Genomic DNA, 115,343 nt, shown 5'->3' with positions numbered 1-115,343 from the left:
TGGCGAACCGTGCAGCCGTACTTGATGGCGGCTTGCAACAGGTACGCGTCGACGTCCTGCCGGTAATAGTGGCTCTCCGGCCCCCACGGCAGCTCGGGAATCACGCACTGCGTGAACTCCTTCGGGTCGTGTTCCTCGCCGGGCCTGTGGAACACGAAGCCGAAGTTGCGCTTGATGCCGGTGCTCGACGCGACGTAACGCTGCGTCGCATAGAACGACGTGATGTGATCAAGCTCGGGAATGCCGTAGCGATCGGCGATGATGCGATTCATCAGCGACGTCTCGGGGATCGACGATTCGCCGATCGTGAAGCGCGGGTGCGACGATTCCTCGATGATCAGCACGCGAAACCGTTGCTTGGCCAGGATGGCTCCCATCTGGGTGCCCGACATGCCCGAACCGAGGATGATCACATCGAAGTGGTTGCTGTCGCGCCCGTTCACGGGGCTCTGTTGAGTCATGAGGGCACACTCTCCTGTTGAGATGGAACACATGGCCGCGCGCGTCGCGCGTCAGGATTCGTCGAGCGCGGCGCGAACGCGCGACCGTGCCGCACGCGTGAGCGCGAGCAGATCGCCGAGCATGCTGGGCGCGTATCCGCCGCTGCCGATCGTGGGGCCGCTTCGCCCGACTTCGTACGCGCGCTCCGCCAATTTGACGTGGGGCGCGCGAAAGCGCAGCAGAATCTCGAATACCCGGTCGAGGGCCGCCAATCCGGTCTCGACGGGCTCGCCCCGCGCGCGTGCCGCCTGCGCTTCGCCGAGCACGCGGTCGATGAGCGCCGGACGCCCGGCGAACCGCGCGTAGATCGCCCTGAACGCGGGAAGCACGTAAGGCAGGTACGTCTCCTTGAATTCCCGGTAAGCGGCGTGGTCCGACTGCGAACCCCACAGCACGTGCTCCAGCACGAAGAGGGGCATTTCGACCGCACCGGGGCCCAGGTAGTGCTGGCCGCCGACTCGAATCGGTTCGTAGAACGGACGAAGCTCGTCGTAGAACACCTGCAACGAGATGAACCGGTACGCGTAGACGATCGAGTCGACCATTTTCTGCAGGTGGACCGCGAGCGCGTTGCACCCTTGCGCGAACGCGGGCGACCTCAGCGGCACGTCGGTCAGCTCGACGGTCAACGCGATGGCCGCCTCGAGAGCCGCCATCGAGATGCGCACACTCCCGAGCAGGTGCGCCTCGTCGCGCAGCCCGGTGTAGCTGCGCTGCGCGTCGGCCGCCGCGGGGTTCCAGACCGTCACGTGCAGCAGCGTCTCGCGCGGCGGCAGGCCGGTCGCGCGCGCCAGGTCGAGCAGCACCGGCTCGAGCCCGGGCACCACGTCCACGGGCTCGTGTCCGTGCCGCTTGAGCGACCCGAGGAAGAACCCGATGTCCCGCATCGCGGCGGCGGCTTCGACGAAGCCCCAGCCCGAAGGCACGCCGCGCGCCGGCAGGAACGCGCGCAACAGGTCGACGATGCCGGGCACGTCCCGTTGACGGTTCAGGCCCGGCAGCCGCAGGACGAGCGCGCGCGCCTGCAGCGGATCGCAGGCCGCCACCGCGGCGTGCGTGGCCGCGATCGTGCGTACGCGGTCCGGGGCGCGGTCCACTACAGGATCTCCGGCGTCGCGAGCGTCGGCCCGGGCTGGCTGCGAGACAGCCCCGCATCGCCCTCGCGCAGCGAGCGCAGGTAATCATGGTTCGTCGGCAGCGTCGTGCGCAGACGCTCGGCCTCGCGCCGGATCCGCGCGAACATCGCCTCGGCCTTGTCGATCGACTCGGGCCGGTGCCGCAAGAGCGGCAGCGACCGGTCGGGCAGCAGCCCCAGGCCGGCAAAAATGCAGTAGTAGTTTCCGTTCAACCAGAAGTTCTTGAATTCGTAGTCGAAGGTGTCGTAGTACGTGGAATCGTCGAACGACGTGGTGGTCAACGGCAGCCCCGCCTTGTAGCGTTCGACCTTCTCCTTGATCGCGTCCGACAGCCGCAGGTCGTGCCGGTTCGCGCGCCAGAACGGCGTGTCGTCGCGCGACGTGGTGAAATAGTGCGCCTGCACGAAATCGCGGCAGTCGTCGAACATGTAGACGATTTCGGCGTTGAACGCGTCGATCAAGCGCGGATCGAACGACGTGTCGGGGAAGTGCTTCACGAGTTGGTACAGCGCCGCGTAGATGAAGTAGATGCCGGTCGATTCCAGCGGCTCCAGAAAGCACGACGACAGCCCCACAGAAACGCAGTTGTTGACCCACGCGCGCCGGTTGCGCCCGACCCGGAACTTGATCTGGTTGAGCGGCTGCTTGTCCGAAAGCCCCCAGAGGTCGAGGAAATCGGCGGTGGCCTGGTCGCGCGACGTGAACTTGCTCGAGAATACATAGCCGCTGCCGAACCGGCCCAGCATCGGGATCTTCCAGGTCCACCCCGAGTTCATCGCGATCGCCGACGTGTACGGTTCGATCCCGTCGCGCGCGTCGTCGGCGGGCACGGCGCTGGCGACCGCGCTGTCGCACAGCAGGTGATCGGACATGTCGATGAAGGGCTCCTTCAGCGCCTGGTTGATCAGGAGCCCGCGCATGCCCGAGCAGTCGATGAACAGGTCGGCTTCGAGCGTGCGCCCTTCCTTGGTGGACAAGCGGGAGATGTAGCCGCGGTCGTCCAGGTGAACCTGCTCGACCTCGTCGACCACGCGCTTCACCCCGCGTTCGGTGGCCCAGCGCTTCAGGAAGTCGGCCACGAGATGCGCGTCGAAGTGCCACGCGTGGGACATCTGGCGGGTGCCGTCGGCCAGGCACGGCGCGAGCTTGCCGTCAAGCGCCTCCGTCTGCGGGTAGCACGCGTACTCCATCGGTTGCTGGAAGCCCTGTTCGCGCTTGCGCAGCCAGTAGTGGGTCAGCGGCACGCCGTCGCAGTTCGGCACGTTGCCGAACAAATGGTAGAAGTGGTCGCTGCGCGAACCGTCGGGCGACTTCCTCCAGTTCACGAACCGGATGGCAGCCTTGAACGCGCCGTTCACCTGCGGCATCCATTCCCGCTCCGGTATCCCGAGGAAGTCGAAGAACACCTTCTGCAAACTCGGGATGGTCGCCTCGCCCACGCCGATCCGCGGAATCGCCGCGGATTCGACGAGCGTGATGTTCGCCTGCTGCTGGAGCGCGCGGACGAGGTACGACGCGGACATCCAGCCCGCCGTGCCGCCGCCCACGATGACAATATTCCTGATCGGATTGCTCATGACACGCTTCCCATGGGATTTGAAACCTGAATGGATAGTGCCGCCTCGTCGAGTTGAACCGGAAAATCGTTCATCAATACGTCATGACGTGTTTCGTCCATCATGACGAATGGCATCGAAAAGGCGCGTGAACCGCAGCGAAGTCAGGCAACAATGCGAAGCCCCATTTCACGCGGCGGCACACCGCGCAATGGATTCCACGCCGACAAATTGGCTTGCCGACACGTCGATCGCCATTAGCGCATGGATCTGATCAGTTTCCCTAATTGCAGTCAGGATTGTCACACCGTGCACTTGACCTCCGGGACACACCATAGCAGCGTTCACGATGGCCTATCTCGAAAAATTTCATATCAATCCCGGGTTGTTCAGAGAAATTCTAAATCCCGAAGAATTTCGACGAAATATCCCGCATCAACCGATTCAATTTTATCGAACGAATAAATTCACTTTTTCATTCAATGTCCATCATCAAATGTCCTTGTTTTACAAAAAAACGATAAATGGCCGACCGAATTCAAAGGAAAGAAATAAAACCTTCGCCATTACCAAAACAAAGATGACGATCTTTTCTCATTTCGGCAGCCTTGATATCGACCCCAAAAATAATTCAACGCGGCTGCGCAGAAATTCGTCATGATGTGTCCGGGCGAACACGAGCGATGCTCGCCAGACGTCATCGGACAGGAAGCGCCGAGTAAGCAGATCGAACGGTTGCGCGTACCGGGCCACCGCCAGTTCAACTGGTGCACCTCGCCTGGACCGGACGCAAACCGCGACACTGACGAATCGAGGAGGCTGCATGCCCATCCAGGAAGCGTTGCTGAAGATGTCGATGTACGTATCGCTGGTGCTGATCGTGCCGGGGCCGACCAATACGCTGCTGCTATCGTCCGGGTTGAAGGTCGGCCTGCGCGGCACCTGGCCGCTCGTGATCGCCGAAGCGCTCGGCTACGCGATCGCGATTTCCGTGTGGGGATTCTTCCTGGCCGCGTTCGCTGCCGGCCGGCCCTGGCTTTATGACGTGGTCAAGCTCGCGAGTTCCGTTTACATCCTTTTCCTCGCGCTCAAGATGTGGACGCACAGCCGCGTGCTGCAGGACGTATCGAGCACGCCGGTGAGCTTTCGCGACGTGTTCGTCGCGACGATGATGAATCCGAAGGCGCTGCTGTTCTCGAGCACGCTGTTTCCGCTGGAGGCGTTCCGGTCGGCGCACTATTTCGCATGGACGCTCGTCGTATTTCTGCTCGTGCTCGCGCCGATCGGCGTGGGCTGGTCGTCCCTCGGCGGCCTCGTCACTTCGCAACGCGCATGGGCCGCCCGCACGTCGACGCTGCTGCGCGGTGCCTCGCTCGTGCTGTTGATGTTCTCCGGCACGCTCGTGTACTCGGTCGTGAATCGCTGAGCGCGCTGCCGACCGTTGCGACGCGCGGGCACACATCGCGCTACGGCACGGCGGCGAGCGCCCCGAACACGGCTTGCACGAAGCCGCCGGTATGCTGCAACGAACGGCGCCCCAACACCTGTGCCTGCACGCCGCGGACCAATACGCGGCTGAGCGGAGGCACATGATTAAGGCCATCGCAAAAGCCGATCGGAACGACGCCGACACGCATTGCCCGCTCAAGACGAATGGGCGCCGCATAGCCGATGCCGAGCATGGACCCGGCAGGATGCTGCTGTACATGAATGACACGCGCGCGTATCGCTCGCAGCATCGGCCGCAAAGGCACCCGCTCCCTCCATTCACGATCGAGTGCTCCGTACAGCAGACATCCCGGATCGACCGCTCGATAGTTCAGTTCCGGATGCGCGTTCATCACCTGCGAACTTGCAAGCATCGTGGTTACGTCGTCAAATCCGGCCGCTCGCGCATCGGCAAGCGCGGCGTCGAAAACGCCGGCCTGGCGGCCTGTCACGATATCGTCGCCGGGTGAGCTCGGATGTGTGTAGATGCCTTTCAACGGCACGACCGACTGCGCGGCAAGTGTGCGAAACGCTTCCTGCCATTGCGACGGCAGGAAGCCGAACCGCCCGAATCCCGGATCGATTTCGACAAACGCGTCCACGGTAATGCCTGCGCTCACGAACGCGCGGCGGCATCCGGCAGGACCATCTGATACGCTGCCGCGAGTATCTTGTTCGGTAGGTCGGCGAGCACATAATGCGCGTCCGTCGCGCCGTTTTCAGCGCACGGAATCAAGCCAACCGGCCTGAATTTGAACCAACCGGCCTTCTCGAAAGCCGGGTTGGTTCATACGACGTCAATTAGTAGCGCCGGAAAGATTGGATTGTCTCAATACCAGCCGGTATCTCGACGCTCGCAGTCTGCGAACGCATTAAATTCGACAAGCGATGGCGCTCCGTGTCGAAGACGTCGATATCATTGCCGTCCGCCCGATCGCTGCCAGCCTCGATCGTGCTGCTAAGCGACCTCAATTTTTCGTAACGCTTGTGGTTCTTCTGCTTTGCGTAAAAGCTTTTCCCGGTATGGAGTTGAACCTCGAAATCTTTGCCGTCAGCGGTTCGCAGCCCGACGTTAATTCCGCGATATGTACCGTCATCTTCCACGAAAGCATTGCGAACCCGCATCACCTCAAAGCCGTTCTTAGGGAAGTCCTCGAGTAATCGCTTTGCGGACGCAGTAAACGACTCGGGTTTCAGTTTCACCGTATAGCGAAGCGCGTCGCGCACGTGCTGGGCCGCTTCGTCCAAAGTCAGGCCCCGCTCGCGTCTAATCACGTCGATTTTGCGCGCGATGGATGCCTCCTTCTTCAGCAATGACGCACGCCATTTTTCCCCCTCGGCCCATTCGCCGCCGACGCCTTTTATCAATTTCTCGACAGTCGGTGTGCACACCTTCTCCAGTTGCAAGGCCGAGCTCGCCAACGCCACAGCTCTCTGATTCGCCGGCCCCCACGCAACCATTCCACTCAAACGCGGCGCCTTCGGCTTGATATCCTTTGGACGGGCCACCTCTCGAGTCCAGTCATCGATCTCGAGCCATCCTTCCGGCTTTGGCATCGCCTTCGTCTTCTCAAGGGTACCCTCGAGCAACTTCGCTCGGTCCTCGTGCCGGCCTTCCAGCTCAAGCGCATGTGATAACTTGTACTGGTCGTGGTTGGCTTCCTTGAGCTCAAAGCTTTCAGCGGTATGGAATTGAATCTCGACGAGTCGGCGTTCTTCATTACCTTGATCGTTTGGCACGTTCAGTTCGCAGGTGACCGACACTGCGTTGAATGCCTCCGACGGCTTTCTGAAATGGTTGACCACCTTCACGCGCTCCATTCCGCTCTTCGCCAGCTCAGCGATCGCCAGGTCATACGATTTGGCAAACGTAGCCGAATCCAGCACCACGGAATATCGCACGGCGTCGTTCACGCCGGCGCTCGCGTCAGCGAGCGATAGCTTGCGCACACCGATGAAGCGCCTCAACTTCTCCTGCAGCGAACCTACGGATTTGATCCGATGGTCCATATTCTTCAAACTGCCGCCCTCGATCTTGCCCACGACATTGGTCACTAAAGGCGTCGCGACTTTCTCGACATGCGCAGCGGTCGCTCGGATGCGCTTTGCTTCCGCCTCGATCTCCGCCTGTGACGCAGTTTGCGCGATGCGCTCACGCGGAGTGAGCGATCGCGCCAACAGACCGAAGCGCTGCTGCTGCTCGATCGAGGTTTCCATGACGGCTGCAGCCATGGAAGGCATCTTACGCAATTGTTCCAACGCGCTATCGGCATCGAAGCGGTCATCTCGCAACAGGCGCGCTGTCTCTTTTCCGTAGGGAACCGTCCTGACACGTTCGTCGTATTGCTTCTCGACACGTTCGAACAACGCCATGACCGACATGAAGGTCTCCGTCCCGGTGTTCGACTTGAGCGCATCAGTACCCACTTTGACTGCCAGCGTCAGCAGATTGCGCGCCGTCAGTTCGACTTCTCCTTTCACATAGCCAGGTTGCCCTTGCGGGAATTTCGATGCCGGCAGGCGACACACGGGATAGTGATCGAGGATTGCGGCGATTCGATCGACGGGCGCGTGGGCCTTGCCGTAGCTCTCCGCCAACTCCGGAAACCGCTTTTGAAGTTCAGCACCGGTCGAAACGGCTGGCGTTGCCTTCTCGCCGTCCAGCGTCCGCCGCCAATCGGCGATGGCCCCGTGCAATAGTTCAGCGACCTCCTTGGCGACAGGATGATGAGCCGCCTCGACGGCCTGCTGCGCCGCCTCGAACTGCTCGTCGAGCATCGCGCGATTCGGGCTGCTGTCCGAAATCAGATCCTGCAACGTATTGCGAAGATCGCGATCGACACCGTCATAGGTACCGAACATCCAGTCCTCCGCCATTTTGTGACGCAATGCCTCAGGTTGCGCCATAAAGCGGACGGCCGCCATGCTGGCCTTGCCTACGAGCGCATCTCCCTGTTGGGCGTCGATGATGTTTCGCGCACGCCCCGCGTGGTAGTGACGATCCGAATCAAAGGCCGTCTGTGCCGTCTTCGGCGGCTTAAACGAGCGATGTACGCCCTTGCGACTTGCGCGATCCGTTACAACTCTCGCGATGTGTTCGGTGAGTTTGGGATAACCGGCAAATACATATGCGTCATCTCCATCGGTGTCCATGTCCCGCTTGCGCAACTCTCTGATCGGCACCGCGCCTAGTTCGCCAGGCAACAGCAGATCCTTCACACGAAGGCTGCCCGTTGTCGTCATCGACGTGGGCGATTGCGCGCGGTTTCGAGATTCCGTCCAAGTAGACAGCGTCTTCATGTCTTCCGTGGAACATGCTAGATCAAGGTGCTGGTACGCCTCTGGCCAGGATCCTTTCGGCGGAATAATCAGCATCCCTTTGCTATGGAGAATGTCTGCATCCGACTGCTTGGCGTCATCGAAGCCCGCATAACTATATTGGATCGCAAAGCAGTCGTTACTCAGGAACTTCGCCGTGACATCGCCAGACCCTATCGTCTTCACACGGTCTTCCTCAATAGGCAACAAGTTTTCCTTGTCGTACGGCGGCTTCCCCAGCAGGACGGCACCGCCCTTTTTGTCGAACGTCTCGCCCTTTTGCCTGGGTAGGTGGAGGTTGTCGTCGGCAGACGGCACCGCCCGGATCTTGCGCCCTTCGTAGCCGCCGTTGACGAGCAATCGATACTGCTCGAGCTTTGTGACGTTGTCCGGATCCAGAGGACCAGACCGGCGCGCGTCGAGCCCCGGTGCCTTGCCGACAACCGTCGTTGCCTTGACCAGTTCATTCAGCTTTTCCTCGATAAGATCGCTCGCCTCCTTGACCGCTGCTTCGTCGCGAGGGAAATGCTGTAGCGCCTGGGGAGCCATGTAACTGGGCTCTTGCTTGAACGACTCGATTAGCTTGCGCTGTGCTTGGTCGGCGTGGCCATCTCGACAGGCGGTCCACGCATTGATGAGCTCAGCCACGACCGGAATCTGCATGGCGGCCTCGTAGCGCAAGAACCCGCAACCGTCGTTCGGACATAGCTTTATTTCCTTGCCGGAGGCGGGATCCACCGGCTTGAACGGATGTTCCGGTCCGGGCACGTCCGGGAACCAGCCAATCCTCACCGTCCCTTCCACGGCGTGGTCGGCGGGCACGATCTCGAGTAGAGAGCGCTGAATTCGCGACCAATCCTCTCGCTGCGGCCCCAGCTTTGAGACCAGCTTCATAAATGGGCTCGTCGGCGCGCTGTCCGAGTACCGAATCGCCGGAAGCCGGCCGTATCCACGCTTTGAACCCGCCAGGATGGCTTGCGGACGCATACTCGGCACCTTCAAATGGCTGCCACCGAACATATCGAAGCGCCACTGCTCGCCGTTGTGGTTGATCGTGCGCGCCAGCATGAAGGGGCTCAAGGGACCAGGTAGCTTGACTTCTGTCACAGGCTGGCCCGTCAAGCGTGAATAGAAGGAATACTGGGGCCCACCTTCGGACTCGTCGCTTCTCAACGTCTTGCCGGTCATATCAATGAGCGTGTAGTGCGGCGATCCTTCTCCTGGCCGAACCGGACGCAGCGTGCCTGGCTTCGTCTTCATGCTCGCCTGCAGCTTATCGAGGTCGAGCGGAATGGGTTTGCTCTTTGCCGTCAACAAAGCTTCATCTCTGCGCATACGAACATCCAGCGCATTGAGAATGTCGTCGCCGACTTCGATCTGCGCAATGAGATTCCAACTCATCTCCTGCAGATCGGTGGTGACCGTGTCGCGCGTGCGCTCGAGCAGGCTTTCGACCCAACCTTTTAGCTGCGCACGCTGCTGTGCCACCTCGGTACGTGGCGCGTCTACCCAGCGCGTTTTCCACAAGCTTTGCGTGATCGCAAACGACTTCAGGATGTGCACGAAAGTCAGGGCGGGGCGACGCGTATCGAACTGTTCTGCCGGCTCGCCAGTAGCAGACTGATCCTCTCGACTATTTCCGGGTGTGGAATCTGCCTGATCCAACAACAATTGAATCTTGCGATCCGCAATCGGCTTTAGCCGATCCATCAGCTTTAGTGCGGCTTTGCGATGACGCACGAGTTCCGGGCTTCGCTGTACCGGCACGAGGCCCATGCACAGTGTTCCCAGCGACTCCAGGTTTTCGCCGCGCAGGGCGTCCGTGTCGATCAACGCATGGACGCGTCCAAGGGCAGTCGGGACGAGCGGCTTCATCGCCTTCTGCATGTTGGCCGAACCTAGCGCCTTGAAGATAACGCCGATATGTTTGGCGGAAGCTGTTCCGAGCAGCTCGCTCTTGTGCGTGTCGAGATGGGCCGCAAGCATGTGCAGACATGTCTGCGAAAGAGCTTGTAGGTCGTCGGCACTATCGTCCGCCGAATGGAGGCGTGACATCGCATTCGCGAGTTGCGCGAGCGACACCATGTTGAACTCGCTCCATTGCCGCTTGCCCTCGGATAGCGTTTCGGCGATGGCCTGCAGAGCGGTGGTGCATGCCGGCTCACGAGGCCAGCGACTCAACGCGTTGGCGATCGTGGCAAGCGAACGCGCTTCAAATTTCTCCGGATAGGCAAATTCAGCACGGCGCTCGATGAGCGCCTCGGCAAGCGCCCGTCCACCTGCAACACACTGCTCATCGTCAGGCCATTTACTCAGTGCGACGAGCGTGTTCGACAGTCCCTGATCGTTGAACGTCGCGCAAAGACCATCGTCCTCATGGATCCGCTGACCAAGCGCACCGGCGACCTTTAGGGCGGCCGGCTCGGCGGTCCAATGAGACAAGGCGTTAAGCGTGTTGCTGACGTCCTCGCTGTTCATCGCGTTGAGCTTGGACCTGTCTTGATCAAGTTGCCTTGCCAACTCCCGAGCAGCTTCTGCACTACCTGGAAGATCCGGCATCTTGCTGAGCGCGTTCAGCGTCCCACTCATTTGATGAGCAGAAAAGCTTTTGCGTAACTCTGCATCGCCGACGACGCGCGCGGCTAATGCGGCAGCAAGTTCTGTACAGGAGTCGTACTGCGGGAATTTGCACAGCGCGACGAGCATGCCTGAAATTTCCTGTGCACCGGCAGTAGCGATTGCCTCCTCGTCACTGCGCAAGCGTTGGGCGATCTCGCGGGCCCCGTCGGGGAATTCCAGGACATGTGCAAGCCGCGCCATTGCAGATAGCGCATTGAGGGAATCCAACGGGTGCTTCACCAGGTCGCCTTCTGCACGCAAGCGACGAATCAGAGTAAGTGCCGCATCGCGGCACTGGTCGTCTTCCGGCCAATAACTGAGCGCATTCGCTGTCAAACTGACGTGGCCCCCAGTGAGGCGACGGGCTAACGGACCTTGATCGTTTTCACTCGGCACGAGAACGCCCGCCAGTGCGCGAGCCGCCTGCATACATCCGGGGTGCTTCGCCCACGTCCGCAATGCATTGAGCGTTTGAACCGCCTCCTGCTGGTTGAAAGAGCGTACGACGCTCGGATCGGTCGCGATGCGCGGAATGAGCGTGAGCGCGGCTTCCTTGCAATAGGGCAAATCCGGCCATTTCGACAGCGCGCCTAATACGTTGCTGATCTCCTGTTCATTGAAGCCGACCTGAAGGTCGCGTTCAGAAACGATACGCTCAGCAAGCGTGCTCGCGACCGCCTTGCAGACAGCCTGCTCCGGCCATTTCGATAGGGCGGTCAACGCATTCGCAAGGGACTGCTCTTGCAGCTTTTCCCGCAATGCCGGCTCGTTTTTGAGGCGATCAGTAAGCGCTTGCGCGACTTCGATACAGGGGCGCGCCGAAGGCCATTTGCTGACGATATTAAGTACGCTGGCGACTTCCTGTGCGCTCAGCTGACTGCGCAGTGCGGACTCGTTTTGCAGACGCTCGACGAGAAGCCGTAACCCCGTTTGCGATGGGTCTTTGAGTCCGTCTCGCGCCAGCGACGCGAGGGCGTTGCTAACACCCTGCGGCGACAGATCGGCAAGGATCGTACTGCTGTTGTTCAAGCGTGCGGCGACATTTTCGGTTGCCGCCGCGCACAAAGGATCTCCCGGCCACTTGGCAAGCGCGCCGAGCACGTTGCTTACGCCTTGCGCGTCCAGCGTCGTCGCCAACGTCGGCGTGCTCGCGAGACGCTGAGCAAGATTCGCTGCCGCTTGCGCACATTGGGAGACATCAGCACTTTGCGAAAATGCATTGAGTGCCATACTGAGGCCCTGTCCTTCCAGTCTGGCGAGGCAGTCCCCGTCTTCCAGCAGAACATTTGCGACATGGGATAGCGCCGCATTACGCGGTTCGCTCGGGAGCTTCGAAAACGCGTTGAGCAGAAGTGCCGTCACCTTTAGATCCCTAAAGTCCGCGTCTCCCCCACGTCCCATCACCTCGCGAGCGATTTTCTCGATTGCACCCAGAGCTGCGGGAAGACGTTCGAACTTGCTCAGCCGGTTCGACAAGTGGGCCAGGTGATAGACGGACCCACCATTCAACCACTCCGCCTTGACCAAGTAGTGCGCCACATCCTCTACGCGCTGCTCGACCTGCGGGTCTTGCAGAGGCTCGTGCCGGCCGTCCCTCGAGCGCAGCGTGCATTTGTCGAGCGCGTCCACATACCGGCCAAGCAAAAACAGCGACACATCTGTCTTGCCCTCCGGATCCAGAAAGGCGAGCGCCCTCGGATGCCCCTTTTTCCCTGCAAGCACGTTGGCGGTCGCAAGGTCCAGCACGTCCGCGCGTGAATATCTGGCGGTATGTTGCAAATAGAGCTGTTGCCGCTTGCGCTGTTCGAGCAGGACCTTCGCATCGAGGCCACCAACAGGACGGTAGGCGATTGCCTCCCGAGATGGCCCTTTCCTCGCAAAGTCGTAATCAACCGTGCGAACTCCCCGCTGCGACCCGGCGAGGCGCTGAGGCCGCGCTGGCACCGGTTGGGTAGCATGTTCACCAAGCGTGCCTGTTCCGGTCCCTGAGAATACAGAGGGCCTGCGGGGCGTACGGGAAAGGTTTATGAAATTGCCCGACTGCCGAATGGAGCCGGAACCTATGGACGCCGTGTTCTCGGATCGGGTATTTGCTCGCGACTGGAAATTCCCCGGCATCCCTGCTGGCCGAAACACGGCTCGCGGTTGCGAAGCAACTGAAGACGATGGCGACAAATTTTCCGGCGTTGTATCTGCTTCCCTCGAAATGCTGGGGGAGTTCGAAACCTTTGGTCTCATGGCATTGGCCTCCGTAGGCATCGCGGTCTAAAGACGCTACAGTAATGAGGTCGTGCGCATCGTCAGGTACTGGCGCGAAGAAATGTGCCACCAGGCGCAACGAAGCCGCCGCATCTTGTGCCATGCAGCGCGTCTCCCGGAAAGCGAAAACCGGGTCGCGTGGCTCGCGCTGCGGGAGGCGGCTCGCAGCGCGTATGTTGTGGCGTCCAACTCGTCACTGTAATGCTGGCGCACTTCGCCGCTTGCCTATCCAGCGGATCTGTAATCCGCTCGGTTCCTGAGAGACGGTTTCATCAAGACGGCTCGACGCGCCGGAGGGTATTCCAGCAGATCAGGCAGCGACCGAGTTTGAGGAACGCGCCGTGAACGTCCGTACGTCGCTCGAAACGAATACGGAGGCGACGGAAGCGATGCAGCCAAGCATGCGTGCGTTCAACGACCCAGCGCTATTTGCCAGGGCCACTGCCATGTCCGGTACTGCGCATGGTGATCACCGGTTCGATACCCTGCTCGCACTGAGTGGATTTCCGGCCTAGGTCTTTTTGCACATTGCCTCCCTTCATCCAAGTGCGACCTTATTCGTATGCCGACACCAGGATGGGGTTTCCACCCGCCTGCCCGTCGACCCAAAAGTGACCCCGCTAACATCACAGGATTGCGTTTTCACACTTAATGTGATTTTATTATCATATTTGGCGAACCGCCGACCACGCGCGCGGTCGCCCCCCTATACCAAGGAAGAGACAACAGATGGAGACAATCGCCGTCATCGGCAGCAACATGGTCGACCTCGTGACCTATGTCTCGCGCATGCCCGTTCGGGGCGAAACGCTCGAGGCGCCGAACTTCGAACTCGGCTGCGGCGGCAAGGGCGCGAACCAGGCCGTCGCGGCCGCGCGGCTCGGTGCGCGCGTCGTGATGGTCACGAAGGTCGGCGACGACGTGTTCGCCGACAACACGATCCGCAACTTCGAGCGCGAAGGCATCGACACCACGCACGTGCGCAAGGTCGCCGGCGTGTCGAGCGGCGTCGCGCCGATCTTCGTCGAGCCCGATTCGAGCAACAGCATCCTGATCGTCAAGGGCGCGAACCGCCACCTGCGGCCGGCCGACATCGACGCGGCCGCGCCGATGCTCGCCGAATGCGCGCTGATCGTGCTTCAGCTCGAAATCGAGCTCGACACCGTCTATTACGCAATCGAATTCGGCGCGCGGCACGGCATTCCGGTGTTGCTGAACCCCGCGCCCGCCGTCGCCGACCTCGATTTCGAACGCATCCGTTCCGTCGAATTCTTCGTGCCGAACGAAACCGAGCTCGCGATCGTGTCGGGCATGCCGGTCGATTCGCGCGAGCGCGCCACCCGTGCCGCCGAAGCGCTGGTCGCGCGCGGGCTCAAGCACGTGCTCGTCACGCTCGGCAGCAACGGCTCGCTGCTGGTGTCGCGCGACGGCGCGCGGCACGTGCCGGGCGTCCCGGTCGACGCGCGCGACACGACGGGCGCCGGCGATGCGTATATCGGCTGCTTCGCGCGCTGCTATGCCGCGTCGCGCGACGCGCTCGACGCGATGCGCCACGCGTCCGCGTACGCCGCGCATTCGGTCACGGGCCTCGGCACGCAGAAGTCGTACGCCGACGCCGCGACGTTCGAACGCTTCCTCCGCGACGCCGGCCTCTGACCGGCGCCTTCATCGACGAGACATTGGGAAGGAGACACCCATGAGCCGAGCCCGGATCGAACACGCCCCCGACGGCTATTACCTGAACCGCACGCCGCTTTTCGCGTTCACGCTGCTGTGCTGCCTGTTCGCGCTGTGGGGCACCGCCGCGAACCTGAACGACGTGCTGATCGCGCAGTTCAAGAAATCGTTCTTCCTGTCCGATTTCGAATCGGCGTTCGTGCAGTCCGCGTTCTATCTCGGCTACTTCTTCCTCGCGATTCCGGCCGCGACCGTCGTGAAGAAGTTCAGCTACAAGACGACGATCCTCGTCGGCCTGCTGCTCTACACGACCGGCTGCCTGCTGTTCTTTCCTGCCGCGTCGATGGCGAAGTACGGGATGTTCCTCGTCGCGCTGTTCGTGATCGCCGCGGGCCTGTCGTTTCTCGAAACGGCATCGAATTCGTATTCGACGCTGATGGGCCCGCGCGACACCAGCACGCGGCGCCTGAACATCTCGCAGACGTTCTATCCGTTCGGCGCGATGGCCGGCGTCTACATGGGCAGCTTCCTGATCTTCAAGGAAGGCGACGCGTCGCATGCGCAACTCGCGGCGATGTCGGCCGCCGACGCGCACAGGCACCAGCTCGCGATGATCCAGGCCACGCTCGAACCGTACAAGTGGCTGATCGTCGTGCTCGTCGCCGTGTTCATCGTGTTCGCGCTCACGCCGTACCCGGCGTGCAAGGGCCACGGCGCGGGCGCGGTCACGCACCGGATCGACGCGCGCGGCACGCTCGCGCGCCTGTTCGGCAACCGGCGCTTCGTCGCGGGCGTGGTCGCGCAATTCCTGTATGTCGGCGCGCAGGTCGGCGTGTGGAGCTTCACGATCCGGCTCGCGATGCAGATCGGCGGCCTCACCGAGCGCGGCGCATCGCGCTACCTGCTCGCGACGTTCTTCGCGTTCTTCGTCGGCAAGCTGGTCGCGACGCTCGTGATGAAACGCGTCGGCCCGGCCAAGGTGCTGATCGTCTACGGCATCCTGTGCATCGCGCTGCTCGCGTACACGATCGGCGTGCACGACATCACCGCCGTGTATGCGGCCGTGTGCGTGAGCATGTTCCTCGGCCCGTGCTGGCCGACGATCTACGGACTGACGATCGACGGCCTCGGCAAGGACACCGAATACGGCGGCTCGATCCTCGTGATGAGCATCGTCGGCGGCGCGGTCGTGCCGCTGATCCAGGGGCTGATCTCCGATCACACCGGCGGCAACATGCAGCTCGCGTTCGTCGTGCCGCTCGCATGCTTCGTCGTGATCGTCTACTACGGCTTCTACTGCCTGCGCCACCTGCCGGCAGCCACGCCCGACGCGGCGGCCGACGGCCATGCGCCCGCGCGCTACGCCGCGACGCGCAACACGTCGGGAGCGTGACCATGCGGGGCGAGATCGAACTGCGGCGAGACGACTTCCGCGAAGCGCCGCGCACGCTGTACCGCACCGACGGCCTCACCGTCACCGCGTTCGCGTATCCGTCCGGCGTCGAGGCGCTGAAGCTCGACAACCGCCGCGGGCACCTCGTCGTGCTGCCGTATCTCGGCCAGATGATCTGGGCCGCCGAATTCGACGGCCGCGACCTGACGATGAAGCACATGTTCCGGCAGCCGAAGCGCGCGACGTCGATCATCGATACCTACGGCTGCTTCATGTTCCACAGCGGGCTGCTGCGCAACGGCTGCCCGGGGCCGGACGACACGCATGCGCTGCACGGCGAGATGCCGTGCGCGCCGATGGACCGCGCGAGCCTCGTTGTCGGCTCCGATGCGCGCGGCGCGACGGTCGAAGTGACCGGCGAATACGAATACGTGCAGGGCTTCGGCAGCCACTACGTCGCGCGTCCGTCGGTGCGGCTGGCCGAGCACGATGCGCGGATGACGATCGCGATGGACGTGACGAACCTCGGCGGCACGCCGATGGACCTGATGTACATGGCCCACCTGAACTACGCGTACGTGCCGGGCGGGCGCTTCGTGCAAGCGTTGCGTCCAGGCGGGCTGCGGCTGCGCGACAGCGTGCCGGCCCACGTGAAGCCGACCGCCGCGTGGCGCGACTACACGGCCACGCTCGCGCGCGATCCGGCGCGGCTCGCGACGCTCGATGCGCCCGCGCTGTACGACCCCGAAATCGTGTTCTTCATGAACGACGTTGAAACGGACGCCGACGGCGTCGCGCATTTCCGGCTCGTGCATCCGGACGGCGGCGCGTTCCATACCTCATACCGCCCCGAGCAATTTCCGCATGCGACGCGCTGGATCCTGCACAACGCGGACCAGCAGGTCGCTGCGTTCGCGCTGCCGTCGACCTGCGAGCCGGAGGGTTACGAAGCCGAACGCCGCAAGGGCCACGTCGCGGCGCTGGCGGCGGGCGCATCGCGCCGCTTCGAAGTGCTGACGGGCTACCTCGGCCCGGCGGAAGCCCGCGATGCGTGATGCGATGAGAGGCGCGATGAGAGGCGCGACGAGAAGTGCGCTGCATGGCGCGCCGCCCGCCCGCGCCGCATCAGGTCACGAGCGCGATCCCGTGCTCGCGGATCGCCGTTTCGTAGCGACGGCTCAGCTGCCCGTCCGAGATCACGTAGTTGAAATCGGTCAGTTCGGCGAAATAGGCCGCGCGCACTTCGTCGAATTTCGTGTGATCGACCAGCAGAAAGCGGTTCTGCGCGCGCGCCATCACTTTCTTCTTCGCGTCGACTTCGTGGAAGTTGAAGCACGTGACGCCGCAGCGCTCGCTCACGCCGGCCGCCGAAATGAACGCCTTCGACACGCGCACCGAATCGAGGATGCCCGTTTCGGCGACCGATTCGAACACCATGTTCTGGCGGTGATACGCGCCGCCGCACAGGATCACGTTGCAATGCGGCTTCTGCTGCAGCTTCGCGAACACGTTCAGCGAATTGCACACCGCGGTGAATTCGAGGTCGTCCGGAATGAAGTCGACGATGAACGGCGTGGTCGACCCGCAGTCGACGAAGATCGTGTCGCCGGTCGTCACGAATTGCGCGGCGAGCTTGCCGATGCGGCGCTTTTCCTCCGTCTGCCGGTTGTTCTCGGCGCTGATCAGGTATTCGCCGATGTCGCTGCGCTGCGCTGCGAAATGGCGCGTCACGTAGCCGCCGATCAGGCTCAAGCCGTGCGGGTTGTCCGCGAGATCGCGGCGGATCGTCATTTCGGACACGCCGAACAGTTCGGCGACTTCCCTCAGATGAATCGCGTTCTGCCCTTGCAGCACGTTCATCAAGGTCTTGATCCGTTCGCCCTTCTTTGTTTCCATGCCGGTATCCTGCGTGCCCGCCGCGTGAGTCGTTCGTCGTGCCGGGCGCGCGGGCCCGGCCGGAATGTCGTATTTGTAACAAACCGATGTGAAAACATCAACTTTCCGTGTGCCCTTTTCGCACACGATCCGTGGAGTCCTGACACATGCCGCTTTCCAACGCCCAGCTCGCCCAAACCATCGATCACACGCTGCTCGCGCCCGACGCGAGCGACGCGCAGATCCGCGAACTCTGCCGCCAGGCGGCCGAGCATCGTTTTTACTCGGTCTGCGTGAATTCGGCGAACGTGCCGCTCGCCGCGCGCGAGCTGGCTGAAACCGGCGTGCTCGTCTGCGCCGTGGTCGGCTTTCCGCTCGGCGCGGGGTTGTCCGCCGCGAAGGCGTTCGAAGCCACCGCCGCGATCGCGGCGGGCGCCGGCGAGATCGACATGGTGATCAACATCGGCGCGCTGAAAAGCGGCCGCGCCGACGACGTGAAGGTCGACATCGACGCCGTGCATCGCGCGTGCGGCACGGTGCCGCTGAAGGTGATCCTCGAAACGGGGCTGCTGACCGACGACGAGAAGGTGCGCGTGTGCGAGATGTGCCGCGATCTCGGCGTCGCGTTCGTGAAGACGTCGACCGGGTTCGGCCACGGCGGCGCGACGCTCGCCGATGTCGCGCTGATGCGCCGCACCGTCGGGCCGACGCTCGGCGTGAAGGCGTCGGGCGGCGTGCGCGATCGCGCGGCCGCGCTGGCGATGCTCGAAGCCGGCGCGACGCGGCTCGGCACGAGTTCGGGCGTGGCAATCGTGACCGACCAGGGCGGCGGCGGGTCGGGGTACTGACGCGCGAACGGCGGGCCTTTGCGCGCGTACGTCATGCGTCGGGCTCGGCCGTCGGAATCCATTGCACAAGCGGCAGCCCGCGGCGCGCCGATGGCAAAATACGCGCGCCGTTCGTCTAAAGCTTCGCCGCCTCTTCCGGGCATGCGACAACCCCGGCACAATGCCGCCCATGCGCAACGACAACGCCTTCATTTACCCGTCCACCGGCCTCGCCGGGCGACTCGCCAACCGGATCGTCGCGAGCCGTCCCTTGCTGCGCGCACGCCGCGCGCTGCTGTCGCGGCTGCCGTTCCTGCAGCTCGCGAGCGACGTCGAGCATGTCGTGTATTGCACGTGGGTCGTCGACGTCGCGGCCGTCGAGCATCTCGTGCCGCGCGGCATCACACTCGCGAGCCGAGGCGGCCGCACGCTGTTCACGACGCTCACCTACCGGCATCGCCACTTCGGCCCGCGTCTCGCCGGCCCGCTGCGCCGCGTGTTTCCGTCGCCGCTGCAAAGCAACTGGCGGCTCTACGTCGACGCGCTGCCGGACGGCGTGCCGGCCGAGCGCACCGTGCTGTTCGTGAAGAACGTGTTCGACCACCCGCTCTATGCGCTCGGCAGCCGGCTGTTCAGCGACGCGCTGCCGTCGCATCTCGCGCGGCCCTTCACGCACGAGGCACGCGACGCTTTGGGTGACAAATATTGTGGAAATTTCCGCCAAAAGAACTAGCCTTCACTCATCATGGATTGGAATGCTAGTCCGGCGGTTTATCCGCCACATCTGCGTTCTCGCGTGCGCACGATGCAAAGCAGCAGTTTTTAACCTCGGACTCTAACTGCAGTTCGGACTAAAACCGGGGGCAGGTCAACCGCCCCCAGCGCCGCCGAAACGAGCGCCGGATGGACGCCAACGCGCATCGTTGTAATTGGCTTCGGCGCAAAAATAGCCTTCCACCACTGCTACCAGCACGAGTACGTGCCAAGAGCACTCCCGAGGATCGGGTTACCGCGCACAACACGTAAATTGCGCGTGCAGAGGCGCACCCACACCGTACTTAGGCTTACCCCGCCTAAACCCTTGCCCAACTCGGCCTGCTTCAATACGTATGCGATCTGCTCTTCGGTGAACTTGCTCTTCTTCACGGCATGACCTCACGTGGGAGGAATCGGTGGAACCAGCAGCATCGGATCAACCCGCGGATTCGCAATTTGCGGAGGCACGACCATCTGATCATTTTTGTCATAGACGAATGTAGCCTCGTCTGACCGCGATGACGGAAGCGTTATCCGGATGATGGGTACGATGCGCTTCGAGGCTTGCTGGTAATCCACTTGGTCACCTTGGGCGCCTTTGAGTCCATTTGTGTGACCTGCAAGATAGAAAAATGCCATGATTGGCAGCTTCTCAGGGATATCTTGCTCCCATGTAGCTAAACGCAGCTCATTTTGCTCGTGCATGGATTCTTCGCCGATCAACGCCATTGCCTCAATGCTGGTTTTGAAAATCGCAGAGGTCGACGGGGCGCCGTGATGTACGTCGAAGCCACATTGGTGTGCGTGCTTATTGCCACTTGTGCTGCGGTAGTGTGAAAGCCATTCCGAAGCAGTTGAAATGCCTCGCGCCTGACATGGACCGCTGTCAGTCGGAAATGAGTTATCCGCACCGCATCCTTTGTCCACTCGATTTTCAGTGTTGGCGTCGATCGGGAATGAGCATAGAACTTCAGGCTCGACGACATTTGGCTTTATATTATATCTATACGGAACGAAAATTAAGCCATTACCATACCCATAAGCCAGTTTTCTGAACTTCGAATCTTTTCGCAGATAGGAGAAGGAGACGCCTCCACTCGAAACGGAAGCAGGACTCGGGTTCCATGAGTGGTACTGAGACGAATGCATGGTCCCGCGAAGCATTACCCCGGAACAGCGGAACGGCGGGTTTGTCGCACTACCACAATCGGAAGCCAGATTATTGTAATTGTCCGTGAGCTGTTGTGCGACCTTGTTGCCAGCGACTCCGACAAGCGCAACCGCGCCACTTTCGCCAGAGTATGCATGGGCGGGTGAGATCCCAGCGAGGAAAAACACCATTGCCGTCAAGATAAAAAACGATTTTAATTTCATTTTTCCACTTTTATTAAAATGTATAAAATTCACGAAACATGCCGATTTTTCATCATCGACACACTTGCTTTAACATGATTGAGCGGGCGAGCTCCACCATCTGGCCCGGTCGCTAATGGAATGGGCGCTCCTCGACATGGATATGCGGAAATGGCGAATAATCAGAAGCGATGCCGAACAGGCGCCATGGCACCGTTAATTTTCCCGACGAGATGGGCAGCCCGATGGCGGCATTGCTTATGGGAGTGAATAATGCGTTTCCGCGATTCTCGCTTGTGACGGCTTCGGCGCACGGTAACCGCCCGCGGCCTGTCATGAGCCGCTCTGTAGAATTTCCAGGTGGTCGCGGCGGATATCGTCAGTACTCGCAGGCGATTGATCGTTGAAGTCCCAACGCTCGTTCGGCGCCGCCGTCACTGAGCATATTTGCCCAAGGCCGGCGGCTCGTCGGTAACCTCTATCTCGTCGCTCCACGTCTGCTGGTCCTGGCGCGTACTGCCGACAGGACCAGCCCTGGCAATGAGGTGCGTCCTAAGCGCCACCCGCAACGCAGTTCACGGCGTCATTCCGGTTGCTCACCACACGAAACCAGCGCCGACACCGCCCGCCACGGTTCCTCGTGTGTTCGTCGAGCCGGAAGCCTTGATGATCCAGCGCCCGGCGTAGGTGGACAGACCCACCGCAAGAGCAGACTGGCCGGCGTACGTGCCGCCTCCCACTGCGACGACGCTCTTTCCAGGCGCCGGCGCTTGCGGCAGCGACGCAATGGCCACGGCTGACGCGGTGCCCCCATTTGCATCCGCACGATCGTGTTCGATCTGCGATCGCAAGCCGCCCACCGATTCGTTGAGCTGCTGGACGTTGACGGCATCCGTCGGTGCGACACCGGCCGACACGTTGGTCAGCGTGCGCGTCATGCCCGTGGCGCTGTTGCCGAATGAGACGGCGTTGTCCGCGTCAGCCACGGAACCCGCACCAATCGCAACGCTGTTATTGCCCCAAGCCGTCGCGCCCTGGCCGACCACGGTGCTGTTCTCGCCATGAGCCAATGCAGCTTGCCCGATCGCAGTGCTATTGATTGCACGCGCATCCGCCCGGGCGCCCATCGCTGTCGCGCCCGACGCTTGCTGCGCCGAATTCGCGCCGATTGCCGTGGTGTCGCCGGCATCGCTGTTGATAACGGAGCCTGAGCCAGTCCCGACATCGCTAACGTCCCGGCGCAGATTGGCCATCGTCATGACCCGGCTATCATCGCGCGAGTCGCCTGCATCGGTTTCGATCTTGCTGACGCGATCATCCATCGTGCCCATTCGGTTTTCGAAGTCGCTTTGCAGCGAGGACAACTGGCCATAGTTCACCGCGTCGTATCGGCTCTTGCCATCGGCAACGTTGGTCAGCATCACCGGCGCTGCCGACGGACCGCCCAGCGTCACCGAGCCATAGTTCGGATTGCCGTGCGAGTCGAGATCGTAGCGCAGCGCCAGCGAATCCGTGGCGCCATACGCCGCAGCCGCCTGCACCGCCGCCGATACCGTCGCGTACTTGTGACCGTGCACTTCAATCGAATGAATGGCGACGTGGCCGCTTCCATCGACCGTCGTGTCGCCGCCGATCGCGTTCGCAAGACTCGCAGCCGCGCCGTGCAACTGCGCCACGTTCACCGCGTCGGTACCTTGCGTACCCGCCGCAACGTTCACGATCTGGCGCTCGCTTCCTGCATTGCCCACTGAAACGGTATTTGTTCGACTCGCCCGGGAACCCGCCCCCAGTGCCACGGCGCCGTCCGCGCTTTTTTCCACCAAGGCTTTCGCGCCGAGCGCCATTGCGTCGGTCACATTGCGGGCAACGCTCGCCCCCGTGCCCAGCGCAATGCCATTCGTCGCGCCCACCACGGTCTCTGCGCCACTGCCGATCGCAATCGAACTCTTCCCGATCGCGTGCACGTTGTTATTACCGATAGCGATCGCGTTCTCGCCGTTCGCCCTCGCCTGCGAACCGATTGCAAGTGCACTGGCTCCATTCGTGGTCACATGCGAGCCGATCGCCACCGAGTACGGCTGCTCGGCGCCGGTTTGCGCCATATTGCCGATCGCCACGGAGTTGTCCGAGTTCGCGATGGTACGCATGCCAATGGCAATCGTGTCTGCGCCCGACGCAACTGACCCGACACCGATTGCAGCTGAGGTCGTACTCGCCGGATCGCCGTCGGCGATACTCGCCGCGTTCGGCAGGCTGCCGTCAGCGCCCTGGCCGTCAATCCGTACGAAATTCGACAAACGTTGCTCGTCGATGGCAGAGGGATTGGCAGCCAGCAAGCTGCGCCGCGACGCCAGATCGGACGAGAGCTTGTCGGTACGGCTCGACACCTTCCCGATCGCGTCAGTCAGCTGATTCAAGTTGACTGCGTCGGTACCTTTCGTACCCGCCGCCAAGTTCGAAATGCGGCGCTCGCGCCCAACGTCGCCAATCGACACTTGATTAGCTTCCATTGCGACCGAGTTGATACCGATCGCGACCGAATTGAGTCCGGTCACGCGCGAACCAGCACCCAAAGCGATCGAACCGTTCGCTATCGCATTTGCACCGGCGCCTACTGCAACGGCATTCGTTCCCGTCGCAATCGCGTCGACACCTTGCGGCTTGATTTGGATAGACTTCATCGCGAGGCTGACGTCAGCCAGCTCATCCCGTATCGGCTGCGTAGCGGCAGTCAATTGCCCCACATTGACCGCATCGGTATCCGCGCTGCCTGCCGCGACGTTCTTCAACGTCGTGCCATTCTCGCCACGCAGCGTTATCGTGCTGCCGGCGGCGTCGTCGTACGCCACCGCGTTTGAATCCCTACCGCCGCCACTATCCGCGGCTGCCGCAATCGCATCGCCGACGTTACCGTAGGTTTTGTCACCGACGCGATACTTGGGCGCCGTCACGTTACCTGCCGTGTCCACCGTCGAACCGCCCCCCAGCGCCGTCGCGACACTCTGTGACGCACGGTGCAATTGCGAACCGTTTATTGCTTCCATACTCGTCGCGCTGACCGTGCCGGCCGCCACGTTCTTCAGTGTCGTGCCCTTCACGCCAAGCGTGATCGAACGCTTTGCGGAATCGTCGTAAGCGACCGCATTCGGATCCGTACCGCTATCGGCCGCCGCCGCGATTGCATCCTCGACGTTGTCGAATGATTTGCCGCCCACTTGATATGTCGGCGCCGATACGTGGCCGTTGGTATCGATGTTCACGCCAAGCACGTTCGCCACCCTCGAAAGCTGGTTGACGTTGACTGCATCACCGGCGCGGCCGCCGTTCCTGACGTTGGAGACTCTAGAACCCGAAACGCTGATTCCCTCCTGGGACGACAACACAAGCCGATTGCCGACAATGGTCGCTCCTTCGGAATCAACAATTATCCGATTCGCCTTGAATGGATCGTTACCATAAAACAGCCCGGTCGATCTACTTCCCGCCCATACTCCCGACCACAAATATGTGTCGGCCCCATTTCCGGAGGTAAGATAAGAGAAATACCGGCCCGCCATCTGGGAAAAATGAGCCCCACGCACACCCCTATAATTTGAATTATCCCATCTAGCGCAATTTTCAAATAGCACGCCGCTATTGATGCAGTTGCTGGCCACCGGGGTTTCATATCCAATATATGGATTGTGCGCATACGCGGCAGAAGAGAACAGGACGCCACACCCGCCGCCAGCGACCGTCGCGAGAACGACGGAAACCTTATACAGCTCGCGCGCACCCACATGCAACACCGTGCCTGAAACAAATTTACGTCGCATACTAATCAATTCCAATAGTTACAACAAAAACCAACAACCATCAAAACAATTCTCCAGAATTTTAAAATCGGTTGCATTGGCAACAGAATACCGGCATCTGGAGAGCTGCCTCAATACATAGTCGGCGTGCTGTTGTAATTTCGGAAATTTCCCCAGTTCCAGAATTATCTAGCAGCGTTTCGAAACGAACACGCTTATCGTCCCGGTCGTGCGGTTGCATATATCCAGTTGGCGTTGCCCCTCCGCGCCGCGTAACGACGGATTCGATGCATAGCATCCTTGGAGCACCGAATGTCGGTGTTTCGGCGGTTGGTAACCGAGGCATCGTGGAAGATCGATGCTCACGGGCATGCACGCCGATCTCTCTTTCCAAGCGTTGTGCAACGCGCGCCCCGTGGTTTGCCGTCAGCGCCGCAGGGCGAGAGTCGACACGACAACTCCTGAAACACCCGAACGATACGGAGGATTTTATCGAACAGAAAAATGGCGATTAAAAATCGCAACAAGGGTGCCGCCAGCCAATTTCCACCAACAACATCACCATGAATCATTTATTCAAACTTTTCTTATCTTCAATAGCAATCATTTTTCTCAACCAAACCGCGGCTGCGCAAAACATCGCCGCTCAGGCGGAAGCAAAAGTTATCGACTACGTCGGACCTATTGCGATCAGCCAGCTATACGATTGGTATTACAAAACTCCCAAAAGCTGCGGCGGCCAGTATCGGCCAGCTTTCCTGTGTAGCGGAGTCATGTTGCGCGCCACCGTGGAAAGTCCCGCATTCCGGCCATGGAACCCAAGCCCGGCCTCACAAGCGAGTGGCGGCGTCTCTTTCTCGTGGATCAGAGCCGACAGTAATTTTTCAAAGCTTGTTTTCGGTTATAAGAATGGATTCATACTATACCCAGGATATAGCACGCTTCAAGGCAAAGACAGCATCATGGTTCTCTGTGCGTATTCAATGGATGGCGGCACCGACCAGCGCCCTGGGAATGGTTGCGGCGCGTCCGCCAATTACCCTGCCGAGAGCCGTCCCTGCATCGATCAGGGAATCACAGATGCTCAAAAGTGGATAAAACATTTTGATTCGCTAAAGATAAAATACAGCGATCAATGCGGCTGGGATGTCACCAAAGGACACTCTGGCACCGCAGATCATTTTTATCAAAGCATTCTGGCGAGGAAAAAGATGCTTTCGCCATGGTGGGACATCCAAAACGAGTTGCGCGTGGCTACATGGAAGCAAAACAATGGTAAAAAACTTCCGATTCATTCGTTTTTCTACATAGCCGGCGACAACCAGGCCCTAACCAATGCCAAAATCGATCAAAAAACCTTCTATCAGGAATATGGAATTGTAGTTCCGGTGGTTGCGATCACTCTTCCAACGTCGAAAGGCAAGGAAGCCTCTTTTTCCTATCAACGCAGCGATCAATCTCCGGAAGTTTTGTAACTGAATTGGGGGCTTTGACTCCCAAGCTCGGCAGGATGTCCGCCCTGGTCGACACCGTCCGTAACGTGAAGACGTGCCATGTCATCCGATGCGGAATCCATGCTGCGACGTCACTCCAGTGTGGTCCGCACGATACCCGGATCCGCCGATTACGCCGGACCGCTTCAATCCTGAGCGGCGCCCTCTCCATGCACGACGGCAGCAATCAGAGACGCACTCAGCAGCAGAAATTCCTGCACTGTATACCCGAGCTTCCGCGCCGCCGACTCGATATGTCGGTAATCACTGGAATCCACCTCCACGATCACTGCCTTACCGTCCACCCAAGCGCTTCTCATTCCTCCTCCTTGCATCCGACTTCTTGTATCTACTCGGCTTCATCCTCGATGCCACTTACAACGTTGCCCGGTACCGAAACACCCCAAAAAAGAGCCGTAACGATCAGCATTCTAATTACCACTATACTCACCAAAAAACCGCCCAAAAAAATTTACCAGTATAAGACGAATAAAAACCTGAGAAATCCAGATAAGACTATAAGGCAAATCGTCCATTTTACACATCAGCCAATGCTTATTTTCAATCCAGGCACGTAGGCGCATTCTGGTTTTATTCTTTGATGAGCATAAGCGGTCTATCACTTGCTAAACTTTGCCGAAATTAATTTTGGGGATTCTGAAATGGCTTGGCGCGTTGTGCTCGCAGACGACCATCCCATCATGTTGCTCGGTTGCCGTCTTCTGATTGAGCAGAATGGCATGGAGGTCGTGGGAGAGGCGCGCGACTCGAGCGAGTTGATGTCCATCCTGGCTCACGTCGCCTGCGATATCGTCATCACGGATTTCTCGATGCCCAACACCGGACGCGCCGATGGACTTGCAATGCTGTCGACCCTTCGACGGGATCACGGCGCCTTACCCGTCATCGTGCTCACGAATATGGCGAATGCCGGTTTGTTGCGTGCAATGTTGAACGAAGGCGTACTGGGCATCGTGGAAAAGGGCGCGGAAAAAAGCGAACTGTTCGCTGCCGTTCGCACTGCGCTGCGAGGTGCGATCTACATCAGTGCCAGACTGCAGCGCGAATTGACGAAACTCGGACTGACCGAGATGGAAAGCCAGCGGGCGGCGAATTTGACGCCCCGCGAGTTGGAGGTGCTGCGCCTTCTTGCCAGCGGCAAATCGCCGACGGAAGTCGGCCAGATACTGCATCGGACCATCAAGACCGTCAGCTGGGCCAAGACATCGGCAAAGCGCAAGCTCGGCCTCAAAAGCGATGCCGAACTGTACGAGTATGTCGTCAATCTCGGACTCATTGGCTGATGCCGCTTGCCCGGCCGCGATGGCGGTTGGACGTGGCAGACGGCCCCGGTTCAAGCGTCATGCCCGCCGGAACGATTCGGTTCACGCCCCCATCAACTGAAATGTGCGTGCCGCATCGGCGGCAGCATCGCCATCCCATCGCACGGTAAGTCAATTTTGAAGAACAGCTTGTGGGTCAGCTCGCGGTTGAGCGTGGCTGTCGTCGTCGCGGTCCTGAGCACGTGCCCGATCGAGTCCGTAACGGTTGTAAATGTCGGAGAATCGACGCTTCGGTCGGCGGTGCCCTGGCCGAAGGAACCGACGGTACCGATACAAACCCATCGCAGGGTCGAGCACTTGACGCTTACGCCGGAAGACCGTAGCTGGCTGGCCTCGCTTCCCCCGATCAAACTGGGCGTGGACCCGGAATGGGCGCCCATTGCCTACCTTGACGCGAACGATCGCCCGAGCGGCATTGCTGCGGACTATCTGGAACATATCTCGGCATCGCTCGGCATTCGCTTTGCTGTCGTGAAAACGAATTCGTGGGCGGAAACCTTGTCTCGCGCGCAGTCGGGTGAACTGGATGCTGCCGTACCGGTCAATACGCCGGTCGCCCGTGACGGGGTCTTGCTCTATAGCGTCCCGTTCATCACGCTCCCGGACGTGGTCGTGACGCGACCTCACGTGTCGCCGCAAGGCATCGTCGATCTAGCCGGCCGCCGGATAGCGGTCTCGGATCCCAGCGAGCTTCCCGCCACGGTACGGCAACAGATGCGCGACGCGGAAATCGTCATGGCCGCGAGCGCTCATCAAGCGATGAGCGCGGTGGCAGAAGGACGTGCCGATGCCTATGTCGGAAACGCGGCGATCGTCGATTTCAACATCCGGAACTATTTCCCCGGCATTCTCAAGATCGCGTCGCCGGCCGATCTCGACAGCCGGCTGAGTATTGCAGTCAACCGCCGCTACGAACGACTGATTCCCCTGATCAACCGCGCGATTGCAGCTATCCCCAAGAGGGAACAACAACGCATTCGAAGCCGATGGCTGTGGCCTCGATATTCGGCGGGCCTGCCATGGAAAACGTTCGAGCTTGTGTTGCTCGGCACCGCGATCGTATTGGCAACCATTACCACTGCATACGTCCGGCTGCGCCGCGAGGTCCGCCGGCGATTGGCAGTTGAGCGCGAACTGGCCGATCAGCTCAGCTTCCGCGAAGCGCTGATGGAATCCCTTCCATACCCATTGGTCGCGAAAGATAGCGCGAACCGATATATCGCACTCAATCACGCTTATGAAACTGCATTCTCGGTGAAGCGCGACGAGCTGATCGGTAAAACGATGCTCGACGCGTCGCCGCTGGATCCCCAATGGAATCGGAGCATCCACGCGATGAGCGAGCGAGTTCAGGATCAGCAACAACCTCATCACGCCGAGGTCAACCTGATGGATCGCGACCAGAAGCAGCGGTCCTGGCTGTACTGGATGCATCCCTTTCAATTGCCGAGCGGAAAGCCGGGCGGGCTGCTCGTCACGTTGGTGGATGTCACCACGATTCGTGATGCAGAACAGCGTGCACGTGCACTGGATCAACGATTGAGGCGCGTGACCGCCCATCTTCCGGCGGTCGTCTTCGAATTGCGTCGCACCCCGGATGGCGTGCTCCGTTTTCCTTATGTCGGAGGCAATACCCGCGCCATGTGGGATCTGGATGCGCAAACGATGGAAGACGATGCGCTGACGGCGCTTTCACGGGTGCATCCCGATGACCGACCTCTCATCAAATCGGCTGTCAGGCATTCCGCACGGACCATGCAGCGGGTTTCCATCGATTTTCGCTGCCGTTCCCAGGGATGCGAGCGCTGGATTCACACGGAAGCGACGCCCCAAACCGAGCATGACGGGACGATATTCTGGAGTGGCGTCTGGTCGGATGTCACTCACATCAAGGCGCAAGCCAGGGAACTGGCCCGTGCGAAAGAAGCGGCCGAATTGGCCGCGGCATCGAAAGCGAGATTTCTCGCCACCATGAGCCACGAGATACGCACACCGATGAACGGGATCATAGGGATGCTCGAGCTGTTGCGACACGAGTCGTTGAGCATCAGGCAGCAGCGCATGCTTCACATGATCGGGGAATCCGCGATGACGTTGATGCAGATTCTCGACGACGTCTTGGACTTCTCGAAGATCGATGCAGGACAGTTGGAAATCGTGACCGAACCGACCGACCTGCGCGCGCTCCTGGACGGCGTCAGTGGGGTAGCCGCCACACTCGCCCACGACAAGGGCCTCGTCGTGCGCAATTTCGTCAGCCACCGACTCGCCGCTGAACTCGAGATAGACGGCCTGCGTCTTCGCCAGATTCTATTCAACCTGATGAGCAACGCAATCAAGTTCACGGAAAGCGGCGAGGTCGGCGTACGCGTCGAGATTATCGACTACCGCAATGCGTGCCAGCGCGTTCGCTTCACGGTACACGACACGGGCATCGGCATCACCCCGGCGCAACTGCAATGTCTGTTCGCGCCTTTCACCCAGGCCGACACGTCGATCTCGCGCCGCTTCGGCGGCACCGGTCTGGGGCTGGCCATCTGCAAACGACTGGTCGAACTGATGCAGGGCTCCATTCGCATCGAAAGCACGCCGCGTGTCGGTACGCACGTCATCGTCGAATTCGACCTGAACGTCCATCTTGTGGCTCGGTCTACGCCGGTCGCAGGCAAGCAGGCCAGTATCGACTTATCCGACATAGCGCTCGCGGCCGCGCTGCGCGAAGTTCTGATGCCGCTCGGCGTCGTCGTGACCGGCGATACGTCGCGGGCAGACATACGCTTTGTGGACGAATGCCGGCTCTTCGAAATCCGCGACGACGGGCTCGTTATCGGCCTGACCGACGAACCCATCCCGACGGGCTACGAGATCTCGCCCGACGGCACGTGTCGGCTCAGCCACAATCCGTTGACATGCGCCGCGGTCGAGGCATTGTGCCTTCATGCCACTGCCGCACCTCGCTTCGCAGGGACCGATACCCGTCCTCCATCCGTTGAATATCCGTCGTCGGGTATTCGAATCCTCGTCGTGGACGACCATCCGATCAATCGGCTCGTCATCGAGGCGCAACTCGCCCGACTCGGCTATACCGCCATTGCGGTCTCCAACGGCACGGACGCACTGCACGCGCTGGACGATTCCGGTATCGCGCTGGTGCTCAGCGATTGCGCGATGCCGGACATGGATGGTTACGACCTGGCGAGACGTATCCGCTCCCGCGAGCCCCGATCGCGGCGCATCCCCATTCTTGCGTTGACGGCCAATGCATTGCCCGACGAAGCGATTCGGTGCGCCGAAGCCGGCATGGACGGCCTGCTCGTCAAACCCACCACGCTGGCGGCACTGCGCGAGCAGCTCGCGCGCTGGGTGCCGGCGTCGCCTTGCCAGATACAGACAGACGCCATGCGCTGGCTTTCCCCGCCCGTCTCGCCTGAAGAACGCACGCACTTGCCCAAGCTGATCCGGGGATTTCTGGTCGAGACCGCGAAGGATATGGCCTTCCTTCAGGCCGCAATACAAAGCGGCAACGCAGTGGCGGCGGCCGAGCATATCCACCGCATCGCCGGCGCCAGCAAATTATTCGGCTCGGACGTCCTGGCTGATGCCGGCGAGCGATTATCCGAGCGACTTCGAGAGGATGGCGTGACGGGCCAGGAGGCAGCACTGGCGGCGTTTTTCGCACAAGTCGAGCAGTTGACCACCAGACTCAGCACGTTGATGGCCGCACAGCGTGAATAGTGTGGCCACCCGGCGCGAAAAATCGGATTGTGGCGAGCGCCACCTCTAAAATGAAAGTCAGCCCTTTCATTAGCGGGTCGGGCTATTCCGCTCGGCGGCAGCAGTCGATACAGCAGCCTGCTGCATCGTGTATGCCACCTCTCGGCGAAATCACCCTGCGCGATCGTGTCTCCGGCGCAATTGACGCAAAACGTGCCGTGCGCTTCAAAATGCTCGCGACCTCAGCGGGGGCCAACCAAGGGTTGGTCGTCAACATCAGCGATACCACGCCCGACACCTGGGGTGCCGCGAGACTAGTGCCATGCATATCGCCGTGGGACGCATCGGCCGGTGCTCGCGTACCGGTATGGGAGAGAGTCCCGATGTTCGTCCCCGGTGAGCTCAGCGTCACACGTGAATGCGTATTGCCGCCGAGCACGCGACGACCGGCCTGGTTGCTTTTCGTCACTGAAATCATATCCCGACAACCCGGCGATGCATCGATCTCGCTAACGACATCATTGCTGGCGGCAGCGACAACCGTCACGCCTTGCCCCATGAGATCGTCGATAGCGTCCTGAAATGTCCAACTGCAGGCGTCGACCGATGCGACGCTCAGGTTGACTGCCTTTTCAGGACGTCGATTTTCCAGCGCGCGAGTAACCGGCACCGCCGCCCATCGCGTTCCGTCAACTACATCGTTGTACATGCCCCGTGCCATCACGGTGCCGTAGCGTTGCGTCCCGCCTTACGAGGAAAGTAATACGGCTATCATTACAAAAGCGGGGCATAAGAGCGGGAATTTCCTACGATCTTCAATCACGTCGAGCTCGAAAACGTAATTTAACGATGGCGCGGGCGGCCCTTTCATTGAAAAGAATTATCTTCATAAAATGACCAAACCGCATCAAAAAATCAGCTAGCCTCGCCAAAGCATATCCCGCACGGCGTCTACCAGATCGACATTGGTCTTCACGCCGAACTTCTTCATTGCGTTTGCCTTTTGCGTACTGATCGTTTTCCGACTTCGACTGAGCTTTTCGGCGATTTCGCCGACTGCCATTCCGCGCGACAGAAGCCGTACCACATCAAGCTCGCGCGGTGACAATAAATTGGTTCGCACCTGCCCGTCACCACCTCGACCCGAATCGCACAGCATATCTCCCGCAATGTCCGGATCCACATACCTTTTCCCGCGCATGACTTTATCGACGATTTTCGGCAAGGAAAGTGAATCGTCACTCGATTTCACAACGAATGCCGATACGCCCTTTTTCATCACGCGCTGGACGGACAGTCCATCCCTCAACTCGGCCAACAGGATAATCTTCACGTTCGGATGGTTTCTGCGGATGGTTTCAAGCATTCGCATCCCGTCCGGCTCCGGATCGTCGCCAAATGCATAATCGCAAATCAACACATCACATTCGCAAGTGCTCAACATCGAGGCCATGCCGGACAACGTATGCGCCTCGGCGACGATTTGCATACTTTCCACACTCGAGAAAATGTGACGCAGGCCCTGCACTATCATCGGATAGGAGTCTGCGACGACAATATTTATCTTCCGTGTCGAAATAAAATCATCTGCATTCATGCCGGACGAAAACGAACTCGAATAGCTCTCTCGATCAATAAAACTCATCGATGGAAATTCCAAACATGACTATCAAAAAACTGTCGTGGCGACACCTCCGACACGACAGAAGGTATCAAGTCACTGCGACAGTACGCTATCCCAAGCTGGAGATCGTGACACCGACGGTCGCGCGAAATCCAATGCCTGAACAATAGCGCTCGACATCGCCGCAAGGGACTAGAAAATTCTCATCGTCGGCGCAAAAAAAGCACATTCGTCGTGCATCATTGCGAAGACCATGGCGCGCGAAAGGCGCTTAGATGCGTTGGTAACCTACATGCGCAGCCCGTCTGGTATGTGCACGTGGCTCATGCCTGCCGTTCTCAGCGCAGATGGCATGTCGCGCCCGATCGAATGGCATTGTTCGATCACGCGTCATGGGGTGCCCACTGGCGGAACGGCTTCCGGATCGCGAGGATTTCGGCTGGGTCGTGAACGCGTCGCCCACTGTCAATACGGGATCAGGCGCGGGTGGTTGATGGAGTCGAAGTGCCACTCGCCCAGTTCGGAGAGGGGCTCTCGACGGCGGGAATGATCCCGTGTCACTTCCCGCCAGTGCGCGAATTCAGCGTCGGTCATGTCAAGTCCTTCGGCCAAGCGCTCTACCGGCACTCCATGCTCGGCCTTGGCTTGCACGTTCGTGCGCATCGTTCGCACCGAGGTGTGCCCGCCACGGTTGTGAGACTTCGTCACTGCCGTCGGGGCGGCAGCGTTGCGCACCGGGTCACGATGCGATACCTCATGCCGTGACATGGCATGCGAATACGGCCCCAGCGCCACCTCCACCTCTACGTCATCAGCGGCCGATACGCGCGCTGGTACCGATTGCCGCGTCGACACACCCGAGATGGAGCCCCGGTAAACGGTGCCTGGAGATGGATGTGCTGGCCCGTTCTCGAGCACATGTGTCGCAAGGCAGCACGACGCCACGAACACAAGGCCAGCGGCAAGCGTCCGCCGCAACGAACGGGACGCAGGACGCTGACGCAGCCATGCAGCGTTGCCGGATCCGAAATCCGCCGCGGACGCTTTTGCTTGCTCACGCGAGATTCCGTGGGAGCACAAGTCGAACACGCGTGGCCCGGGGCCGCCCCTTTTCTCACACATGCTACGGCACCGACCGTACGGCGGTGGCACATCCGAAAAAGGGGGCGTAAGCGGGAGCGCGAAACGACCGGTAATGTCCTGCATATCCGTATGTGAGCGACGATTCTGCCGACACGTGACGCGTCGCCCCTCCGTCAATTTGAATGAAGTGCCGAGTATCGCTGTGGGTTCCGACCGCCGTAAATCAGCCAAGGACGAATCAGCGCAATCCGGCGTCGGCCGATTCCCATCCGCCCCCGACTTGCATCCGCAGCAGCGTACTCAGGCGCAAGCACGATGGTGGCAGCCATCGCGAGCAGGACTCTCCCGGCAGCAGCATCTACGGAGTCGTGGCCGGTGCCTGGAGAATCACCATCGATGTCGGCTCCGCCGCAAGCACGCCAGTCGCTATGCTTGCCCAATGGGGTCGCGATTGATCCGGAATGCTTGTGCAGAACGCGCCCCTGTTCACCGCGATGATGCGTTCGTCAAAGCCGGTGAAGCGGCGCTCATGCTTGGGAATCAGGATCGGCTCGAAGCTGCTGTCGCGATCGCGGGGGACGTCGCCCCGGACCGGGCCGCGATCGGTGATGACCGTTTCGCCGCTGGCGCCGTTGCGCTCGTTGGCCTGCCCAGGCGGCTTGGACTGGCCCTGCAGGTAGCCAGATGCAGATTCATCTCGGCGCCCATCGCGCGCTCGATGACTGTCTTGTTGAACGCCAGCATCAGGTCCGGTACCTCGGCAGGCGTCATCGGCCCCTTGACCAACTGGTTCAGCAGTGGCTTGGGCAATTCAGGCAGCGGCCCACGGGCCGCTGCCTTGGACGCCACCGTCTGTTTCTTCTTCATTGGCGGCATATCCATGACTTTTACACCTCATGATATGCCCATCCACGAAATCACGGATAGGTCCTTAGTTAGAGGATTTGGCGCCTCTCATGCGTAGCATGTCGATCGTCTTCAACGTCACCTTGTGGCCTCCCGATGAGTAGAGCCCGTCCGGCACTTCCTCCACAATGACGACCATATGCGGACGAATATACTCTCCCGCTATTGCCGCAATCGCGTCGGTAACACCATCCATCATCTGCTGCGTCTTCTCTTGCGAAAACGCGCCTTTCAGCAGCTTCAAGGTGACAACTGGCATTGCTTTTCTCCCATAGGAATTGCCATCACGGCTTTGGGGCGCCCACATCACGAGGCGGGTACGTCCGGAATGAAGACCTTTCAGAGGAGTGCCGGCGTGGCATGGCGCGATCAAAAAACAATATAAAGTGATGCGCGCACTTTCGAAATCAGACAATTCTGATATTTATGAGAAGCGCACAGGCGTAATCTGGCTTTTTGGTTGGCGCACATCGGCCCCATATCATTTGGCAAACTCGGCCGATACTAATTAGTGGGGAGTCTGGAATGGCATGCCGTGTTGTACTCGCAGACGACCATCCGATCATGCTGCTCGGCTGCCGCGTTCTGATCGAGCAGAACGGCCTCGAGGTCGTGGGGGAGGCTCGCGACTCCAGGGAGTTGATGTCGATCTTGGCACGCGTCGCGTGCGATGTCGTGATTACCGATTTCTCGATGCCTAACGCCGGACGTGTCGACGGATTGCCTATGCTCTCGATCATTCGACGAGAACACGCAGCCTTACCGGTCATCGTGCTCACAAACATGGCAAATGCCGGGCTGTTACGCGCGATGTTGAACGAAGGTGTGCTGGGTATCGTCGAGAAAGGAGCGGAAAGGGCCGAACTGTTCGCCGCCGTCCGTGCCGCCCTGAGAGGGGCAGTCTACATCAGTGCCAAGCTGCAGCTCGAACTATCGAAGCTTGGGCTGACCGAAGCGGAAAGCCGGCGTGCTGCTAATTTGACTCCTCGAGAGCTCGAAGTGTTACGCCTTCTCGGCAGCGGTAAATCACCGGCTGAAGTCAGCCAGGTTCTCCATCGGACAATCAAAACGGTCAGCTGGGCCAAGATATCGGCAAAGCGCAAGCTTGGCCTCAAAAGCGATGCGGAACTCTACGAGTACGTCGCCAATCTCGGGCTCAACGGTTGACACTACCCTCCTCGCTGCGAGCGCCATTGGACGTCACGGTTCTCCCGGCTCAGGATCCATGCCCCAAAGCGATGAGGTACACGGCGCGTTGAAACGCCGTATACGGCGCGCGTTGCAACGTACTCCACATAATCCGTTATTTTGAAGAATACCTTTTGGATAAGTGCCCGGTCGAGCAGTCTCATTGCCATAGTCGTCCTGACTATGAGTCTGATCGATTCGGCAACGGTTGAAAATATCGAAGCATCAGCGCTTCGGTTGACCCTACCTTCGCCGACAAACCCGGTGTCGCCGCCGCAGATTCCTGACGAGGCCCACGGTTTGGCACTCACGGCAGATGAGCGACGCTGGCTGGCTTCGCTGCCTCCGATCAAACTTGGCATTGACCCTGACTGGGCACCGATCGCCTACATTGATGCCAATGGTCGCCCGAGTGGCATCGTCGCCGACTATCTGGCATATATCTCGAAATCCCTTGGCATCCGCTTCGCACTGGTGAAAACGAAGTCGTGGGCAGAAACCTTGTCCCTGGCGCGATCAGGTGAAGTGGATGCCGCCGCGCCTGTCAATACACCGACGGGGCACGGCGACGACTTGCTCTACAGCACCCCGTTTATTACCCTTCCCGACGTCATCGTTACCCGTCCCCACGCGCTGCCGCAAGGCATCGTCGATCTCGCTGGCCGTCGAATCGTTATTTCGGATCCAAGCGAGCTTCCCGCTCAGGTATTGCGCCAACTTCCAGACGCCGATATTGCCGTGGCCGCGAACGCCTATCACGCGATGCAAGAGGTAGCGGAGGGGCGCGCCGACGCGTATCTCGGAAACGCAGCGATCGTCGATTTCAACATCAGAAGCTATTTTCCGGGTGCTCTCAAGATTGCATCACCTGCCAATATCGAGAGTCGGTTGACCATTTCAATAAACCGCCGCTATGAGAGACTGGTACCTATAATCAATCATGCGATCGCCGCGATGCCAAAAATGGAGCAGCAACGGATTCGAAGCCGTTGGCTTTGGCCTCGCTATTCAGTCGGACTGCCATGGAGGACCTTCGAGCTTACGTTACTAGGTGCTGCGGTCATATTGGCGATCATTATCATCGCGTACATCCGGCTTCGTCACGAGGTCCGTCAGCGGCTGGCGGTCGAGCATGAGCTGGCAGACCAGCTTAGCTTTCGTGAAGCGCTAATGGAGTCACTACCGTATCCGCTGGCCGCCAAAGATAGTGCGAACCGATATATCGCGCTCAACCATGCCTATGAAACCGCATTCTCGGTGAAGCGCGAGGACTTGATTGGTCGAACAACGCTGGAAGCTTTACCGGTGGAGCCCTCATGGAGTATGCAAATCCACACGATGAGCGAGCAAGTCCAGGATCAAAATCGAGCCCATCATGCCGAGGTCAACCTGATGGACGGCGACCATAAGCTGCGATCCTGGTTGTACTGGATGCATCCGTTTCAATTACCAAGCGGAAAACCAGGCGGCCTTCTCGTGACGTTGGTCGATGTGACGACCATTCGCGACGCGGAACAACGTGCGCGTGCTCTGGATCAGCGTTTAAGACGCGTGACTTCTCATCTTCCGGTGGTCGTCTTCGAACTTCGTCGTACACCGGATGGTGCGCCAAGGTTTCCCTATGTAGGCGGTAATACGCGTGCCATGTGGGATCTGGATGCGCCGACGATGGAAGCCGATGCGCTTGCGGCGCTCTCGCGGGTTCACCCCGACGACAGGCCTCTCATTAAAACCGCCGTCAAGTACTCGGCGCTTACCATGACGCCGATCTCCATCGATTTTCGATGTGTGTCACATGGCCGCGAGCGATGGATCCACACCGAAGCGACGCCGCAAACGGAGCCAGACGGCACGATGTTCTGGAGCGGAGTCTGGTCGGACGTCACTCACGCGAAGGCGCAGGGGGAAGAGCTCGCCCGTGCGAAAGAAGCGGCTGAAATAGCGGCAGCGTCGAAGTCGCGATTTCTCGCCACCATGAGCCACGAGATCCGCACGCCGATGAACGGGATCATAGGGATGTTGGAACTGTTGCGCCACGAATCGTTGAGCACAAAGCAGCAACGGATGCTTCACATGATCGGGGAATCTGCGATGACGTTGATGCAGATTCTCGACGACGTTCTCGATTTCTCGAAGATAGATGCCGGACACCTGGAGATCGTGACGGAACCGACTGATCTACGGGCGCTCGTGGACGGCGTCAGCGCCATGGCCTCGACGTTGGCTCACGATAAGGGCCTTATCGTCCGCAATGCCGTCAGTAACCAACTCGCCGCCGAATTGAAGGTCGACGGTCTGCGCCTTCGCCAGATTCTCATCAATCTGATAAGCAACGCGATCAAGTTCACGGAAAACGGCGAGGTCGGCATCCGCATCTCCGTCCTCGACCAACGGGAAGCGTGCCAACGTGTGCACTTCACGGTACATGACACGGGCATCGGCATCGCGCCCGCGCAACTGCAATGCCTGTTCGCGCCCTTCACGCAGGCCGACACTTCGATCGTACGTCGCTTCGGCGGCACTGGATTGGGTTTGGCCATTTGCAAACGCTTGGTCGAGCTGATGCATGGATCCATTCACATCGAGAGCACGCCGGGTTTCGGCACTCGAGTCACGGTTGAACTGGACCTGGACGTACAGCTGCAGATCCGTTCCACGCCGCTAGCGGGAAAACATGCACATATCGCGTCGTCCGACCCGGCGCTAGCCGCAGCGTTACGCGAACTCTTGACACCGCTAGGCATCATCCCTGCCGGAGCCGCCGCACAGGCGGACATACACTTTGTCGACGAAAGTCGACTCGAGGCAATCGATAACGACAAGCCAGCTATCGGACTAACGGTCGACCCGATTCCAACGGGCTACGAGATCGCGGCTGACGGCACGTGTCGGCTCAGCCACAATCCGTTGATGTACTCCGCGGTCGAAGCACTTTGTCTACATGTCGTCGGTGCAACTCAATCCGCCGAGACCGATATCCGGCATCTGCAGGTCGAATATCAAACGTCGGGAATTCAAGTTCTTGTCGTCGACGACCATCCGGTCAATCGCCTGGTCATCAAGGCGCAACTTGAACGACTCGGTTACACCGCTGTTGCGGTATCCAACGGCATGGACGCACTCCGAGTACTGGACGATTCCGACTTCGCATTGATACTCACCGATTGCGCGATGCCGGAGATGGACGGCTATGAATTGACGAAACGCATCCGCTCCCGGGAACATCGATCACGGGATACCCCCATTGTTGCCTTGACTGCAAGCGCGTTGCCCGATGAAGCAACCCGATGCGCGGAAGCCGGCATGGACGGCCTGCTCGTCAAACCGACAACCTTGGCCGTGCTGCGTGACAAACTCGCGCATTGGATCGGAATTTCGCCTTGCTCGACCCGGACAGACTCGACGAGCAGTCTGGCCCGGAATTTCTCGCCCGAAGAAGGTGCATACCCGCCGATACTGATTCAAGGGTTCGTGACAGAGACCTTGAAGGATATTGCTTTCCTTCAGGCAGCAGTAGCCGACAAAAACGCGGTAGCCGCCGCCGACCGCATCCATCGGATAGCTGGCGCAAGCAAATTGTTCGGCTCAGGTGCTTTGGGGGATTACGGTGAAAAACTGGCCGCCCAACTTCGGCTAGGTGACCTCTCGGGTCAAGAGGCGGCATTGGCGGTCTTTTGCACCAAAGTCGAACAACTCATCACACGGCTTGACAAGGCACGCACGCGTGGCGAGTGATCCGCCGTGTCGAAACACGCCGGATTTCCAGATCATTTGCCCCGCTGCGACGAGCACGAACAGCAGGACGACCTTCCTGAAAATTTCAGGGGACATCTTGTCCCGCAGCGGACGAACCAGCCACATGCCGGCAATCGCTGGCAGCGTGGCGGCCGCCGAGATCGCGAGATCCGCACCGCTCGCCTGCGCGGCGCCGCTGAACGTAGTGAGCAGCGTGACGACCGAAACCACGAGGATGATCGCGATCTGCTTCGTAAACGCCCGGCCGCTCGCGCCGGACGAAATCAGGTAAGTGGCAAGCAACGGGCCGGGAACCGATGCAATGCTCTCCGTCACTGCCGCACCGAAGCCGAGCGCGAAACCAACAGGTTGGCGCCACGCGGGTGCCAAATTGAACTTCGGTGCCGCGAGCATCAGTGTCGCGACCACAATCAGTACTGCGCCAGAGGCTACCTGTGCGTGACCCGAGTTCAGCGAAAGCAGGATCGCCACGCCGACGATATTACCTAACACCGTCCCCGCGATCGGCGCGGCGATCTTCCGCGCCGTCGCAAGCACCTGGCCACCTTCGAGCGCCTGCGGAATGTTGCCGAGAATGATCGGCATGGACAGCAGCAATACTGCATCCCGAATCGGCATGAACTGGCTGACGATCGGCATCGCGATCAGCGGCACGCCGATGCCGGTGATGCCCTTGGCCATTCCGCCCAGTACAAGCGCAACAACGATCCCGATCAGGTCGAATGTCGGAAGCACCTGCAGGCTGGAAGCCAGCACCCCTTCTGCCATATTGAATTGCATCATTGAATGACGTGTCTCGGCATATCTGTCAGCAGTCGATGTCGATCGCACCTGTAGGGATCAACCACGCCCCAAGTTGTCATGAAATAACCGGTTAATTCCGCCGTCCAAATGAGCGAGCCGCGCACGACTCAAAATCTCGCCTCAGCACGGTCAAATCAGTCTTGACGCTCCAATACCGCATCACGCGCAATCCGATGGCCCGCGCAACGTCATCTTCCAACAAATCATCTCGGCGGGTATATTGCCACGCATTCGACCTATCATCCAACTCGATAGCATACAACAAACGACCATCGCTCCCACGAACCGCGAAATCGAAAACCTTTTTATTATATGATTTGATATCCGATTTATCATCATTCTCAACATCAACGAGCTCTTTCAAAGCAACTTTCTTGAAAATGTCCGCCTCCGGCAATGCAGTGCACAATCGATCATAAAACGCTGACTCTTGCGCAGCGGTAAGTGTCCGATGTCCATGAGGAGCTGCCCCCGCGAGCAAAGGTTTCGGCTCGCTTTTTATCATTGGACCGCGCCTCGCGGTGAGCTTATCCGTGCAGTCTGGATGACTTCCGACGTCAGGCACTGCCGTTCCGGCCGCTCGTCCACGCTCCACAAGCAACTCGCCCCCGAACTGCGCACGCCCCGGCGCGAGCGGCTCAACTCCCTTCGCAAAACTTTGACGCTCGGCCCCCGAACCACTTTCCGAGTGCCGCCTATATTTTCGCGAACGCCTTACCCCGTTCACGCCAAGAGCGACAAAAGCCGTACCGACAATCGCAAGAAAAACCATCAACAGAACCATCATGGTTTTAATTATATTTGGAAAACATGAATTTTCTTTAACGCTCTAAAATCGATCAAGCCTACCGTGACAATCCGCAACACCTCGCCACCCAATCATCTTAATTAGATTATTCCAGTTGCAAAACCGATAATCACCTTGCCGTTCATGCGGACGCGGTTCACCGGGATGACGGCCCCGAAGCGCGGCAGCTGGGCGTATATAAAAAAAGACCCGCGCGCGGCGGGTCCGGAAAAACGGGAGCGGGTTGCCCCGCTCCGCCAGTCAGGCAGTTACCACTGATACGATGCCCCCAGGCCGACAGTGTTACCACCGCTCGACAAGCCCACACCGGCCTTCATCTTCAGGTTCTTGTTGATGCGGGCCTCCCCGCCGAACGCGACCGCCTGATAGCCCTTGTAGCTCGCACTGCCGATACCGAACGACAGCGTCTTGCCAGGGTCAACACCCGGGATCATCGTCAACGCCGTTGCCGCCGCGATACCCGAATAGGCATTGCGCGATACGCCGTTGATCTGACCTTGCAGCCCGCCAACCGCCCGGTCGAGCTGCCCCTTGGTCGCCGCATCCGACGCATTCACGCCATCCGCGATATTGACGATCCGGCGCTTGCCCTGGTCGGAGCCGTCACCGAACGAGACCGTGTTGTCCTCGTTCGCGACGGAGCCTGCACCAATCGCAACGCTGTTGTCGCCGCGGGCCTTCGCACCCTGACCGATCGCCGTGCTGTTCTCGCCGCGAGCCGACGCGTCCTGGCCGATCACGGTGCTATTGGCCGCGTGCGCATCAGCACCTGCGCCAATCGCCGTGCCGCCCGCGGCGCGCACCGTCGCGTTCGCGCCGACTGCCGTGGCGTTGCCGGCATCGTCGTCGATCGTCGAGCCCGAACCCATCGCGACGTTGTTGCTGCCGTTACCGGATTGGGCCGCCGTCACCGCCTGGCCCGCTTCGCCCGAACCGCTGATCAGGTCGTTGCCGACCGTACGGCGCGAGTCACCGCCCGAACCGCCGGTGGTTTCGATCTTGCTGACGCGATCGTCCATCGTGCCGAGGCGATTGTCGAAGTCGCTCTTCAGCGACGACAACTGGCCGTAGTTCACTGCGTCGTACTGGCTCTTGCCGTCGGCAACGTTGGTCAGCATCACCGGCGCCGCCGCAGGGCCGCCCAGCGTCACCGAACCGTAGTTCGGGTTGCCGTGCGAGTCGACGTCGTAGCGCACCGCCAGCGAATCGGTGGCGCCATACGCCGCAGCCGCCTGCACCGCCTGCGAGACGGTCGCGTACTTGTGACCGCCCACTTCGATCGAATTGACCGCAACCTGCCCGTTTTCATCGACGGTCGTGTCGCCTCCGATCGCATTCGCGACGCTCGTGGCCGTGCCGTGCAGTTGCGAGCCGTTCACCACATCGGTGCTCGTCGCGCTTACCGCTCCGGCCGCCACGTTGTGCAGGCCAACCGCTGTACCGGCATCCCCGAGCGTGACCGACGCACGATTCGCCGAACCGTCTTCGTTGCGATCGTAGCGCACCGCTGCGACCGCGTGCCCGGTTTCCGGATCGATCAGACCGCTGCTCGCGATCGTATCCTTCAGGGTCGAGATGTCGCCCGTGTTGGCCGTTACCCGCCCGTCGAGATTGCCGATCGCCGCACCGACACTGTTCACCGTCGTCGTGCCGCCCGCGAGCGAGTAGCTGGGCGCCGAGATCGTGCCGTCGGTGCCTACCTGCGAGCCGCCGCCGAGCGCGGTGGCCATGCTCTGCGACGTACCATGCAGTTGCGAGCCGTTCACCGCGTCCATGCTCGTCGCATTCACCGCGCCGGCCGCAACGTTCTTCAGCGTCGTGCCTTGCTCGCCAGCCAGCGTGACCGTGCTCTTCGCCGCATCGTCGTACGCCACCGCGTTCGGATCCGTACCGCTACCGCCGCCGCTTGCCGCTGCAGCCGCGATCGCGTCGCCGACGTTACCGTAGGTCTTGTCGCCGACGTGATACTTCGGCGCCGTCACGCTGCCATCGGCGCCGATGCCCGCACCGCCGCCCAGCGCAGTCGTTACGCCGCTCAGCTGTGCCACATTCACCGCGTCGGTCCCTTGCGTACCCGCCGCGACGTTCACGATCTGGCGCTCGCTTCCGGCGCTACCCACCGAAACGGTATTGGCACGCGTCGCCTTCGCGCCTGCGCCCAGCGCCACGGCACCGTTCGCCGTGCCCTCGACGCTCGTATTGGCACCCAGCGCCATCGCATTGGCCACGTTCGGTGCAACGCTCGCACTCGTGCCCATCGCAATGCCATTGGTCGCCCCTACTGCAGCTTCTGCTGCATTGCCAATCGCGATCGAGCTTTCACCGATTGCCTTGATGCCGTTATTGCCGACCGCGACCGCGTTCTCGCCGTTTGCCTTCGCGTTCGAGCCGATCGCCAGCGCTCCCGCGCCGTTGGTCGTCACCTTCGAACCGATGGCCACCGAGTACGCCTGGTCCGCGCCCGTTTGCGCCATATTGCCGATCGCAACTGATTCGTCCGACAGCGCCCCGGTATTCAGGCCGAGCGCGATCGCGTTCGCCCCGGCCGCATGAGCCTCCACGCCGATCGCGGCGGCCGTCGTGGTATCCGGATCGCCCCCGCTGATACTCGCCGAGTTCGTCCCCCCCATACCGTCGACCACGACCAGGGAATTCGGCTCGTCCGAATCCGCAAGCGCGTTGACCCGAGACAACAGGTGCGACTGCTCAGCTGCGACATGGGATTTCAGTTTGCCCAGCGCCTCGAACAACTGCGATCCATTGATCGCATCCGTACTCCTGGCGGTGACGTCCCCCGCTTTCACGTGGACGATCTTGCGTTCGGTCCCGTCATCACCGACGGACACCGTCATCGCTTCGTTCGCAACGGAATTGGCACCCAGCGCAACCGATCCGCTCGCCAGCGCACGCGCACCGGTACCCAACGCCAATGTATTCGAACCGCCTGCCAGGGCCTTTGAACCAATCGCGACAGACTGAGCACCGGTGGCGGTCGCGGGTGCGCCGCTGGCCCGGACCTTGATGTACTTCAGATCGATGTTGCCTTCAGCCAGCTCGCGCTTCACATCGGACAACCCGGTGTTCAGCTGACCCAAGTTCACCGCGTCAGTATCATCCACGCCTGCTGCGACGTTCTTCAACGCCACCGGATCTTTTGCACCCGCACCGCCAAGCGTCACCGAGCCACGATCTGCCGTGCCGTCTTCCTTGCGGTCGTACGTCACCGCCGCGATTACCTTGCCCGTGTCCTTGTCCACCAGACCGGACTCGGAAATATCGTCTTGCAGCTTCTCGACGTTCGTCGCATTCGTCGTCACACGGCCGTCCAGGTTCGACACCGCGTCGCCAACGTTTTGCGCGGTCGTCTTGCCGCCGTCCAGCGTATATGCCGGTGCCGTCAGCTTGCCTGCTGCGTCCACCGTCGAACCGCCGCCCAGCGCACTCGCCACGCTTTGCGACGTGCCGTACAGCTGCGAGCCGTTCACCGCTTCCATGCTCGTCGCATTCACCGCGCCCGCTGCAACGTTCTTCAGCGTCGTGCCTTGCTCGCCAGCCAGCGTGACCGCACTCTTGGCTTCATCGTCGTATGCAACCGCGTTCGGGTCCGTACCGCTACCCATTTCGGCTGCGGCAACGATCGCGTCACCCACGTTACCGTAGGTCTTATCGCCGACGTGGTAGTTGGGTGCAGTCACCTTGCCCGCTGCGTCTACCGTCGAACCGCCTCCCAGTGCGCTCGCCACGCTCTGCGACGCGCCGTACAGCTGCGAGCCGTTCAGCGCTTCCGTGCTCGTTGCATTCACCGCACCAGCTGCGACGTTCTTCAACGCTACCGGCGCTACTACGCCTGCACCGCCAAGCGTCACCGAGCCACGATCTGCCGTGCCGTCCTCCTTACGGTCGTACGTCACCGCCGCGATCACCTTGCCCGTGTCCTTGTCCACCAGACCGGATTCGGCAATATCGTTTTGCAGCTTCTCGAGGTTCGTCGCGTTCGTCGTCACGCGGCCGTCCAGGTTCGACACCGCGTCGCCAACGTTTTGCGCGGTCGTCTTGCCACCGTCCAGCGTATACGCCGGTGCCGTCACCTTGCCTGCTGCGTCCACCGTCGAACCGCCCCCCAGTGCGCTTGCCACGCTCTGCGACGCGCCGTACAGCTGCGAGCCGTTCACGGCTTCCATGCTCGTCGCATTCACCGCGCCGGCCGCAACGTTCTTCAGCGTCGTGCCTTGCTCGCCAGCCAGCGTGACCGTGCTCTTCGCCGCATCGTCATATGCAACCGCGTTCGGATCCTTGCTGCTACCAATCTCCACCGCGGCCGTAATCGCGTCACCCACGTTACCGTAGGTCTTGTCGCCGACGTGATACTTCGGTGCCGTCACGCTGCCATCGGCGCCGATGCCCGCGCCACCGCCGAGCGCGGTCGTTACGCCGCTCAGCTGCGCCACGTTCACCGCGTCGGTGCCTTGCGTACCCGCCGCAACATTCACGATCTGGCGCTCGCTTCCAGCGCTACCCACCGAAACGGTATTGGCGCGCGTCGCCTTCGCGCCTGCGCCCAGCGCCACGGCACCGTTCGCCGTGCCTTCCACGCTCGTATTGGCACCCAGCGCCATCGCATTGGTCACGTTCGGCACAACGCTCGCACCCGTGCCCAGCGCAATGCCATTGGTCGCACCCACTGCGGCTTCGGCGGCATTGCCAATCGCGATCGAGCTTTCACCGATTGCCTTGATGCCGTTATTGCCGACCGCGACCGCGTTCTCGCCGTTTGCCTTCGCGTTCGAGCCGATCGCCAGCGCTCCCGCGCCATTGGTCGTCACCCATGAACCAATGGCCACCGAGTACGCTTGATCCGAGCCCGTTTGCGCCATATTGCCGATCGCAACCGATTCGTTCGACAGCGCCCCGGTGTTCAGGCCCAGCGCAATCGCGTTCGCTCCGGCCGCATGAGCGTCCACACCGATCGCGGCGGCTGTCGTACTCTCCGGATCGCCCGTCGCAATGCTCGCGGTGTTGAACCGGCTACCGTCCGAGCCCATACCATCGATCGTGACGAAGCTCGAGCCTTTACCACCACCACCGCCGCCGCTGGCTGCTGCGGCCGCAATCGCGTCACTGACGTTGCCGTAGGTCTTGTTGCCGACGCGGATCGTCGGCGCCGTCACCTTGCCGGCCGCATCCACCGTCGAACCACCGCCCAGTGCACTCGCCACACTTTGCGACGTACCGTACAGCTGCGAACCGTTCATCGCTTCCATGCTCGTCGCATTCACCGCGCCGGCTGCAACGTTCTTCAACGTCGTGCCTTTCTCGCCAGACAGCGTGACAGCGGTTTTGGCTGCGTCGTCGTACAAGACCGCATTCGAATCCGTACCGCCGCCTCCGCTCGCTGCCGCGGCTGCGAGCGCGTCGCCAACGTTACCGTAGGTTTTATCGCCAATGTGATACTTCGGTGCCGTCACGCTGCCGTCGTCACCGATGCCCGCACCACCGCCCAGCGCCGTGGTAATGCCTTTCACCTGACTCACGTTCGCCGCATCGGTGTCGCCGATGCCCATTGCAACGTTCTTCAACGCCACCGGGTCCTTTGCGCCTGCGCCGCCCAGCGTCACCGAACCACGATCCGCCGTGCCGTCTGCCTTACGGTCGTACGTCAGCGCCGCAATCGCCTTGCCCGTGTCCTTGTCCGCCAGACCCGAATTAGCAAAATCGCCTTGCAGTTTCTCGACGTTCGCCGTGTTCGTCGTCACACGGCCGTCAAGGTTCGACACCGCTTCGCCAACGTTTTTCGCCGTGGTCTTGCCGCCGTCCAGCGTGTACGTCGGCGCCGTCACCGTACCGCCTACGTCCACAGTCGAATCACCGCCCAGCGCACTCGCCACACTCTGCGACGCGCCGTACAGCTGCGAGCCGTTCAGCGCATCCGTGCTCGTCTGGGTCACCGCGCCATCTGCAACGTTTTTCAAGGCCACCGGCGCTGCCGCGCCCGCGCCGCCCAGCGTCACCGAGCTGCCCTCCGCCGTGCCGTCGTTACGGTCGTACGTCACTGCCGCGACCACCTTGCCCGTGTCCTTGTCGATCAGACCGGACTCGGCAATATCGCCTTGCAGTTTGTCCACATTCGTCGCAACCGCCGTCACACGGCCGTCAAGGTTCGACACCGCTTCGCCAACGTTTTTCGCCGTGGTCTTGTCGCCGTCCAGCTTATACGTCGGTGCCGTCACCTTACCTGTTTCGTCTACCTTCGACTCACCACCCAGCGCGCTCGCCACACTTTGCGCGGCGCCATACAGCTGCGAACCGTTCACCGCGTCCGTGCTATCCGCATTCACAGCGCCAGCTGCAACGTTCTTCAGCGTCGTGCCTTTCTCGCCAGACAGCGTGACTGCGCTCTTGGCTGCATCGTCGTACAAAACCGCATTCGAATCCGTACCACCGCCACCGCTTGCTGCCGCGGCTGCAAGCGCGTCACCCACGTTAGCGTAGGTCTTGTCACCGATGTGATACGTCGGTGCCTTCACGCTGCCGTCGGCGCCGATACCCGCATCGCCGCCCAATGCCGTGGTGATGCCCTTCATCTGGCCTATGTTCACTGCGTCGGTATTCGAAATCCCGCCTGCAACGTTCTTCAACGCCACCGGCGCTACGGCGCCCGCACCGCCAAGCGTCACCGAACGGCGATCCGTCGTGCCGTCTTCCTTACGGTCGTACGTCAGCGCCGCAATCGCCTTGCCGGTGTCCTTGTCCACCAGGCCGGACTCGGCAATATCGCCTTGCAGCTTCTCGACGTTCATCGCGTTCGTCGTCACGCGGCCGTCCAGGTTCGAGAATGCGTCGCCAACGTTGTGCACAGTCGTCTTGCCGCTGTCCAGCGTATACGCCGGTGCCGTCAGCTTGCCTGCTGCGTCCACCGTCGAACCGCCGCCCAGCACACTCGCCACGCTCTGCGACGTGCCGTACAGCTGCGAACCGTTCATCGCTTCCATGCTCGTCGCATTCACCGCGCCGGCCGCAACGTTCTTCAGCGTCGTGCCTTGCTTGCCAGCCAGCGTGATCGTGCTCTTCGTCGCATCGTCGTATGCAACCGCGTTCGGATTCGTACCGCCACCACCGCCGCTTTCCGCCGCAGCCGTAATTGCGTCACCGACGTTACCGTAGGTTTTGTCGCCGACGTGATACTTCGGTGCCGTCACGCTGCCATCGGCGTCGATGCCCGCACCGCCACCCAGCACCGTCGTTACGCCACTGAGCTGCGTCACGTTCACCGCGTCGGTGCCTTGCGTACCCGCCGCGACGTTCACGATCTGGCGCTCGCTTCCGGCATTACCCACCGAAACGGTATTGGCGCGCGTCGCCTTGGAACCGGTACCCAGTGCGACCGCACTATTCGCACCTTTTTCGACGCTGGCATTTGCGCCCAGCGCCATCGAGTCGGCCACGTTGCGTGCAACACTCGCGGACGCGCCCAGCGCAATGCCATTGGTCGCACCTGCTGCGGAGCTGGCCTTGTTACCGAGCGCAATGGAATTCGTGCCGATTGCCGCCACGCCGTTATTGCCGAGCGCGATCGCGTTGTCACCGTTTGCCCGCGCCTGCGAACCCACGGCAAGCGCGCTTTCCCCGTTGGTCGTCACATTCGACCCGATGGCCACCGAATTGGCTTGGCCGGCACCCGTTTGGGCCATGTTACCGATGGCCACTGCGCCATCCGAGTACGCGTAGCTACGCACGCCGAGGGCGACCGCATTCGCGCCCGAGGCAATGGAACCTACACCGATCGCAGCGGCAGTGTCGCTCGCCGGATCGCCGCCGACGATGTTCGCGGTATTTTCCTGACTACCGTCCGCTCCCGCACCGGCAACTTGCAGGAATTTCGATGGGTCGACCGATGCCAAGTCTGTCTTGGCTGCAAGAACGTTAGCCGTCAGCGAGCCAGGCCGCGACCTGAGTTCCGACGACAGCTTGTCGGTCCGGTCGGTCATCTTTTCGATCGCTTCCGTCAGTTGATTCACGTTGACTGCGTCGGTATCTTCCGTACCGTCGGCCACGTTCGAAATGCGACGTTCGCGACCGACGTCGCCAACCGATACCTGGTTCGCCTCCGTAGCAACCGAATTGAAGCCGATCGCAACCGAGTTGAGTCCATTCGCGCGTGAACCCGTACCCAAGGCCAGCGAGCCATTTCCGGTCGCGTTTGCGCCCGCGCCGATCGCGACGGTATTGGTTCCCATCGCATTTGCGGCTTGCCCCGTTGCCTTGACCTTGATGTAACGCATCGACAGGCTGCCGTCCGAGAGCGAATCGCGAATCGACTTCGTTGCATCCGACAATTGGCCGACGTTCACTGCGTCGGTCTCGGCAACGCCCGCTGCAACGTTCTTCAACGTCGTGCCTTTCTCGCCAGACAGCGTGATCGCCCCTTTGGTCTTGTCGTCGTATGAGACCGCATTCGGATTCGTACTGCCACCGCCGCCGGTTTCCGCCGCGGCCGTGATCGCGTCACCGACGTTGCCGTAGGTCTTGTCACCGACGTGGTATTTCGGTGCCGTCACGCTGCCATCGGCGCCGATGCCCGCATCGCCGCCCAATGCTGTGGTGATGCCCTTCACCTGGCCTACGTTCACTGCGTCGGTATCCGAAATCCCGCCTGCAACGTTCTTCAACGCCACCGGCGCTACTGCGCCCGCACCGCCCAGCGTCAACGAACCGCGATCCGTCGTACCGTCTGCCTTGCGGTCGTACGTCAGCGCCGCGATCGCCTTGCCCGTGTCCTTGTCGATCAAACCGGACTCGGCAATATCGCCTTGCAGTTTCTCGACGTTCGTCGCGTTCGTCGTCACACGGTCGTCCAAATTCGACATCGCGTCGCCAACGTTGTGTGCGGTGGTCTTGCCGCCATCCAGCGTGTACGCCGGTGCCGTCAGCTTGCCTGCTGCATCCACCGTCGAACCACCGCCCAGTGCGCTTGCCACGCTCTGCGACGCGCCGTACAGCTGCGAACCGTTCATCGCTTCCATGCTCGTCGCGTTCACCGCGCCGGCTGCAACGTTCTTCAACGTCGTGCCTTGCTTGCCAGCCAACGTGACCGTGCTCTTCGCCGCATCGTCGTATGCAACCGCGTTCGGATCCGTACCGCCACCGCCGCCGCTTTCCGCCGCAGCCGTGATCGCGTCTCCCACGTTACCGTAGGTCTTGTCACCAACGTGGTACTTCGGCGCCGTCACGCTGCCATTGGCGCCGATGCCTGCACCGCCACCCAGCGCCGTAGTAACGCCTTTCAACTGGCTCACGTTCGCTGCGTCAGTGTCAGCCGTACCGACTGCAACGTTCTTCAACGCCACCGGCGCTGCTGCGCCCGCACCGCCCAGCGTCACCGAACCGCGATCCGCCGTACCGTCTGCCTTGCGGTCGTACGTCACCGCCGCGATTACGTGGTTCTTGTCCTTGTCCCACAGACCGGATTCGACGAGATTGTCTTGCAGTTTCTCGACGTTCGTCGCGTTCGTCGTCACACGGCCGTCCAAATTCGACACCGCGTCGCCAACGTTGTGCGCGGTGGTCTTGCCGCCGTTCAGCGTGTACGTCGGTGCCGCCAGCTTGCCTGCCGCGTCCACCGTCGCACCGCCGCCCAACGCATTCGCGACGCTCTGCGACGCGCCGTACAGCTGCGAACCGTTCACCGCTTCCATGCTCGTTGCGTTCACCGCGCCGGCTGCAACGTTCTTCAACGTCGTGCCTTTCTCGCCGGACAGCGTGATCGTGCCCTTCGTCGCATCGTCGTATGCAACCGCATTCGGATCCGTACCGCCGCCGGTTTCCCCCGCAGCCGTGATCGCGTCACCCACGTTACCGTAGGTCTTGTCGCCGACCTGGTACTTCGGCGCCGTCACGCTGCCATCGGCGCCAATACCTGCACCACCGCCCAGCGCCGTCGCTACGCCCTTCAACTGAGTAACGTTCACGACGTCGGTATCCTGCGTACCTGCCGCAACGTTCACGATCTGACGCTGATATTTGGCGTTCCCTACCGAGACCGTATTGGCTCGATCGGCTGCCGAGCCGGTGCCAAGCGCCACCGCCCACGTAGCATTCGCACCTACACTGGCTTGGTGCCCTAACGCGACCCCATTACCTGGGCTGGACTGAGCATCGGGTCCAATGGCAACAGAAACCCCTTGCGCCTGCGCGCCTGCTCCGACTGCTATTGCACGCATATAGCCGCCTTGCGAGCCATCGACCGCGCGTGCGTCCTGGCCAATTGCAATAGCGCCCGAATACCCCGGCCGACCGGCTGCTGCGTTATCGCCAATAGCAATCACGCCCGTTCCCGCGCCCGCAGTATCCGCCTTCGCACCCACGCCTACCGCGACATTTTTACTGGTTGCGTACGCATCCTTCCCCATCGTGACCCAACCGGCATCGAGCCGGTCACTACTAGCCTTCGCAACCGCGGCATTCATCTGGTCCGACGTCACCGCCGCAGTCACTTTGCCCGTTTTCGCGTCCAGCAGGCCAGTATCAGCAAAGTTGCCTTGAAGTTTCTCGACGTTCGTCGCGTTCGTCGTCACGCGGCCGTCGAGGTTCGACAGTGCGTCGCCAACGTTTTGAACAATGGTCTTGCCGCTGTCCAGCGTGTATGCCGGTGCCGTCACACTGCCATCAGCCCCGATACCCGCCCCGCCGCCCAGCGCCGTGGCAATGCCTTTCAGCTGAGCCACATTCGTTGCGTCGGTGTCGGCCGTACCAGCCGCCATGTTTGTAATTTGACGTTGAATATTTTTGCTGCCGATCGACACTGAGTTCTCGCGAAGTGCTTTGGAGTCTGTACCCAACGCAACGGAGTTATGGGCATCCGCATAGGTGTACGATCCGATTGCCGACGTGGAATCACCCTTCGCCCACGAGTTCGCCCCAAGCGCAACCGCTCCTACGCCCTTAGCTTGCGCACGCGCTCCAAGTGCCGTTGCCGAGGCGACCTGCCACTCGTCCTCTTTGCGTGTAATACCGCCGCCTTCGGCATGCGAGGCCCAACCTACGGCGACGTCCTGACGATTAATCGCCTCGGGAGGAAAATTGAGATCTTCATATATCGAATTTGAGCGAATCGGAATGCCAGCAATCGAATCTTTTAGCTGCTTCACGGTCACTGCGTCGTCATCCGCAACTCCGGCCGCGAGAGATGTGATCTTCGAATTTGAAACATTAACGTCACTCGCCGATGACAATGTCACTTTTTGGCCGTAAATGCTCGTTCCATCAGCATCAAGCACAAACCGGCTTTTCCCTTGCTCCGCCCCACCGCCAAAAAATAAACCTGCCGACTTGTTCCCAGCCCACACACCTCCTCCGTTCAAACCATTTTCACTGGTCATAACAGAAAAAGTGGTTCCGGAAACATTGGTCAACCCGGCATCCCACGCTGCGCAATTTCGAAATTTCTCGTCCGATCCATTGGCGCACTTTTTGTTATCGCCACTTTCCCATCCAAAATACGGACCGCCCTCATTGGAGGCTGCGTAAGCTTGATCCGCAGCCCCGGCCATCACAACTCCGATAGCTGCGGCTGCGAACATCACAGGCGTCTTGCGTAAAATAGCCCTCGACGATGCCCCACCAGCATAAGATTTCGCTACCTCCGAGGCGGCCGTCCATGTACCGCTGGACGCATTCCAAACCACCTTGTACGACTTATTCATAGAACTCTCTCTATTTCAACAAAAAATAGCGCTCATCCATCAGCATGGAGGACCATCGCTATCGAACGAACAGCCGACCGAAATCCCGTCCCACATCAATTCGGGTATTAGCCACGAGACCCGCCGGGCTTCATGCGCGCGCCCATTGCTTTACGCTCATGGACGCAATGACGATCCGACTCCAAAGTCCATCGAATTATCGGCCCTACTCGGCGCCATGTAATATAGGAAGCGACGCAAAAAAGTCGCCCGATGTCCTATTTTTCGACGAAAACATAGGCCATTTCCTATTCGAGCGCTGGGGTACCATCTAAAGACGAGTCGATTTAATTAAAAAATCGAATTTATATTGGAGACGCTTATCGACAGGTGAAAATAACGCGCGCCTTCACGATCCACTTTTGAAATCGTGGATCAGGCATATTTAATTTTTCAGACGGCAAGGTGGCCGTCGCGCGCAGCAATCACCGATGGTGCTCGGACGGCCTCGAATTCGGCGGCGACAACGGCGAGCCGCTGTGCGTATCATTCGCACTGGATTGATGTGATCGTGAGGCGATGAGTTGGGCAGCCACGATGGAAAGCCATAGCGGCGACATCGTGCGAGACGTGATGCTCGCTACAGTGGAAAATCGGATTGGCGACGAACTGCATAAGCCATCCGAAATCGAGTGGCTGAGCGACAACGGCGAGCTACATGGCCGACGACACGCGCCGGTTCGCAGTGGCCATCGGCCTGAAGGCATTGACCGCACTGGTGTCCAGCCCACAAAGTAATGGGATGGCCGAGAGCTCGTGAAGACGACGAAACGCAACTACGTCGCCGTCATGCCGAAGCCGGACGCAGCGACTGCTACACGCAACTTGGCCTTCGCGTTCGAGCATTGCCACGAGAAGCATTCCCATAGCGCGCTGAAATACCGCTCGCCTCGCAAGTCCCGGCGTTCGATGGATTCGGCAACCTTAGTGTGATGGTGTGTCCGGTATTACAGGGCCAGCTCCACCGGCGTGGGACCCTTGAAGGCTGTTCAGCGTGTATCTCGACCGCTGGCGTCACCTTTCAGGAACCCTTTTTGGCTGTAGCATGCAGTACCAGCCAGGACTCCACCGCATCGACAAACGACTGGCGATCTGCTTCCTCGACACATTTAGATTCCGCTATCTTCGCGGACCAACCTTCCAAGTGACTCACCAGCTCGCCCCTATCGAGAATCATCAGGGCGCCCTGGATCCGGTGCAATCGTTCCAGCACCTCGGATACGTGACCCGCCTGCACCATCAACCGGAGTGCTTCTTTGTCGGAAATCCACGATTCGATGAACAACGACAGAAGCCGACTGACACCTGGTGTAGCCCGTGGCGATTGCTGAACGTCGCCAGGCCCGAGCACGTTTTGCAGCACGAGAGAAAGGTCGCTCAAAGTCGAGGGTTTTGTGATGAGCGCGTCGAACGGGGTGTTTGCCACTCCCGCGAGTGTCGCATCGGCAGTACACAAAACGACCGGCCACGATATCCCCGCTGCTCGCAAGTCGGACAACAGCTCCGCTCCGCCCTTGCCCGGCAAATTGGAATCGGTGACGACGAGATCGTAGATCCGGGACTGGCAACGTCGAATGCCATCCTCCGCGCTACCGACGACTTCTACATGTCCGATCCCGAGCATCCGCAATTGATCGCACATCAACTGCGCACTGACTCGGTCGTCCTCAACCACCAGGACGCTGGCATCACTCCACGCACCACCCGTGATCTCGCCGGAACCGTCAGTGCTCTGACGGCCATCATCATCCGCTCCGGAAAGGACCAGTTCGATCGCATCGAGAAGCAACTGACCGCTGTAAGCGCTAATTGTGACGGCATGGCCTGTGGAGATCGGGACAAGCGGCCCATCCAGGCCGATCGTTATGCGACGGTAGGCACCACTCGTTTTGGGCGAACCGTCATGTTCGAGCCAGTCGCGCGCGTCGATGAAAACGGTGGATGCAGGCGCTTCCTCCCGCCCGTCATCCTGACCACTCGTGACGCGGGCCGCCGGATACCACGCGCTGAGCTGGGCCACCAGTTGCCCACGCCAACTGGGAATATCGCAATTCACCACGAAATCGATGCCTTGACCGGCATTGCCGTTGATTCGCGCCGCTGAATCGTGACGAAGCGGCAACACGACGGTGAAGATCGATCCGACGCCAACCTCGCTTTCGACGGTGATATTGCCACCCATTCGTTCGGCGATTTTCTGGCAAAGAGATAGACCGAGCCCGGTACCTGCTCGCGAACTTTTCGGCCCGGCCGAGCCTTGGACGTAAGGCATGAAAATCTTTTCAATCTCGTCCTCGGGAATACCCCTGCCCGAGTCGGCAACGCGAAGCCGAACCTGGCCGTCCTCGGTCGAGCCGAGTGAAACCGTGATCGCCCCGTGAGATGTGAACTTGACGGCGTTGCCAATGAGATTGGTGACTATTTGCGTGAACCGGTACCCGTCGCAAATCCACGTGCCCCGTAGCGCCGGATCGATCAGGCAGAGAAGCCGCACGCCGTTTTTCTGCGCGTCCACCGCAAACGTCCGGCTCGCCTGCTCGACGAGTTGATCAATGTGTTGTGGCTGCTCCTGTAGCAGGAACTCGCCTGCCTCGATTCTGGACAGATCAAGCACGCCGTTGATCAGCGAAAGGAGTGAGCCAAACGAGTCCTGCGCGATCAATAAGCGCGAGCGCTGCTCCTCGGTCAATCCCATCCGCGAAAGCAATTCAAGATTCCCTAATGCCCCGTGCAACGGTGTCCTGATTTCATGGCTCATCGTCGCCAAAAACATGCCCTTCTCGTGACTTTCGGCCTGAGCACGTGCTCGAGACTCTCTCAGCCGCCGTTCGATTTCCTTTCGCTTCGCCAAATCGACCATCCCGATCACGAAAACATCGTCTCCGCGATACTTTGCCTGCGCATAGGCAACCTCGAGATCAGGCTCCATCTCAAACCGGCTTACCACGCCGGAGCGCTCGGCACTTCCCGCATGAAACCTGACCAGCGCGCCGGCACGTGCAAGTACGTTGTCGGGGCTGGCGTCCTTTTCCCCTTGGCTGGCAAAGGCCATCTGGAGGCTCTGCGCTTCCGCGTTCTGCAGCAGGATGGCGCCGCTCCTCCTGGCCACGACGGTCAAGCTCACCGGCGCGACCTGGATGATGGACCGACTGAACGCCTCGCCCTCTAAAAGGCTATGCAGCCGCTCGCTGGACGGCCGAATCACCTCGCGATTCATCCAGAACGCGCCTCCGATGACCAGACCGCACCCACTCAGCGTCGCGAGTACAACAAGCAGCAGTTGCTGGGTGATTGCGCCCAGGAGGTCGCCCCAGGTATATGCATATACCGCGACCCACTGCGGGCCCGGCACACGTTGAATAACGAAGAAGCTGCCCTCCCGCCAGATGCGTTGGGGCCGTCCGTTCGCCGCCCGGTATACCCACGGATTTCTCGAGATGATTTCCGCCCAATGCGCCTCTTGCGGATTCGTTTCGTCGATACCCAATAGTCGCTGCACCGCGCACGAGACCACGAAAAAATGCGGATCGCCTTCGTTGTGCAAAAAATACTGATTGAATCGATTACACGGAATCGACAATGCGATCGTTGCCTTGCGTTGCTCACCCTCGTAGACGGATGTCGCAAAATACGTGGTCGTCATGTCGTTGAGCGGATCCTTGGACCCGGTCACCCACACAACCTTGCCCCGCACTCCATTCCGGGCATCGCGCTGCATCTCCTCTTCGACAGGCTCCATGCGTTTCCCGATGAAGTCTTCCGCGGCCTTGTCAGTGTTCAGCCGGGCAATCTGGTCCGGTGCGAGTGGCGGAAGCGTTGCCAGAAATCGCTTATCGGGCGTATAGATAAACCCCTCCGATAGCGCTGGCGAGTTGTCCTGAGGGGAAAGCGAAAATGTCGACGCATATCTTGCCAGATCGATCAAATTTGTCTGGCGAGCCGCGTCCGCGGGTGAAGTGAGTGTCGACACGACCGAGAATGCGCGGGTCGCCGCAGATCCGGGCACTGTCTGAGCTAACTGGTTCTTTCTGGGCAACAGAACCTTCCGCGCCTGCGAGTCGCCTGACTCCAGGTACTCCTTTGCAATCTGATACGTCACGACCAACTGGCGAATGCGGGCCTCGCGCCTGTCGACCTCCTCCTTCAATGCCTCTCTCTGCGCGGAAAATTGCTGCGCAAATTCCTCGTGCTGGTGTGATATCAGGAGTTCGGTCACGCCCCCGGCGCATACCAGGATCAGGCACGTCAGCGTTATGGTCGAAACAATCAGCAGGCGCTTTGAGAACGTCAACCTGAGCGGGACGTAAGCTGGGGTTGCCGTTACGATTCCGTCGTCGGCCCCATCCGAAGCTTCCTCTGCGTTGCCGCGAGACTGGCTCATGAGCCGAAATGCTCCGTGTAGATGCGGTAGAGGTCCGCTTCGGATCTTGCCCCCAGTTTGTGCATGGCCCTCATCTTCTGGTGGCTGATGGTCTTGATGCTGCGATTCGTATGCATCGCGATTTCCGTCACCGACATCCCGCGCCCAAGCATTCGAAATATTTCGAGCTCGCGCTCGCTGAGCGATTCGATCGAAGTCTGCGCTGCATGTCCGGCCTCGAGCAGGTCGACAGCCACGGCCGGATCAACGAACGTTTGCCCGGCATGCACGCGGCGCACGATTGCAGCCAGGCGCGCGAAATCCTGGCTTGATTTTCTCAGGAAGCCTGCAACGCCCGTATTCATGACGCGAGAGACGAGCAGCGCGATATCCTGATGTGCAGTCAGCACGACGATCGCAACATTCGGGTGGCTACGCCTCAACCGCTTGAACAGTGCCACTCCGTCGGGCTCCTGATCGCCACTGAATGAATAATCGCAGATCAGGACATGGCAAGACTGCTGTTGCAACAACAGTAGCAACTCCGAAATTGTCGATGCCACACCGACCACATTGATATCCATCTCGGCCGCCAGGATCGACGCAACGCCGGCAGATACCACCGGATGGTCGTCGGCCACGACAACGTTGATTCCGCCTCGAGCGTTGCCACTATCAGTGGATACATTCATTAATGTTTTCCCCAAAAACAGCGGTCTATCCTTCCGATGCTTGGTTACAATCCGAAGGATCGGCCTTCGGTTCGTCTGTCATTCTTAAACAAATTTCTAGTCAGATACCGATCAGGTGGAAATACTCGAACATGTCTCCACGAAGGTCCAGCATGCACATGCTGCGATTCATATTTCCCATGATAGAGCACGGAGTGAGAGCGTACCGCCATGTGACGGCATGCGCCAATCCGGCTTTCTCGATGTCTCGCCTCGAGCATGGAATTTTGCAATGCACAATGGCCGTGAGTCGATTTCAGTCATATGATTTGGCCCCAACTTTTCATGGAAGTCGCTCAAAGAACCGGAATTCAGTGCATTCCATTAAGCATGGCGGTATGTCTTTCACCGATGCCCGACTCAGCGATCGAGTTTCTCCGTGTGGCTCAGCATGACGCTCCGGAAGGTGCCACTGTATGCGGACACTAGAGGTCAAACTCCTGACACGGAGCCAAAGCATCCAAAGAGTATACGTGTGTTCTGCATCGCGATAGCGCGACGCGACTGCGTTGGAATACGCGGCGAGGTTGCCGGGGTTGTGGATGCGAACCGTTGAGCACGCGCTTCGATCGCTCGCGGCACGCGTCGGAGTACGCGCCATCTCCGCAAATCCTTGCAACAGTACGCGGCCTTGCCGAGAAACGCCGAGTTGTGGATCAGCCGATAGTTGCCGTACAGCAGCTCGTACCACGGTATTCTGCTCGTTGCCCGCTTGCGCGACATTACTGCATCGAGGTAGGTGTCCGTGAGCGCGCTCTTAAATGTCGTGATCCATGTCGACGCTCCCATGAGCATCAGGTCGTGAAAGGCCCTCACGGCCAAGATAATCGGCTGCAGCGTCACGAACGGCCACGGGCGGCGGCCCGCGACTGGGGCAGTCCCCCGGGGCCGAGCCACCAACGAGCGGTAGAGCGCTCCGCCAAGGCTTGGGAGAAGCTGCTGCAAGCGGCCAGGGTACAGGCGGTGGCGGCCGTCTACGACCTTGGCACCCACAAGATGCGATGTGGGCAGGTGAGCGAGCCCGACTAGTCCACGATACGGTATCTGGAGACGGACCACAAGAGGATTGCAAGATCGGGAAGAAACGCCCAGCGCCAAAAATCAGCACCGCGCGCCGCCAAACCTTACGCCTACAGCAGCAGGGGTGTCACGATGCTTAATTCTAGAAATTCGTCTCAAAAACTGCAGTCGCGGTTGAAGCATAGGAATGGCCAGGACGCTTATCCTTCGGATTCCCACCATACATACCCGCCATCCACAACCCAGTCAATTCTTTGCCTGTCGCGGCCTCTTCGGCCGTCGCAACCTCAAGGGGGACGTCCACACTTGGAGCATTATTAAGACCTTGGAAACGTAGAAAGTAGCTCATAGCCTCTCCCTTTGGATCCGTAATATCAGGCATTATTCCATAACCATTTGGAACTGGATGTCCAGCCCGCAAGGTCATGCGAACACTCCCATGGGAACTTTTCACTTTCCACTTGATAGTCCCCATGGCGGTATTATATTTCCAATCCCAGTCCTCGGGAGGAGTGAGTTTAATTTCATCGCCAGACTTCCAGTCTATCGGCGCGACCTCAAAGACACCCTGTGGCGGTACTTCACCGGCAAGCTGGACGTTTAAATCGATCGGCTTCGGATTTTCCGCATACGCCGACATTCCGCATGCGCCGGCAGAAATTGCCAAAACGAGCTTTTTCATCATGCTGAATAATTAAAAAATCGTTAACAACCCTTTGGACAATGCAACGCTGGTACGCAACGGCTATTGAGCCAATACCTTTTGGAAAGAAATACGTGCCCCTATTTTCAGGGACGCGTCATCGCCGGGCGCGTGCGGCGACGACCTACCACGCATGTGCGAAAACCTGGAACCCTGTATCGAAAACAGCAGTCACCGCGTCAGCGCAGGTACCACTACGTCGAGTGTCGTCAGGAGTCACTCCGCCAATAGCAAATACAAGACCCTTACTCATCGAGAGCCGTCTCAAAGACCGCAGACACAGCGCCTGCATACGTCATGCCTCTTTTCATGGGAATGTCCTTGTCAAAATAGACGCCCAGATTCAACTGCATGTTGCCGCCTGTTGCAGCGACGTCCTTACTTGCGACCTCCATTTTCTCGTCATTTACCGGATCCACCATTTTTCCACCCAGGGGAATCACGTCTCGTCGTACACCGATCTTCGATATTCCGTCTTCGCCCAGGAGATACCAGTTACCCGTCGTCATTGACTCCCCACCCGAAGTCAACGTCAGCTTCATATGAATAGCGCCATAACTACTTTTTACCTGGAAGCTCAGTCCCTCGCCTAGCCAGATACCATTCCATCCGTCATCGGGTTTAATCTTCACCTCACGACTATTTTCCCAGCCGACTGGCGTTACCTTAAAGACATCCTGTGTCGGCACTGTACCGGCGAGCTGGACGTTTAAATCAATCGGCTGCGGTTTTCCCGCATACGCCGACATTGCACATGCACTCGCAGCGATTGCCAAAGCAAGCTTTTTCACCGACTACTCCTTACTCGACTTCAGTCTCGAACACCAGGGGCACCGTGCCCGTGTACTTACCCGGCACCGGGGCGGCCTTGATTTTGTCGCTTGCCTCCCCGGGCATGATCACCAGTTCGATCGGCTTGCCGCTCGCCGCCTGCTCCTTCGTCACAACCTCGACTGGCTCAGTGCCGACGTCCTTGCCGCCGACCTTGGCACCCACCTTGAAGTAGGCGTCCACGTCGTCTTCGTGGACGAGGCGCGGCTCCACGGCGTCCGCAAACTTGACCCACACCTTGCCCACCCTGCTTTTCGCGATTACCTGCAGCGTCAGCGAGTCGAACTTCTTCTTGTCGCCGCCCCACTTGATCGGCTGCTCCTTGGTAATATCCCAACCATCCGCCTTGATCTCGACGCCGTTCGCCACCAGTACCTCTGCGCGCAGCATGATCTCCAATTTCTGCGGCTTCAGCGGCGCTGCGTGCGCGGCACCGGCGATTGCGACCGCACCCAGCAGACCCGCGCGGATGATAGATCGATGCACGCCTGTTCCAAGAGCGATTGATAGGGCTGCGCATCAGAGTGCCGCTGCCCACCACATTGTCGGCACCGAGCCAGCCAGACCCAATCAGACAACTCTTATTTGCGCCGACCCTTACGAAAGGAGCACTCATCGAGGTCATCGGGGCCACTCCTCGTGGAGCGCGCGACGGTCGTCGGCTAACTGACCTACCGCTCGGAGTACACCGCTCCCAAGTTGGTGGGCCAAGGTCACTGCGATCTTGCCCCTTGCGTTGCAGCGGGATACTTCAGCGGAGGCAGGTCATCTTCACATCGCGGACGCGACTTGCCCGGCCTCGACCTGCATTCTCGTTCGCTTTTCACCTTCGCGCAGTTCGAACTCGCAGCGCGAGCCGGCTTCGCACGGCAGCTCCTTCGTTTTCCCCGGACGGATGTAGTACGCCGTCGGTTCACCGCATGCACCGTTCTTCTCCTTGCACACGCGATAGGCCTCGAGCGTCACCATCGAACTTCCGTTGTTCTCGATGATGCTTTTGCCGCCCTCCACCTTGAACTCCGTTTGATAGCGCTCATCGCCCGGATGCACGATCACCATGGCCCCGTATCCGGTCAGGACGTTGATGCCCGCGGATAGCGATTCCTTGTATTGCTCGATTTCATCGTTGCTCAGCACAAAGTCGTCTTTCGACTTCGGCACCACCGGTACAAAGCGCACGCGATAGTAGCGCTCCGCGTCGCGCTTGCCGCGATAGAGCAGACGCACCGATTGGGCGCCCTCGGCCGGCACGATCAGGCGAGAGGGGCTCGCGATCAGCCCTTGGCCGTCTCGTTGGGTTAACAGCGCGGGGTCGAGCGGCACCTCTTCCTGCTTGCCGTCATCCTTGAACACCACCTCGCTCACCTCGACCCGTACGAATGCAGTCGCATCCCCCTTGTTCCGAATCCGCTTGAGGATCGACGACTGCTTTCCGCCCATGTACTCGAACATGGGGCCAATGTTGATCGACGGCGCGCCCGCGTGGGCCGAAAGCGAGCACATGGCCAGTAGGCCAGCAAACATACACTTCGCGAGATTGACTTTCATTCGACACTCCTTTTATCGGCACTGAATGCGATCTCGCCCGATGCTGCTGGGGCCCGTCTTTCGCTCATTGCATGTGTGCCAGTTCAAAAAATATGCAGCGCTTGCGTGGACCGGCTGCATGTCAGAGATTCCATTTTCCGCACTCGAGGTGACGGCGAATATCGGAATAGTCTGAAAGCGGCGGCCGCGGCCCTGCTCGCCGCGTCACTCGGCAATCGCATCGAATACAACGGAGGCCCTGCCTGTATAGGTCGTCCCCGGATGCTGGCCCATCTCCGAGACCCCCGGGCCGTCAATGGCGACATGGGCCGTTGCCACGGCATTGTCCAGATACCGGTCGACATCGAGTGCGGCAGGTGCCTGCGTGGTCAGTGGAATCCGGCTAAACGGCGCTTGACGGTCAGTGGTCGCGCCGGCCACCGTCAACGCAAGATCGACCGGTACGACCGAGCCATGGGCGTTGCGCATGACGCAGCGGCCGGCTGCGTCTTCGCCGTCCTCGCACCGCAGGCTGACCCGCAGCGGCTCGCCCGTGGACAGTCCGTACGCGACATCACGCTCGATCCTGGTCGAGGGCTTGCCTTCGGCTATCCAGTTCAACCAGCCCTGTGCAGGGGCGAGCTTGACGTCGTTACCGGCGCCCGAGTCCGTGATCATGAATTTGTGGCGCACCTTCAGGACGAACGCGACGTCAACGCTCGATCGCGCCACGTGTGCATGCGCGCCGAAATCGAAATCCTTGCCTGGCCCAACCGTGAAGGTGTGCACCCCCTGGTATGTGCCATTGGGCAGCGATACGGGATCCGGCGTGACGAGCTCGTAGGCCACGGCAAGTGAACTTCCATCGAGGACGACTGCCCCGGCGGGAAGCGCCTGGCGAGGGGTCTTGAAACAGCCTCCACCGTCGCGGGGCAAACGCCAGCCGAACCGGTAGGCATTTGCCGTAGCCATAGGCTGGACGGAGAGCGCCGTACATCCTGCCGGCGGCTGTAGCCAGCCGCCGCCATTCCAGAGGGCCGCATGTGCCGTTTCGGCGCTTCCTGCCGGCGTACCGGACAGTTGGTACACATCCGGCCGGAGCGTGTATTGCCCGATCATGCCCACGACCCGGAACGTGACCGCAGTGACCCGGTTCGTGCGTTCGTCCCTGAGTTCGACGCGAATCGGATTGGCCGGCGCCCGAAGATAGACGCCATCCTGCCCATTCGCGCCGCTATCGAGTGCACCGTAGCTCACATCGCCCACCGGCAGGTCGACAGTTGTCACACCTGCACAGCCACCGGGATCGGCCGCACAAAAGCCTGCCGGCCTCGTGATATTGCGAAAGCCGCTTTCTCCTTGGGTCTGCGCACCGGGCAGGTATTCAGCCTCGATCGACATATCGGCGGCACGCGCGACGGTTGCGCCGGCCAGCACCAACACCGAACCGGCCAGCCATCGCATGAGCACGATGAGCGCTCGGGCGGTGGATGCGCGCGCGCCCTGGTTGGCGCTACCCTTCTGATTACCCCTGTTCATCACGGCTTTCCCCTGAATCGGCATTGGTCTGCTCCTGTTCACACTCCAACTCCCCGACAATCAGAGAGTCCCCTTCCATTTGATGGTCCTGCGGCTTCAGGTGAAGCGTGCAGAGCGGCTTGCCCCCTTTCTCGACCTTGACGACCGGATCGGCGTGACTCACCTCGAGCGCGAAAAATCCGTCGGCCTCGGTGACCGACCGGCCCGCGGGGCTGGACAGGTGAGCTGCTCGCACCGGATTGCCTGCATGGTCGACCAGTCGACCGATCACCGTCATCGTCTTCATGACGTGTACCTTCTCGTACCCGACGCCGCCCTTGTTCAGGTGGTAATGCGTCGTGCTCGGCTGCAGCGTCGCGGCCGGCGCCTGCGATCGATCGAAGAAATACTGGAGTCGCCCCGCGCGATAAGCCGACACGGGAACCAGATTGCGCCCCGGGTGCAGTTCAATGCTGCCCCCCGAGGTGTCCTGCGCACGCACCTTGACGCCCTCGAAATCGGAGGCCAAGTCGACAATCACCGCGGACTCGCCGTTGAAGGCATTGCTTTTGCCGGATACGGCAGCGGACTTGCCGTTCGTGCCAACGGTACTGAACAGGTTCATCCCGCCGGCAATGCCCCCTTCCTTGGACGAGCGCTGGAGGAACGCATCGCCGCGCGCCACCGAATGTTCGAACTGCGTGGTGGCACCCATGCTCAAGCCATACCGGTCGACGGTTCCGTTTGCCCCCACCGACTTGAGGAAGCCGGTGTCGAGCTCCTGCCGTACACCCAGCGACGCATAATGATCACGCTTGCCATCCGAGCCGCTTCGCGTTCCGAGGTTCACGTTGTAACTGCGTTTTTCCTTGCCCAGCGCAATACTCAAACCAAGATCGACGCCTCGGTTGCGGGTTCTCGCCAACGTCCCGGTGGGACGATCGAAGCCGGACAAACGCCAGGTGAGATCGTTGCCGAACAAGTTATGTCGATGCGAAACCGACAGGTCCACACCAAGGCCGGTCGTCGCGCCGCTGGCGTATGAAGCGCGCGACATGATGCTCGTTTGCGGCGTGAAGCGATGGCTCCACGTAATCGCCGAGTCATGCACCTTGCCACTGCGCACGCTCGAGCGCGCATTCCGCTGGCGCCGGTCGTTGCGTTGCCAGCGCTGACTGTGGCTCAGCGATACGCTTCCGTCCCGGTACGGCATCAGGATCTGCACATCGCCGCCAACTCCGTGCTTCGAGGAGTGGTACACATTCCAGTAGGTTCGCGCACGATCGGTAAACTGCCAGTCAAGCGACGCGCCGAATACGTTGGCGTCGGCCACATGCTGCGCCGACGCACCAAGCACGACCCGCGGATGGACGAGGTAGTTGATCGCGCCACCCCCGGTGAACGCGTGCGAGCGATCCTCGCCGATCAGGTTACGTTCCTGTCCTGCAAAAAATACGTACTTCCACCGTTGAGTCGGATCGCTCCATGCCGCAGGCTTGTAGATAAGCTCGTTCTGCGTGGACGCAACCTGACCATCCTCGACAAGCCGGATCTCCACTTCATAAATGCCGCTGGGCAGCGGGCGCGTATCGACCACCTGCAGCCCCGGCTGCACCGATTGGCTGTGGATCAATGCGCCATTACGGTAGATTTCCACCATGCCCTGACGATTGGCGGTCACATAGACGGGATAGAGGCTCGGCCGCGCACCTTCGACCTCACGCGCTTCGGACGTGCCAAACATCACCCCAAGCGTCGTCGCCGCGCCTCCGCCTGGCATGCGCGGAGGCCGAATACCCGTTGCCAGGTCCGGCGTAAAGAAGCCCGCGCGCGCGAACTTGCCCTCGAACTCGCGCTGCGCGTACAGGCGGGGCACCGAGTATTCAATCTCGCTGGCTCGCCGCATGCCGCGGTTCTGCGTCGCCTGCAATCCGCTCGTGATCGACCAGTTTCCCACGCTACCGATGGCGTCGAACGAATACCGTCCGCCGATTTCACGGCCCTGGCCACCCGTGAGATTCAGGTAGTTGTACGTAATCAGGCCAGTGCTGCCACTGGCCGGCAGCGGGTGATATTTCTTCTGCTCACCATCCTGTTCCGCGCGGCGCGTCACGATCGATAAAACGGAGTCCTGGAGGTTGTAGTGAAGCGCGAGCACGCCGTCGCAGTTGGTCTCGCAGGCGCCGAGCGCACGCGGCTCACGGAGAAATTTTTCGATCAGCGCGCGATCGCCCTGGTCGATGCCGCCGCGCTGCTCATCCGAGAGCGCCACCAACTGGACCTTTCCATCGCGACTCAACGTGATCGTGCCCTCGCCTGCCGAATGGCCATCGAAATCGATGCGCACGATCAGCGGTGAATCGAACAGTTGCTCGAGAAAATCCGCCGGAAGCTGCTCCGCCTGCTCGAACAGGTCCGCTCCCGAGCCGGCAACCTCCGCACGCGCAAACGCGCCCTGTTGGCACAGCGCGCCAATGGCAAGAAAAATAGCAACGCTGATCTTGCTCATTTTTGGCATAGCTGCTCCAACATTCGTTAAATTCCGTTAAATGGATAACCCGGTGGATACGCGGGACAATCGAAACCGGACTCCCCGTATGGGCGAAACGCGCTCCAGAGCCACGCGAGCAGAACCACCGCAACGGGCGCGCGGCAATTTATCGGTGTGGACGGCCGGGAAGCGCAACGCCGACGGGAAGCGGTCGGTGTCGACTGAGGGAATTATGGGAAATTGAATGACCGAAACGAATCAGAGAAGTCTGATTTAGGAGGCCAAGACACGGCTGAAGCGGCTTGAGAAAGCGGGAGATTATTAAATAATGAAAAGCGGCGCCGGTCTGTTTGGATAGGTCAACGCCATGCTGGCACGCAATGTCCATTGAGCCGGTGCCCGCGAAAAGACGGATTCGCCTCGACTTATAGCGACGAATCCGTCGTCGTGCGCTGGCGGAGAGCACCGCACATGCACGGGCGAAAGCACCACCTTAACTCTCGATGCCGGTCTCGAAGGTCGCAGTCATCGTGCCCTTGTAGGTACCGCTAAGCGGAGTACGGCCAGGAGCCAGCACGCGCAAGCGGACACCGACCCAGTCGTCGCCTGTGGCGGCCGCCTCGGCCGTCAAGACCTCGACTCCGTCTTGGTTGTTCATCCACCCCCAAGCTCGCCACCCAGACCCTCGCGAAAGGGTTACATTCCCGTCAAGCTCGACAAAATCATCACCGCTTTGGTGCACGAGCACCCCACGGTTTTCTGAGACTTCTTTCCCCTGCAGCGAAGACTCGAGCCTAATATGGACGGGCCCATAGGTGCTTTTCACACTCCATTGGACTTCTGTTATCCCTACAGGTGTTCCGTTATTCCAGTCCCAGTTGTGTGGCACGTCGAGCGCTACGTTTGAGCCATCCCAGCCATTGGGCTTTACGTCAAAGACGTTCGGCACCGGGACTTTACCGGCGAGTTGGACGTTGAAATCGATCGGCTTCGGATCTGCCGCATACGCCGACATGGCACATGCACTGGCCGCAATTGCCAATACCAGTTTTTTCACCGCATTCCTCCTTACTCGTCGACCTTAGTCTCAAACATCAGCGACACCGTGCCCGTATAGTCACCCGTCACCAGCTTATCCTTCATCGCTTCGCTCGCCTCTCCCGGCGTGATCTCCACTTCGATCGACTTGCCGTTCTTCGCTTCGTCCTTCGTCACAACCTCGACGGGATCAGTGCCAACGTCCTTGCCGCCGACCTTGACACCCAACTTGAAGAACGCATCCTCTTTCGATTCGTGGCTGAGCTTGGGCTCATCGGAGGTCGAGAACTTGACCTGCACGTTGCCTACCCCGCTTTTCGCAAGCACGCTCTTCTTCTCCGAATTGAACTTCTTTTCGGCCTCGTTCCAATCGAGCTTCAGCGGTTCCGCACTGTTCCAACCCTGCTCCGTGACCTCGAAGCCGCCTACTGGCGGCACCACGGCGGTCAGGTTGATGTCAAATTTCACCGGATCCGGATTCCCTGCGTGCGCGGTACCGGCGATTACCATCGCGCCCAGCAGACACGTACGAATGATAGTTTGATGCATACATACTCCAAGAATGATTAATAGGGGCAACGCAATAGAGGGCGCCGGGCCAACCACATTTTCTGCCCATGCGCAGCGTGACCCAATAAGACAACTCATATCGCGTACACTATCGATTAATATAGGACCACTTATAACTACTAACACAACCGAGACGTCAGACCATGAGCGCCGTATTCTTGCGGCACATTCAGACGAAAAATCAGCAACTAGTTATGGGTGGCACTGGATCCGCCGATTCCGGCGTTCACGCCGTCACCCATATCTAATTCTTGCAATGGCGACCTCTAACAATCGCGAGACGAATCCCGAAAGATCCATTTCGAAGACGCGCTGACCAAATTGAGCAACGCAAGGAGTCAAGATTTTCATAGAAAATCCCTCTCCGTCACAAAATTTGCGCCGAATAATACGAGTCTAGCCCATGCCAAGGCACGGGCCAAACTCACCCCTCAAACCCGGTCTCGAAGACCACTGGAAACATTCCACTGTATGTTCCGGGCCGCGGCGCTTTAGGTATTACCCACAGTGCCAACGAGGCCAGCCCCCCCGTCTTCGCTACCTCTGCATCAACAACCTCGCGCCACAACCCCTGAAAATAGGGGCCGACCATGTTCGCATTGTTGAGCGTCGAGACGTTCCAGCCAACCTGCATAGCGTCGTCACTGGCGTTTTTAATATATACCCCCTCACCCAGATTACCGGCCAGCATGCGGACTGGACCATAGCTGCTGCGCACTTTCCAGCTCAGGGTCACCTTTGACGAATTGCCCTTCGTCCATCCTTCCGAATGCGTAAAGACAACGTTATCCAAATCCCCGCTGTTCACCGTAACCTCAAAGAAATCCTGCGAGGGCACCTCGCCTTTGATCTGAACATTGAGATTGATCGGGTTCGGAGCGGCCGCATACGCCGACACGGCACATGCACTGGCCGCAATTGCCAACATCAACTTTTTCACTGCATTCCTCCTTACTCGTCGACCTTAGTCTCAAACATCAGCGACACCGTGCCCTTATAGTCACCCGCTACCAGCTTATCCTTCATCGCATCGCTCGCCTCCCCCGGCGTGATCTCCACTTCGATCAACTTGCCGTTCTTCGCTTCGTCCTTCGTCACAACCTCGACGGAATCAGTGCCGACATCCTTGCCGCCGACCTTGACATCCAACTTGAAGAACGCGTCCTCTTTCGATTCGTGGCTGAGCTTGGGCTCATCGGAGGTCGAGAACTTGACCTGCACGTTGCCTACCCCGCTTTTCGCAAGCACGCTCTTCTTCTGCGAATCGAACTTCTTTTCGGCCTCGTTCCAATCGAGCTTCAGCGGTTCCGCACTGTTCCAACCCTGCTCCGTGACCTCGAAGCCGCCCACTGGCGGCACCACGGCGGTCAGGTTGATGTCAAATTTCACCGGATCCGGATTCCCTGCGTGCGCGGTACCGGCGATTACCATCGCGCCCAGCAGACACGTACGAATGATAGTTTGATGCATACATACTCCAAGAATGATTAATAGGGGCAATGCAATAGAGGGTGCCGGGCCAACCACATTTTCTGCCCCTGGTCGGCCCGACCCAATCAGACAACTCTTATTTTTTGTGCGCCGCAAGTACGATAGGATTACTAACCGATATAATCGAGACCGCCCCTCACGGAGTTCGCGATGGTCGTCGACTAACGGCTACACACATGGATTTCTGACCTGCCGCCCCGTTTTATTCCCAGCGGAAGCTAGATTCGAGGCCAAAGATTACTGCTTCGCGTCGTGCGCTCGCGCGAACGGCGAAAGCTTCAGATAGTAGCCGCACCAGCGAACAAGCCATATACACGAAATACCATGACCTATCGCAATTGCGACGCTTTTATCAATCGAGATCCGTCTCAAAGACCGCAGACGCAACCCCCGCATATGAAATGCCAGGTTTCGTGGGAATTGTCGCGTCAGAAAAGACGCTCAGCCTTAATGTTATTTCGTCGCCTTTTGCGGCAAAGTCTTTACTTGCGACCTCCATTTTTTCATATTTTACCCAGCTCCACCCCGTCTCGCCGGCGATAGTCACCTGTCGCTTTACACCGATCTCCGAGACTCCATCTTCGCCCATGAGACGCCAGTCGCCGGTAGTCATTGACTTTCCACCCGAATTCCCTGACAACTTCATATGAATAGCACCATAGCTACTTTTTACATGGAATCGAAATTCTTTAGGCACCATACTACCATCCCAATCAACCGGAATGTGATACTTGGCCTCGTCACCATTTGACCAACCTACTGACTTTACTTCAAATACATCCAGAGACGGGACTTTACCGGCGAGATGGACCGTTAAATCGACCGGATTCGGATCTGCTGCATACGCCGACATTACACATGCACTGGCAGCAATTGCCACAACGAGCCTTCTCATCATGCTGAACAATTGAAACTTGTAGTAAGTTATTTTGACCATTCAAGTTAATGCATAGCAGCACGCAATGGCCATTTAACCGGCGCCTGTGGAAAGACGGATTCGCCCCGACTTATAGGGGCGAATCCGCCGTCATGCGCCGGCGGGGAGTACCGCACATGCACGCGCGAAAGCATCACCTTAACCCTCGATGCCGGTCTCGAAGATCGCAGTCATCGCATTAGTGTAGGTACCACTACCCGGCACGCCGTTCGGAGCCTTCAGGCGCAATCGGACACCGACCCACCCACTGCCTTTGGCGGCATCCTCGGCCGTCAAGACATCTCGTCCGCGGTCGTCATTTAGCACATAGATATCTCCCCAGCCGCCTGTCGGCTTTGTCACGGCCGCCCGAAACTCGATGAATTCACCGCTATCGTTCAAAAGGATCCCGAAGTCGGGCGCCGCCGGTTTTTTGCCGTGTAGCGGAGACTTGAGTTTGATACGGACAGGCCCATAGGTGCTCTTGACCGTCCACTGGAATTCCGCAACCTTCTCCGTCTCCCAGCCATCCCAGTCGACTGGCGCGGTCATCGCTATGTTCGACCCATCCCAGTCGCCCTTGGGCTTTACGTCAAAGACATTCGGCGCCGGGACTTTACCGGCGAGTTGGACGTTGAAATCGATCGGGTTCGGTGCGGCCGCATACGCCGACATGGCACATGCACTGGCCGCAATTACCACAACGAGCCTTTTCATCATGCTGAATAATTAACACTTGTAGTAAGTTATTTGGACCATTCAAGTTAATGCGACAGCAGCACGCAAGGCCACTTAACCGGCGCCCGCGGAAAGACGGATGCGCCCCTACTTAGAGGGACGAATCCGTCGTCGTGCACTGGCGGAAAGCACCGCACATGCACGATCGAAAGCACCACCTTAACCCTCGATGCCGGTCTCGAAGGTCGCAGTCATCGTGCCCTTGTAGGTACCGCTAAGCGGAGTACGGCCAGGAGCCAGCACGCGCAAGCGGACACCGACCCAGTCGTCGCCTGTGGCGGCCGCCTCGGCCGTCAAGACCTCGACTCCGTCTTGGTTGTTCATCCACCCCCAAGCTCGCCACCCAGACCCTCGCGAAAGGGTTACATTCCCGTCAAGCTCGACAAAATCATCACCGCTTTGGTGCACGAGCACCCCACGGTTTTCTGAGACTTCTTTCCCCTGCAGCGAAGACTCGAGCCTAATATGGACGGGCCCATAGGTGCTCTTTACATTCCATTGAATTTCCGCGTTCTTCGCCTTAGTCGCGCCATCAGACTTGCCATTCCAGTCCCAGTCGTGTGGCACGTCGAGCGCTACGTTTGAACCATCCCAGCCATTGGGCTTTACGTCAAAGACGTTCGGCACCGGGACTTTACCGGCGAGTTGGACCGTTAAATCGATCGGCTTCGGATCTGCCGCATACGCCGACATGGCACATGCACTGGCCGCAATTGCCAATACCAGCTTTTTCACCGCATCCCCCCTTACCCGTCGACCTTAGTCTCAAACATCAGCGACACCGTGCCCGTATAGTCACCCGTCACCAGCTTATCCTTCATCGCTTCGCTCGCCTCTCCCGGCGTGATTTCCACTTCGATCGACTTGCCGTTCTTCGCTTCGTCCTTCGTCACAACCTCGACGGGATCAGTGCCAACGTCCTTGCCGCCGACCTTGACACCCAACTTGAAGAACGCATCCTCTTTCGATTCGTGGCTGAGCTTGGGCTCATCGGAGGTCGAGAACTTGACCTGCACGTTGCCTACCCCGCTTTTCGCAAGCACGCTCTTCTTCTGCGAATCGAACTTCTTTTCGGCCTCGTTCCAATCGAGCTTCAACGGCTCGGCATTGTCCCAACCCTGCGCCGTGACCTCGAAGCCGCCCACTGGCGGCACCACGGCGGTCAGGTTGATGTCAAATTTCACCGGATCCGGATTCCCTGCGTGCGCGGTACCGGCGATTGCCATCGCGCCCAGCAGACACGTACGAATGATAGTTTGATGCATACATACTCCAAGAATGATTAATCGAGGCAGCACAATAGAAGGTGCGGGGCCAACCACATTTTCTGCCCCTAGTCAGCCCGACCCAATCAGACAACTCTTATTTTTGTGTATCACTGTCATTATAGGATTACTAATCGATATCAGTGAAGCCGCCCCGACGAGCCCCGTGATCGCCGACTAACGGCTACGCATTGCACTTGATGACAGGATGTCGAGCGCGGGTTACCGCCTGGAGTACGGCCCGACGCCTTGTGTCATCGAGACAAAAGATCAGTGCTCTCGCGCAATGCGGCCGGCGTCTTTAGTGCATCGTCGCCGTTCGCGATGGCGGACGCCACGAGAGAGGCACTCAACATCACAAACTCCGAGGTTCCGTACCCCAACCTCTCCGCGGCCCGCTCTACATGATGATAGTCACCGGGATGGACCTCCAAAACGACTACCTTGTTTTCGCATCGATTGTTATTCACCGAAGCTCTCTCCTTTCGTTTCCCGTGGCCAAGATTTTGAACCCTGTCGGCGGAGTCCAATTGAAGCTGATGGTACCGACAGTGGCAAGCCACATCGATCAGAAATGTCTCAAAAGAGTCTCGGGTTCGCCTCGGCGCAGGCTTCGAGTCAGCGGCGTTACAGAATTCCGACCTTGCGTCGAACGGGGCATCGATAGATAGTCTGATCGGCACGGCGCCATTGAGCGGCCTCGGTTCCGGGGCGTACTTCGCGTACGTACGTGCCGGCCCGCATTGGACCCATCCGGCTTTTCCTCGCCCCCACACCGTCAATGCTTAAGTAGTGCTTCGACTCTCCCGCGGCTCAGACCAAACAACGTCGACGTGACGACGGACAGCACTTTGAAGTCTGCCGAATCAGTAAGCGCGTCCGATACCGACTGGATGTCCGTCGTCGCCCGCACGACTGCGGGCCCGTGCTTGTCGCCTTGCAGGGCGTGTCCCGCGGTATCGAGGTGGGCGCGCAGCGTGCGGTCCGCTTGCGTCAACCCGTCGAGCGCGTGCACCACCTCGCGCAATGCCGCGCGCCGCGACACGCGGTCGGTAACTTGCCAGCGCGATGGATCGATGGCTTCCGGCACCGCGTCGACTTGCGCGCGGCTGGGACGGCCTCCAGGGAACCGCCTGCCCCCGCCCTGCACCATCAGATGATCGCGCACGATGGGCCAGCGCGACTCCGCCACCGTGAAATCAATCTGGCCGTCCGCGGCCAGCGCCGCGCGAACGCCCGTGCAGGCCAGCGCACGGTCCAGCTCGCGCGTAAAGGCGGCTGCGTCGAGCGGCGCATCTCCAAAGCTGACCGATACCGGCTGCTTGCCCAAGCCGGCCGGGTGGAAAACGAGCGTTTCCGCACCGCCGCTTCGCCATTGCTCGACATCGAGCGCGCGCATGCGGAACGTGCATACTGCATCGGCAGCCGGATGCACCACCAACTGCGCATCCAGCACACCGCCCGCCAGCGCCGCGCGGTCGCGCCAGAGCGCGCCGAATTTCGCAATAAGCGCGGCAGCACCGTCGCCGCTGCGTTCCGCGCCGCTCAAGACCATGCCGATCGTCCTCTTCAACCCGCGCAACTGCCCGGCGGCCGTCTCGACAAACACCAGCGCGCGCTGCGCGACAGTCACGTCGGCATTCAGTTGTGCGTGGCGTGCGGTGAAGGCGACCGACACGTCCGGGAAGCGCGGCGCCACGGCGGTAATTCCCGATTCCGGTAGGTGGGCAATCGACGCCGAGGTAAGTGCGGCGGCCTGCTTCGTACGAGCACCACGCTGCGTGCGGCTGGCCACGTGCGCATCATCACGCCGGGAAACCAGCCGACCGCGAACGGGTGGGGTAGATCCCATCTTCATCAGCGGGGCCTCAGATTGCGTCGAACAGCGACAACTGCGTCATGCGCGTATAGATCGCGTACGAACCTTTCACGGCTGCGATGTAGTTGTTCAACTGGTCGATCGCCTCGGCAAAGTCCAGTTCCCCCACCAGACTAACGGCTTGCCCGTTGGCGACGAGCTGCGCCGAATGATTCTCGCTCATCAGATCCAGCGTGTTCTGGGCACCGCCCAGATCGGTAATCTTCACGCTCAGGGCATCGATACCGTTGCGCTTGACCGAATCCAATGCCGCACTCAAGACGCCTCGCACCGCCGGTGCGCTCGGATCGACTTCAGGATTCTCCATGGCCGCAATCGCCGCCTCCAGCTTGTTCATCACATCGGCCAGAGGCTCGACCGTGACGTTGGCATTCTGCGTGACGCCGTGGCCGATCACCACTTGCTGCAGTTCACCATTGCCGGCGTACGAGTAGCGACTGCCGACAGGCGCGGTCGCGTCATATGCAATCGGCGCCGTATTCGTTTGCGAGCCGGAGAAAAGAAAATTGCCATCGCCATCCTTGGCGTCGGCGGCCTGCTTCAGATTGTCGAGCCGCATACGCAGCGGCGCGGCGAGCGCATTCAGATCGGCCGCGCTACGACTACCGTCGGCGGCAGACAGCAACGAATCGTGCACGGACATCACCGTGTCGAGCATGCCGTCGAGATGCACTTCATTCTTTTGCAAGCGCACCGAGAGGGTATCGATGTTGTTCTGATAACGCTGAAGCACCGAGGTGTCGCGGTCAATCAGCAGCAACCGCGCGGCCGCAATCGGATCGTCCGATGCGCGCTGCACTCGCTGGCCCGTGGATATCTTGGACGTGAGATCGGCGGCCTTGCTGTTCGACGCGCGTAGCGTCGCGAGCATGGTGTTGCCGAAGTGTTGACTGGCGATACGCATGTGCTCTTTACTGAACGCATCCCGACTGCAATAGCTTTCCTGTGGTCGTACCGAGGCTCATCTGCCCTTCGAAACCCGTAGCGCCATTCAGATTGAGTGAATCCCGGTGCCACCTGGCCTTCAACCACATGCGAATACCTTGCAATCTTTCGACGTTCTCCCTGTGTTAAACGTTAGTCTTCGACACGCCGTGCCGCCGCTTACGCCGGCGTCACGGTCACGCGGCCTTTCCGGTATGGGCGACCATACGCCGTCATACCGATCGCACCGGATTTCGCCGCTGCATCGACAATTGCGATTGCCAAACTGGGCCCTTTGATGCAGCTCGCCCTTGAGAGAACGGCTTCCCGGCGTCCCGTCATGGCTCACACCGCTAGCAGGTGCGAGCCATCCATACCATCCCGCTTAGAAAGCGCGCATCGTCGCGTCGAACAATTCCTTTGCGACGGAAATCACTTTCATGTTGGCCGAGTAAATCTGAAGGGCCTCGGAAAGATTGACGGCTTCCTCGTCCATGCTGACCCCGGACAGCGACTGCCACGCTTCTTCCGCTCGCTGGCGAACATTAACGGCAATTGCCAAGCTCGACTGGTTCTGCTCACTCTGTGCGCCGAGCTTCCCGACGAGCTGCACGTACGCGTCGCCCAACGACGCCTCGCCGAAACCCGGCAGATCGATACGTCGGGAGCGCAGGTCAATCAGCTTGAGAAGATTGTCGCTGTTGCCAGGGGTCTTGGGATCGCCCGAAAAGCCGAGTTCCTCGGGCTTCATCTCGTTAGCCGTCAGGTGACCCGTTACCGGATTGAACGTGAACAGCGCCTTGCCCGGCGAACCTCCCATGCCGAAGCCTGCGGTGAGCTGGTCGTTGAAGCTGCCCGCGAGTTCGGCCGCCAGCGAGCGGAGCGCCTCCATCTGCGGCAGCAGCGTGTCCTTCGCAAAAGACGACAAGCCGCCCAGCTCACCGCCGACCTTGGCGCCGTCCACCGAATACTGCGTGCCGGCCAGTTCCAGCTTAAGTTCGAACGTGCCGCCGGACAGTGTTTCCACCTTCATCTTTGCGACCTGACGGCCCGCAATGAGCGGTGCACCGCCCGCAAGACTCACGTCGACGGTGCCGTCGGGCTGACGAACGGTGCGGATATCGACCAGCGCCGACAACTGGTCGATGGCCTGGTCGCGCCGATCGATGAGCTCGGATGGCGCACCGCCGTTGGCTTCCGCATCGGCGACGAGACGGTTCAACTCGGCGGCAGTTCGGGACAGACCGTTGATCTGCTCCACGGTGGCCGCGCTCTGTTGGCGCAGCGTATCGAGCTGGCCACGCATCATCTGCTGCACACTGTTGAAACTCTTCGCCATGCCACCGGCAGCCAGCAGCACCTGCTGCCGCAGCGCAGCGTTAGCCACGTCGGCACTGGCCGCATCCAGCGCGCCAAAAAACTTGCCCATCGAGATTTTGATGCTGCCGTCCTTGAGCCCCATCACTTCCTCGAGCTGACGAAAGTACGATTCCGCCGCCCGATGCTCGCCGACCGATCCGTGCGACGCCCACTTCTGCTGCGTGTTGGTGTGATCGCCGAACCGGATCACCGAACTCGCATCGACACCGCCACCCACGCGCGAGGTTCGCAGCACACCCTGGCGCGTGTAACCCGCGGTCTGCTGGTTTGCCGTGTTGCGTGCCGATCTATCCATTGCTGCTCGCGCCCCGAGCGCGCCTGACAAACCAATTTGGGTAATGTTCATAGTGAGGTTCAAGTGCAAAAAAGTGTGGCGGTGAACGTGTTGATGCGTCAGTCTTTCGACGGCGTCGCGTCAGGTGGCAGCATCTGCGCGACCAGCGTGTCCGCGATGCCGAAGCCGCGTTGCTTCGCGATAGCATCGGCCACCGCACGGTTCGCGTAGTCAAGCATTGCTTCGCTGGAACGGTCGGCAAAGCCATCGTCTCCCTTGAGCTGGTCGGTCGCCTTCTTCATTTCGCTCAACATCTGTGCGATGAAAAGACCTTCGAATTTCACAGCTGCCTCTTCCACGCGCGCGCGGCAAGCAGGATCCGACGCCTTGACGGCCGTGGTCTCGATCGCAGCGTACCGTGCGTGTGGCAGGTATCCGGGTTCCAGCGTCATAATCGAATCCTTCATCAAATCACCACCAGGTCCCCTGTCAGCGCGCCAGCTTCGGAAAGGGCTTGCAGAATCGCCATCAGGTCATCCGGCGTGGCACCGGTGCGGGTGATCGTGTCGACGATCGCTTGCAGGCTTGCACCCGACGTCCACTGAAACGCATTGCCGCCCGCCTGCGTCACTCCGATCTCACTCACGGGCGCTGCCACGGTGTTGCCGTTGGCGAATGCGTTCGGCTGGCTGACCATCGTGCCTTCGGCGATCGTCACCTTCAGCGAGCCGTGCGAGACGACCGCCGGTTTGACCGTCACTCCCTGACTGATAACGACCGTACCGGTGCGCGAGTTAAAGACAACGCGCGGCACCTCTGCGCCTTTACTCACCTTCAACGCGTTCAGGCGCGCAACGAACGCCACGCGCTGGCTCGCCACCGGGGGGGCGACCACATCCACCGAGGTGGCGTCCACCGTGCTGGCGACTTCGCTGCCGAGTGCGTTGTTGATCACGTCGGCGATACTGGACGCGGTCTGGAAATCCGGACGTTTCAGGTTCAAGCGTACGGTAGGCGTATCGGCGAAATCGGTGGCAATCTCCCGCTCGATCGTCGCACCCTTGGGAATCCGGCCCGTGGTGGGCGTATTGATGGTGACGCTGGTGCCGCTGCGTCCTTGCACATTCAGACCTGGAATCACCAGGTTGCCCTGCGCCAGCGCATAGACGTCGCCGTCCGCCGCGCGCAACGGGGTCATCAGCAGCGTTCCGCCGCGCAGGCTCTTCGCATCACCGAGCGATGAAACAGTCACGTCCACTTTCTGGCCGCGGCGATAGCCCGGCGGGAACGTCGCGCTCACTATCACCGCGGCTGCGTTGCGCGAACGCAGGTTGATATTTTCCGGCAGTCGCGTGCCGAATTGCTTGAGCATATTCGTCAGCGACTGGGTGGTGTATTTGGCTTGCGTGCCGTCACCCGATCCGGCCAAGCCAACCACGATACCGTAGCCGACGAGCGCATTCTCGCGCACGCCCTCCACGTCGACCAGGCTACCGACGGTCTGCGCGCGCGCTTCGATCGTGCTGCTTAGCGCGATGCCGATTACGATAGCCAGGGCGGCGGCACGGGTGGTGAGTCGGGTTGGTTTCATCGTTTCATCCTGTGGTCGGCTGGGCGTCGACTTGGTTCGGTCCGTTCGTCGTCGTCAACTCAGAACGGCATCCAGGGGCTGTTGAAGAATCGGGTCAACAAGCCGGGCTGGTTTGCGTCCGCCAGCGACCCGCGGCCCGCGTAGGTAATGCGCGCATTCGCCACGCGTCGAGACGACACACGATTGTTCGAATCGATGTCGGCGGCACGCACGTAACCCGCCAAACGCACGTTCTCTTCACCCTGGTTGAGCACCAGGCGCTTCTCGCCCCGCACTTGCAGCAGGCCGTTGGGCATCACGCGCAGCACCACGACCGTCACCGAGCCGCGCAGTGTGTTTTGCTGCGAGCTGGAACCCGCGCCGTTGAACCCGCTCTTCGTGCCGAGTTCTGCCTCGACCGGCAGCGTCTTGCCGAACAGTGACGGCTTCTTGGCGCTGAGACTGCTGTCCTTGCCGACCTGCGTGCCGCTCTTCTTGCTTGCCTGGGTCGACTCTTCGAGATCCACCGTCAACACGTCGCCGGCGCGGAAAGCACGCACGTCCGACGTGAGCGACCACGCCTGATCGGGAACCAGCACGCCGCCCGCCGTGCCTCGACGGACATCGAAAACGGTATCGGGCATGCTGTCGTCGAAGTCCGGCAGCGAACGATCGAACGGCCCGGTCGCACAACCGCCCAGCAAGGCCAGCACACCCCCCATGGCAACGAAGCGGGCGACCATCATCAGCGCGCAGCCTGCGACAGGTACTGCATCATGTTGTCGGCAGCCGACAACACCTTGGTGTTCATCTCGTAGGTGCGTTGGGCAGCAATCATCTCGACCATTTCTTCCACGGCCAATACGTTGGAGCCCTCGAGCGCACCTTGCTTGATCGTTCCGATGCCGTTCTGACCGGGCTCACTTTCGGTGGGCGCGCCGCTGGCAACGGTTTCCGCATACAGGTTGCCGCCCAATGCGAGCAGGCCAGCCGGATTCACGAATTGGGCAAGCTGAAGTTGGCCAACTTCGGCCAGCGCCTTGCCTGCGCCCGTCGAAACCGACACCGCCCCGTTCTCGCTGATGGTGATACCCACCGCCTCAGGTGGAATGTCGATACCCGGCACGAGCGGCAGGCCCTGTGCATTGGTCAGACGGCCCTGGTCGTTCAGGCGTAACTGGCCGGCGCGTGTGTAGCCCACTTCGCCGTTCGGCATTTCCACCTGCAAAAAGCCATTGCCGACAATGGCCACGTCCAGCGGCTGGCCGGTCTCCTGGAGCGCGCCAGTGGTGAACACCTTTTGCGTGCCGGCAATCCGCGTGCCGTTGCCGAGTTGCACGCCCGGCCCCGTTGCGTTGTCCGATACCTGAGCGCCGGGCTGGCGCTCGGCACGGTAGAACATGTCTTCGAAAACGGCACGATCGCGTTTGAAGCCGACGGTGTTGACGTTCGCAAGGTTGTTGGCAATCGCCTGCAGCTTCGCGTCCTGGGCCTGGATGCCCGTCTTGCTGATCCACATTGCGTGATTCATCGTCGCTCTTTAGTGTTGGTTGATTCGTTTGACGTCGGTCCATCCGACCGCTTACCCACGGATGAGCCGGTTGCCGGCATCGGCCATTTCATCGGCCACCTTGTATAGCTTCATCTGCATCTCGAAAGAGCGCGTGAGCGACATCGTCTGCATCATTTCCTCGACGGCCGACACGTTGCTGGCTTCCAGATGGCCGCCCTTGACAGTCACGCCGTCGTCGGCCGGATAGTCGGTACCGGTGCGCGAAACGATGAGGCCCTGCGCGTTCTTCACCAGGTCGGTCGGCTCCGGGTTCACCAGCAGCAGGCGACCCGCGTCCTGCACATCCTTCTCGCCCGCCGTCACGACGGAAATCGTGCCGTCCGCGCCGATCGTCAACGCGTCGTGCTCGGGCAGCACGATCGGACCGCCTTCCCCCAATACGGCATTACCGTTCAGGGTAAGTGCGCCGTCGCCGTCGAGCGTGAGCGCGCCAGCTCGCGTGTACGCCACGCCCTGAGCGGTTTCGACCGCCAGATAGCCGGCTCCGTCGATGGCCACGTCGAGCGTGCGACCCGTTTCGCTGATCTTGCCGGGCTCGTGATTCACATGCGTCGACGTGAGCGTTGCGTGGTAACGCGAGTCGTAGCCATAACCCCTGGCTGCCTCGCTTGTCACGCTGGCCAGATCGGCGCGAAAGCCGCTGGTCTGCGCGTTGGCGAGGTTGTTGGCTCGCACGTTGAGCGCACGCAGCGAGTGCTCGGCGCCTGTCATGGCGGTGTAGAGGAAATTGTCCATCGCGTTACAGCGCCTGCATCAACGCGCGCATCATTTCGTTTTCGGTCGACAGCACCTTCGAATTGGCCTGGTAGTTCTGCTGCGCGCCCATCAGGCTCACCAGCTCCGCGGTCATGTCCACGTTCGACTGCTCGACCGCGCGCACGGCGAGCTTGCCGGCCATGCCAGTGCCAGGCTTGCCGACCAGCGGTTCACCGGTAGCGGAACTGGCCTGCCAGCCGGAACCCTCCACCGGCACCAGGCCGTTTTCGTTCTGGAACGTCGCGATGGCCAATTGGCCGGCCGACAGCTTCTTGCCGTTGCTGTACTGCACCTCGATCGAGCCGTCCTCGGCCAGCGACACACCGGTCGCGGTGCCGGCCTTGTAGCCGTCGGCCCGACACCTGTCGGTCGTCTGTTTGCCGCCAAACATCGTCGTGCCGGCGTAGCTGATTGCAATCGACATCGGTGCAGCGTCGGTGGGCGTGCCGAGGTCAAGTTGAACGGTGGAGGCCGGCGTTACCAGCTTGCCGGTGTTGTCGAAGCCCAGCTCCACGGGGTTGCCGACATCCTGACCGTCCATCGCGTAATAGACCTGCATCTTGTTGCCCGCATCCTTCACGAAATACTGGGTGACGGTGTGCTCGCGACCGAGAGAATCCGTCACGGTGGCGGCCGATATGCCGTTGTACGACTTCGGATCGTCCTTGTTGAATGGCGAAACCGTCGGCTTGGTCCAGTCGGCAGACATATTGCCGACGTATTCCAGCGAACTGCTCGCCTGTGCGGGAATCGAGCCCCTGGGAATCGTCAGGCTGCCCAGTGCTCCGTCCGCGCCATACCCCTGCACGACGCGGCTCATGAAATCGGTCACGTTGCCGTTCTTGTCGATGTTGAACACACCGGCGCGCGAATACACCATCGAGCCATCGGTGTCGCGGGAGATGAAGAAGCCCTTGCCTGCGATCGCCGCGTCCATGCTGCGACCCGTCGCGGAAAAATTCCCGGTGACGTCCATCGACTGCGAGGTCGAACCGATCGATACGCCCGACGGCATCGCATTGATGTAACTCGACGCGAAGTTGGCGCGGCCCGATTTAAAGCCCAGCGTGCCACTGTTGGCGATGTTGTTGCTGATCTGGTTGAGCTGCCCGTTGATGGCGTTGATGCCGGCGAGCGCGATGTTGAAACTCATGACTGGAACCTCTTTGAAATGGGGAGACTCTGGGGAGAGGCGGTTTCCGAAGACATACGTTGCTGATTTGAACGACCGAGAAAGCGAGTGATGTCCGTGGCCGCCGCATCACCAATGCCCGCGATCGTCAAGATCACGCGACCGTCCGTTCCGAGACGCACGCTTTGCAGATTGCCATCGAGCTCGACGGGGGGCTTCTCGCCGGAGTCGGCAACCACACGGAGCGTGTAATTGCCCGGCGGCAGACCGTGCTCTGCGGGGTCGATGTTGAAGTCGACGTCGCCCGCCTGTTTTGCGCCGAGCGAGACCTTGTACTCGGTGCCGCCCCCATCGGTCAGGATCACGCCGACCTCCGACGCCGACGATTCGAGCTTGAAGCCCCCTTTGACCCCCGCATCGCCCAACTCGACCTTTTCCGATCGCACGCGCACTTGTGATCCGACTTGCGACCCGAGCGTCACGACGAGCATGCTTTCCTGCGTCCTGGCGTTGGCGGCGCTCAGGTTGGCAAGCGTTTGCATGGCTTCCACCTGGCTCATCTGCGCGAACTGCGTCACGAATTGGTTGGCTTCCATCGGCGCCAGCGGATCCTGATTCTTGACCTGCGCGACCAACAGCCGGGTGAACATGGCAGACACATCGCCTCCGCCATTGCCTGCTGTCGGCGTGGCGACCGAGCCACCTGTGCCAGTGACGTTATTGACATTGTTCTGGATATCCACCGTGTTCAGCCCTCACCCATGCGCAGCAGGTCCTGCTGCATTCCCTTGATGCGCGTGAGCACCTCGACGTTGGTGGAAAAAGCGCGCGAAGCGGCCATCATGTCGGCCATTTCCTCGACGGCGCTGACGTTCGAGTAAAACACCATGCCGTTTTCATCTGCCAGCGGATGGCCCGGCTCATGTCGAGCAGCGAGCGCATCGTCGGTGGCAATCACGTCCAGCACCTGCACGCGCGCACCGCCGTTCTGGAACACCGATGCGAATACCGGTTTGCGCGCGCGGTACGCGGTTTCCTCGGTGCCGGACGTACCTGCATTGGCAAGGTTGCTGGCAATGGTGTTGAGTCGCACGGCTTGTGCGGACAACGCCGAACCCGCGATCTGCGAAATGTCCTTGAAGCTCATCAGATGTTCCCCGTGATGGCGGATTTCAGCCCCTTGATTTTCATGTTGACGAATGTCAGGCTGGCCTGGAAATCCGCCGCGTTTTGCGAAAACGCCGCCTGCTCGACACCGAGTTCGACGGTGTTGCCATCTTGCGAGGGACTGCTGGGCACGCGGTACATCGGTTCATCGCCACCGAATCGCAGCGCGGCATCGAAGGCATCGTTGGCGAGCACATAGCCGAGGCTCGCACGGAAGTCCAGATCGCGCGCCTGGTAGCCCGGCGTCGATTCGTTGGCCAAGTTCGATGCAAGGAGCTTGGTGCGCTCGGCACGCACTTTGAGTGCGGCCGCATGTACGCCAAGTGCTTGTTCGAGATTCAATCCCATAGTGGCGGCTTGCCTCCGGAAAGTGCCGCGCGGTTGTTACCGGGCAGCGGTTGAGTCATAGACCGGGTGGAGGTTACGGGCTGGCGAACGTGGCCGCGAAGAGGTTTTACAGAACTTGAACACGGCGCTCGAGCGTTCGCTACAGCCGCGCGGCGCCCTATAATCGAGCAACATTCAGTTCAAGAAAAAGGATGCGATGGCTCCGACACACTCCCGCAAGCAACCGCACGAGCATGTGGTGCTGGCAGCAGTCATCGCGGCGTTGGCGATGCCGCTTGCAGCCTTTGCGCAGGCACCCGCCCCCGCCGCGGCGCATCCAGGCGATCCGGCCGTTCCGCAGGTCGAGAAGGCGGCTCTGACGTGGCTTGAGCGCTATGTTGCCGATCGCGCGCTAACCAAACCCCATGCTTCAGTCGCGGTGTCGCCCCCGCGTCGGCCCGCCCCGACGTGCAGCGAGCCCTACGAAATCGCCGCGACTGACACCAAGACGCTGGCCCGCATGCGTTTTTCAGTGCGCTGCAAGGGGGACCCGCGCGCCACGACCTATCTGGTGAAGGCTCACATCGACACGCCAGTGCTGGTAGCGGCAACCGCGTTGCCCTCCGGCCACACGCTCAACGAAGCGGATTTCAAGCAGGATGTCCGCGACTTTGCGCTCACCCCCGATGCGCTGACCGATCCCACCCTTGCTGTTGGGCGCATGCTGCGCCGCACGGTAAAAGCCGGCCAGGTGATCCAGGCGCGGCTACTCAACCGCGCGGAAACCATCCGCCGCGGCCAGGCGGTCCAAATCGAGGCTAATTCCGGGCCGATACGCGTATCCGTGCCGGGCACCGCCATGCAGAATGGCGCGGTCGACGAGGTTATCCGCGTGAAAAACGCGAGCACTGGCAAAGTGATCTTCGCGCGGGTGATCAGTGCCGACACCGTCGAGCCGGTCGGCGTGACGAAGTAGAGGTGAAACGGCCGTCGGCACCCGGCCATAACGAACGTCAGCGAACCATCCGCTTGACCAGCCCTACCATTTCCACAAGCTTGGTCGCGTACGCAGGATCGGTCGCGTAACCACCGCGCTTGAGTGCGCCGGCGAATGCGCTAGCGTCGTCGCCTACGTTGCGCACGCCGGCATAGCGGGGCGAATCGAGCAGCAGCTTGGCGTAGTCATGAAAGGCGCCGCCATAGCTGCGGTACGCGCGGAAGTGGGCGACCATCTTCACGGCCGAACCGTTGACATACTCGGTGGTGACGGCAGCAGCCGACTCCCCCGCCCATCCGCCCGTCGATTTGATGCCGAACAGGTTATGCGTGGTCTCGCCGCGTACGTTCTTCAGCGGTTTGCTGCCCCAGCCGGATTCAAGCGCCGCGTGCGCGGCGATCAGTTCCGGGGCTGCGCCAATCATCGCACCCGCACGACGAGCGTGCGGCATGATCTCGGCCAGAAAGGCCTGCTGATCCGAATCGGCGAAGTTCGGCCCCGTCGCAGGCGCGCCGCTTCCCAAGACACCCTGCTGCGGCTTCGCGAGCGCTTCCGCGCGGGCTCGCATCATAGTGGTCCACGCTGCCGCCTGCGACGAAAGCTGCGGCTCGTTCGAGCGGCCGAAACCGTTACGGATCGTGCCACGGATATCGCGATTCAGCGATGCGTACAACGAACCAAAGCCCATCGCCGACTCGCTTGCGGACGCAACGGGAGAGGGAGTGCGGGCAGACGGACCCGGCGCGGCGGGCACGAATGCGACGTCAGGCCGGAACATAGGTGTGGCTTTCTCCATACACCAGGCGCTGCATCACCTCGTACTGCGCGACCAAGAGGCCGCTGTTGCGCCGAGTGAGGGCTTGGCATCGCGCTGCAAGCAGCTTCACTTCCTCACACCGCTCGACGAACGATGCGCGTTGCATTGCGTGCCTGTCGTCGGCCAACAGACGCCGACCAAGTTCCAGCACCGCACCCGGCACCTGACCGAGCCGCTCAATGCGATAGCGGCGCCGCATGTCAATCGCATCGGCCTCAGCCGCGATCACGCCAGCGAGCACGCCAAGCCTCACGGTATCGAGTTGCCGCGCCGCGGCAAACTGATCTTCCAGCAGTTGCACAAGCTTGCGGTAGCCGACGCAGTCGGCGATAACATCCACGAGCAGTTGGTGCGGGGAACCCGTGCCCGTCATTCGCTACCTCCGTGATAACGTTGAATCGTGCCCGCAAGCTTGCAGGCATCGAACCGGATCTTGCCGGCGGCCAGCGCGGCCTGAACGCGAGCCACCCGAACCATGTCGATTTCCGGCGTCTCGTCCAGCACGGCGCGTGCCGCATCCAGCACCAGGCGATCACGGGTCTTTTCGTGCACCACTTCAGTTGACGCCACAGTACGCTTGTGGCGCACGCCCTCGGAACGCTGTACGCCTTCCGCGCCATTGACTGCGGCGTGTGCCGCCAGATTAGTAATTCGCATGATGTCACCCTAAGGCCCCGCGGCCCTCAAAATTGTTACCCGTCCACACTCCTTCAGAACGAGCAAGCGGATCGATCTGTTAAGTCCTTTTTTTGTCGAGCTTGACACCGACCTCCGCACCGACTCGGCCCGCGTCAGGATCGCCGGCCGACGTGGCGTTAATGCCGGGCGTCAGCGGCACGACTTGGTCGACTGGGCCGAACATGGAGCAGATAGCGCGGGCGCGTTCCGGCGTCAGCACCAGAAATTCAATGCGTCGATTGATTGCAGCGCGAGGATTGTTCACCAGCGGTGCCCGGTCGGCCATGCCGATCACTTGCATCACTTGCTCGGCGTTCACGCCGCCTCGCAACAGCCACGACCGGGCGGACATCGCGCGATCCACCGACAGATCCCAGTTCGAACGCGAGCCGGCGTCCGAGTTGCGATACGGCACCGAATCAGTGTGGCCCAGTACGAACAGTGGATTGCCGATCGAGCCCATGAGCGCGCCCAGCTTGATCAGCATCGGTCGAAACGGCTCGGAAGGTACCGCACCACCACTGACGAATACGCCGCGCTCTTCGGTATCGTGCAGCATGACCCGCAGGCCCATTGGCGTGACGATCGCTTGAACGTTGTCGAGCACCCCCGCGTCCTTGCCGAGCTTGCGCACACGTTCGGCAAGCGCGTCCATCGCCTCGCGGCTGTCTGCCATCGGCTGGCTGCGCTTCACGTCGCCAGCCTCCTCGTCCGCCATGTGCGACGCCCACGTGTCCTGCAACGCGTGAGTATTCGGCCCCAACGGCGCACCGGCCGACAAGTCCGAGTCGTCGTCGTACAGTGCACTGTCAACCATTGCGTCCATTTTGCGGCGCGTCTCTTCGTCGCGCGCACTGAGCGCCCACAACAACATGAACACACATAGCAGCGCGAGGCAGAAATCGGCGAACGCGACTTTCCAGCCACCGCCATGATCGTCGTCGTAATCGCGCCGAACCGGGCGTTTGACGATCAAGTCGACGGGGGCCGCCCGGCGTTCACCTCGCTTGGCAGGAGTGGCCGTCGCGCGCGCGACGGGCGCATCTTCGGTTGCGACGCTTTCGTGGGTGCTATCCAAGCTCATTCACGCCCCGCGTCCAATTGGCCGATCCAGCCCTCGAGCTGCGCGAAGCTCGGCTTGCAGGCCGGTTGCATCATGCGACGGCCCGCATCGATCGCCAGCAGCGGTGGCTTGCCGCCAGCAAAGGCCACCAGTATCACTTTCATGCATTCCATTTCCGACATCTCGGCCTTCATCGCCTGCTTAACCAGATTCGACACCGGATCCAAAACGCCATAACAGAAGAAAATGCCGATAAGCGTGCCGATCATGGCGGCCGCGACATTCTCGGCCAGCTCGGCCGCACTGGCGCCGTCTCCAAGTCTGCCCATGGCAATCACCACGCCCAATACCGCAGCCACAATGCCAAAGCCGGGCATGGCTTCCGAAATCTTTTTGAGCGAACGCGATGGCAACTCGATGTTCTCTTGAACAGCGACCAGCTCCTGCTCGAGCACGCTTTCCAGCTCGTGTGAACTGATCTTGCCCATCGCCATCAAGCGAAGGTTGTCGACAATGAAGGTAAGCAGTTCGGGCCCCTGGAGCACCAGCGGGTAGCGCTGGAACAGCCGGCTTTCGTGCGGGTTCTCGACGTGGTTGTCGAGCGCCTTGAGGTCTCTGCCGATGTTCAACAGCTCATACATCAGCAGCAGTTGCTGACGCTGGAATTCCTTGTTGGCCGTGCGCTTGCGCCTGCCCATCACCTTACGCAATTGCTTGCCCATGTCGACGAGCACGTGGCGCGAGTTGCCGAGCACCAGCGCACCAACGGCCGAGCCGACGACGATCAACAATTCGACAGGCTGCCAGAGCTTGCGAAAATCGCCCCCCATGAATACGAAGCCGCCGAAGACGCAGCCAAGCACGATCAAAATTCCAAATATCTGTTGCATGATTCCTTCCCGACCTGGGCGCCGTCCGACCGGAGCGGCGCAATATTCTTCACTGTCAATGCTGAGCGAGGCGCTTGCGCATCTTGACCAGCGCGCTCTTGTTGATCTGACAGACTCGAGCCCGCGTCAGGCCCAGCACCGCCCCGATCTCCGCTTGACTCAGATCGAATTCGTAATAGAGCTGGATGATCTGCTGCTCGCGCGCGTCGAGCACGCCCAGCGCCTGTTCAAGCGAGTGGCGCAGCATGGCGCGGTGTTCGATGCCGTCGCTGCCGCCGCACTCGTACCGTTCCGCGTCCTCTTCCAGCAAGGCGTCAAAACTGACGAACTCTTGTGCGCAGTCGTCCAGTTGCAACTGCTCGTATTCGTCGTCGCCGATTTCCAGCGCGTTGCACACTTCTTCTTTCGTAGGATCGCGGCGCAGTTCCCGGCGCAGTGCTCGCTCAGTGCTGCGCAGACGGTGAGCACCTTGGCGTGCCGAGCGCGGCCGCCAGTCCTGGCGGCGCAGTTCGTCCAGAATCGCGCCCCGCACGCGAAATAGCGCAAAATGCTCGAATTCGTCATCGGGCTCACCGTAGCGACGCAGCGCTTCGAGCAGACCCATCAACCCGAGTTGCTCGAGGTCGCAGGCCTCCATGGCCCCACCCGCCTGCGACGCGAGCTTGCGCACGATGCGCTTCACCAGCGGCGCATACCGCGCCATCCAGCGCGCCTCATCGGCGGGGGACAACGCCTGGTTCTCGCGCTGTACACTTTGGTATTCGGTGTAGATCGTTGCAGTCATCGTATTCGGTCCATCATGGCCTTCGTTACCGTCACGTTACGAGAGCGTGCGATTGGTGCCGCAGCACAATGTTCGTATTCCAAATTGAGCAATGCTGCTGATTCGAGCTATTCCATGCACTGCACACCGACCAGCGTGCGCGTGGCCGGTACGCTTCCGACCCTCTCGCTCAGCGCCGGCAGCCCTTCGCGCAATTCGTTTCGTTAGCCGAAAGCAGCAGATCCGGCATCGGATTGCACGGCCGCGTGTTGCCCTTGTTGCCGTGCATTCCGGATCATGTCGTTGCCCTCTTCACGTACGCGAATTCGCGAGGCGCCAATTCGAATATCGAATCGCCGCCTGCGGAGGCCAAACCGCCACCAGGCCCTCGCGTGGGCGGTTCATCGCGTGGATGGTGCTCGCGGCCGCCCGAGCCGCCCGCCTCGCCATGGCTTTGCCGACCTGCCGAGACCTGCACGGTCACGTCGCCACCATGTCGCGCGCCGAGATCATGGCGCAAGCTTTCTCCGATCGCCTGCAACTGGAGAACGACCTCGGGATGAGTGGCCGACAAATGAACCGCCATGCCGTTGACGTTCTGGCGTAGTTCGATGCGTATCGATCCGTTCGAACCCGGCTCGAGTCGGATCACGGCTTGACGCATGCCCTGAGCCATCTGCACGCTCAGGCGCTCTCCCAACGCGTCGATCAGCTTCTGCTGACGCGCGGTCGGCGCACTCGTAGCCGTTGCCGGCACCATTGCCTCTTCCGGCACCTTTGCCGCTTCCGGTACCCTTGCCGCTTCCGTCAACAGTTCGGCTTGTGTTGCGCGGGTGCCTACCTCGCAGTCGGGTGTGACGGCCGATGGCCCTGTCGGAGCGATTGCGTCACCGAACGCGAGCGGGCCGAAGATCGGCGACACGTGCGTCGTCGCGAAATTCATGCTTTGGTTCAACAGCGCCCCAGGTACCGCACTCGATCGATGGTCGAACAGGCGCGCGGCCAGCATGGGCGCGACCGGTTCCTTCGCACCAACTTGCGGCAAAACCGCTTGCTCGATCGCGCCGCGCCGGTACAAGTCCACTGGTTGCGCTGTCCCATGTGTGTGTGCCGGCAACGAAACGATGGTGGAAAGGCGTTGCATTGCGACGGTATCGACCGGTGCGTCGCTTGTCGTCCGGTCCGGTGCGACAGTGTCGACTGCACGTGCTTCCAGCGCCTGCATAAGGCCCGGTGCGGCCACCGCGCCGTCCCGCAACGATGACATGTCGCCAGCCGGCGGTTCGGTTTCAGGCGCTCGCGCCAGTGCCAACCACGGATCCGGCACCGACACCGGATCCGCCGTGGCGTCCGTGCCGTCGTCCAGTCCGGAGCCTTCCACCAGCAAGGCCGCGAAATCATCGGTTGACACGGATGGCTGCACGCCGAGCACTGCAGCCAGCACGGCGCTACCGTCGGCTGCCGTTGCCGGCGCAAGGTCGGCCGTTGCCGAAAGACCGCTCATCATTGCTGGCTCCCTTGAACTGCATAGACCTGCCAGACTTCGCGGCGATCATTGAGATCGCTCATCGCCTCGATCAGCCGTTCGGATTCAATTTCCAATAACGAAATAGCGACGCGGTGCGCGATCGTCAGAAGTCTCAGTGCTTCCAGCTCGGCAGCGGTCAACGCCGTTCCGGTTGCCATGTTGCTCACGATATCGTGTACTTCGACGCTCAAGCACACCAGCGCGTCGAAATCGCACTTCGCAATCGCTTGTCGTACGCGCATTGCAAGTCGTAGCACATAGTCGCTCTGGTCCATGGTCTATCATCCGAATCGTTGATCGACGCCTTCCCACGCCGCGCGCAGCGTGCGAATCAGCATCGAGACTTCATCGATGAGGACCGGATCCAGAGCGAGTCCGGCTTCATTCAGGCGTACCGTGCAGTACTCGTACAGCCGGGCAAGATTGACGACGACCTCGTTGCCGACGTCGAAATCGAGTGCACTGGTCAGACCATGCAGCATCCCGATGCACTTGTTCAGGCTGTTGCCCTTCTCTTCGTAGCGTCCAGCTTCGATATGGGCGCGCGCGCGCACCATCTCGTCGAGCAGGCCATCCATCAGCACAATCACCAACCGTACCGGCGACGCGCTTGCCGCCTGACTCGCCAGGTTCGTCGTCTGGTAATTTCCGTAACCATGTCCGGTCATCATTTCTTGTTTCCGCTAAGGAGGTCGTCGAGCAACTGCTTCGTGTATTCCATCCGCTTCTGCAGTTCCGCCACGCGCGTGAACTGGGTCAGATATCGGTCATAGACCTGACGGTATTGCACTTCGAGCGAACGCTCCTTTTTCTTTAACGATTGCTGAATAAGCTCGGCGGAATCCTGACGACGCTTGACCTGACCGTCGACGGAGGAGGTCCATGTCTTCAGGTAGGCGTCCATGCGCGCGACGATGCCCTTTTCAGGATCGGCAAACAAGGCGGCGAGACCATTTGGATTCTTGTCCAGCGAGGCTTTCATCTTGTCCGTATCGAGCGACAGCTTGCCGGTACGGTCCGCTGAGATGCCGTAGTCCAACATCCGCCTTTCGCCCACTGTGGCGCGCAACAGCGCGTTCATTCGCTGTTGGAGATTGCGCACACCGGCATCGCCGACGAACGGCCCTGCGTTGGATGGATTGTCAGGGTTGACCTTGGTCAGCTCGGCCAGCACGCCCATTGCTTTGTTATATGCATCGACAAACGCCTGCACGGCGTCGGCCGTGCCGCCGTGGTCAAGCTTGATATCGAGGAACAATGGCGCGTCGCTTTCGACCATCGACTGCGTGAACGTGACGGACACGCCCTGAATGCCGGTGAAAGTATTGCTGCCCTGCTTGATTTCGACGCCGCTCTCCCCGCCAAGCTTGAATATGGCGTCTCGTGCCACCGACAGTTCGTCCGGCGTACCCGACAGGGCAGCAGACAGCACTGTATCGCCGATGCCGCTGGCGTCGAGCGAAATGGCACCGGCCTCGCCGGTCTCGCCCGAGGTCAGCACGAGACGCTGCTCGCCTTCGATCGTGACGATCGATGCAGATACCTTGCCGTTGTTGCCGGCGGCCTGGTTGATCGCGCGAGCCAGTTCGGCCGGCGACACGTTGCCGCTCGCGTCGGCGTTGGCTGCCGATAGGTCTACCTTGAACGATTCTCCGTTCGCGAGTGCGATCCCGAGTGTGCCCGCGTCCTTGGCACCGTATGACGAGAGGCCCTTGAAGGCCACCTGATGCGTCGACGCGAGTTGCTTGACGAAGAACGTGTAACGACCAGGCTGCGCATTGGCCGCCGCGGTGGCTTCGCCCAGCGCCGGGTTCGACAGTGCGGCCTTTTGTTTGACGATGCCGCCCACACCGGACGAGCCCTTCAACGCGCTCTGAAACGAACTCAACGCGCCTTGTAACCGGGTGAGCCCGGCCTGGGCGATCGCGTTGCCCGCTTGCTGGGTTTTCAGGCGCTGAACAGCATTCAGCATGTACTTTTCGGTAAGCGCCTTGGCGCTTGCCACTGGGTCTCCAATACTACCGAACATGGCGTCCTCGCTTGATCAGAATGGGTTGGATATCGAACGTTGCTGCGACAGCCGCCTGCGCAGCCATGCCTGGGAAGCCTGTTGGTCTTCGAGTTTGCGATCGCGTGCGCGCTTCTCGAGTTCGAGCGCGCCAAGCTTCCTGCTGCGAACCCGATCGATCTGCTCGTACCGCAGGCGTGCGCGGCACAAATCCGCGCGCAGGCCCGCGACCAATGCCTCGTGCTTTGCCAATTGATGCTGGTGCAGATGAATCAGATTGGCGAGCGCGGAGCGATAGCGCGCGCCGTTCATTGCGTGCTCGGGATGTACGTGCGTACCGGTGTCGACGCTTTGCATCAGCAAAGTCATTTGCGAAATATGATGGCGATAGCGAGCGCCTTCCGCGTCGCGCGCGGCGACATCGATTTCCAGCCGATCCACTTCCTTCGCGCGCATCGCGACGAGTTGCGTGAGTCCCGCAACGACATGTCGGGCGTTCATGCGGCAATCTCCGCCAGAATATCCAGCGTCGCCTGGCGCGGCGCGACCTCGTCCTGTGCCTGACACAGGAAGGCTTCGATCCGGTCGTGCATCTTCACCGCGTGATCGGTAACGAGATCCGCGCCGGCCACGTAGCCGCCCAGCGGGATCAGATCGCGAACATTGGCGTAGCGCGACATCATTTGCTTCATCTTGCGTACCGCGTCGATCTGCTCGCGCGGCGCCACGAGTGACATGCAGCGGCTGACCGAGCGCAGCACGTCGATCGCCGGGTAATGCCCCTGGGAGGCGAGATCGCGCGACAGCATGATGTGGCCATCGAGAATCGCACGCGCCGTGTCGACCACCGGGTCCTGTTCGTCGTCGCCTTCAGCCAACACGGTGTAGATGGCACTCATGCTGCCAACACCTTCGCCGTTGCCCGCGCGCTCCACCAGGCGTGGCAACATGCCGAACACCGAGGGCGGATAGCCGCGCGTGGCCGGCGGCTCGCCCAGCGCCAGCGCGATTTCCCGCTGCGCCATCGCGTAACGGGTGAGGGAATCGATCATCAGCAGCACATCGTTGCCGGCATCGCGAAAGTGTGTGGCAATGGCGTGGCACAGCTCGGTCGCCATCAAACGCATCAGCGGGGATTCATCCGCCGGCGCGACCACGACGATGGCTTTGGACAAGCCTTCGGGGCCAAGCGAGTGCTCGATAAACTCTCGCACCTCGCGGCCACGCTCGCCGATCATGCCAACCACCACCACATCGGCCGCGGCCTGGCGCGCGATCATGCCGAGTAGCACGCTCTTGCCAACGCCACTGCCCGCAAAAAGGCCAACGCGCTGCCCGCGGCCCAACGTCAGCATGCCGTCGATCGCGCGCACGCCTACGTCCATCACACCCTCCACCGGCTGCTTGCGCAGCGGGTTCACGCGCGGGGGAGCCAGATCGAGTACGGCGTCGCCGATGAGCGGACCACGGTCGTCGATCGGTTCACCGAGACCATCGACGATACGGCCACGCCATGCCGGGCCGATCGACAGCGTGCGCGCACCTTCATCGCCAAACACGCGCGCGCCCGCGGCCAAACCCTCTGCGGGCCTGAAGGGCATCAAATACGACACGCCTTCCCGAAAGCCGACCACGCGTGCATCGAGCCAGTCGTTCGATGCGGTTTCGATCCGTGCGAGCTGACCGGTTTCGAATGCATAGCCGGTCACTTCAAGCAGGAGGCCCGAGACGGCGGACAAGCGTCCTACCGGCCTTGCGACGGGCACATCGCCAAGGTCGAGCTTGCCGAGTACGGAATGGTTCATGCCGGCACTCCGTCCGCCTCCTCGGCATGGGCATGCGCGAGCTGCGAGGTAATCCGTTCGATGCAGGCGACAAGGCGCTGACCACAGCCCGCGTCCATTTCGATGTCATCGGCCCGCACGCGGCATTCGCCAGGCTCGAGACGGTCGTCCGGCACCAGTTGCCAGCCCTGCACTCGATCGGGTGCCGCTTCGGCCAGGCGCGCGTAATCGGCCGGGTTCAGCCGCACGCTGACGGATTCGGGCGGTTTGGTCAGCGTGCCGACGGCTTCATCCACAAACGCGAGAATCCGCTCGGGACGGGTTTCAAGCTCCGCACGCACGACCTGTCGGGCAACGTCGCCAACGAGCTCAGCCACTTCGCTGCGCACCTTGGCTCGATAAGCTTGCTGCACGCACTGGAAGCCACGAACCAGCGCGTCGACCGGTGCTACCAGCGCATCGAACCTGGAACGCACGTCGCGGCGTGCGCCTTCGGCGCCGACTCGTTCGCCGGCGACAAAGCCCTCCTCGTAACCCGCTTGCCGAGCTTCTTCAAGCAATTCCGCGGCCGGAGGGACATGCAGTTGCTCGGAGATCAGATCCACCTCGTCGGGCGCCGTGAATCCGCCAGGCTGCTCGCTTGCCGCGCGAATGCGCGCCAGCGAGGGAAATGCATAGCGTCGGTACGTCCTCATCGAAGTGCTTCCTCCGCCACGAGCCGAAGTTCGATGTCGCCGTCGTCGGCCAGTCTTCGTATGATGTCCATGATTTCGCGGCGCGCCGACTCGACTTTGCTGGGGAGTACGGGCTCCGCCCGGCGCAACATCTCCTCGAAGGCCTGCACCGCGCGCCGCGGCATCGAGCGCAACAATGCGTCGCGCACGGCTGGGTCGGCGCCCTTAAGCGCCACGCCCCACAGCGCCGTGTCGACATGTTCGAGAATGACGGAGATCACCTCATCATCCTGGTTCGCGATCACCGCGAAATCGTAGATGAGCTCTTCCACCGCCGCGACCAACTCCGGATCCCGAGCACGCAGAATTTCCACCATGTGGGTGCGGTCGCCCGGCATACGGTTGATGATGTCGGCGGCCTGCCGCACACCTTCGACGGCCGTGCTTTGTGTGCCAAGGTTGGCGATGCAACAGTCGACCACGTCTTCCAGGTCCCGCAGCAGGTCATGATCGATCTCGGTCAGACGCGCGATATCGAGCAGCACCTGCTCGCGCCGCGCTTCGGGCAGCGCCTGAATCACGCGGCTCGCCTGCTCCGGCGGCAAGAAGACGAGGAACATGGCTTGCATGCGCACGTGCTCGTCGCGCAGGCGATCGGCAAGCCATTGCGGCTGCGCCCACTGCAGGCGCGCCATTTTCGGGCCGATCGCGTCACCGTAAATCTTGTTGAGCACGCTGTTGGCCACCACACCGCCGAGCGCCATCTCCAGCGAGCGTTGCAAGAACGAGCGCGAAGCACCCCGTACGCCGCTCTGCTCGCGAAAATTCGTGAAGAAGTGCTCGATGGTGTTCTGCACAGCCTCTACCTTGACGCCCTGCATGCGTGACATGGCGAGTGTCACGTCCAGCAACTCCTCGCGCGAAAGGCATCGCAGCACGCCCGCCGCAGCTTCCTCACCGATGCTGAGCAGGATGATGGCAGCACGCTCCACCGCGGCAAGATTCCGGGTTGGCAGGCCTGCCGTTACGGCGGTGTCCACGGTCGCAGGTACGTCAGTTGGTGTGTTCATCGTCTCGAATCCAGGGTTTGATGACTTCGGCAACGCGTTCAGGGTCCTGAGCGGCCAGATGCTTCAGGTGTGCGATCAGCACGTCCGCGCCGGAGCCAATCGGCGGGAGATTCGCGTCGGCCAGCAGCAGCGGCTGCGTGTCGGCTTCGGCGGCTGCCGCAAGCGCGGGGGTTTCCGGACCGCCGGATACGGCGTTGGCGCCCTGCGACTGCGGATCGCGCCCGCCGTTGGCCCAAATGCGGAGCACCTTAAGCAGCGGGCGGAAGATGAATACGAACCCGAGTAGCGCACCCAATGCCCACGCTGCCCAAGTACCGATCGTCACGATGTTGTCGGGCTGTTTCCACCACGGCTGCGATACGGTCACCGGCGTGCCGCGGAAGTCCAGCGACGACACCGTCAGTGCATCTGCACGGTCGGCATCGATGCCCAACCCGTTGCGCAGGATCGTGTCCACCTGCGCAAGTTGCGCTGGCGCCCAAGCCTTTCCACCGCCGGGCGCGGCGGCGTTGTTCAGAACCACCGCCACGTTCAGGCGCTTCACGCGCACGGGACTGCGCTTGATCTGTACGACATTGCGGTCGTAAGCGTATTGGCGTGTCTGCGCGTTCTTGGCCGAGTGCGGCGCTTCGGGCATGCTGGCGGCCGACGGCGGTGCCGGCCGGTTCGACAACGAACCCGGTACACCCAACGCTGCCTGACCGATGTCCTTCTCGTCGCGAATCGCTTCCTGTGTAATCTTCGGGGCCTCGCCGTATTGCTCGCGGGTCTCTTCCACGCGATCGTGGTCCAGCTCGACGGCAACACTCGCGCGAAAGTTGCCGTCACCCAACGCAGGCGTGAGCAACTCGCGAATATTGCGCAATACCTGTTCACGCATTTGCGCGCCCCACTCGCTGTCGAGCGTGGAATTTCCCAGTGCCGGATCGATCTGCGCGGACAGGTGATTGCCAGCCTGGTCTATCACCGTCACGCGGGCCGGGTCGAGGTTCGCCACGCTGCCCGCTACCAGCGCGACGATCGCGGCAATCTGCTCCTTGCTCAGCTTGCGATTGGGCTTGAGCGTGAGCACCACCGACGCCGAACTCTTGTCGCCATCGGCCAGAATGAACGACGCCGATTTGGCGATCGACAGATGCACACGAGCCGACGACACCGGCTCGAGCGCCATCACGCTCTGCGTCAGTTCGCCTTCGAGGCCACGCCGAAACCGGACGTCCTGCACGAACTGACTGACGCCCAGCGGATCGCTCTTGTCCACCTGCTCCAGCCCCTCCGGCAATTTGGCTACCACGCCCTTGGCGGCCAGCATCATGCGCGCGGCGCCGAGCTTCTGCTCTGGCACCAGCACCTGGCCACTGTCCGGGTGGATACGGTACGGAATGCCTTCGGCGTCCAGCGCGGCCATCATGTCGGCGGCGACCACGGCTTCCTGGGAGCCAAAAAGCGGCTTGTAGCGCGAGTCCTGACGATGCATCAGCATCATGGTCAGCGCGGACAGGCTAATCGCCAGGATGACGATGGGCGCCAGTCTGGACAGCGCCGCGGGGGACGGCAATCGGAAATGGCCGCGAGGCGCGAAGCGCGCAATCTGAGCCTTGACTTGAGCAAGCACGTTTGCGGTCCTCATCAAACCTGCATCTTGATGATGTCGTCAAAAGCACTCATGACCTTGTTACGCACCTGGACCATTGTGGAGAACGACAGGCTTGCCTGCTGGCTGGCAAGCATGGCGCCTACGAGGTCATCGCTGGCGCCGGTTTCCACGGCGGTGACGAGATCGTCGGCACGATGTTGTTGCGCATCCGTGCCACGCACGGCCTGCTTGAGTAAATCGGCGAAGCCTCCCGCGATGTCGGCGGAGGCGGCTTCGGTTTTCGGGTCATCGTTTTTTTGGATGACGGATTGGCGAATCGAATCGAGCATCGCGCTCGAGAGGTCGACAGTCATGGCGGCTCCAGATTGGCTATGGCACGGATTCTGGGACGTCATCCGTCGTAGAACGAGAATGTTCAACGAAACATTGATTGGCCCGCTAACGGCGGCCTGTCACTGCTGCTCGTGCTCAGTCGGGCAGAGAACGACCATACGGCAAATGAGCCGGTAAAAAATGGAGGAGCATGGTTCGGGGCGGCCCCGCGCCCGAGCGCCCCTGGCGTCGCGCTACATCGCGAACCGGCAGCCACGCGCGGGCGCGGCAGTCATCGCCACCGTCGCAGGTCGGGTTACGCCGACCGTTTCCAGCGATCCAACACCTCGCGCCTTCGACGAGACGCGTGGCAGGATCAGCTCGAACACGGTGCCGCTCCCTGGCGCACTGTGCACGGCAACCGTGCCGCCGTGTCTTTCGATCACGGCCTTGACGAAAGGCAACCCCAATCCGACGCTGGCGCTGCCATCGGCCTTGCGCTCGGCCTGGAAGAACGGCTCGAACAGGCGACGGACCGTGTCGTCGGTCATGCCGACGCCGCTGTCAGCCACCGTCAGTACCAGTGCGCCGTCGCCAGCCGAGCCGATGGTGAGCGACACTACGGCACCAGGCGGCGAATACTTGATCGCGTTGTCCAGCACGTTGACGACCGCACGCATGAGCATGTCTCCATTTCCGCTGACGAGGGTGTCTTCGACCAGGAATGCCGGTTCGCGCAACACGACGCCCTTTTGCTCGGCGGCGAGCCAGTTCTGGTCGATCGCCTCTTCGGCCACCTCGCTCAACGCCACCGGTTCGAATTCGGTCCGATCGAGTCGCTCGGCACGGCTCAACTGCATGAAGTCCTTCGCAATACGTAACGAGTATGAAGCCTGCTGCCGTAGATCGCTCAGGAAGGCGCGATCCGACTCCCCGTCCGGATTGCCGCCAACGGACGCGCCCCGGCGATCGATCAACGACAGGATGGCCGTCAGTGGGCTGCGCAGATCATGGGCGATATGACGCAACATCCACTTGTCGTGCGAGACAAATCCCTTCAGATCGCAAAGGTCGATCAGGCAAACCAGGTGGGACATCTGCGTGTCGCCGTCGGAAGAAGTATCCCCGCTCAGCCCACTCGACAGCCGTTCGCACATCAGCATGTAGGTGCGACCGCCCCATTCGATTTCACGACTGGCGTCTCCGCCCTTGCATACGCTCTCGGCCACGAGCCGCTCGACTTGCATGAATGGCAATCGAGCGTCGGTCAGCTCACCTGCGGAGTCCTCGCGCATTAAAGTGGCAGCCTTCGCGTTCCACACGGCAACGTGGCCGCCCATCGTGAGAAAGACTGGATACGGAAACCGGTTGACCATGTCGACGTAGAGCTTTTGCCAGCCGCGTACCTGCAGCAATGCTGCCTTGATGCCGACCAGTTCGTCGGACCGCCCGGACGGTGCAGCGACCGCGGCAGCACCCTCTCGCGGATGGATCGCGGCGGCGATCGCTCCCCATTCGCGCAATTCGCCTCGCAACATCGAGAGCATGCGAGCATGTCGCTCCCACGCAAAAAAGCCGTAGATCAGCAGGCAAACAACCGGAAGCAGCCCCAGCGGCAACCAGATATGGAATACCAGCATTCCCAGTGGAACGGCGAAGATCAGCGCGCCCCAGCCGAGCGCCGCCAGATGCACCGCCCGACCGGGAACAAACACGCAGATCAGCACGACGCCGAACGCGAGGATCAGATAGATCGACACCCCGACGGCGGCGGGCGCTTCGCGCGCGAGATTGCCTGAGGCCACGGCGTCGGCGATGAGCGCGTCGAGTTGTGAGCGCGTAACCTCGTGCGAGTTGAGCGACGAGATCTGGAACATCCCTCCGGCGCCCCACGCGTGACTACCGACGAATACCACCTTCCCATCGAACGCATCCGCAGGTACGCGTTGCTGCAGCACATCAATATCCGAATACTGCGTGAGGTGCATCGATGCCGGCAGCATTGTCATCACCGCCGGCGTGCGTGCGGCCCCGATCGACTGCGCGTATGGCCTGACGAAATCGACGACCGGCAACGGCGGCTCGATGCCCGCCACACGCAGCGCATCGAGTGCAACGTGTGCATAACGGACGCCCGCGGACAGACGGTAAGGTACGAAACCACTCACCACACCGTAGTGGCCCATCGTAACGATGCGCTGGCTGCGCGCGGCAGCAAGCGAACTGAGTGCCGGCGGCAGCAGGCTTGAACAGCCTCCTGCGTGCCCGGCGAGGCCTGGCTCGACCAACACGGTATGCGAACATGATCGCATGCCGGCGCGCAGACTCGAATAATCGAACCCGGGCCACAGCGGCAAATCGAGCGTGACGCTGCGCGCCTTCCCAAGGGCGCCGAGCAATTGCGCCAAATACGCGTCCATGCCATGCGGGTCCAGTTGCGCGATCACCCCTTCGTCGATGTTGACCACCACCACCTGTCGCGTCGACCGATGCGCAACCACCTGCGCCATCATATCGAACAGCACGCGATCAAGCGCGCCCGACACCACGCCGCTGCCGGGGCTACCGCTCAACGCAGCCAGCGCCAGCATCGCAAGGACCACAATGCCTCGCAAGGGGCCGATCGTCATCAAGCGGGAAATGAGTGCACGCATAGAGCCACCAGCTTGCCGCAGCTCAATCCCGGTCGTTGTCGGCACCATCCGCCAACCGCTCGAGGCGATACCCGTAGCGATACACGCTCGAAATTCTGAGCCCGTTCGGACGCAGGCGAAGGCCGTTTCGCACCCGCGTGATATAGGTCGCCAACGTGCCGACATTCGACGAATCCGCTGCACCCCAAACTTGCTTGAGCAGCACATCGCGACTCACCACGCGTCCGGCGTGCGCGAACAGATACAGCGCAATGGAAAATTCACGCTCAGGCAGCGAGACTTGCTCGCCGTCGGGCAACGTCGCCGTGCGCGTGGCCTCGTCCAGGATGAAGCCGGAAAATCTGATTTGCTGATTGCGCTGGACCCCCGGGTACCATTTGCGCAACTGGGCGATAACGCGCGCAATCAACATTCGCTCGCTGATAGGCTTGACCAGATAGTCATCCGCCCCGCAGCTCAACCCGTGCAGGATGTCGCGCTCGTCGTCATGCTGAGTGAGCAACACGATGGGAATCAGATAGTCGACCCGCTTGCGCATGTCTATCAGCACGTCGATGCCGGTCATGCCGGGCACATCCCAATCGAGTAGAAGCATATCGACCTTCTCTTGGCCGATGCGGTCGATAAAGCGACTGCCGTCGTGCTCGACAATAGCGTCGTAGCCCGCGGCCTCGAGCCAGTGCCGAACGGTTCTCGCATGTGCGACGTTGTCTTCCAGGAGCGCAATGCGCGGCTTTTTTGCATCGGCGGGTGTGACTGTCGACATGATTGCGAGACTGATGAGGATTTTGGGAGGCACCCACTGACTTATCCCGTCAATACGCGATCGACCGGAATTCGTGGAGCCCACGGTTAAGCAGCGGAGTTCCCTCCGCAAGGATAGACAGAATGCACATACGAATTGCGGCGTCCTTGATGCGAAAAAATATCGCGACGCCGCAAACATTTCGGCGGAGCCGAAATCGCTCGGCACTGCGTCAGTAGCCCGCAGATGCACAGGGTGCGAGAAAGGCCCTGAGATTGAAGATCAGGCGTCAGTCAAACCGAACTCGTACGTTTCTCAACACGCGTCATGCGCAACGCTCGTCACTGCCGGCGAATCGCCAGCAACCTAACGGACGGGCAACCCAAGTTCGAACCGGCGTTAAGAGAAATGCCAAGCCTGAAGTTTGCACGGCGAGACCTGAATCTCAAACAGCTCCGTTTGGACCTGCGATACAGATCCCAATGTAGAGCTAAAGTGTGAGCGAAATCCGCCGTGCCCAATATCAGACAACTCTTATTTTCCGGAGTCGCCCCATTACACGGGCTGGATCAATAGCATGTCGCCACGCGCGGAAACGCCAGCACAGCAGTATTCACTGGCGCTATTGCAGCGACTCATAGCGCCACCGCTCGGCACCGCTCAAATGGCAAGCCTTCCTCCGCCAGCGGAGAAGCAATCTCGACGTTCGCACGTCCGCCGCGCCGCATCTCCCGCTTGGCCGACTCGATTCGATTTAACGTCTGTGGATCGCCTGCCGTCTTGAACAGGCGTCGCCTCCTGACAAGTGGGCAGCGACAAACAAATACCCCAAACCTAGTCTAGATTTAAGGATTACATACCATGCTGAGCCTGCACACCAACGCCGCCGCCATGAACATCAAGAAGGCCATCGGCAGCACCAGCGGCAGCCTGAACACCACGATGACCCGCCTGGGCACCGGCTTGCGCATCAACTCCGCCAAGGACGACGCTGCCGGCCTGCAGATCGCCGTGCGCCTGCAAGCGCAAACCCGCGGCATGGGCATGGCCATGCAGAACACGCAAAATGCGTCGTCGCTGCTCCAAACCGCGGACGGCGCGATGAAGGAAGTCACCAACATTCTGTACCGCATGAAGGATCTGGCCACGCAGGCCGCTGACGGATCGTCCTCGGCAAACGAAAAGTCTGCCATGCAGGCCGAGTACGATGCGCTGGGCAAGGAACTGTCGAACATCATGAAGAACACGTCGTACGGCGGCGCCAAGCTGATGCAGAAGGAAGTCAAAAATGCAGACGACACGGTAGCGAGCGAAGGCGGTCGCCTGACCAAGGAAATCACCTTCCAGATCGGCGCCACCAAGGACGAAACGATGACCGTCGATTTCTCCAAGCACGTCACAAACGCGGACACCAAGTTCGAGGGCCTGTCGGCAACTTACAAGGGCCCGGAAGCAGGCAAGCCTGAAGTGGCCGGCGAGGAGCTGACTAAAAGCGCCAACGCGACGATCGATCTGATCAACAACGTACTTGACGACGTGGGCGCGCTGCGCTCGGCCATCGGTGCGGCAGAAAACCGCCTCGAGCACACCCACAACAACCTGGCCAACATGTCGACGAACACGGCTGACGCCGAAGGCCGCATCATGGACGCCGACATGGCATCGGAATCCGCCAAGATGAGCTCGCAGCAAGTGCTGCTGCAAGCCAGCATGTCCATGCTCAAGCAAACCAGCAGCATGAACCAGATGGTCTTGTCGCTGCTCCAGTAAGCATTGCCTCGCGATTCACTGGAGTCCAAAACCGGCCCGCCACGAGCGGGTCGTTTTTTTTGGGGTGTTCAAACTCTGTTCAACATTCTCCGCTCCATGCAGCACGCTGCCGACAATGGCGCCCACTCTTCTTCAAAACGACCCCTTGACCGTGTCAGCATCTCCCTCCCACTCCCGCAGCAGCCGAGCCGCATCTCCGGTGGTGCTTGATCCGTGCACGCTGGGGCGTCCATACCATTTGCTCGAGGATGTGCTGCAAGATATCAAGCGCAGAATCGACCAGTCCCTTCATGAACGGTTCAATCTGCGCCGTGGCACGCGCTTCGTCGTCACCGAGCTCTCTGTAGCCGCGATGCGGTCGCGCAATGCGGCCGTCTGGCGCACCTATGCATGCAACCATGGACAGATTTCAGTGCGCTGCGACCGCACGCTACTGCTGGCGCTGCTGGCCTGTCATTACGGCACTTCGCTGGACGAAGCCGTGCCGAGCGCCCCAGCGCCCGTGCCGGAAACCGGGGCGGAACAGCGTTTCGCGGCACAACAACACACCGCGCTGCTAGCCGCGTTTGCTTCGGCGATGCTCGGCGACCAGGCAGAGCCCTTTTTTCCAAGTGGGGACGTCCTGCCCGGCCCGGGAGTCCGCGTCCTGCGCATGACCATCTCGGACCCCTTACGCAGCGTCGGTGGCGACGTCGAATTCGCATTGGACGACAGGTGGGTCGACCACTTGTTTGCACGCCTCGATGCTCAGCACCTGCGTCCTGCACCCGATAGTGCTCCTGCCAACGTGTGCATCCCCGTCACGATGTCGGTGCACGTGCTGTCCAAGGACATGCGCCTCGACGAACTGCTTCGCATGAGGCCAGGCGACGTCCTGCCCGTTCGCTTGCCCGATACCGTCGACGTGCTCGTCGACAACGTCCGCCTCTACCGCGCGGCCTTGGCCGAACACCAAGGCGCGCTGTGGATTACTTCTTTCGAACCCGTGGAGTAACCCCCAACATGACCTCGACCACCGACCTCGATCTCTCCGCGTTGGGCGATCTGGATCTGGGCGACGATCCCCGATCCATCGCCGAACCTGCTTCGCCGCGCGACTCGATGCGTATGCTGCGCCGCATTCCCGTGCGCTTGACGCTGGAGGTGGGGGAGGCCACCGTACCGCTAGCCGATCTGCTGTCGTACGAAACCGGCTCCACGGTGGAGCTCAATCGCCTTGCCGGCGAACCCCTCATCATCAAGGTAAATGGTACGCCGGTGGGCTTTGGCGAAGTCGTCGTCTCGGGAGAACACTACGGGCTACGCATCATCGAACTCGACGACCTCAACTCGCTGGCGACATGAAGAATCGCGACCTCCTGCCCCACCTGGGTCTGGCGTTAGCCGTTCTCGCAGTGCCGGCACTCGTGCAAGCCGACACGCTGACGCTCGCATCCGATGCCGTCGGCGGCCAAGGCTTCACGGTCAAAACTCAGATCCTCGTTCTGATGACGCTGCTCGGGCTACTGCCCGCGCTGCTGATGACGATGACGAGCTTCCTGCGCTATGTGATCGTGCTGTCGCTGATCAAGCAGGCGCTAGGCCTGCAGCAAGGATTGCCGGGGCGCATCGTGACGGGTGTCGCGCTGGTGCTCACCATGCTTACGATGCGCCCGGTCGGCGAGGAAATCTGGCAAAAGGCCTTCGTGCCATACGACCAGGGCAAGATCAGCATGCAGGCCGCGCTCGCGACATCGGAACAACCGCTGGGGCGCTATATGCTTGCGCAGACGAACAAGGCCACGCTCGCGCAGATGGCCAAACTCTCCGGCACCGAAAAAATCACGGACCCGGAGCAGCAGCCATTCCTGGTTAAATTGTCGGCGTTCGTGCTGAGCGAACTGAAGACTGCGTTCCAGATGGGCGCCATGCTGTTCATCCCGTTCCTGATCGTCGACATCATTGTCGCGTCCGTGCTGATGGCAATGGGCATGATGATGCTGTCGCCACTCGTCATCTCGCTGCCGCTGAAGCTGCTCTTGTTCGTACTGGTGGACGGATGGTCACTTACCGTCAACACCCTCATTACCAGCGTGAAGGCCCACTGATGCTGACTCCCGATCTGGCTGCCAGCTTCGCCGTCGACGCGTTGCGCCTGGTGCTCGTCATCATCCTCGTGCTGATTACACCAGGCCTGATCACGGGTGTGCTGGTGGCCATATTCCAGGCCGCGACGCAAATCAACGAGCAGACGATGAGCTTTCTTCCACGCCTGATCACGACGCTGATCGCACTCGCGCTGGCTGGCCCGTGGATGACCGGCCGCGTCATGCATTACACGGTTGAGATCTTCAGCCGCGCCGCGCAACTGACCGGGTGACTCGGCAATGGAAATTGTCCTTGCCCAGCTCCTGCCGCTCGCGAACACGATCTTCTGGCCTTTCTGCCGAATCGCTGCCGCGCTGGCCGCGTCGCCGATCCTGGGTGACGCGATGGTCCCTGTGCGCATTCGCCTGCTGATCGCCCTCATCCTCGCATTGGCCATACAGCCCGGTATTCCGGCGATGCCCGTGATCGACCTGCTGCAGCTCGAAGGTGTAGCTGCCGTGGCCGAACAGGTCCTGATAGGCGGCCTGCTCGGCTTCGTGTTCCATCTCGTGCTGGGCGCGCTGCAGATTTTCGGTACCGTCGCGTCGTCGCAATTGGGCCTGTCCATGGCGCAGATCAACGACCCGATGAATGGTCAGATGGCCGATGTACTCACCAGCGTCATGTACGTGGTGTTCATCCTGCTGTTCTTCGCCGTTGACGGCCACCTGATCCTGACGGCTGTCATCGCGCGCAGCTTTGCAGTCTGGCCGGTCGGTCGTTTTGCCTTCGACCTCGACGCGCTCAAGCATCTCGCATTCGCAGTAGGCTGGGTGTTCTCCGCCGCCGTGGCGCTGGCGCTTCCGGTGATGTTCGCTACGCTGGTCGTACAAGTCGGCCTGGGCCTCCTCAACCGCGTAGCACCCGCACTGAATCTTTTCGCGTTGGGCTTTTCGATCACGACCATGTTCGGGCTGTTACTGCTGACGCTGCTATTGCCGTCACTGCCGGATCACTACGGTCGCATGGTGGAGCACGTTCTGGAACTCTACGATCGCCTCGCGACGCGGCCCATCGGCAACGGGGGAATGCAATGAGCGAGCAACAAACCGGCGACAAGACCGAAAAGGCCACCCCGCAGAAACTGCGCAAAGCCAGAATGGAAGGCCAAGTTGCACGTTCGCGAGATATCGGTACGTGTGTGGGAATTCTGATTGCTCTCAAGCTCATCGTCGTACTAACCCCGGCGTGGCTGATCGAACTCAAGCACATTTTCGCGCTGTCGTTTGCAGACCTTTCCGGCGACGACAGGATCGGCAATGCGGCGTCGATGCTATTTCCCGCAGCGGTGCTGCTACTGTGCAAGATGCTTGCCCCGCTGGCCGCGGTGCCCGCCGGCATCATAGTCGCGTCGTTGGTACCGGGCGGCTGGACCCTAAGCCACAAGAACGTCATGCCGAAGCTGAACCGCTTGAACCCGCTTTCCGGGCTCAAGCGCCTGGTGTCCGGCAAGCATTACGTGCAGTTCGGCACGACCGTGCTCAAGGCCCTCGTATTGATGGCCACGCTCTTCATCGTCTGCCGCTCCAACTTGAGCGACTTCATCCGCCTGCAAGGCGCGCCGATGGCGGATGCACTGACCGGCGGGTCAAACCTGTTCCTATCCTCCGCGCTCACGCTGACATGCATCATCATCGTGTTCGCACTAGTCGACATACCGGTGCAACAAATCATCTTCAAGCGCGGCCAGCGCATGAGCAAGCGTGACATCAAAGAGGAGATGAAGCAGTCCGAAGGAAAGCCCGAAGTCAAGAGCCGCATCCGCCAAATCCAGCGCCAGCTCGCGCGCCAGGGGATCCGAAAGACCGTGCCAACCGCCGATGTGGTGGTAATGAACCCGACCCACTATGCAGTCGCACTCAAGTACGACGTAACGCGTGCACAAGCGCCGTACGTGGTAGCCAAGGGGGTCGATGAGGTCGCGCTGTACATTCGCGACGTCGCCCGAGGACACCACGTCGAGGTGCTCGAATTGCCGCCGCTTGCCCGTGCGATCTACCACACCAGCCAAGTCAATCAGCAAATTCCGGCAGAGCTGTATCGCGCGGTAGCGCAGGTGTTGTCCTACGTTCTACAGATCAAGGCATTCCGCAGCGGTGAACGCGACGTCTCACCATCGCTGCCCACTGGCATCACCATTCCCGAACACTTGAAAAAGTCCTAACCCAGATGAACGCGATCGACCTACTCAAGCGCCTGAAGTTCGCAGCGCCTCTCGCCCTGTTCACCATCTTGGCGATGGTAATCCTGCCGCTTCCGCCAGCAGCACTGGACATCATGTTCACGTTCAACATCGTGCTGTCCATCGTGGTGGTCATGGTGGCGGTGACGGTTAAGCGACCGCTGGACTTCTCGGCCTTCCCGACCATTATCCTGGCTGCCACGCTGATGCGACTGACATTGAACGTCGCTTCCACACGCGTCGTTTTGCTCAATGGCTACACGGGCCCAAGCGCAGCCGGCCAAGTGATCGAATCGTTCGCCAATGTAGTGATCGGCAGCAACTTCGTGGTCGGCCTGGTCGTCTTCGTGATCCTGATGATCATCAACTTCGTCGTGGTCACCAAGGGCGCGGAGCGCATCTCGGAAGTATCGGCGCGTTTCACGCTCGATGCGCTCCCCGGCAAGCAGATGGCCATCGACGCCGATCTGAACGCCGGTGTCATCACACAGACACAGGCTCAGCAACGCCGCAAAGATGTCACGACCGAAGCCGACTTTTACGGCGCCATGGATGGCGCATCGAAGTTCGTGCGCGGCGACGCCATCGCCGGCATTCTGATTCTCATCACCAACATGATCGGTGGCGTGATCATCGGCGTAATCATGCACGGCTTGCCTGCAAGCGAGGCATTCCACAAGTATGCGCTGCTGGCCATCGGGGACGGCTTGGTCGCGCAAATACCCGCCCTGCTGCTGTCCGCCGCCGCCGCGGTGATTGTCACGCGCATCGACGATGCACGCGACTTCGAGGAACAGGTCGGCCAGCAGTTGCTGGCTTCGCCGTTGGTGCTGTTCAGCGCCGCTGCGCTGATGGCCGCGCTGGGCCTGATCCCGGGCATGCCGACATTGGTGTTTCTGTGCTTTGCAGCAGTACTCGGTTACGTCGGCTATCGGATGACGCAGCGTACTCCGCCCTCCGCAGCGGCCGAGGCGGAAGAAACCGCCCGCGTCATTCAAGCCACGCTAGCCGCGCCTGGCAACGAATCGTTCGACTGGAGCAGCCTGCCGTATGTGGACGCGCTTTCGGTATCTCTCGGCTACAAGCTGGTGGAGATGTTGGACCGCACTCAAGGCGCGCCGTTGATGGGCCGCCTGCACGGCACGCGACAAACCCTATCCGAACAGCTCGGCTTCCTGCTACCGCCCATCGGCGCGCGCGACGACATGAGCCTGCCCCCCTCCAGTTACACCATCATGCTCAACGGCACCACACTGGCTCAGGCCCAAGTGCAACCGGGAAAGCTGATGGCCATTCCGTCACCTACCATCTACGGGGAATTGGATGGCATACCCGACATCGACCCTGCCTACGGCATGCCCGTCACGTGGATCGAGCCCGACCAAAAGGCCCATGCACTCGGCCTCGGCTACCAGGTTGTCGATTGCGCGACGGTAATCGCCACGCATGCGGCCAAGTTAATTCGCGAAACGATCCCGGACCTGTTCAGCTACGATCATGTGACCTCCATTATCGAACGCCTGACGGCCATTGCGCCCGCGCTGGCCGATGCGCTGGGGAAATGCCTCACGCACAGTCAGTTGCGCAAGGTGTTCCGTACGTTGTTGGCCGAGAACGTGTCGATCAAGGACATCGAAACCGTGTCCGCCACGCTGGTGGAAGCCGCGGAAACCACCAAGGATCCGCTGCTGCTCGTGGCCGAAGTCCGCTGCGCACTGCGTCGCCAGATCGTGGCCGGACTTGGCGCCCAGCACGAGGCGCTCAAGGGCTTCAGCCTGACGATGGAACTCGAGAACATTCTGCTGAATGCCCTAAGTCTCGCGGAGCAATCGGGCACGCGTGTGCCGCTGGACAACTTCCCGGTCGAACCGAACGTGCTCTCGCAGTTGCAGACCCATATGCCGGCGGTGGTCGAACAATTGAAACAAATGGGCTCCGCTCCGGTGCTGATCGTGGTGCCACGCATTCGCCCGATGCTCGCGCGGTACGCCAAACTGTTCTCACCGGACCTCACCGTGCTTTCATACAACGAAGTTCCAGACAACAAGGAAGTCCGCATTGTCGGCACGCTTGGATGAAGCCCTCGGGGAGAGCCCAGCTAAGGACCTGTGAAATCGCCAAATCGGCGATACAGCCGCTGATAGGAGGAATGGAAAACAACTTATGACGAGTTCCGATCATAACCGCATCCAAAGAGAACGGGGAGGACAAATGCGGCATCTGCCATGACCGCTAAGGCGACCTTTCCGGCTCTTCTATCCCAGCCTGTGACGGGCAATCGAGTTTCATTCGTTTGACCCAACCTCATCACGCAGTTCATGTTAACCACCACCTGAAGGACTCGAAATTTTCATGTTTCTTCCGTTCCTGTTGTCGCTAGCATCGTTTGTCTCAATGATATACGGCACACGTCCACGCACTACGACCTATTTGTTCGTCGTCGCGCTGATCTCGACACTTTTTACATTCGCTCATCACGCGACAGATTCGCTCAATTTATTCCTCTAAATGACATCGCGATAATGGAAATGAAGGCTCTACGAAACGATAGCAAAGAAAACGTGACGACGAAGAATACGCCAGATGTTCTTGCATTAATTGCGATTAGTGCAGCGCTGCTCATCGCATTCTATTATCAAATTGCATTCAATGAGTTACCCTGTCCACTTTGCTTACTGCAGCGCGTCGGATTGATCCTCACCGGGATCGGATTCGCAATGAACGTCAGATACGGTGTACGTGGCTCACATTATTGCTGCGTGCTCGTCAGCGCTGTCGCAACCGGCGTCATCGCAGGTCGTCAGGTACTGCTACACATCTCACCTGATTCAGGAGCGTATGGTTCAGCTCTGTTGGGCCTGCATTTCTACACATGGTGCTTTATCGTGTCGGTATTGATCATTTTGTATGTTTCCTTGCTGCTTGCTGTCCGCCGCACAAGCCATACTGTGCAACCCTCGTCGATGAATACCACCGGGCGAATCGCAATGACAGTCTTCGGGCTTACGATCATCGCCAATCTTGTATCGACGTTACTCGAATGCGGTGGCGGTCAGTGCGCGAGCGATCCCGTCGTGTACGAACTGCTCGAACATTTCCGAAATAATTGAGCATTCCGGTAAGCGGGCAGTGTTTCATGTGAAATAATGGTATTTTCGAAAATAAAGTCAATGGCGCGCGCGATACGCACGGACAAGCACCTGAGGAACTCCAGCACATCCATCAATTCGATCCCGCACATTTGAAATTGCAGCGAGTAACTTGCTCAAAGCAAATGAGGTTGTATCAGAATCGATGTCACATGCCTACCGTGTGGCGCAACACATGCGGAGTGTCAAGTCGTGGAATAGGTTGACAGTATCTCGACCCTAGAACGCCCGATGCACCGCATCGGGCGTTCTGTATTTCAGGCTGCAGGATCGTTAATGGTTGTAGATGCGCGCCAATTGCTCGACCATTTTGGCGGCTTGCGCCACGCCAGCGGGACGTCGCAAGAAGAACTCGCCTTAGAAGATGCCGTTGATCTGCTCGGCCAACGGGTTCTGATATCAGTCGTGTCCGTCCGTCATCGAACGGCGGATTAAACCGGTCGATGCAACACACTACACGCTGGGTAAGCAGTGGAGGTGTTGCTAATAAAACAGCGGCGCAGGATCTGCCACAGCGAGCCTCAAAAGGCATTGACGTGGGAGCGGTGGCGCAAAGGTGACACGCTACATCAGATTGCCCAACTGTTCGATCGCCACCGTTCCTCTATTCAGGGAATTCTTGTCAGGATTGGTGGAATACGGCCAAGGTTTCGGTAGATTCTGGTAATGCCGAACGTGATGGTGTCATTGCGTCGTCTTATGATACACCCGATGCGGCATGATTGGCATCCGCGCGGCGCGCTGCACATCGAACAATTCATCTCGTCCCTGCTTGATGCCTCGTTCGACGAACGCCGGTCCGAGCAAGCGATGCAATTTACGCTTCCCAAGCCGCAGCTGACGCAGTCGCACGTCGCGCGCATACCCGCCCAAGCTAGAATAACCATCAATAAACACACCGAACTCCATGCCGCATTTAAATCATCAAATGGCAACCTGAGAGAAAGACAGCTTCGATGGGCGCTTGAACAACTTGTTTTAAAGCACTCCGCCATAACAACAAGCAATCTTATCGTAAAGGCCAGCCTTTGGCGGACTCAGAAAATCACCGCGTTGGCCGACCAAATAGTCTCATAATTCAAAAAAACATATAAAGCCTCCTAGCAAACAAATTCTCAAAATTAAAATCTTCCAACATTAGCCAAACCCAGCACCAGAGCAAACTCCCAAACCAGCCTGGCTATTAGTAATTCACTAACAGCATCCCGCCAACCCAAATCGCCATCCACAACCGCATCGCATGCGACCTTGCCGCGCATATCGACGTACACAACATAACATTCCTCATATTAGAAATATCCACGAGTTTTTTTATCGCCATAATTTTCCGCAATTATATTTCTTTGTCTTCGATCGCCTTGGTCTTTATCTGACAAGTAATCTAGGCGTTCAAATTTCCCACAATAATTGTCATCCAAAGCGACGGACGCTACGACACGCGGCTGGCGGCAAGCGGCGGCAGCGCACCCGACTTCCGCTGCACGGCCGAAGCGTCGCACGACCGGACGCTGCCCGCCGCCTTCGCACCGTTCTTCGACGACTGGCGCGCGGCCGTGGCCGCGCTGTCGCTGCAGCACGCGGCCGTCGCCCACGTCGAGGACTGCGACCGCCTCGCGTATGCGTCGATCGACCTGCCAATCGACGTCGACGCGGTGCGGCCGCTGAAGACGGTCGGCCCCGTCGGCGGCGGCGACTTTCTCGCCCGCATCGGCGCGACCGGCGAACCGCTGTGCTTCGTCGTGCCCGACGTCGCATTTCGCGTCCTGTCCGAGCGGCTGCTGTAGCGCGACCTGTCGGTACACGACGCGTCATCACGCCGCGCGCGCCATACAAAGCACGCGGCCGCCCGAAGGCGGCCGCATGAAACACCATGGGACAACCGGCTTACTTGCCGTAGTCGTACACGCCGCGCCCGGTCTTCCTCCCGAGCCGCCCTGCCGACACCATCTCGCGCAGCAGCGGGCACGCGCGATACTTCGGATCGCCGAAGTCCTTCGCGAACACGTCCATCACCGCGAGGCACACGTCGAGGCCCACGAGGTCGGCCAGCGCGAGCGGCCCGATCGGGTGGTTCGCGCCGAGCTTCATCCCCGCGTCGATCTCCTCGGCCGACGCGATGCCTTCGGCCAGCACGAAGAACGCTTCGTTGATCATCGGCACCAGGATCCGGTTCACGACGAAGCCCGGCGAATTGCGCACGCCGATCGGCGACTTGTCGAAACGCTCGGTCAGCGCGCGCACGGCCGACGCGGTCGCGTCGCTCGTCTGCAGCCCGCGAATGATCTCGACGAGCGGCATCAGAGGCACCGGGTTGAAGAAATGCATGCCGAGGAAACGCGACGGATCGGCGAGCGGCGCCGCGAGCGCGGTGATCGAGATCGACGACGTGTTGGTCGCGATGATCGCGTCCGGGCGCGCGACGGCCTCGATCTGCTTCAGGATGCGGCCCTTCAGCTCGACGTTCTCGGTCGCGGCTTCGATCACGATGTCGACCGCGGCGAGCGTCGCGTAGTCGGTCGACGTCGCGATGCGGGCGAGCGCCGCGTCACGCGTGGCCGCGTCGAGCTTGTCCTTCGACACGAGCCGCTCGAGGCTGCCCTTCAGCGTCGCGAGGCCCTTGTCGAGCGCGGCGTCGCTGACGTCGATCATCACGACGTTCAGTCCTGCAACGGCGGCGGTTTGCGCAATGCCGTTACCCATGGTTCCGGCGCCCACGACGCCGACGGTTTCGATGGCCATGACGATTCCTGTGTATTCGGAGGCTGAGCGGTCGATTATCAGATGTTCTCGAAGATCGCCGCAATCCCCTGGCCGCCGCCGATACACATCGTCACGAGCGCGTAACGCCCGCCGATGCGCTTCAGTTCGTACAGCGCCTTCACCGTGATCAGCGCGCCGGTCGCGCCGATCGGGTGACCGAGCGAGATGCCCGAGCCGTTCGGGTTGACCTTGGCCGGATCGAGGCCGAGTTCCTGCGTGACCGCGCAAGCCTGTGCGGCGAACGCCTCGTTGGCTTCGATCACGTCGAGATCGCCGATCTTGAGGCCGGCGCGTTCGAGCGCCTTCTGCGTGGCCGGCACGGGGCCGATGCCCATGTACGCCGGATCGACGCCCGCGTGCGCATACGCGACGAGGCGGGCGAGCGGCTTCACGCCCTGCGCGCGCGCGGCGTCCGCGCTCATCATCAGTACGGCGGCGGCCGCATCGTTGATGCCCGACGCGTTGCCGGCCGTCACGGTGCCGTTCTCCTTCGCGAACACCGGCTTGAGCTTCGTGAAATCGTCGGCACTCGCGTCGTGACGCACGTGCTCGTCGGTGTCGAACGCGACCTCGCCCTTCTTCGTACGGATCGAGATCGGCAGGATCTGGTCCTTGAAGCGCCCTTCGGCGATCGCGCGCGCCGCGCGACGATGCGATTCGAGCGCCAGCGCGTCCTGCGCTTCACGCGAGATGTCGTATTTCCTCGCGACGTTCTCGGCCGTCACGCCCATGTGGATCGTCTGGAACGGATCGTGCAGCGCGCCGAGCATCATGTCGACGAGCTTCGCGTCGCCCATGCGCTGGCCGAAGCGCGCGGCCGGCACGGTGTACGGCGCGCGGCTCATGCTTTCCGAGCCGCCGCCGATCGCGACGTCGGCGTCGCCGAGCATGATCGTCTGCGCGGCCGACACGATCGCCTGCAGGCCGGAGCCGCACAGGCGGTTCACGGTCAGCGCCGGTGTGTGCTGCGCGACGCCACCGTTGATCGCCGCGACGCGCGCGAGATACATGTCCTTCGGCTCGGTGTTCACGACGTGACCGAATACGACGTGCCCGACCGCATCGCCGGGCACGTTCGCGCGCGACAGCACTTCGGCAACCACCTTCGCGCCGAGGTCGGTCGGCGAGAAATCCTTCAGGCTCCCGCCGAAATCGCCGATCGCGGTACGGACACCGCTCACCACCACGACTTCCTTCGCTGCATTGCTCATCGTCTCACTCCGGTTCGTTCGCGCCCGCGGGCGCGGGCATGCGTTTGCGTTACATGTTCGGGTAATTCGGCCCGCCGCCGCCTTCGGGCGTGACCCACACGATGTTCTGCGTCGGGTCCTTGATGTCGCAGGTCTTGCAGTGCACGCAGTTCTGCGCGTTGATCACGAGCCGATCGCCGCCGTCGTCGTTCTTCACGAACTCGTACACCGCCGCCGGGCAGAAACGCGCCTCCGGCCCCGCGTACGTGCGCAGGTTCACGTTCACCGGCACGCTCGCGTCCTTCAGCGTCAGGTGCGCCGGCTGGTTCTCCTCGTGGTTCGTGTTCGAGATGAACACCGACGAGAGGCGATCGAACGTCAGCTTGCCGTCCGGCTTCGGATAGTCGATCGGCTCGCACTGCGACGCCGGCTTCAGCATCTCGTGGTCCGCGTGCTGGTGATGCAGCGTCCACGGCACGTTGCCGCCCATCACCTTCTGCTCGATCCCGACCATCAGCGTGCCCAGATACAGGCCCTTGGCCATCCACTGCTTGAAGTTGCGCGCGCGGTACAGCTCCGTGTACAGCCACGATTGCTTGAACGCGTCCGGGTACGCGTTGAGCTCGTCCGACTGACGCCCGGCCTGCACCGCGTCGAATGCCGCATCGGCCGCCAGCATCCCGGTCTTGATCGCCGCATGGCTGCCCTTGATCCGCGATGCGTTCAGGAAGCCCGCGTCGTCGCCGATCAGCGCGCCGCCCGGGAACACCGTCTTCGGCAGCGACAGCAGGCCGCCGGCCGTGATCGCGCGCGCGCCGTACGACACGCGCTTGCCGCCTTCGAGGAATGCGCGGATCGACGGATGCGTCTTGTAGCGCTGGAATTCCTCGAACGGCGACAGGTACGGATTCGTGTAGCCGAGGCCCACCACGAAGCCGACCACGACCTGGTTGTTGTCCATGTGATACAGGAACGAGCCGCCGTACGTGTCCGACTTCAGCGGCCAGCCGGCCGTGTGGATCACGAGGCCCGGCTTGTGCTTGGCCGGATCGATTTCCCACAGTTCCTTGATGCCGATCCCGTACGCCTGCGGATCCGCGTTCGCGTCGAGCTTGAACTTCGCGATCAACTGGCGGCCGAGGTGGCCGCGGCAGCCTTCGGCGAACAGCGTGTACTTCGCGTGCAGCTCCATGCCGAGCTGGAAGTTCTCCGTCGGCTCGCCGTCCTTGCCCACGCCCATGTTGCCGGTGGCGACGCCTTTGACCGAGCCGTCGTCGTTGTACAGAATCTCCGCGGCGGGGAAGCCCGGGAAGATCTCGACGCCCAGCGCCTCGGCCTGCTGGCCGAGCCAGCGCGTGACGTTGCCCAGCGAGATCACGTAGTTGCCGTGATTCT

General features: G+C 60.7%; 89 protein-coding genes and 7 pseudogenes (1 of these 96 running past the window's edge). 28 read left to right on the top strand and 68 right to left on the bottom strand.

Translation table 11 applies throughout. The annotated features are described in order from the left end of the window. The 3 genes in view from LGM42_RS24025 to LGM42_RS24015 are tightly spaced (at most 51 nt apart) and all read right to left on the bottom strand, a layout consistent with a single transcriptional unit that may run on beyond the window. Positions 1–461 carry the 5' portion of an NAD(P)/FAD-dependent oxidoreductase gene (locus LGM42_RS24025; protein WP_226233382.1) on the bottom strand. Its footprint begins 1,240 nt before the window's first position, so only the first 461 of its 1,701 coding nucleotides appear in the window; its start codon is at positions 459–461; the stop codon falls past the left edge of the window. 51 nt (positions 462–512) lie between these two features. Then, positions 513–1,547: a monodechloroaminopyrrolnitrin synthase PrnB family protein gene (locus tag LGM42_RS24020; protein WP_226233380.1), complete on the bottom strand. Its 1,035-nt coding sequence runs from the start codon at positions 1,545–1,547 to the stop codon at positions 513–515. A 50-nt stretch (positions 1,548–1,597) separates the two neighbouring features. Then, positions 1,598–3,214 (bottom strand): tryptophan halogenase family protein, encoded by a 1,617-nt coding sequence (locus LGM42_RS24015; protein WP_226233378.1) that lies wholly within the window; start codon positions 3,212–3,214, stop codon positions 1,598–1,600. A 328-nt stretch (positions 3,215–3,542) separates the two neighbouring features. On the opposite strand from LGM42_RS24015, the gene LGM42_RS24010 reads away from it, so the two are divergent. Together LGM42_RS24010 and LGM42_RS24005 are read left to right on the top strand one after the other, a co-directional pair. Then, positions 3,543–3,854, top strand: coding sequence for a hypothetical protein (locus LGM42_RS24010; protein WP_226233376.1), 312 nt, complete (start codon positions 3,543–3,545; stop codon positions 3,852–3,854). Positions 3,855–4,016: 162 nt separating this feature from the next. After that, positions 4,017–4,619: a LysE family translocator gene (locus LGM42_RS24005; RefSeq protein WP_059579025.1), complete on the top strand. Its 603-nt coding sequence runs from the start codon at positions 4,017–4,019 to the stop codon at positions 4,617–4,619. Positions 4,620–4,659: 40 nt separating this feature from the next. On the opposite strand, the gene LGM42_RS33265 is transcribed toward LGM42_RS24005, so the two are convergent. Then, positions 4,660–5,301, bottom strand: coding sequence for an alanine racemase (locus LGM42_RS33265; protein ID WP_226233374.1), 642 nt, complete (start codon positions 5,299–5,301; stop codon positions 4,660–4,662). 181 nt (positions 5,302–5,482) lie between these two features. Then, a complete protein-coding gene (gene xopAD, locus LGM42_RS23990; protein WP_226233372.1) occupies positions 5,483–12,364 on the bottom strand; it encodes a XopAD/skwp family type III secretion system effector in 6,882 nt (2,293 codons plus the stop codon). Positions 12,365–12,644: 280 nt separating this feature from the next. Between xopAD and LGM42_RS23985 the strand changes: the two genes are divergently transcribed. Beyond that, complete coding sequence (locus LGM42_RS23985; protein WP_124864160.1) at positions 12,645–12,887, top strand: hypothetical protein; 243 nt, start codon at positions 12,645–12,647, stop codon at positions 12,885–12,887. Between the two features lie 262 nt (positions 12,888–13,149). Here the strand turns inward: LGM42_RS23985 and LGM42_RS23980 are convergent. Beyond that, positions 13,150–13,368, bottom strand: a pseudogene (locus tag LGM42_RS23980) (transposase); the annotation flags it as partial. A 238-nt stretch (positions 13,369–13,606) separates the two neighbouring features. On the opposite strand from LGM42_RS23980, the gene rbsK reads away from it, so the two are divergent. Genes rbsK through LGM42_RS23965 form a run of 3 tightly spaced genes read left to right on the top strand, consistent with a single transcriptional unit; the run spans position 13,607 to position 17,002 of the window. After that, positions 13,607–14,533: a ribokinase gene (gene rbsK / locus LGM42_RS23975; RefSeq protein ID WP_060314402.1), complete on the top strand. Its 927-nt coding sequence runs from the start codon at positions 13,607–13,609 to the stop codon at positions 14,531–14,533. A gap of 40 nt (positions 14,534–14,573) precedes the next feature. Continuing rightward, positions 14,574–15,947, top strand: coding sequence for an L-fucose:H+ symporter permease (fucP, locus tag LGM42_RS23970; protein WP_226225862.1), 1,374 nt, complete (start codon positions 14,574–14,576; stop codon positions 15,945–15,947). 2 nt (positions 15,948–15,949) lie between these two features. Next, on the top strand, positions 15,950–17,002 hold the full coding sequence (locus LGM42_RS23965; RefSeq protein ID WP_089466055.1) for an aldose 1-epimerase family protein: 1,053 nt from the start codon (positions 15,950–15,952) through the stop codon (positions 17,000–17,002). Between the two features lie 70 nt (positions 17,003–17,072). On the opposite strand, the gene deoR is transcribed toward LGM42_RS23965, so the two are convergent. Further along, positions 17,073–17,843 carry a DNA-binding transcriptional repressor DeoR gene (gene deoR / locus LGM42_RS23960; RefSeq protein ID WP_012337409.1) on the bottom strand — a complete coding sequence of 257 codons (771 nt, stop codon included), beginning with the start codon at positions 17,841–17,843 and terminating at the stop codon, positions 17,073–17,075. A 146-nt stretch (positions 17,844–17,989) separates the two neighbouring features. Between deoR and deoC the strand changes: the two genes are divergently transcribed. Next, on the top strand, positions 17,990–18,670 hold the full coding sequence (gene deoC / locus LGM42_RS23955) for a deoxyribose-phosphate aldolase (protein ID WP_226233370.1): 681 nt from the start codon (positions 17,990–17,992) through the stop codon (positions 18,668–18,670). Between the two features lie 169 nt (positions 18,671–18,839). Continuing rightward, positions 18,840–19,382, top strand: coding sequence for a DUF2071 domain-containing protein (locus tag LGM42_RS23950; protein ID WP_226233369.1), 543 nt, complete (start codon positions 18,840–18,842; stop codon positions 19,380–19,382). A gap of 422 nt (positions 19,383–19,804) precedes the next feature. Here LGM42_RS23950 and LGM42_RS23945 read toward each other — a convergent pair whose 3' ends face one another. Both LGM42_RS23945 and LGM42_RS23940 read right to left on the bottom strand, forming a co-directional pair. Then, complete coding sequence (locus tag LGM42_RS23945) at positions 19,805–20,812, bottom strand: N-acyl homoserine lactonase (protein ID WP_226233367.1); 1,008 nt, start codon at positions 20,810–20,812, stop codon at positions 19,805–19,807. Positions 20,813–21,354: 542 nt separating this feature from the next. Next, positions 21,355–24,573 (bottom strand): YadA family autotransporter adhesin, encoded by a 3,219-nt coding sequence (locus LGM42_RS23940; RefSeq protein ID WP_226233365.1) that lies wholly within the window; start codon positions 24,571–24,573, stop codon positions 21,355–21,357. 542 nt (positions 24,574–25,115) lie between these two features. On the opposite strand from LGM42_RS23940, the gene LGM42_RS23935 reads away from it, so the two are divergent. The 3 genes from LGM42_RS23935 (at position 25,116) to LGM42_RS23925 (ending at position 31,123) form a co-directional block, all read left to right on the top strand. Further along, on the top strand, positions 25,116–26,027 hold the full coding sequence (locus LGM42_RS23935) for an N-acyl homoserine lactonase (RefSeq protein ID WP_226233363.1): 912 nt from the start codon (positions 25,116–25,118) through the stop codon (positions 26,025–26,027). A 680-nt stretch (positions 26,028–26,707) separates the two neighbouring features. Beyond that, positions 26,708–27,349, top strand: a complete 642-nt coding sequence (locus tag LGM42_RS23930) for a response regulator transcription factor (RefSeq protein WP_050014196.1) — start codon at positions 26,708–26,710, stop codon at positions 27,347–27,349. A gap of 336 nt (positions 27,350–27,685) precedes the next feature. After that, positions 27,686–31,123 (top strand): ATP-binding protein, encoded by a 3,438-nt coding sequence (locus LGM42_RS23925; protein ID WP_226233361.1) that lies wholly within the window; start codon positions 27,686–27,688, stop codon positions 31,121–31,123. Between the two features lie 82 nt (positions 31,124–31,205). On the opposite strand, the gene LGM42_RS23920 is transcribed toward LGM42_RS23925, so the two are convergent. From LGM42_RS23920 to LGM42_RS23900, 5 genes and pseudogenes are all read right to left on the bottom strand, one after another. Next, entirely contained in the window at positions 31,206–31,811 is a 606-nt protein-coding gene (locus LGM42_RS23920; RefSeq protein ID WP_226233359.1) for a S8 family serine peptidase, read from the bottom strand. Positions 31,812–32,021: 210 nt separating this feature from the next. Further along, positions 32,022–32,747: a response regulator transcription factor gene (locus LGM42_RS23915; RefSeq protein ID WP_226233357.1), complete on the bottom strand. Its 726-nt coding sequence runs from the start codon at positions 32,745–32,747 to the stop codon at positions 32,022–32,024. A gap of 444 nt (positions 32,748–33,191) precedes the next feature. Further along, entirely contained in the window at positions 33,192–33,389 is a 198-nt protein-coding gene (locus LGM42_RS23910; RefSeq protein WP_155644557.1) for a hypothetical protein, read from the bottom strand. 907 nt (positions 33,390–34,296) lie between these two features. Further along, positions 34,297–34,691, bottom strand: a pseudogene (locus tag LGM42_RS23905) (transposase); the annotation flags it as partial. A 49-nt stretch (positions 34,692–34,740) separates the two neighbouring features. After that, entirely contained in the window at positions 34,741–34,974 is a 234-nt protein-coding gene (locus LGM42_RS23900) for a tautomerase family protein (RefSeq protein ID WP_226233356.1), read from the bottom strand. A 266-nt stretch (positions 34,975–35,240) separates the two neighbouring features. Here LGM42_RS23900 and LGM42_RS23895 point away from each other — a divergent pair, with 266 nt between their 5' ends. After that, positions 35,241–35,882 (top strand): response regulator transcription factor, encoded by a 642-nt coding sequence (locus LGM42_RS23895; RefSeq protein ID WP_060314373.1) that lies wholly within the window; start codon positions 35,241–35,243, stop codon positions 35,880–35,882. A gap of 204 nt (positions 35,883–36,086) precedes the next feature. Further along, entirely contained in the window at positions 36,087–39,638 is a 3,552-nt protein-coding gene (locus LGM42_RS23890; RefSeq protein WP_226233355.1) for an ATP-binding protein, read from the top strand. Here the strand turns inward: LGM42_RS23890 and LGM42_RS23885 are convergent. From LGM42_RS23885 to LGM42_RS33075, 3 genes are all read right to left on the bottom strand, one after another. Next, positions 39,537–40,442 (bottom strand): sulfite exporter TauE/SafE family protein, encoded by a 906-nt coding sequence (locus LGM42_RS23885; RefSeq protein ID WP_226233354.1) that lies wholly within the window; start codon positions 40,440–40,442, stop codon positions 39,537–39,539. The genes LGM42_RS23890 and LGM42_RS23885 overlap by 102 nt on opposite strands. A gap of 91 nt (positions 40,443–40,533) precedes the next feature. Continuing rightward, positions 40,534–41,250, bottom strand: a complete 717-nt coding sequence (locus LGM42_RS23880) for a DUF2726 domain-containing protein (protein WP_226233353.1) — start codon at positions 41,248–41,250, stop codon at positions 40,534–40,536. Positions 41,251–41,519: 269 nt separating this feature from the next. Continuing rightward, entirely contained in the window at positions 41,520–52,970 is an 11,451-nt protein-coding gene (locus tag LGM42_RS33075) for a YadA-like family protein (RefSeq protein WP_264168362.1), read from the bottom strand. Between the two features lie 435 nt (positions 52,971–53,405). Between LGM42_RS33075 and LGM42_RS23850 the strand changes: the two are divergent. Beyond that, positions 53,406–53,942: pseudogene (locus tag LGM42_RS23850) on the top strand (DDE-type integrase/transposase/recombinase); the annotation flags it as partial. Between the two features lie 88 nt (positions 53,943–54,030). Here LGM42_RS23850 and LGM42_RS23845 read toward each other — a convergent pair. Beyond that, entirely contained in the window at positions 54,031–57,390 is a 3,360-nt protein-coding gene (locus LGM42_RS23845; RefSeq protein ID WP_226233352.1) for a hybrid sensor histidine kinase/response regulator, read from the bottom strand. Beyond that, complete coding sequence (locus LGM42_RS23840; RefSeq protein WP_226233351.1) at positions 57,387–58,061, bottom strand: response regulator transcription factor; 675 nt, start codon at positions 58,059–58,061, stop codon at positions 57,387–57,389. Before LGM42_RS23840 ends, LGM42_RS23845 begins: the two co-directional genes overlap by 4 nt. 933 nt (positions 58,062–58,994) lie before the next feature. On the opposite strand from LGM42_RS23840, the pseudogene LGM42_RS23835 reads away from it, so the two are divergent. After that, positions 58,995–59,189 (top strand): annotated as a pseudogene (locus LGM42_RS23835) (ISL3 family transposase); the annotation flags it as partial. Between the two features lie 73 nt (positions 59,190–59,262). On the opposite strand, the gene LGM42_RS23830 reads toward LGM42_RS23835, so the two are convergent. The 26 genes from LGM42_RS23830 to flgB all read right to left on the bottom strand — a co-directional run bounded on the left by LGM42_RS23830 (position 59,263) and on the right by flgB (position 83,211). Further along, a complete protein-coding gene (locus LGM42_RS23830; RefSeq protein ID WP_226233349.1) occupies positions 59,263–59,805 on the bottom strand; it encodes a hypothetical protein in 543 nt (180 codons plus the stop codon). A gap of 263 nt (positions 59,806–60,068) precedes the next feature. Further along, positions 60,069–60,614, bottom strand: a complete 546-nt coding sequence (locus tag LGM42_RS23820) for a hypothetical protein (protein ID WP_226233347.1) — start codon at positions 60,612–60,614, stop codon at positions 60,069–60,071. A gap of 10 nt (positions 60,615–60,624) precedes the next feature. Then, on the bottom strand, positions 60,625–61,140 hold the full coding sequence (locus LGM42_RS23815) for a CS1 type fimbrial major subunit (RefSeq protein ID WP_226233345.1): 516 nt from the start codon (positions 61,138–61,140) through the stop codon (positions 60,625–60,627). 285 nt (positions 61,141–61,425) lie between these two features. Then, a complete protein-coding gene (locus LGM42_RS23810) occupies positions 61,426–62,202 on the bottom strand; it encodes a molecular chaperone (protein ID WP_155644518.1) in 777 nt (258 codons plus the stop codon). Between the two features lie 204 nt (positions 62,203–62,406). After that, the gene (locus LGM42_RS23805; protein WP_226233342.1) at positions 62,407–63,744 is read right to left on the bottom strand and encodes a hypothetical protein; all 1,338 of its coding nucleotides are present in this window, start codon (positions 63,742–63,744) and stop codon (positions 62,407–62,409) included. Continuing rightward, positions 63,707–66,208, bottom strand: coding sequence for a TcfC E-set like domain-containing protein (locus tag LGM42_RS23800; protein WP_226233340.1), 2,502 nt, complete (start codon positions 66,206–66,208; stop codon positions 63,707–63,709). Before LGM42_RS23800 ends, LGM42_RS23805 begins: the two co-directional genes overlap by 38 nt. Before the next feature lie 475 nt (positions 66,209–66,683). Beyond that, positions 66,684–67,247 (bottom strand): hypothetical protein, encoded by a 564-nt coding sequence (locus LGM42_RS23795; protein WP_226233338.1) that lies wholly within the window; start codon positions 67,245–67,247, stop codon positions 66,684–66,686. An 11-nt stretch (positions 67,248–67,258) separates the two neighbouring features. Beyond that, positions 67,259–67,777: a CS1 type fimbrial major subunit gene (locus LGM42_RS23790; RefSeq protein ID WP_226233336.1), complete on the bottom strand. Its 519-nt coding sequence runs from the start codon at positions 67,775–67,777 to the stop codon at positions 67,259–67,261. Positions 67,778–68,222: 445 nt separating this feature from the next. Further along, a complete protein-coding gene (locus LGM42_RS23785) occupies positions 68,223–68,738 on the bottom strand; it encodes a hypothetical protein (RefSeq protein WP_226233334.1) in 516 nt (171 codons plus the stop codon). 11 nt (positions 68,739–68,749) lie between these two features. Next, entirely contained in the window at positions 68,750–69,268 is a 519-nt protein-coding gene (locus LGM42_RS23780) for a CS1 type fimbrial major subunit (protein ID WP_226233332.1), read from the bottom strand. 373 nt (positions 69,269–69,641) lie between these two features. After that, the gene (locus LGM42_RS23775; RefSeq protein WP_226233330.1) at positions 69,642–70,226 is read right to left on the bottom strand and encodes a hypothetical protein; all 585 of its coding nucleotides are present in this window, start codon (positions 70,224–70,226) and stop codon (positions 69,642–69,644) included. Positions 70,227–70,364: 138 nt separating this feature from the next. After that, positions 70,365–70,925 carry a hypothetical protein gene (locus tag LGM42_RS23770; RefSeq protein ID WP_226233328.1) on the bottom strand — a complete coding sequence of 187 codons (561 nt, stop codon included), beginning with the start codon at positions 70,923–70,925 and terminating at the stop codon, positions 70,365–70,367. 177 nt (positions 70,926–71,102) lie between these two features. Continuing rightward, positions 71,103–71,678, bottom strand: coding sequence for a hypothetical protein (locus LGM42_RS23765; RefSeq protein ID WP_226233327.1), 576 nt, complete (start codon positions 71,676–71,678; stop codon positions 71,103–71,105). A gap of 11 nt (positions 71,679–71,689) precedes the next feature. Next, on the bottom strand, positions 71,690–72,208 hold the full coding sequence (locus LGM42_RS23760) for a CS1 type fimbrial major subunit (RefSeq protein ID WP_226233326.1): 519 nt from the start codon (positions 72,206–72,208) through the stop codon (positions 71,690–71,692). 778 nt (positions 72,209–72,986) lie between these two features. After that, positions 72,987–74,066, bottom strand: coding sequence for a hypothetical protein (locus LGM42_RS23755; protein WP_226233325.1), 1,080 nt, complete (start codon positions 74,064–74,066; stop codon positions 72,987–72,989). 10 nt (positions 74,067–74,076) lie between these two features. Then, a complete protein-coding gene (flgL, locus tag LGM42_RS23750; protein ID WP_060312413.1) occupies positions 74,077–74,991 on the bottom strand; it encodes a flagellar hook-associated protein FlgL in 915 nt (304 codons plus the stop codon). 405 nt (positions 74,992–75,396) lie between these two features. Continuing rightward, positions 75,397–76,737, bottom strand: a complete 1,341-nt coding sequence (gene flgK / locus LGM42_RS23745) for a flagellar hook-associated protein FlgK (protein ID WP_081083235.1) — start codon at positions 76,735–76,737, stop codon at positions 75,397–75,399. A 47-nt stretch (positions 76,738–76,784) separates the two neighbouring features. After that, positions 76,785–77,132 carry a hypothetical protein gene (locus LGM42_RS23740; RefSeq protein WP_226233324.1) on the bottom strand — a complete coding sequence of 116 codons (348 nt, stop codon included), beginning with the start codon at positions 77,130–77,132 and terminating at the stop codon, positions 76,785–76,787. After that, on the bottom strand, positions 77,132–78,256 hold the full coding sequence (locus tag LGM42_RS23735; protein ID WP_226233323.1) for a flagellar basal body P-ring protein FlgI: 1,125 nt from the start codon (positions 78,254–78,256) through the stop codon (positions 77,132–77,134). Before LGM42_RS23735 ends, LGM42_RS23740 begins: the two co-directional genes overlap by 1 nt. Positions 78,257–78,315: 59 nt before the next feature. Beyond that, positions 78,316–78,981: a flagellar basal body L-ring protein FlgH gene (gene flgH / locus LGM42_RS23730; RefSeq protein WP_226233322.1), complete on the bottom strand. Its 666-nt coding sequence runs from the start codon at positions 78,979–78,981 to the stop codon at positions 78,316–78,318. Next, positions 78,981–79,766 carry a flagellar basal-body rod protein FlgG gene (gene flgG / locus LGM42_RS23725; protein WP_226233321.1) on the bottom strand — a complete coding sequence of 262 codons (786 nt, stop codon included), beginning with the start codon at positions 79,764–79,766 and terminating at the stop codon, positions 78,981–78,983. Before flgG ends, flgH begins: the two co-directional genes overlap by 1 nt. 51 nt (positions 79,767–79,817) lie before the next feature. Continuing rightward, positions 79,818–80,543 carry a flagellar basal body rod protein FlgF gene (locus LGM42_RS23720; protein WP_226233320.1) on the bottom strand — a complete coding sequence of 242 codons (726 nt, stop codon included), beginning with the start codon at positions 80,541–80,543 and terminating at the stop codon, positions 79,818–79,820. Positions 80,544–80,547: 4 nt separating this feature from the next. Continuing rightward, a complete protein-coding gene (locus LGM42_RS23715; RefSeq protein WP_050017742.1) occupies positions 80,548–81,717 on the bottom strand; it encodes a flagellar hook-basal body complex protein in 1,170 nt (389 codons plus the stop codon). Further along, the gene (locus LGM42_RS23710) at positions 81,714–82,439 is read right to left on the bottom strand and encodes a flagellar hook assembly protein FlgD (protein WP_060312394.1); all 726 of its coding nucleotides are present in this window, start codon (positions 82,437–82,439) and stop codon (positions 81,714–81,716) included. Before LGM42_RS23710 ends, LGM42_RS23715 begins: the two co-directional genes overlap by 4 nt. Positions 82,440–82,444: 5 nt before the next feature. After that, positions 82,445–82,843, bottom strand: a complete 399-nt coding sequence (gene flgC, locus LGM42_RS23705; RefSeq protein WP_027782020.1) for a flagellar basal body rod protein FlgC — start codon at positions 82,841–82,843, stop codon at positions 82,445–82,447. Next, positions 82,843–83,211, bottom strand: a complete 369-nt coding sequence (gene flgB, locus LGM42_RS23700) for a flagellar basal body rod protein FlgB (RefSeq protein WP_050017745.1) — start codon at positions 83,209–83,211, stop codon at positions 82,843–82,845. Before flgB ends, flgC begins: the two co-directional genes overlap by 1 nt. 238 nt (positions 83,212–83,449) lie before the next feature. Between flgB and flgA the strand changes: the two genes are divergently transcribed. After that, complete coding sequence (gene flgA, locus LGM42_RS23695) at positions 83,450–84,166, top strand: flagellar basal body P-ring formation chaperone FlgA (protein WP_196493581.1); 717 nt, start codon at positions 83,450–83,452, stop codon at positions 84,164–84,166. 37 nt (positions 84,167–84,203) lie between these two features. Here flgA and LGM42_RS23690 read toward each other — a convergent pair whose 3' ends face one another. From LGM42_RS23690 to LGM42_RS23605, 18 genes are all read right to left on the bottom strand, one after another. After that, positions 84,204–84,875: a glucosaminidase domain-containing protein gene (locus tag LGM42_RS23690; RefSeq protein WP_060312388.1), complete on the bottom strand. Its 672-nt coding sequence runs from the start codon at positions 84,873–84,875 to the stop codon at positions 84,204–84,206. A 76-nt stretch (positions 84,876–84,951) separates the two neighbouring features. Continuing rightward, complete coding sequence (locus tag LGM42_RS23685; protein ID WP_226233319.1) at positions 84,952–85,377, bottom strand: hypothetical protein; 426 nt, start codon at positions 85,375–85,377, stop codon at positions 84,952–84,954. Beyond that, entirely contained in the window at positions 85,374–85,661 is a 288-nt protein-coding gene (locus tag LGM42_RS23680; protein WP_226233318.1) for a flagellar biosynthesis anti-sigma factor FlgM, read from the bottom strand. Before LGM42_RS23680 ends, LGM42_RS23685 begins: the two co-directional genes overlap by 4 nt. A 79-nt stretch (positions 85,662–85,740) precedes the next feature. Next, positions 85,741–86,766 carry a flagellar motor protein MotB gene (locus LGM42_RS23675; protein ID WP_226233317.1) on the bottom strand — a complete coding sequence of 342 codons (1,026 nt, stop codon included), beginning with the start codon at positions 86,764–86,766 and terminating at the stop codon, positions 85,741–85,743. Beyond that, positions 86,763–87,635, bottom strand: coding sequence for a flagellar motor stator protein MotA (gene motA, locus LGM42_RS23670; RefSeq protein ID WP_226233316.1), 873 nt, complete (start codon positions 87,633–87,635; stop codon positions 86,763–86,765). Before motA ends, LGM42_RS23675 begins: the two co-directional genes overlap by 4 nt. Positions 87,636–87,690: 55 nt before the next feature. After that, the gene (locus LGM42_RS23665) at positions 87,691–88,419 is read right to left on the bottom strand and encodes a FliA/WhiG family RNA polymerase sigma factor (RefSeq protein ID WP_060312381.1); all 729 of its coding nucleotides are present in this window, start codon (positions 88,417–88,419) and stop codon (positions 87,691–87,693) included. A 274-nt stretch (positions 88,420–88,693) separates the two neighbouring features. Further along, the gene (locus LGM42_RS23660) at positions 88,694–89,905 is read right to left on the bottom strand and encodes a flagellar hook-length control protein FliK (protein ID WP_226233315.1); all 1,212 of its coding nucleotides are present in this window, start codon (positions 89,903–89,905) and stop codon (positions 88,694–88,696) included. Continuing rightward, positions 89,902–90,201 (bottom strand): hypothetical protein, encoded by a 300-nt coding sequence (locus LGM42_RS23655; RefSeq protein ID WP_060312377.1) that lies wholly within the window; start codon positions 90,199–90,201, stop codon positions 89,902–89,904. The genes LGM42_RS23660 and LGM42_RS23655 overlap by 4 nt, the downstream gene beginning before the upstream one ends. Positions 90,202–90,207: 6 nt before the next feature. Further along, entirely contained in the window at positions 90,208–90,594 is a 387-nt protein-coding gene (gene fliS / locus LGM42_RS23650; RefSeq protein ID WP_413227426.1) for a flagellar export chaperone FliS, read from the bottom strand. Further along, positions 90,594–91,931, bottom strand: coding sequence for a flagellar filament capping protein FliD (gene fliD, locus LGM42_RS23645; protein ID WP_226233313.1), 1,338 nt, complete (start codon positions 91,929–91,931; stop codon positions 90,594–90,596). Before fliD ends, fliS begins: the two co-directional genes overlap by 1 nt. Positions 91,932–91,970: 39 nt before the next feature. Further along, positions 91,971–92,435, bottom strand: coding sequence for a hypothetical protein (locus LGM42_RS23640; RefSeq protein WP_050017757.1), 465 nt, complete (start codon positions 92,433–92,435; stop codon positions 91,971–91,973). Beyond that, a complete protein-coding gene (locus LGM42_RS23635; protein WP_226233312.1) occupies positions 92,432–93,739 on the bottom strand; it encodes a FliI/YscN family ATPase in 1,308 nt (435 codons plus the stop codon). Before LGM42_RS23635 ends, LGM42_RS23640 begins: the two co-directional genes overlap by 4 nt. Further along, positions 93,736–94,413 carry a FliH/SctL family protein gene (locus LGM42_RS23630; RefSeq protein WP_050017759.1) on the bottom strand — a complete coding sequence of 226 codons (678 nt, stop codon included), beginning with the start codon at positions 94,411–94,413 and terminating at the stop codon, positions 93,736–93,738. The genes LGM42_RS23635 and LGM42_RS23630 overlap by 4 nt, the downstream gene beginning before the upstream one ends. Next, positions 94,410–95,462 (bottom strand): flagellar motor switch protein FliG, encoded by a 1,053-nt coding sequence (locus LGM42_RS23625; protein WP_226233311.1) that lies wholly within the window; start codon positions 95,460–95,462, stop codon positions 94,410–94,412. The genes LGM42_RS23630 and LGM42_RS23625 overlap by 4 nt, the downstream gene beginning before the upstream one ends. Then, the gene (gene fliF / locus LGM42_RS23620; RefSeq protein WP_226233310.1) at positions 95,446–97,092 is read right to left on the bottom strand and encodes a flagellar basal-body MS-ring/collar protein FliF; all 1,647 of its coding nucleotides are present in this window, start codon (positions 97,090–97,092) and stop codon (positions 95,446–95,448) included. Before fliF ends, LGM42_RS23625 begins: the two co-directional genes overlap by 17 nt. Further along, a complete protein-coding gene (gene fliE / locus LGM42_RS23615; protein ID WP_226233309.1) occupies positions 97,092–97,412 on the bottom strand; it encodes a flagellar hook-basal body complex protein FliE in 321 nt (106 codons plus the stop codon). Before fliE ends, fliF begins: the two co-directional genes overlap by 1 nt. A gap of 213 nt (positions 97,413–97,625) precedes the next feature. Then, on the bottom strand, positions 97,626–100,025 hold the full coding sequence (locus LGM42_RS23610; protein ID WP_050017762.1) for an ATP-binding protein: 2,400 nt from the start codon (positions 100,023–100,025) through the stop codon (positions 97,626–97,628). Positions 100,026–100,047: 22 nt separating this feature from the next. Beyond that, a complete protein-coding gene (locus LGM42_RS23605) occupies positions 100,048–100,791 on the bottom strand; it encodes a response regulator transcription factor (RefSeq protein WP_050017775.1) in 744 nt (247 codons plus the stop codon). 840 nt (positions 100,792–101,631) lie between these two features. On the opposite strand from LGM42_RS23605, the gene LGM42_RS23600 reads away from it, so the two are divergent. The 10 genes from LGM42_RS23600 to LGM42_RS23555 all read left to right on the top strand — a co-directional run bounded on the left by LGM42_RS23600 (position 101,632) and on the right by LGM42_RS23555 (position 109,959). Continuing rightward, complete coding sequence (locus LGM42_RS23600; protein ID WP_060312362.1) at positions 101,632–102,540, top strand: flagellin; 909 nt, start codon at positions 101,632–101,634, stop codon at positions 102,538–102,540. A 199-nt stretch (positions 102,541–102,739) separates the two neighbouring features. Beyond that, positions 102,740–103,534, top strand: coding sequence for a FliM/FliN family flagellar motor switch protein (locus tag LGM42_RS33260; protein ID WP_226233308.1), 795 nt, complete (start codon positions 102,740–102,742; stop codon positions 103,532–103,534). Positions 103,535–103,542: 8 nt separating this feature from the next. Next, the gene (gene fliN / locus LGM42_RS23590) at positions 103,543–103,884 is read left to right on the top strand and encodes a flagellar motor switch protein FliN (RefSeq protein WP_060312358.1); all 342 of its coding nucleotides are present in this window, start codon (positions 103,543–103,545) and stop codon (positions 103,882–103,884) included. Continuing rightward, a complete protein-coding gene (fliP, locus tag LGM42_RS23585; protein ID WP_060312356.1) occupies positions 103,881–104,627 on the top strand; it encodes a flagellar type III secretion system pore protein FliP in 747 nt (248 codons plus the stop codon). Before fliN ends, fliP begins: the two co-directional genes overlap by 4 nt. Further along, positions 104,627–104,899: a flagellar biosynthesis protein FliQ gene (fliQ, locus tag LGM42_RS23580; protein ID WP_060312354.1), complete on the top strand. Its 273-nt coding sequence runs from the start codon at positions 104,627–104,629 to the stop codon at positions 104,897–104,899. Before fliP ends, fliQ begins: the two co-directional genes overlap by 1 nt. Positions 104,900–104,906: 7 nt before the next feature. Next, positions 104,907–105,704, top strand: coding sequence for a flagellar biosynthetic protein FliR (fliR, locus tag LGM42_RS23575; protein WP_060312353.1), 798 nt, complete (start codon positions 104,907–104,909; stop codon positions 105,702–105,704). Next, a complete protein-coding gene (gene flhB / locus LGM42_RS23570; protein WP_226233307.1) occupies positions 105,701–106,831 on the top strand; it encodes a flagellar type III secretion system protein FlhB in 1,131 nt (376 codons plus the stop codon). The genes fliR and flhB overlap by 4 nt, the downstream gene beginning before the upstream one ends. Before the next feature lie 5 nt (positions 106,832–106,836). Beyond that, positions 106,837–108,927, top strand: a complete 2,091-nt coding sequence (locus LGM42_RS23565) for a flagellar biosynthesis protein FlhA (RefSeq protein ID WP_226233306.1) — start codon at positions 106,837–106,839, stop codon at positions 108,925–108,927. 274 nt (positions 108,928–109,201) lie between these two features. Further along, positions 109,202–109,357 (top strand): DUF5993 family protein, encoded by a 156-nt coding sequence (locus LGM42_RS33380; RefSeq protein ID WP_226233305.1) that lies wholly within the window; start codon positions 109,202–109,204, stop codon positions 109,355–109,357. 53 nt (positions 109,358–109,410) lie between these two features. Beyond that, positions 109,411–109,959 (top strand): disulfide bond formation protein B, encoded by a 549-nt coding sequence (locus LGM42_RS23555; protein WP_226233304.1) that lies wholly within the window; start codon positions 109,411–109,413, stop codon positions 109,957–109,959. Between the two features lie 312 nt (positions 109,960–110,271). Here the strand turns inward: LGM42_RS23555 and LGM42_RS23550 are convergent. Further along, positions 110,272–110,427: pseudogene (locus LGM42_RS23550) on the bottom strand (IS3 family transposase); the annotation flags it as partial. Positions 110,428–110,484: 57 nt separating this feature from the next. Between LGM42_RS23550 and LGM42_RS23545 the strand changes: the two are divergent. Beyond that, positions 110,485–110,643, top strand: a pseudogene (locus LGM42_RS23545) (IS30 family transposase); the annotation flags it as partial. A gap of 42 nt (positions 110,644–110,685) precedes the next feature. On the opposite strand, the pseudogene LGM42_RS23540 reads toward LGM42_RS23545, so the two are convergent. Beyond that, positions 110,686–110,856: pseudogene (locus LGM42_RS23540) on the bottom strand (IS3 family transposase); the annotation flags it as partial. Positions 110,857–111,551: 695 nt separating this feature from the next. Here LGM42_RS23540 and LGM42_RS23535 point away from each other — a divergent pair. Further along, a complete protein-coding gene (locus LGM42_RS23535) occupies positions 111,552–111,782 on the top strand; it encodes a hypothetical protein (protein ID WP_226233303.1) in 231 nt (76 codons plus the stop codon). A 100-nt stretch (positions 111,783–111,882) separates the two neighbouring features. Here LGM42_RS23535 and LGM42_RS23530 read toward each other — a convergent pair whose 3' ends face one another. The 3 genes from LGM42_RS23530 to LGM42_RS23520 all read right to left on the bottom strand — a co-directional run. Next, positions 111,883–112,737, bottom strand: a complete 855-nt coding sequence (locus LGM42_RS23530; RefSeq protein WP_226233302.1) for a 3-hydroxybutyryl-CoA dehydrogenase — start codon at positions 112,735–112,737, stop codon at positions 111,883–111,885. 38 nt (positions 112,738–112,775) lie between these two features. Continuing rightward, a complete protein-coding gene (bktB, locus tag LGM42_RS23525) occupies positions 112,776–113,969 on the bottom strand; it encodes a beta-ketothiolase BktB (RefSeq protein WP_059578954.1) in 1,194 nt (397 codons plus the stop codon). 49 nt (positions 113,970–114,018) lie between these two features. Continuing rightward, positions 114,019–115,343, bottom strand: a 1,325-nt coding sequence (locus LGM42_RS23520; RefSeq protein ID WP_226233301.1) for an electron transfer flavoprotein-ubiquinone oxidoreductase, incomplete at its 5' end; no start/stop codon positions are given.

Origin of the sequence: Burkholderia sp. AU39826, assembly GCF_020419965.1 — a bacterium.
GTDB lineage: Bacteria > Pseudomonadota > Gammaproteobacteria > Burkholderiales > Burkholderiaceae > Burkholderia > Burkholderia semiarida.
This window is presented reverse-complemented; position numbering and strand designations above follow the sequence as displayed.

What these genes read in the sequence shown, in the direction of transcription:
- LGM42_RS24015 (WP_226233378.1), bottom strand. Translation starts at nt 3,214, where the DNA reads ATGAGCAATCCGATCAGGAATATTGTCATCGTGGGCGGCGGCACGGCG.
- LGM42_RS24010 (WP_226233376.1), top strand. Translation starts at nt 3,543, where the DNA reads ATGGCCTATCTCGAAAAATTTCATATCAATCCCGGGTTGTTCAGAGAA.
- LGM42_RS24005 (WP_059579025.1), top strand. Translation starts at nt 4,017, where the DNA reads ATGCCCATCCAGGAAGCGTTGCTGAAGATGTCGATGTACGTATCGCTG.
- LGM42_RS23985 (WP_124864160.1), top strand. Translation starts at nt 12,645, where the DNA reads ATGAAATTGCCCGACTGCCGAATGGAGCCGGAACCTATGGACGCCGTG.
- rbsK (WP_060314402.1), top strand. Translation starts at nt 13,607, where the DNA reads ATGGAGACAATCGCCGTCATCGGCAGCAACATGGTCGACCTCGTGACC.
- fucP (WP_226225862.1), top strand. Translation starts at nt 14,574, where the DNA reads ATGAGCCGAGCCCGGATCGAACACGCCCCCGACGGCTATTACCTGAAC.
- LGM42_RS23965 (WP_089466055.1), top strand. Translation starts at nt 15,950, where the DNA reads ATGCGGGGCGAGATCGAACTGCGGCGAGACGACTTCCGCGAAGCGCCG.
- deoR (WP_012337409.1), bottom strand. Translation starts at nt 17,843, where the DNA reads ATGGAAACAAAGAAGGGCGAACGGATCAAGACCTTGATGAACGTGCTG.
- deoC (WP_226233370.1), top strand. Translation starts at nt 17,990, where the DNA reads ATGCCGCTTTCCAACGCCCAGCTCGCCCAAACCATCGATCACACGCTG.
- LGM42_RS23950 (WP_226233369.1), top strand. Translation starts at nt 18,840, where the DNA reads ATGCGCAACGACAACGCCTTCATTTACCCGTCCACCGGCCTCGCCGGG.
- LGM42_RS23940 (WP_226233365.1), bottom strand. Translation starts at nt 24,573, where the DNA reads ATGCGACGTAAATTTGTTTCAGGCACGGTGTTGCATGTGGGTGCGCGC.
- LGM42_RS23935 (WP_226233363.1), top strand. Translation starts at nt 25,116, where the DNA reads ATGAATCATTTATTCAAACTTTTCTTATCTTCAATAGCAATCATTTTT.
- LGM42_RS23930 (WP_050014196.1), top strand. Translation starts at nt 26,708, where the DNA reads ATGGCTTGGCGCGTTGTGCTCGCAGACGACCATCCCATCATGTTGCTC.
- LGM42_RS23920 (WP_226233359.1), bottom strand. Translation starts at nt 31,811, where the DNA reads ATGTACAACGATGTAGTTGACGGAACGCGATGGGCGGCGGTGCCGGTT.
- LGM42_RS23915 (WP_226233357.1), bottom strand. Translation starts at nt 32,747, where the DNA reads ATGAGTTTTATTGATCGAGAGAGCTATTCGAGTTCGTTTTCGTCCGGC.
- LGM42_RS23910 (WP_155644557.1), bottom strand. Translation starts at nt 33,389, where the DNA reads ATGCGCACGAACGTGCAAGCCAAGGCCGAGCATGGAGTGCCGGTAGAG.
- LGM42_RS23900 (WP_226233356.1), bottom strand. Translation starts at nt 34,974, where the DNA reads ATGCCAGTTGTCACCTTGAAGCTGCTGAAAGGCGCGTTTTCGCAAGAG.
- LGM42_RS23895 (WP_060314373.1), top strand. Translation starts at nt 35,241, where the DNA reads ATGGCATGCCGTGTTGTACTCGCAGACGACCATCCGATCATGCTGCTC.
- LGM42_RS23890 (WP_226233355.1), top strand. Translation starts at nt 36,087, where the DNA reads ATGAGTCTGATCGATTCGGCAACGGTTGAAAATATCGAAGCATCAGCG.
- LGM42_RS23885 (WP_226233354.1), bottom strand. Translation starts at nt 40,442, where the DNA reads ATGATGCAATTCAATATGGCAGAAGGGGTGCTGGCTTCCAGCCTGCAG.
- LGM42_RS23880 (WP_226233353.1), bottom strand. Translation starts at nt 41,250, where the DNA reads ATGATGGTTCTGTTGATGGTTTTTCTTGCGATTGTCGGTACGGCTTTT.
- LGM42_RS33075 (WP_264168362.1), bottom strand. Translation starts at nt 52,970, where the DNA reads ATGAATAAGTCGTACAAGGTGGTTTGGAATGCGTCCAGCGGTACATGG.
- LGM42_RS23845 (WP_226233352.1), bottom strand. Translation starts at nt 57,390, where the DNA reads ATGAGCCAGTCTCGCGGCAACGCAGAGGAAGCTTCGGATGGGGCCGAC.
- LGM42_RS23840 (WP_226233351.1), bottom strand. Translation starts at nt 58,061, where the DNA reads ATGAATGTATCCACTGATAGTGGCAACGCTCGAGGCGGAATCAACGTT.
- LGM42_RS23830 (WP_226233349.1), bottom strand. Translation starts at nt 59,805, where the DNA reads ATGATGAAAAAGCTCGTTTTGGCAATTTCTGCCGGCGCATGCGGAATG.
- LGM42_RS23810 (WP_155644518.1), bottom strand. Translation starts at nt 62,202, where the DNA reads ATGAAAGTCAATCTCGCGAAGTGTATGTTTGCTGGCCTACTGGCCATG.
- LGM42_RS23805 (WP_226233342.1), bottom strand. Translation starts at nt 63,744, where the DNA reads ATGCCGATTCAGGGGAAAGCCGTGATGAACAGGGGTAATCAGAAGGGT.
- LGM42_RS23800 (WP_226233340.1), bottom strand. Translation starts at nt 66,208, where the DNA reads ATGAGCAAGATCAGCGTTGCTATTTTTCTTGCCATTGGCGCGCTGTGC.
- LGM42_RS23790 (WP_226233336.1), bottom strand. Translation starts at nt 67,777, where the DNA reads ATGCATCAAACTATCATTCGTACGTGTCTGCTGGGCGCGATGGTAATC.
- LGM42_RS23780 (WP_226233332.1), bottom strand. Translation starts at nt 69,268, where the DNA reads ATGCATCAAACTATCATTCGTACGTGTCTGCTGGGCGCGATGGTAATC.
- LGM42_RS23775 (WP_226233330.1), bottom strand. Translation starts at nt 70,226, where the DNA reads ATGGTCAAAATAACTTACTACAAGTTTCAATTGTTCAGCATGATGAGA.
- LGM42_RS23770 (WP_226233328.1), bottom strand. Translation starts at nt 70,925, where the DNA reads ATGATGAAAAGGCTCGTTGTGGTAATTGCGGCCAGTGCATGTGCCATG.
- LGM42_RS23760 (WP_226233326.1), bottom strand. Translation starts at nt 72,208, where the DNA reads ATGCATCAAACTATCATTCGTACGTGTCTGCTGGGCGCGATGGCAATC.
- LGM42_RS23755 (WP_226233325.1), bottom strand. Translation starts at nt 74,066, where the DNA reads ATGAAGATGGGATCTACCCCACCCGTTCGCGGTCGGCTGGTTTCCCGG.
- flgL (WP_060312413.1), bottom strand. Translation starts at nt 74,991, where the DNA reads ATGCGTATCGCCAGTCAACACTTCGGCAACACCATGCTCGCGACGCTA.
- flgK (WP_081083235.1), bottom strand. Translation starts at nt 76,737, where the DNA reads ATGAACATTACCCAAATTGGTTTGTCAGGCGCGCTCGGGGCGCGAGCA.
- LGM42_RS23740 (WP_226233324.1), bottom strand. Translation starts at nt 77,132, where the DNA reads ATGAAGGATTCGATTATGACGCTGGAACCCGGATACCTGCCACACGCA.
- LGM42_RS23735 (WP_226233323.1), bottom strand. Translation starts at nt 78,256, where the DNA reads ATGAAACCAACCCGACTCACCACCCGTGCCGCCGCCCTGGCTATCGTA.
- flgH (WP_226233322.1), bottom strand. Translation starts at nt 78,981, where the DNA reads ATGATGGTCGCCCGCTTCGTTGCCATGGGGGGTGTGCTGGCCTTGCTG.
- flgG (WP_226233321.1), bottom strand. Translation starts at nt 79,766, where the DNA reads ATGAATCACGCAATGTGGATCAGCAAGACGGGCATCCAGGCCCAGGAC.
- LGM42_RS23720 (WP_226233320.1), bottom strand. Translation starts at nt 80,543, where the DNA reads ATGGACAATTTCCTCTACACCGCCATGACAGGCGCCGAGCACTCGCTG.
- LGM42_RS23715 (WP_050017742.1), bottom strand. Translation starts at nt 81,717, where the DNA reads ATGAGTTTCAACATCGCGCTCGCCGGCATCAACGCCATCAACGGGCAG.
- flgC (WP_027782020.1), bottom strand. Translation starts at nt 82,843, where the DNA reads ATGAGCTTCAAGGACATTTCGCAGATCGCGGGTTCGGCGTTGTCCGCA.
- flgB (WP_050017745.1), bottom strand. Translation starts at nt 83,211, where the DNA reads ATGGGATTGAATCTCGAACAAGCACTTGGCGTACATGCGGCCGCACTC.
- LGM42_RS23690 (WP_060312388.1), bottom strand. Translation starts at nt 84,875, where the DNA reads ATGGGCTTTGGTTCGTTGTACGCATCGCTGAATCGCGATATCCGTGGC.
- LGM42_RS23685 (WP_226233319.1), bottom strand. Translation starts at nt 85,377, where the DNA reads ATGACGGGCACGGGTTCCCCGCACCAACTGCTCGTGGATGTTATCGCC.
- LGM42_RS23680 (WP_226233318.1), bottom strand. Translation starts at nt 85,661, where the DNA reads ATGCGAATTACTAATCTGGCGGCACACGCCGCAGTCAATGGCGCGGAA.
- LGM42_RS23675 (WP_226233317.1), bottom strand. Translation starts at nt 86,766, where the DNA reads ATGAGCTTGGATAGCACCCACGAAAGCGTCGCAACCGAAGATGCGCCC.
- motA (WP_226233316.1), bottom strand. Translation starts at nt 87,635, where the DNA reads ATGCAACAGATATTTGGAATTTTGATCGTGCTTGGCTGCGTCTTCGGC.
- LGM42_RS23665 (WP_060312381.1), bottom strand. Translation starts at nt 88,419, where the DNA reads ATGACTGCAACGATCTACACCGAATACCAAAGTGTACAGCGCGAGAAC.
- LGM42_RS23660 (WP_226233315.1), bottom strand. Translation starts at nt 89,905, where the DNA reads ATGATGAGCGGTCTTTCGGCAACGGCCGACCTTGCGCCGGCAACGGCA.
- LGM42_RS23655 (WP_060312377.1), bottom strand. Translation starts at nt 90,201, where the DNA reads ATGGACCAGAGCGACTATGTGCTACGACTTGCAATGCGCGTACGACAA.
- fliS (WP_413227426.1), bottom strand. Translation starts at nt 90,594, where the DNA reads ATGACCGGACATGGTTACGGAAATTACCAGACGACGAACCTGGCGAGT.
- LGM42_RS23640 (WP_050017757.1), bottom strand. Translation starts at nt 92,435, where the DNA reads ATGAACGCCCGACATGTCGTTGCGGGACTCACGCAACTCGTCGCGATG.
- LGM42_RS23635 (WP_226233312.1), bottom strand. Translation starts at nt 93,739, where the DNA reads ATGAACCATTCCGTACTCGGCAAGCTCGACCTTGGCGATGTGCCCGTC.
- LGM42_RS23630 (WP_050017759.1), bottom strand. Translation starts at nt 94,413, where the DNA reads ATGAGGACGTACCGACGCTATGCATTTCCCTCGCTGGCGCGCATTCGC.
- LGM42_RS23625 (WP_226233311.1), bottom strand. Translation starts at nt 95,462, where the DNA reads ATGAACACACCAACTGACGTACCTGCGACCGTGGACACCGCCGTAACG.
- fliF (WP_226233310.1), bottom strand. Translation starts at nt 97,092, where the DNA reads ATGAGGACCGCAAACGTGCTTGCTCAAGTCAAGGCTCAGATTGCGCGC.
- fliE (WP_226233309.1), bottom strand. Translation starts at nt 97,412, where the DNA reads ATGACTGTCGACCTCTCGAGCGCGATGCTCGATTCGATTCGCCAATCC.
- LGM42_RS23610 (WP_050017762.1), bottom strand. Translation starts at nt 100,025, where the DNA reads ATGCGTGCACTCATTTCCCGCTTGATGACGATCGGCCCCTTGCGAGGC.
- LGM42_RS23605 (WP_050017775.1), bottom strand. Translation starts at nt 100,791, where the DNA reads ATGTCGACAGTCACACCCGCCGATGCAAAAAAGCCGCGCATTGCGCTC.
- LGM42_RS23600 (WP_060312362.1), top strand. Translation starts at nt 101,632, where the DNA reads ATGCTGAGCCTGCACACCAACGCCGCCGCCATGAACATCAAGAAGGCC.
- fliN (WP_060312358.1), top strand. Translation starts at nt 103,543, where the DNA reads ATGACCTCGACCACCGACCTCGATCTCTCCGCGTTGGGCGATCTGGAT.
- fliP (WP_060312356.1), top strand. Translation starts at nt 103,881, where the DNA reads ATGAAGAATCGCGACCTCCTGCCCCACCTGGGTCTGGCGTTAGCCGTT.
- fliQ (WP_060312354.1), top strand. Translation starts at nt 104,627, where the DNA reads ATGCTGACTCCCGATCTGGCTGCCAGCTTCGCCGTCGACGCGTTGCGC.
- fliR (WP_060312353.1), top strand. Translation starts at nt 104,907, where the DNA reads ATGGAAATTGTCCTTGCCCAGCTCCTGCCGCTCGCGAACACGATCTTC.
- flhB (WP_226233307.1), top strand. Translation starts at nt 105,701, where the DNA reads ATGAGCGAGCAACAAACCGGCGACAAGACCGAAAAGGCCACCCCGCAG.
- LGM42_RS23565 (WP_226233306.1), top strand. Translation starts at nt 106,837, where the DNA reads ATGAACGCGATCGACCTACTCAAGCGCCTGAAGTTCGCAGCGCCTCTC.
- LGM42_RS33380 (WP_226233305.1), top strand. Translation starts at nt 109,202, where the DNA reads ATGTTTCTTCCGTTCCTGTTGTCGCTAGCATCGTTTGTCTCAATGATA.
- LGM42_RS23530 (WP_226233302.1), bottom strand. Translation starts at nt 112,737, where the DNA reads ATGGCCATCGAAACCGTCGGCGTCGTGGGCGCCGGAACCATGGGTAAC.
- bktB (WP_059578954.1), bottom strand. Translation starts at nt 113,969, where the DNA reads ATGAGCAATGCAGCGAAGGAAGTCGTGGTGGTGAGCGGTGTCCGTACC.